The following is a 113,601-nucleotide window of genomic DNA, read 5'->3' on the forward strand; positions in this document are numbered from 1 at the left end:
CCCTGGGCATAGGAGGCATCGGCTGATGGACCCCGTTCAGGCATTCATGCAGGCCCACGCGCTGGCCACTCCGCTGTTTGCGCCCACCAGCCGCTACCACGGTATCGGCTCGGCGCAGACCACCACGCCCGAGGGCACGGTGATCACCTTCGTCAAGCGGCGCTTCGTGCCGCCGCCCGAGCGCTTCTCGACCCTCACGGAGCACACCGTGGCCAGCGGCGACCGGATCGACAACCTGGCCGCGCGCTACCTGGGCGACCCGCTGCAGTACTGGCGCCTGTGCGACGCCAATGGCGCGATGGACCCGAGCGAGCTGACCGCCACCGTGGGCCGCCTGCTGCGCATCACCCTGCCCGAAGGCATCCCGGGAGACAGCGATGCTGGCTAAGGGCATCCAGCTCACCCTGCTGATCGGCCCGGTGATCGCGGTGCCGGCGCCGCGGGTGGTGATGGACGCGCTGGAGAGCGTGGAGGTGCGCAGCTCCGCGGGCAGCGCCAGCGGCTTCACGCTGACCTTCCAGTTCAGCTCGCGCTCCGAGCTCAACACCATCTTCCTGATCGCCGGCGCGCAGAACACCGGGCTGGGCACGCCGCCGCTGCGGGTGATGCTGATCGTCACGCTCAACGGCTCGCCGCAGCCGCTGTTCGACGGCGTCATGACCCATGTGGAGGTGCAGGCCGGTGGCCAGGGCTCGCCCGGCACGGTCACCGTCACCGGCGAAGACCTGACCAAGGTGATGGACACCCAGGACTGGAGCGGCCTGCCGTTTCCGGCCATGCCCATCGAAGCGCGCGTGGCCCTGCTGTGCGCCAAGTACGCGCCCTTCGGCCTGATCCCGCTGGTGATCCCGGCGCTGTTCCCCGACGTGCCGATCCCGGTGGACAAGATCCCCGCCCAGCAGGGTACCGATCTGGCCTACATCCGCCAGCTCGCCGAGCAGGTGGGCTACGTGTTCTACATCGAGCCCGGGCCGGCGCCGGGCACCAACATCGCCTACTTCGGCCCCGAGATCAAGATCGGCGTGCCCCAGCCCGCGCTCAACGTGGACATGGACGCGTTGACCAACGTCGAGAACCTGAGCTTCAACTTCGACCCGACCGCCGGCGTGCTGCCGATCGTGTTCATCCAGAACCAGTTCACCCGCGCGCCCATCCCGATTCCGATCCCCAACCTGAACCCGCTGCAGCCGCCGCTGGGCGTGTTGTCCACGCCGCTGTCGAACCTGACCATGCTCAAGGACACGGCCCGCATGAACCCGATGCAGGCGATCTCGCGCGGTCTGGCCGAGGCCAAAAAATCGCAGGACTCGGTGACCGCCAGCGGCGAGCTCGACGTGTTGCGCTACGGCCGCCCGCTCAAGTCGCGCGGGCTGGTCGGGGTGCGTGGCGTGGGCCTGGCCTACGACGGCCTGTACTACGTCTCCAGCGTCAAGAGCACGCTCAAGCGCGGCGAGTTCAAGCAGAGCTTCGACCTCAGCCGCAACGGCCTGATCTCCATCACACCGAGGATTCCGGTATGAGCGCCGCGCCGGGCCGTTCCCAAGCAAGCTCGCACCGCAGCCCGCAGGGCGAAGGTACTCCAGTGAGCACCGCCGGGCCGTTCCCAAGGGGCTCAGCCCCACAGTGCGCAGCACGGAGGGTCGTCCAGTGAGCAACAGCGCGCAGAAGTACTACGGCAAATACCGCGGCATGGTGATCTCCAACGTCGACCCCATGCAGCAGGGCCGGCTGATGGTGCAGGTGCCCGATGTGGGCGGCCTGATCCCCGGCACCTGGGCCATGCCCTGCGTGCCGATCGCGGGCATCCAGAACGGCATGTTCGCCCTGCCCATCCCCGGCTCGGGCGTCTGGGTCGAATTCGAACAGGGCGACCCGGACTATCCCATCTGGGTCGGCGGCTTCTGGGGCAGCGCTGCGGAAGTGCCCGCGCTGGCCCTGCTCACGCCCCCGGCGGTGCCGGCCATCACGCTGCAGACGCCGCTGCAGAACGGCCTGACCATCTCCGACGTGCCCGGCCCCACCGGCGGCATCATGATCAAGAGCACCACCGGCGCGATGCTCATCGTCAACGACACCGGCATCTACATCCAGAACGGCAAGGGCGCGGCCATCACCCTGGTGGGCCCGGTGGTGACCATCAACAACGGCGCCCTCACGGTGACCTGACGCCATGCCCGGCCCCCTGCTCCACGTCGGCGCCACCGTGCTCTGTGCCCACGGCGGCAGCGCCACGCCCACGGCGCCCAACCCGCGCGTGCTGGTCAGTGGCCAGCCCACGGTGGTGATGAGCGCGCCCTACGCCATCGCGGGCTGTCCGTTCAACGTCTCGGGCAGCCCGGTGCCCTGCGTCACCGGGCAGTGGGTGGTGGCCGCGCTGCGGGTGCAGTCCAACGGCCAGCCCCTGGTGCTGATGGACAGCCAGGCGGTCTGCGTGCCCAACGGCACACCGCTGATGCCGGTGGCCGCGCAACCCCGCGTGATCGGGAGCTAAACATGACCCAACGCCTGTTTTTCCCCTACCAGTTCGACGGCCGCGGCCTCACCCGCGAGGCCGACGAGGCGGACTGGATCCGTGGCCTGGTCGAGCAGGTGCTGTTCACCGCGCCGGGCGAGCGCGTGATGCGCCCGGACTTCGGCAGCGGCCTGCGCGAGCTGGTGTTCGCCCCCAACAGCCCCGAGCTCGCGGCCACCACCCAGTTCCTGGTGCAGGGCGCGCTGCAGCGCTGGCTCTCGGGTCTGATCACGGTCGAGGCGGTCGAAGTGCGGGCGGTGGACGCCGCGCTCAGCGTCACCGTGCAGTACCTGATACGGCGCAACGCCTCGCGCCAGCGCGAGACCTTCACCCAGGGGGGCCAGCCATGATCTTCCATTGCTGCGACCAGAACCGGCGCACGGCGGTGGACGCCCACCCCACGCTCAACGGCATCGACTGGCTGGAGGTGCTGGACCTAGACGCCCCCTTGGGCAGCCCGCGCCAGCGCACCCTGCTCGTGCGCCTGCTCAAGCCGGTGCCGGCCGGTCTCACGCGCGAACAGGTCGTGATCGAAGGCGGCGAGCGCATCCGCCGCATCCAGGTGGAGTGGATCGGCGTGGCCAGCGCGCCGCCCGCCGAGGCGAACGCGGCCGAGCAGGCCCTGTTCAGCGCGCTGGCCGAGGCCGACCACGTGCTGCTGGTGCGCACCGACAGCGCGGGCGACTTCTCGCGCTATACCCTGCGGCTCACGCAAGACCCGGCCACGCCCACCCCGCTGCCCGACTTCGACCCCCGGCTCTCCGAGATCGAATTCCGCTTCAAGGTGGAATGCCCGAGCGACTTCGACTGCCGCACGCCCCCGGGCTGCACCGAACCCGCCAAGCCCACGCCCGACATCAACTACCTCGCCCGCGACTACGAGAGCCTGCGCCGGCTGGTGATCGACCGCCTGGCGCGCAACATGCCGGGCTGGCGCGACCGCAGCCCGGCCGATCTGGCCACCACGCTGGCCGAGCTGATCGCCTACGTGGGTGACCTGCAGCACTACCAGCTCGACGCCGTCGCCACCGAGGCCTACCTGCACACCGCCCGCCGGCGCAGCAGCCTGCGCCGCCACGCCCTGCTGGTGGACTACGCGGTGCACGAGGGATGCAACGCCCGCGCCTGGCTGCACTTCGACGTGAGCGGCGGCCCCTTCCCCCTGCCCGACGACCTGCGCTTCTATACCCGGGTGGCGGGTGTTCCCCCGCGCATCGTTCCCGATTCGCCCGCCGAGCGCGCCGCGCTGCAGGCCCGGCCCCTGGTGTTCGAGCCGCTGCAAGGCGCGACCCTGCGCGAGGCGCACAACAGCTTTGAATTCCACACCTGGGGCGACACCCGCTGCTGCCTGCCCCGCGGCGCCACCCGCGCCACGCTGCGCGGCCACTGGCCCGAGCTGCAGGCGGGCGACGTGCTGATCTTCCAGGAACAGCTCAGCCCGCTCAGCGCTGAGCCCGAAGATGCCGACCCCGCCCACCGCCACGCGGTGCGCCTGAGCGCCGTGCGCGCCTTCGATGGCAGCGACCCACTGACCGACCCGCTGCCCCCCGACCCGGCCGACCCCACCACCCTGACCGAGATCACCGAGATCGCCTGGCACCCGGCCGACGCCCTGCCCTTCGCCCTGTGCATCTCCAGCGAGACCGACGAGGCGCACGGCAGCGTGCTGATCCACGGCGTGAGCACCGCGCTGGGCAACAACGTGCTGGTCGATCACGGCCAGCGCATCGAAGACGAGCCGCTGGGCAGCGTGCCGCAGCCCCGGCTGCACCACCCGGCCGTGGCGGGCGACGCCTGCCAGCGCGAGGCGCCGCAGCCCCTGCCCCCGCGCTACCGGCCGCAGTTGGCCAGCGCGCCGCTCACCCACCAGGGCACCGTGCTCGTAACGCGGGTCGAGAACGGCGTGCGCAGCAGCGAGCGCCTGCTGTTCGATCCGCAGGACTCGGCCAGCGCCGCCATGCGCTGGCGCACCGCCGACGCCCTGCCCCGGATCGGCCTCACCGCCACCCAGGGCAGTGGCAGCGAGCCCTGGAGCCCGCGCCGCGACCTGCTCGCCAGCCGCGCCACCGACACCCACTTCGTGATCGAAGCCGAAGACGACGGCAGCGCGCGGCTGCGCTTTGGCGACGACCGGCACGGCCGCCGGCCCGACAGCGGCACCGCCTTCAGCGCGCACTACCGCGTGGGCAACGGGCCGCAGGGCAACGTGGGCGCGGGCGCCATCGCCCATGTGGTGACCACGCAGGGCGGCATCAACGCGGTGGTCAACCCCATGCCCGCGCGCGGCGGCGTGGCGCCCGAGACCACCGCCGAGGTGCGCAGGCGCGCGCCGCAGGCCTTTCGCACCCAGGAGCGCGCCGTGACCACGGCCGACTACGCCGCCGTCACCGAGCGCCTGCCCGAGGTGCAGCGCGCCGCCGCCAGCCTGCGCTGGACCGGCAGTTGGCACACCGTGTTCGTTACTGTTGACCGGCAGGACGGTGAAGCCATCGACCCCGCCTTCGCCACCCAGGTCGGCACCCACCTGGACCGCTACCGCATGGCCGGCCACGACCTGCGCATCCACGACCCGATCGCGGTGTCGCTGGAGATCGACCTGCTGGTCTGTGTGGACAAGGACCATTTCCGCAGCGACGTCAGCCGCGGCCTGCTCGATGCGCTGAGCAGCCGCACCCGCGCCGACGGCACGCGCGGCCTGTTCCACCCGGACCACTTCAGCTTCGGCCAGACCGTGTTCCTCAGCCCCCTGTACGCGGCCGCGCGCACCGTGGCCGGCGTGGGCTCGGTCCAGGTCACGCGCTTCCAGCGCCAGGACCAGCCCGACCCCAAACCCCTGGCCGACGGCTTCATGACCCTGGGCCGGCTGGAAATCGCGCGGCTGGACAACGACCCCAACTTCCCCGAGCACGGTGTGCTGCGGCTGGAACTGCACGGAGGCAAGTGATGAGCGGCCAGGACACCTCCCCCGACGACTGCGGCTGCTGCTCCGGCGTGGACGCCGACACCCCGGCGCGCGTGCACAACCCGCCCGGCCAGCCGACCATCGCCTACCGGGTGGGCCGCCACGGCGACTTCCTGGCCTCCATGCAGGCGCGGCTGTCCAGCACCGACACACCGGCCCTGGCGGCCCTGGGCACGCGCGAGTTGAGCGACTTCAGCCTGGCGCTGGCCGACGCCATGGCCACCTCGCTCGACGTGCTGAGCTTCTACACCGAACGCTACGCGCAGGAACACTACCTGCGCACCGCCACCGAGCGCTTGTCGGTGCGCGAGATGGCGCGCCTGATCGGCTACCGGCTCGCGCCCGGCGTGGCCGCCAGCACCCACCTCGCCTTCAAGCTGCTGGAGGCGCCGGGCGCGCCGTCCGAGCCGATCCAGATCCCGGTGGGCACGCGGGTGCAGAGCGTGCCCGGCCAGGACGAGACGGCCCAGAGCTTCGAGACCGTGGCCGACATCCCCGCGCGGGTGCAGTGGAACGCCATGCCGGTGCAGACCCGCGTGCCCTGGCGGCCCCAGTCGGGCAACACCGAGCTGTGGCTCGACGGCCTGGCCACCCAGCTGCAGCCGGGCGACGCGATCTTGATCGTGGGCAGCGACCGCATCAGCGACCCCGGCGGCGAACACTGGGATGTGCGCGTGCTCAGCGCGGTGCTGCCCGACAACGCCAACGCCCGCACCCGCGTGGTGTGGAAGCAGCCCCTGGGCAGCGCGTTCCCGCCCATGAGCCCGGCCGGCGTGGGCGTGGAGGTGCACGCGTTTCGCCAGCGCACGGCGCTTTTCGGCCACAACGCGCCCGACCCCAACCTGCTCAGCGGCCGCGGCTCCAACCTGGCGCAGAAGATCGACAAGAGCACGCCCTCGAACTGGGTCTGGAAGCAGTTCCACATCAACGAAACAACGCTGGACCTGGAGAGCGCCAACCCCAAGATCACCGCCGGCACCTGGTTCGCGCTGGTGTCCAACGAGGCCGGCCAGGGCAGCGCCGACCTGCCGGGCTACACCGGGCTCTACCGCGTCCAGCGTGTGAGCCAGCTCAGCCGCAACGACTTCGGCATCTCGGGCAAGACCACCCGCCTCACGCCCGACACCACCGAAAACCTGAGCGCCGCCCGTTTCGGCCTGCGCAACACGCTGGTGCTCGCGCAGAGCGAGCGCCTGGCCACGGTGGACACGCCGCTGTTCCACCCGGTGCACGGCGACGCGCTCACCCTGGGCCAGCGCGTGGAAGGCCTGCTGCCTGGCCAGGCGCTGGCGGTCTCGGGCACCCGGCAGCGCATCGCCATCGCCGCGGGCGCCCAGGGCCTGTCGCTGCAACTCGCGCAGGGCGGCAGTGTGGCGCTGACCGAGGGCGACGAACTCTTCATGACCGCGCCGGCCAGCCGCCTGCTGTTCTTCACCGCCGTCACGCTCGGCGCCGAGGCCTTCACCGCGCTGCTCGGCCAGTCCACCGTGCGCCTGCGGCTCGCCCTGATGGACCGCGACGGCCGCAGCGGCACGCTGGTGGCCAAGGGCCATGAGATCCGGCTGGCGCCGGCGCGCAAGGACGACCCGCTGGTGCGGGAGATCGCCCACCTCGCCAACACCGGGCAGGCCGTGCTGCTGGAGCGCGACCACACGCAGTTGAAGCTCGACGCCGCGCTGCGCCACGTGTACGAGCGCGCCAGCGTCCGGATCAACGGCAACGTGGCGCCCGCCACGCACGGCGAAACGGTCGAGGCGCTGCTGGGCAACGGCGACGCGGGCAGCGCGGGCCAGCGCTTCGTGCTGAACCAGGCGCCGCTGACCTACGTGAGCGCCCCCACGCCCAGCGGCGGCTCGTCCACGCTGGAGCTGCGCGTGGCCGACGTGTTGTGGACCGAAGCCCCCACGCTCTACCAGGCCAGCCCCGGTGCCCGCGTCTACCAGACGCGCCAGGACGACGACGGCCTGACCACGGTGGAGTTTGGCGACGGCGTGGAAGGCGCGCGCCTGCCCAGCGGGCAGAGCAACGTGCGCGCGCGCTACCGCAAGGGCCTGGGCGTGGCCGGCAACGTGGCCGCGGGCCAGCTCACCACGCTGCTGTCGCGCCCGCTCGGCGTCAGCGAGGTGGTGAACCCCGAGGCCGCCACCGGCGGTGAAGACGGCGAGCGGCTGGAGCGCGCGCGCGACAACGCGCCGCTGACCGTGCTGACGCTGGACCGCGCGGTCTCGATCACCGACTACGCCAGCTTCGCGCGCGCCTTCGCCGGCATCGACAAGGCCCACGCGCTGTGGATTCCCGCCGGCCCCGCGCGGGGCGTGTTCCTCAGCATCGCCGGGGTGGACGGCGCGGTGGTGCCGCCGTCGGGCGCCACCTTCACCAGCCTCGGCGCGGCGCTGCGCAGCCACGGCGACGCGCTGGTGCCGCTGCACCTGCGTAACCACCTCGGCGTGCGTTTTCGCATACGGCTCTCGGTGAAGGTGCTGGCCAGCCACGAGACCGACCCGGTGCTCCAGGCCCTGGAGGCCGCACTGCGCGCGCACTTCAGCTTCGCGCGCCGCCAGTTCGGGCAGACCGTGTCGGTGGACGAGGTGTCGGCCGTGGCCCAGGCGGTGGCGGGCGTGCAGGCGGTGCACGTCACCCGCCTGCACCGCGCTGGCCAGGCCCCGGGCCTGGTGCCGCGGCTGTTCGCGGCCCTGCCCGTGGCCTCGCTCACCGGCCAGCCACTGCCAGCCGAACTGCTCACCCTGGCCAACGAGCCGGTGGAACTGGAGGTGATGCCATGAGCGCAGCTCCGGGCCGTTCCCAAGCAAGCTCGCACCGCAGCCCGCAGGGCGAAGGTACTCCAGTGAGCGCGGCGCGGAGGAAAATCCCATGACCACAGACACCCAGTCGCTCTTTGAACTGCTGCCGGCCATCCACCGCATCCGCGACGCCGAGCTTGCGCAGGCCCTGGGCCTGGAGCGCGGGCCGCTCGAAGAGCTGATCGGCGTGCTGGCCGAGCAGATCGCGGTGGCCGGGGAAAGCCTGGAGCAGCTCCACGACGACCTGTTCATCGAGACCTGCGCCGACTGGGTCGTGCCCTACATCGGCGACCTCATCGGCTACCAGAGCCTGCACGGCGTCACGCCCAAGGTGGCCAGCGCGCGCGCCGAGGTGGCCCACACCATCGCCCTGCGCCGGCGCAAGGGCACGGCGCTGGTGCTGGAGCAGCTCGCGCGCGACGTGACCGGCTGGGACGCGCGCGCCGTGGAGTATTTCCAGCGCATCGTGACCACGCAGTACATGAACCACACCCGCCCGCACAACCTGCAGTCGCCCGACCTGCGGCACGGGTTGGCGCTGGAGCGCGTGGGCACGGCGTTCGAGAGCGCCAACCGCACGGTGGACATGCGGCGCATCGAGTCGGGCCGGGGGCGCCACAACATTCCCAACGTGGGCCTGCACCTGTGGCGCATCCAGGCCTACCGGCACCGCGACACGCCGGCGCTGCGGGTGGGGCCGCGCCGCTACCGGGTGAGCCCGCTCAACCACGACCTGCCGCTGTACAACCGCCCGCGCGCCGAGGACGACATCACCCACCTGGCCGAGCCGGCCCATGTGCCCGGCCCGCTCTCGCGCCGGCGCCTGGCCGCCGAGCTGGCGCAGCACTACGGCACGCGGGCCCACGCCGCGGCGCCGCTGGACAACGCCGAGCCCGCGCTGCTGCTCAGCGTTGGCGGCACGCCGATCGAGCGCGACCAGATCGTGGTCTGCGACCTGGGCGACGACGGCGCCACCTGGGCCCACACCCCGCCGCCGGCGGGCGTCTACGCCATCGACCCGGTGCTCGGGCGCATCGCGCTGCCACCGGAGGCGGACGACCCGGCCGAGCTGAGCCTGACCTGGCACGAAGGCTTCAGCGCCGACCTGGGCGGCGGCGAATACGAACGCGGCGAGAGCCTGCCGGCGCCGGCCGACACCACGCTGGTGGTGCGCGTGCCCGACGACCAGCCCACCATCGGCGCGGCGCTGACCCAGATCGCCGGCAACGGCGTGGTGGAAATCCGCGACAGCCGCCGCTACACGGAAACGCTGACCCTGGCCGTGGTGGCCGACGGGCAGATCGAGATCCGGGCCGAGAACGGCCGCCGCCCGGTGCTCGACCTGGGCGGCTGCACCGTGACCGGCGGGGCCAACGCCGCCTGCACGCTCAACGGCCTGCTGATCACCGGCGCGCCGCTGGTGGTGCCCGACGACGGCGCGAACGCCCTGAAACAGCTGAACCTGCTGCACTGCACCCTGGTGCCGGGCATCGCCCTGAACCCGGACGCCAGCCCGGCGCAGCCCGCCAGCCCCAGCCTGCAACTGGAAGTCGCCGGCCTGCGGACGCACATCGAGCGCTGCATCGTGGGCGCCGTGCGCTGCCACGAGCGCGCCAGCCTGAGCGCGCACGACAGCCTGATCGACGCCACCGGGCGCAGCGGCGTGGCGCTGGCCGCGCTCGATGGCAGCGGCCCCGGCGCGGCGCTCACGCTGGAGGCCTGCACCGTGGTGGGCAAGCTGCACGCGGCGCAGATGAGCGTGTCCAACAGCATCCTGCTTGCGGCCTTGGCCGAGGGCGACAGCTGGGCCGTGCCGGTGCGCGCCGCGCGCAAGCAGGTGGGCTGCGTGCGCTTCTCCTGGCTGCCGCTGAGCGCCATCGTGCCCACGCGCTTCCGCTGCCAGCCCGGCTCGGCGGCCGACGCGCAGCACATCGCGCCGCGCTTCACCTCGCTGGTCTACGGCACACCGGCCTACGCCCAGCTCGCCCGCTCGACACCGCCCGAGGTGCTGCGCGGCGCCGACGACGAAAGCGAAATGGGCGTCTTTCACCACCTGCACGGCGCGCAGCGCGAAGCCAACCTGCGCATCCGCCTCGCCGAGTACCTGCGGGTGGGGTTGCGGGCCGGCATTTTCTACGAATCATGAAGGAGGGAGCACCATGAGTTTCGATCTGAGCCGCGTGCGCTTTGACGCCCGCCAGGACTTCCTGGGCGTGGTCATGCAACAGGGCCGCGTCCAGCTGGATGCGGACTGGAACGAGTGGGTGGCCCAGCTCGGCCGGCGCCTGCAGGCCGGCAGCTGGGACACCTTCAACGGCAGCGTGGTGCCGCGCACCACGCCCGACGGCTTTCGCATAGAGGCGGCCGGTGGCGCCCTGAGCATCGGCGCGGGGCGCATGTATGTCGATGGCCTGCTGGCCGAAAACCACGGCGGCACGCCCGACGCCTGGGACCCGCACCTGGCCGAGCTCGCCGGCACCACCGCGCTGGACTACCTGGACCAGCCTTACTACCCCGACCCGCCCGCGCTGCCCGCCGCGGGGCCGCATCTGGTGTACCTGGACGTCTGGCAACGCGACGTGACCGCGCTGCAGGCGCCCGGGCTCATCGAGCCGGCCGTCGGCGTGGACACCACCGGCCGGCGCCAGACGGTGTGGCAGGTGAAGCTGCTGCCCATCGACGGCGCGATCAGCTGCGCCACGCCCGACGAGGACATTCCCGCCTGGGTGGCCGCCACCGCGCCCTCGGCCGCGCGCCTGTCCACCGCCACCGGCGACCCCGGCTTCGAGCCCAACCCCTGCAGCGTGCCACCCGCCGCGGGCTACCGCGGGCTGGAAAACCAGCTCTACCGGGTGGAGGTGCACCAGGGCGGCGCGCTCGGCACGGCCACCTTCAAGTGGTCGCGCGACAACGCCAGCGTGGCCTCGCGCGCGACCCACATCAACCCGGCGCGCGACCGCGTCACGATGGAGAGCATCGGGCGCGACGACGTGCTGCGCTTCAACGACGGCGACTGGGTCGAAGTCACCGACGACCACCGCGAGCTGCACGGCCTGCCCGGCGAGCTGCGCCGCGTCCGCGCCGCCAGCGGGGTGGACCCGATCGCGCGCACGCTGACTTTTGACCAGCCGCTGAGCGCCGGCCTGTTCCCCACCGATGCGCAACAGGCCACCGACCCGCTGCGCAACACCCGGGTGCGGCGCTGGGACCAGTCGGGCCAGGTGCGCCGCGAAGACGGCAGCGCGGTGGCCGGCCAGGACCTGGACGCGCCCGCCAGCACCGGCGAGGTCCTGATCCCGCCGCTGGGCACGCGCCTGTTTCTGGAACACGGCATCCTGGTTGAGTTCAGCCTCGATCCGGCCGGTGGCCTGTTCCGCAGCGGCGACCACTGGGTGTTCGCCGCGCGCAGCACCAACGCCAAGATCGAAGAACTGGACCGCGCCCCGCCGCTGGGCATCCACCACCACCACGCCCGGCTCGCCGTGGTGAACTTCCCCGACGCCGAGACCGACTGCCGCACGCTGTGGCCGCCCATGCCCGAAGGCCACGGCTGCGATTGCTCGGTCTGCGTCAGCGCGGAAAACCACAACAACGGCAGCGCCACGCTGCAACAGGCGGTGGACAGCCTCAAGGCCACCGGCGGCACGGTCTGCCTGGGCATCGGCAGCTACAACCTGTCGGCGCCGCTGAACATCGAGGGCGCGCGCTCGCTGCGCATCCGCGGCCAGGGCTGGGCCACCGTGCTGCAGGGCACCGAGCCCGGCACCGTGGTGAACATCAGCGAGAGCAACGGCGTGGCGCTGGAAAACCTCAGCCTGCTCGGCGCGGCACGCACCTCGGGCACCACCGCCATGCTGTTGGCCACCCAGGTGATCGACCTGCTCGCGCAGCACATCAACGTGCTAGGCCTGTCGGTGGGCGACGGCACCAGCGTGGCCATCGGGCTGGCCGGCAACGTGCTCGGCGCGAAGATCGAGCAGTGCGCGCTGGTGGCCGAACGCGGCATCGCGGCGGTGACCGACCGCGAACGCAAGCACCTGCTCACCGCCGAACTGCGGATCGCGCGCAACCTGATGTTCTGCAGCCAGCGCGCGGTCAACCTCGACGGCATCAGCCTGCATTTCGGCAGCACGCGCATCGTGGACAACCTGATGCTGGTGGGCAATCAGGCCGCCGTGGTCGCCACCGGTGCCACCCTGCCCGGCTCGCCCATGGACATCACCAGCAACGTCATTTACACCGCCGGCGACGGCATCCGGGCCGGGGTCGATGGCCTGTGCATCGAGGGCAACGAGATATCCGGCTCCAACGAGCGCAGCGGCGACGGCATCGTGCTCGAAGAGGGCCTGGACCCGGTGGCGCTGGATCGCGCGCGCATCGGCGGCAATCGCCTGCGCGCGCTGCGGGGCAACGGTGTGGTGATCAACCACCGCGTCGAACACGCGGTGATCAGCGACAACCATTTCGAACAGCTCGGGCTCGGCGCGCTGGTGATGGCGCGCAGCGCCTCGGCCGGCGTGCTGCGCTTTTCAGGCAACCAGTGCCACGACCTCGGCCAGGCCGCCAACGTGGAGAACACCGCTTTCGCAGCGATCCAGCTGGTCCGCGTGGAGCGCGCCGACCTGCTCGACAACAGCCTGGGCCGGGTCGCGCGCACGGCCACCGGCTCGCCCGCGATTGACGCGGTGCGCGCGCTGGCCATGGGGCAGTTGCGCATCGCGGGCAACCGCTGCTTCGGCATCGGCCCGGACCGCGGCAGCGGCCAGATCAGCGGCCTGCATGTGCCGCCGCCGTTTGAACACTGCGCGATCGACGACAACCAGGTGGAGCGCATTGGCGACGACGGCCAGAAGCCCGAGCCGCTGGCCTGGCGGGCGATCAACATCGCGCCCGGCAGCGGCGTGCGCTTCACCCACTTCGCCATGGCCAGCTTCATCTCGGCGGGCGAAGCGGGCTTCCTGCTGACCGAAAGCCTGGCGGCGGCGGTGCCCGCGCGCACGGGCATCCTGTCCATCCGCGGCAACCGGCTGCGCGGCCACCACTCTTCGGTGCCGCTGAACCGCTGCACCGGCGTCGTCGACTGCCTGTTCAACACCAACCACTGCGAAGCGGTGGGCGAGAGCAGCGCGCAACCGGTTATCGGTCAGCTCGGGGCGCGCACGCTCAACGCCAGCAACAACCGGCTGATCGGCCTGGGGGACCTGCAGACCCTGTTCCTGTTCCCCGAGCTGAAGCGCGCCATCGTGATGGGCAACACCAGCACCGGCCCGATCGTGGTGCAAGGCGGCACGCCCACCCCGGCCGACATCAACCTGACCAACGTCATCGGTCTCTGAAGGAGTCTTGCCATGCCGATCACCAGCTTCCGAGGCGAAAAATCCGTGGCCGAGATCGCCGACGTCATGTTCGAACGCCTGACGCCCAAGCAGCGCGAAAAGGCCGAAGCCGCCATCCTGAAAGCCAACCCGCGGCTGAGCGACCTGAGCACCCTGCCCAAGGGCGCCGTGCTCAAGGTGCCCGACATCCCGGAGCTGCGGCCCAAGGCCCGCCGTGAAGTGGACGACCCGCCGGCCCAGGTCGCCAGCGAGATCGGCGAGGCGCTGGCCGGCTACGGCAAACAACTGGCCCAACGCACCCAGCAGGGCCTGGCCGACAACAAGGAACACAGCGCCCTGATCCGCAGCGACGCCTTCAAACGCGCCCTGGAAAAATCGCCCGAACTGAAAGAACAGGCCGCACTGACCACCAAGGCACTGGAACTGCGCGGCAAGGAGCTCGCGGAGCGCGCGAAAACGGTGGAGGCGGCGATCCAGGACATGCTGAAAGACCTGAAGCAGGCGAGTGCTTGAAGCTTGGCGCGGGGCCTTCCTCGCGCCCTGCCCCGCTACACTGCGCGGCATGAAACCCGCCGCCATCGAAGCCTTCTTCGCCACCCTCCAAGCCGCCAACCCGCACCCCGTCACCGAGCTCGAATACACCAGCGTGTTCGAGTTGCTGACCGCCGTTCTGCTCTCGGCCCAGGCCACCGACGTGGGCGTGAACAAAGCGACGCGCAAGCTGTTCCCGGTGGCGAACACGCCGCAGAAAATTCTGGCGCTGGGGCAGGAGGGCCTGGAGTCGTACATCAAGACCATCGGTCTGTACCGCAGCAAGGCGAAGCACCTGATGCAGACCTGCCAGATGCTGGTGGAGCGCCACGGTGGCGAGGTGCCGCGCACGCGCGAGGCGCTGGAGGCCCTGCCCGGCGTGGGCCGCAAGACCGCCAACGTGGTGCTCAACGTGGCCTTCGGCCAGCCCACCATGGCCGTGGACACGCACATTTTCCGCGTCAGCAACCGCACCGGCCTGGCCCCGGGCAAAACGCCGCTGGCGGTGGAACAGCAGCTGATGAAACGCGTGCCGCCCGCCTACGCGGTGGACTCGCACCACTGGCTGATCCTGCTCGGGCGCTATGTGTGCCAGGCGCGCAAGCCGCTGTGCCACCAATGCGCGGTGTCGGCGTACTGCGATTTCAAGCCGAAGACGCTGGGCTGATACCGACCGCTCCTACCGAGGGGCGCAGCCGCATCCCTCGGCGTCTGGGCTCACCGCACACGCACCTCCGCTCGATGGCCCACTTTCGCATGTCCTGGCGCGCCTGCGACGCGCCAGGACCATGGTGCCCCAGACCAGCGCCGCCATGGACACCATCACCACCAGCACCAGCCACTCCAGAGCGATCTGGAAATGCACGCCCAGCCAGGACGTCAGCCCAAGCGCAGCCGCTCCCCCGAACAATGGGATCGCCAAGGGGATGGTGCAGCAGGCCACACACGCTCCGGCCACGCCCAGGGCTGTCAATACAGGTTTTTTCACGCGTCTTCTCCAGTTGATCCATGCGGGTCGATTCCCGTGGGCCAACTGTAAAATCTCAAGCAACTTGAGATACAAGGCCCGCAGTGAAAAAACCCGCAACCACCACAGAACCCCCACCCGAACTGTTGACCATTGGCGTCCTGGCCAAGCGGGTCGGCTTCGCGGTATCCGCCCTCCGGTACTACGAGGAAGTGGGCTTGATACCGACGGCCATGCGCCGCGAGAGCGGTCATCGTGTCTACCCGGAGTCGGTGCAAGACGTGCTCATCCTCATCCGGCACTGCCGCGACCTGGGTTTTTCCATCGATGAGACCCGCGAGCTCGTCACGCTGTCGACCAGCGCCGAGCGCGACTGCGTGGAGGCCCGCGCGATTGCCCAGGGGCATCTCACGGCCGTGCGGGCCAAGATGGCTGAGTTGCGCCGCCTGGAGCGAAGTCTGTCGCGTTATGTCCGGGCCTGCAGCGAGGGCTGTGCCGGCGGCCCCGCGCCCGACTGCACCATCCTGACCGACCTTCGCCAAGGCCTGTCCGCTTCGACCGAAACGACCGGTTGCTGCTCGTGATCCGCGTTACGCTGGAACGCCATCCCTGATTGCCATCGGACTTGGGTTGGCTGCGGGCTCCGCGTGGCCGGGCACCGGCCCCTTCCAGCGCGTGCAGATGACCCTTGCCCGGTTTCGAACCCAGCCCGACGAAGGGAGGGGACATCTGGCTAACGCAATACGAACCACACCGAACCAACCAGCGCGATGCCCATCCCAATGTTGAACACTTGTGAGCGGCGCTCGTTGGTCAACCATCGCTGCATCGAGGCACCGAACGCCAGCCATACCGCACAGCTTGGTGCCGCCGCCACCGCGAACAATCCGCCGAGCAAAAGGGCTCGTTCCAGAATCCCGAGGTCGCCACTTCCCGAATAGGCAGCCGCAGCGCTGACACTCACAACCCAGGACTTGGGGTTGACCCACTGGAAGGCCAGTGCAGCTCGGAATCCGACAGGTTCGGTGCGCGCCGTGGCACCGTTTGATGGACGCATAGCCGGAGCGCTTGCGACCTTCCAAGCCAGCCACAGCAGGAAGAGGGAACCACCCCACTTCAGAATCGCAAGCGACGTGGGATAGGCATTGATGAACCCACCTAGGCCGAACGTGGCGGCGCTCATCAGCGCGGCCATCCCAATCACAACGCCCGCAAGGCAAGGCAAACCGCCTCTGAAGCCGGCCCGCGCGCCTGCGGCCATCACAAGCACGTTGCTGGGACCTGGCGTCACAGCAGCAACAATGGCAAAGACTAAAAATGCAAGCAGCTCTTGTTGCGACATGGTGAAATTCATCGTTGGTTGAGGAAAGGATTGGGTATATCGCTATGCAAGGCATCCGTCTTGAACGATCTTGTGAAGCCTCCTCGCACGCCGCATGGTTGGCGGACGCGCCTGCGAGTGCAGGCGTCTCCCGACTGCGCGCGCGTCTGTATCGGGAGGCCTATGCCAAACACCGCCACGACACCTACACCGTCTGCCTGACCGAGCAGGGAGTGCAAGCGTTCGACTACCGAGGCACGGTGCACCACAGCCTGCCCGGGCAGTTGGTGATCCTCCACCCTGACGAGGCGCACGATGGCCGCGCGGCGACTGCGCAGGGCTTTGCCTACCGGACGCTCTACGTCGATCCCGGCCGCGTTTTCGACGCCGTACGCGCCATCGCTCCCAGCCACTGTGCCCTGCCCTTCATCACCAATCCTGTCGTGACGGATCGGACGCTGGCCGACGTGCTCACGCACGCTTTCGACGGCACGATGGAGCCCCTGCGGGCGGACGCATTGGTGCATGCCGTGGTGTCAGGCCTCCTGAGGGCGAGTTCAGGCGAAAAGGCCACCGCGCCACCACGCGCGTTGGACCTGGTTGCGCTCAGGAAAACAAGCGATTTCCTGACGGAGAATTTTCGTCGCGTGGTGCGTTCCGTCGAACTGGAAAAGCTTTGCGGTCTGTCGCGCTTCGAGCTGTGCACGCAGTTCAAGAGCCGCTTCGGCACCTCGCCCTATCGCTATCTGCTGATGCGCCGTCTTGAGTATGTACGCGAACAACTGGGCCACTGCGTATCTTTGGCCGACCTTGCCGTCGAAGCCGGTTTTGCAGATCAAGCCCATATGACCCGTCAATTCAAGGCAGCCTTCGGCCTGACACCGCGCCACTTTGCAGCGCTGCGAAGCGCCGACGTGGGCAAGGTCGTACCGCCCCTGAAGAACGGTCGTTGCGTTCCGTAGAAGAACGCAGGGGCTGGCGATGACGAGTGGCATGTGTACGGATCCGACTTTTACCTTCTCGGCTTGTCTCGGTGTCCGAAAGAATTTGACCATGACAACGCACACTGCACGCGGCGCGGAGAGAGCTATCTCACCCAGGACTGCACTTGCGGAAGATCCAGCGCGATCACCGTGACAGCGTGCAGCACCAGCCCCACCAGCGCCCCCACGAGCGTGCCGTTGATGCGGATGAACTGCAGATCGCGGCCGATGTTGTTTTCGAGCACGCGGCTCATCTCCTGAGCGTCCCAGGCTTGCACCCGCTGCGCCACGAAGCCGACGATGCTCTCGCGGCTGCCGTCCAGCGCTCGCAGCAAGACGTGTTGTGCCTGGGCGTTGATCCAGCCACGCAGCGCCTCGTCGGCCAGCAACTGCTGCCCCACGGTCTGCACCACGCTGGCGATGCGCTCGGCCAGCGCGGTCTCGGGCTTCATGGCCTCCTCGCTCAGGTGGCCCATGAGCGCGCGCCACCAGGCCTCGATGGGGGCGCTCCAGGCCGGCTGGGCCAACCAGGCATCGCGCCAGAGCGCCACACGGGCACGCCAGTCGGCATCGTGCTGCAGCCGCTCGATGGCATCGGCCATCCAGCCGTCGAAGCGGTGGCGCAGCTCGTGATCGGGGTCCTGCGCCACCTCGGCAAGCGTGCGGGTGAGCGCGGCCACCAGCTTGCGCGTGGCCAGGCGAGCGGCCACCTGGTCGAGCCCGACGTATTTGAGCTCCTTGAGTTCGCGCGCGATGGCGTCCGTGAGCCGCTCCTGCACGGCGTCCTGCCCGGCCCAGCTCGAGAGCTGCTGGAGCAGGCCGTTGAGCCACTGCTGGTGGTGGCCGTGTTCGGTGAGCGCGCCCAGCGCCTGGCCACCGAGCGCCGATAGGTCCACCTCGCGCAGCAGGCGCTGCGCAAGCCGCGCCACCCATTGGCGCACGGGCGCCTGGTCGAGCGCGGACAGGATGGCCGGCGTGGCCTGCCGCAGCCACTCGCCCACGCGCTGCGCCGACTCGGGCCGGGTCAGCCACTGGCCGGCCTCCAGGCTCAGGTCCCAGCGCGCCAGCGTGGGCCGCACGTGTTCGGCGGTCAGGAAATGTTCGCCCAGAAAACGCGCCAGCTGCGCGCCCAGGCGGTCCTTGTTGGCGGCAATGATGGCCGTGTGGGGAATGGGCAGACCCAGCGGGTGGCGGAACAGCGCGACCACCGCGAACCAGTCGGCCAACGCCCCCACCATGGCCGCCTCGGCCGCGGCCGCCACGTAACCCCAGGCCAGGTGGCGCGGCCCCAGCAGCGTGGCCAGCACATACACCAGGGCGGCGAACAGCAGCAGGCCCAGGGCCAGCGCTTTCATGCGGGCCAGGCTGGCGGGAGGGCGTGGCGACGGGCTCTTCATGGGCGCCAGTGTGCACGCTGGAGGCGGCACATGCGGTGTTGCATTCAAGCGTGGAACAAGGCGGGAGCCGCAGACCGTGCTGCAGCACGGCAAGGCGAACCAACGCGGTGATACGTTTGCAGGCAAAACCGCATCACAGCGTCAGACACAGATGCCCCCCAGGCTCCGGCGCCTCGCGGGGCCACTGGTCCACGTCGCTGATCGGCGCGCTGCCGTTGGCCACCAGATATTGCACGGCGCGGATCACGCCCGCGTGGGTCACCCAGACGGCCTGGCCCTGCTGTTTCAGGCGCACCACCGCCAGCGCCACGGCCACGCGGTCGATCAGCTGCTGCACGCTCTCGGCGCCGCCAAAGCGGTGGTGCGCGAAATCGGCCAGCCAGACGTCAAAGGCCTGGCGCGGGATGGCATCCCAGCGCTTGAGCTCCCAGCGACCGAAGTTCATTTCGTTCAGCCGCGTGTCGGTGGCGGGCGCGCCCAGGTCGGGCCGCAGTGTGTGCAATTCACGCGCGAGCTGCTGGGCGCGCTGCAGGCCCGAGACCCACAGCGGCGCGCCCTCGGGCAGCAGCGCCGCCATCGACCGCGCGGCCTGGCTCGTGAGCGCCAGGTTCGCGGGCACGTCGGTGGCGCCGTAGCAGCGCCCGGCGTCGAGCACCACCGGCGCGTGGCGCAACAGCCAGAGCGTCATGCGCGCGCCCTCATGGCGTGGCGGGCAGGCACAGCACCAGCCCGAGGTAGAACCCGAGCTCGCTCACCTGCTGCGTGGCGCCCAGACCGTCGCCGGTGAAACCCTGCAGCCGCCGGCGCAGCAAGCGCCACATCCAGGCCAGGCCCAGCAAAGCACCCAGCACCGCCTGCGGCCAGGGCGCGCCCGGCAGTGCCCAGCCCACCAGCGCCATGGCCAGCGCCCACCAGAGCAGGCCAGTGGCCAGACCGGCGTTGCCGATGCTCTCGGCCAGCGGCTTGGACTTGGAGGTGGGCGTATCGCCCACGTGCGGCAGCGTGCGGATGATGAACAGCGGCATGAGGCGCGAGCTGATGTGCGCCGCGAACAGGCCCGCCGTCGCCAGCAGCGTGCCGCCCGCCTGCGCCAGCAGCGCCAGCAACGCCGCCTTGCTCAGAAAGGCCAGCACCAGCGCCACCGCGCCGTAGCTGCCGATGCGCGAGTCCTTCATGATCTCCAGCGCACGCTCGCGGCTCGGGCTGCCGCCCAGGCCATCGGCCGTGTCGGCCAGCCCGTCTTCATGGAACGCACCGGTGAGCAGCACGCTGAAGACGGTGCAGGCGACGGCCGCGACCCAGGGCGCCGCGGGTTGGGCGGGCAGCAGCATCAGAAGCCCATAGAACACCACCGCCGTGAGCCCGCCCACCACCCAGCCCACACCCGGGAAATGCGCGGCGCTCGCGCGCAGCATGGCGGGCGAAAAGCCCACCCAGTCGGCCAGGCGCCCCGTGACCGGGATGCGGGTGAAGAACTGCAACGCAAGCAAAAAGTGGCGAAGCGGCATGGACACCCCCCTGCGCCGCTGCGCGTCTTCCCCCCTCTTCTGCGGGAGGGGAGACGATGCAACCTGTGGCCCGGCGAAGCCGGTTCCACGGCTGCTCTTGGTGGGGGGGCCTTGCTCCACGGCGTTCCTCTGTGTCTCAGGCGGCGGGTGCGGTGTCGGCCGGGGCTTCGTCCTGCCGCGACACACCGGCCGACTCGAAGCTCGCCATCTCGCACAGGACGGCGCAGGCGCTTTGCAGCAGCGGCCAGGCCATGGCGGCGCCCGAGCCTTCGCCCAGGCGCAGGCCCAGATCGAGCAGCGGCTCGGCGCGCAGGTGCGAGAGCATGAGCGCGTGGCCCCGTTCGCCCGAGCGGTGCGCGAACACGCAGCGCTGCAGCACGTTGGGCTGCACATGGCTGGCCACGAGCACGGCGGCGCTGGCGATGAAACCGTCGACCACGATCACACGGCGCTCGCTGGCCGCCTGCAACACGGCGCCCACCATGGTGGCGATCTCGAAGCCGCCAAACGCGGCCAGCGCGGCCAGCGGGTCCTTGGCATCGGGGTGGCGCTCCAGCACCTGGCGCAGGATGCCGATCTTGCGCTGCACGGCCTCGGCGTCCAGGCCGGTGCCGGCACCGGTGCAGTCGGCCACGGCCAGGCCGGCCAGGCGCGCCAGCAGCATCGAGGCGGCCGAGGTGTTGCCGATGCCCATCTCGCCCAGCAGCAGCGCGTTGCCCGGCAGATCGCGCACCAGCGCCGCGCCGTTGGCCAGGGCGGTCTGGCACTGATCGGCGCTCATGGCCGGGCCTTCGAGCGCGTCGGCGGTGCCCGGTGCGACCTTGCAGTTCACCAGCCCGGGCCGCGGCGCGAAGTCGTGCCGCACGCCGCAGTCCACCACCGTGAGGCCGATGCCGTGTTGCCGCGCGAGCACGCTCACCGCGGCACCGCCGGCCAGGAAGTTTTCCACCATCTGCCAGGTCACGTCGCTCGGGTAGGCCGAGACGCCGCGCGCGGCCAGGCCGTGGTCGCCGGCGAACACCACGAGTTGCGGCGCTTTCAGCTCAGGCGTTTCGCTGCCCAGGATCAGGCCGATGCGCTGGGCCAGGGCCTCGATGCGGCCGAGCGAGCCCAGCGGCTTGGTCTTGTTGTCCAGCTTGTGCTGCAGGCGCTCGGCGAGCGCGGTTTGCGCGATGTCGGCGATGGCGGGTGGTGTGTAGGACATGGCAGGCTCCAGGGGTTCAGGGTTGGATGAGTTGGTCGAGCACGCCGGGCTCGAAATGGGATTCAATGAAATCGGCCAGGCCGTCGAACACGGTCTCCAGCGTGGGCGCGGTGGCCCCAAACAGCGCGTGCAGCACGCGCGGGTCTTCGAACAGGCCGTGCAGGTAGACGCCGAGCACGTTGCCAGCGGCGTTCTGCCAGCCCAGGCCGGGCAACACCTCGCGCGCCACGTCGCCCTTGGCGGCCATGGCCGGGTGTTGGGTGGTCTGCCCGTGGTGGATTTCGTAGCCCGCCGCGGTCACGCCCGAGAGCGGGGCCCAGGGGCCGGTGAGCGCGCCAAACCGGGACTCGGTGTGGCGCACGGTTTTTTGCAGGTCGAAGCGCGTCACCAGCGGCAGCAGGCCCAGGCCGGGCGCGTTGCCGTCGATGCCGTGCGGGTCGATCAGCGCCTCGCCCAACACCTGCAGCCCACCGCACACGCCCAGCACCGCCCCGCCCTGCGCGGCGTGCGCGGCCACGGCGCGGTCCAGCCCCTGCGCGCGCAGCCAGGCCAGATCGGCCGCCGTGGACTTGGAGCCCGGCAGCACGATCCAGTCGGCGCCCACGCAGTCGGCTGGCGTGCGCGCCCAGACCAGGCGCAGGCCGGGCACGTTCTTCAGCGGCTGGAACTCGTCGAGGTTGCTGATGCGCGGCCAGGCGATCACGGCGATCGTTTTCCGCACCGCGCCGCAAGCGAGGGTGCGGTCATCGAAAACGCCGTCTTCTTCCGGCAGGCCGTGTTGCCACCACATCGGCAGCGTGGCGACAACCGGCACGCCGGTCAGGTCCTGCAGCATCCGCGGCGCGGGCGCGAGCAGCGCGGCGTCGCCACGGAACTTGTTGAGCACAAAGCCGCGGATCAGCGCCTGCTCGTCGGCCGGCAGCAGCGCCCAGGTGCCGTAAAGGTGGGCGAAGGCCCCACCGCGGTCGATGTCGGTCACCAGCAGACAGCGCGCCTGCGCGTGCAGCGCCACCCGCATGTTGACGATGTCGCTGCCGTGCAGGTTGATCTCGGCCGGCGAGCCCGCACCCTCGATCACCACCACGTCGTTCTCGGCGCGCAGCGCATCCAGCGCGGCGGCGATCTGGGGCCAGACGTGCAGACTGCGACCGCGCCACGGCATCTCCGACAGCGCCTGGCTCACCTGCCCCATCAGCACCACTTGGCTGTGCGTATCGGCCTCGGGCTTGAGCAGCAGCGGGTTCATGCGCACGTCGGGTTCGGCCCGCGCGGCCAGGGCCTGAAAGTACTGCGCAGAACCGATTTCTGCCCCCACGCTCCACCGCTCACGCGGGTCGCTGCCCCCCGAGGGGGCTGTTTCACCTTGGGGCGGCCCGGCGGTGAACGCTTCCGCCCCCACGCTCCACCGCCCACGCGGGTCGCTGCCCTCCGTGGGGGCTGTTTCAGCTTGGGGCCCCAGCACCACCCGAGCGTTGTTGCTCATGTTCTGCGCCTTGAACGGGACAACTTTCAGCCCCTGGCGCGCGTAGTGGCGGCACAGCGCCGTGGTCAGCCAGCTCTTGCCCGCGCCGCTGGTGGTGCCGAGCACCATCACGCAGACGGCGGTCATGCGGACACCTCCACGCAGCGCAACGGGGTGCTCTGCAAGGCATCGCGCAGGGCCGCCTGCGCGGCGGGCGACCGCACACCCAGGCGCCAGTGGCCGGACAGGCCGAGCGAGGTCGTGTCGCGCAACTTGATGCCCTGGGCACGCAGGGCCGGTGTATCCAGGGCTACGGGTGCGCGGGCGCAGAAGTAGTTCGCCTCGCTGGGCAGGCAGGTCCAGCCCAGCCCGGCCAACAGGGCCATCTGCTGCGCTTTCCAGTCACGCAGGCTCACCAGGCTCTCGGTCAGCCATTGTTGTGTATCGGCCCGCACCCACGCCCGCAGCATCGCCACGCCATGCGCGCCCAGCGGCCAGGACGGCGCCAGCCGCTCCAGCGCGCGCGCCAGCTCCTGGCTCTGCACCGGCGCGATGGCGTAGGCGCCGCGCACCCCCGTCAGACCCAGCGCCTTGTTGGGCGTCCAGAGCTGCCAGAGGCGGTCCAGCGCGTCGACACCCAGGCTGCAGCGGCCGGACTGGCGCAGCGGCTCGTAGGCGCGGTCGATCACGATCACACCGCCCTGCTGCGCCACGGTGCTCGCCATGGCTTCGGCGCTGCCCAGCGGGCTCGACGGTTCGCACAGCCACAGCAGGTCGGCCTGCGCGGGATCGTTCACCCGCTGCAGACCCCAAGCCTGCGCGGCATGCGCGTAGTCGCCGTAAGCGGGCACGGGCCACCAGGCGCGCTGCCCGCCCGCGCGGGCCACGCTGGCGCTGATGCGAGCGATGAACTCGCTGGCGCTGGCCGCGATCACGATGCGTTCGACCGCGACGCTGTGGAACCCGGCCAGCGCCTCGCGCAGCGCTGTGTGGCGCGGGTCGGGGTAATGCGCCGCGTCGGCCTGCCGCACCGCGGCCAGCGCCATGGGGCTTGGCCCGCAAGCGTTGGCGTTGGTGGAAAAGTCCCAGCGGGGCACGCCCATCGCGTCGGGGCCGCCGTGTGGATGTGTCATCGAAACAGGCTCCAGAAACCCGCCGCTGCCCAGACCGCGGCCAACAGGGCACAAGTAAACACCACACGGCCCGCCAGCCGCAAGGCCTGGGCGGTGTCGGCCGGCAGTGCGCCGCGCCCGTGGGGATGCAAGGTGTAGACACCGGGTTTGCCCAGGCGCACGTCCAGCGCCAGCGCCATGGCGGCCATGGGCCAGCCGCTGTTGGGTGAGGGCGTCAGGCCCGCCTGCACCGGCAACTGCCGCAGCCTGCCCGCCGCACCCAGCAGACCCAGCAATGCGGCCGTGATGCGCGCGGGCAGCCAAGACAACACATCGTCGGCCCGCGCCGCCCACTTGCCGGCCCAGCTCCAGTCGCGGCCCTGGCGCTCGCCGCGGTAGCCCCACATGGCATCGGCCGTGTTGGCGAAGCGGTACAGCGCCGCGCCGGGCAGGCCGGCCACGACAAACCAGAACAGCGGTGCCACGACCGAGTCGTTGAGGTTTTCCGCCAGGGTCTCGATGGCACTTTCGCGCACCTCGCGCTCGCTGAGCGGTGCCACGTCGCGGCTGACCAGCCAGGCCAGGCGCGCGCGCCCCGCCTCGGTGGACACGCCCAGCGCCCGCTCCACCGCGCGCACCTCGTCGCGCAGCATGCGCCAGGCCAGCATCGGCTTGAGCAGCACCCCCAGCGCCAGCGCCTGCAGCCAGGTCGGCCCTCCGCTCACGGCCCGGGTCGCCGCGAACGCGATCACCACCACCAGCAGCGCCCCGAAGGCCCAGGCCAGCGCGCCCGCCACGAACGGCCGCGCCGCACCGGCCGCCGGCCCGCCCATCACCGGCGCGATGCGCCGACCCAGCACCCCGAGGTAGTGGCCCATCCACACCACCGGGTGCCAGCGGGGCGGCGGCTCGCCCCAGCAGCGGTCGATGAACAGCGCCACCCCGATGGCGAAGGCCATCACGGTCCAGGTCGGCAGCGCTGCCAGCTCGGCCATGGGCTCAAGCCTCCAACGCAGCCACAGCCACGCGGCGCTGGCCCGGCTCTTCGGCACGGCCCGCGCTCAAGCCGGCCGCAGCGGCCCGCAGCGCGCCCAGCAGGGCGTCCACGTCCTCGGCCTGGTGCGCGGCCGACAGCGCGATGCGCAGCCGCGCGGTGCCCGCCGGCACCGTGGGCGGGCGAATCGCGGGCACCCAGATGCCCTGCTCGCGCAGCGCGGCCATCACGGTCAGCGCGGCTTCGTTGTCACCGATCACCAGGGGCTGGATCGCGGTGTGCGAGGGCATCAGGGTCCAGCCGGCGGCGTCCACCGCGGCGTTGGCCCCGGGCGCCAGGCCTTCGCGCAGTTGGGCAATCAGCGCGGCCAGGTGCTGCCGCCGGCGCTCGCCGTCGGCGCCGAGCACACAGCACAGGCCGGCGCGCACGGCCTCGGCCAGCAAGGCCGGCGCGGCGGTGGCGTAGGTGTAGCTGCGGGTCTTCTGCAGCAACCACTCCACCAGGCGCTCGGGCCCGGCCACGAAAGCGCCCGCCACGCCCAGCGCCTTGCCCAGCGTGGCCATGTAGAGCACGCGCGGCGACGCCTGGGCGCCGGTGAGACCGGCGGCGGCCAGCGCGCCACGGCCCTGCGGCCCCAGCACGCCAAAGCCATGCGCATCGTCAAGCAGCAGCAGCGCGTCGTGCCGCTCGCACAGCGCGTGCAGGCCGGCGATGTCGGCCACGTCGCCGTCCATGCTGAACACCGCGTCGCTGATCACCAGCTTGCGGCGCGCCGGGCTGGCGGCCAGCAAGGCGTCGAGCCGGGCCAGATCGCCATGGGGGAAGCGGTGCACCGTGGCCTTAGACAGGCGCGCGCCGTCGATCAGGCAGGCGTGGTTCAGCGCGTCGGAAAACAGCGCATCGCCCTCGCCCACCAAGGCCGGCACGGTGCTGGCGTTGGTGGCGTAGCCGGCGTAGAAATACAGGGCGCGCGGCAGGCCCACGGCCTCGGCCAGCTCGCGCTCCAGCGCCGCGTTGGCCACGCTGTGGCCGCTCACCATGGGCGAGGCCCCGGAGCCCACGCCGTAGCGGTCCACCGCGGCGTGCACCGCCTGGCGCAGCAACGGGTCTTGCGCGAGGCCCAGATAGTCGTTGCTGCAGAAGGCCAGCAGGGACACGCCGTCCACGTTGAGCCGGGCGCCCTGCTCGGGCACCACGGCTCGGCGCACGCGGCGCAGCGCCTGCGCGTCCAGCGCGGCCAGGCGGTCATCGAATTCGTTCAACCAGCTCATTTGCAGATCCTTCATCGCCAGGTGTCGGGCAGGTTCAGCACGATCTGGCGTGCGTCGGGGGTTTGTGGGTGCCAGGGCACGACGCCCAGCAGCGGCGCTGGCAGCCAGTGGCGCAGCGTGTCCATGTTTTCGTCGCGGCAAGCCATGCCGGGGTCGATCGCATTGGCCACCCAGCCGGCCAGGTGCAGGCCGTCGGCGCGGATGGCCTCGGCGCTCAGCAGCGCGTGGTTCAGGCAACCCAGCCGCAGGCCCACCACCAGCACCACCGGCCGGGCCAGTGCCACCGCCAGGTCGGCCAGGGTCTCGTCTTCGTTCAGCGGCACGCGCCAGCCCCCCGAGCCCTCCACCAGCACCACGTCGGCCAGGCTCCGCAGCTTGCGGTGCGCGGCCACCAGCTCGGCCACGCCCACGCGCCGGCCCGCGCGCGCGGCCGCCAGGTGCGGCGACAGCGGCTCGGGCAGCGCCACAGGGCAGTCCAGTTCGGGCGGCACGGCCACGGTGGACGCGGCGCGCAGGGCCATCGCGTCTTCCGCCACCCACTCGCCACCCTGCTGCACCAGGCCCGCCGCCACCGGCTTCATGCCGACCACGCGGCGGTGCCGGCGCGCCAGCGTGTGCAGCAGCGCCGCGCTCACCAGCGTCTTGCCCACACCGGTGTCGGTGCCGGTGACGAAGCAGCCGTCAAACGCCATCGCGGTCTCCCGCCACCGGCACAGGCTCCGTTTCCTCGGCCAGCGCGGCCTGCAGCGCGGCCAATGCTCCGCGAGCCAGCAGCTCGCCCTCGGCCTCGTCGATCACATAGGGCGGCATGGCGTAGAGCGTGTGGCCGATGGGGCGCAGCAGCAGCCCCTGCGCCAGCGCGTGGCGGGCGTAGCGGCGGCCGAAGTCGGGCAGGCTGCTGACCACGTCCCATGCGAAGACCATGCCCTTGCGTCGCGCGAAACGCACGCGGGGGTGGGCCGCGAGCGGCGCGAACTGCGCGGCCAGGCGCTCGCTGGTGACCACGTTCTGGCGCAGGGCGTCGGTCTGGTCAAACAGATCCAGCGTGGCCAGCGCGGCGCGGCAGGCCAGCGGGTTGCCGGTGTAGCTGTGCGAATGCAGGAAGCCGCGCGCCACCTCGTCGTCGTAGAAGGCGGCGTACACCGCGTCGGTGGTGAGCACCACCGACAGCGGCAGCGTGCCACCGGTCAGGCCTTTGGAGAGGCACAGGAAGTCGGGGCGGATGCCCGCCTGCTCGTGCGCGAACAGGGTGCCGGTGCGGCCAAAGCCGACCGCGATCTCGTCCAGCACCAGGTGCACCTGGTAGCGGTCGCAGAGCGCGCGCGCGCGCCGCAGGTACACGGGGTCGTGCATGGCCATGCCGGCGGCGCACTGCACCAGCGGCTCGACGATCAGCGCCGCGGTTTCTTCGTGGTGCTCGGCCAGCCAATCGCCCAGCGCCGCAGCAGCGCGCTCGGCCACGTCGGCGGGCGATTCGCCCGGTGCCGCGCCGCGGGCGTCGGGGCTGGGCACGGTGGCGGCCAGGCGCACCAGCGGCGCGTAGGCTTCGCGAAACAGCGCAATGTCGGTCACGGCCAGCGCGCCCACGGTCTCGCCGTGGTAACCCCCGGCCACGCCGACAAACCGGTTCTTGCGCGCGCGCCCGGCGTTGCGCCAATGGTGGGCGCTCATCTTCAGCGCGATCTCGGTGGCGCTGGCGCCGTCGCTGCCGTAGAAGGCGTGGCCCAGGCCGGTGAGCGCGGCCAGCCGCTCGGAGAGTTCAACCACCGGCGCGTGGGTGAAACCGGCCAGCATCACGTGGTCCAGCGTGTTGAGCTGGTCCACCAGCGCGGCGCGGATCGCGGGGTGGTTGTGGCCGAACAGGTTGACCCACCAGGAGCTGATCGCGTCCAGATAGCGCCGGCCTTCGTGGTCGTGCAGCCACACGCCCTCGGCCCGCGCCACCGGGATCAGTGGCAACGCCGCGCCATCGGGCGCGTGCAGCTTCATCTGTGTGCAGGGATGCCACACGGCGGCCAGGCTGCGCTGGCGCCAGGCGGCGTTGGTCGACACGCCGGTCATCGGCGTCAACCGCCGAAGGTGTGGCGGGTTTTCAGGCCCAGGCGCTTGAGCAGTTCGCGGTCGCGTTCCACGTCGGGGTTGCCGGTGGTCAGCAGCTTGTCGCCGTAGAAGATGGAATTGGCACCGGCCACGAAACACAGGGCCTGCACGGCATCGCTCATCTGCTGGCGCCCGGCCGACAGGCGCACCCGCGCGCGCGGCATGGTGATGCGCGCCACGGCGATGGTGCGCACGAATTCCAGCGGGTCCAGGTCGGGCTGGTCGGCCAGCGGCGTGCCCGCCACCTTCACCAGGTGGTTGATCGGCACCGACTCGGGATAGTCGGGCGAGAGGTTGGCGAGCTGGGCCACCAGCGCGGCGCGCTGCAGGCGCGACTCGCCCATGCCCACGATGCCGCCGCAGCACACCTTCACGCCCGCGCCGCGCACGCGCTCCAGCGTGTCCAGTCGGTCCTGGTAGTCGCGCGTGGTGATCACCTCGCCGTAGAAGTCGGGCGCGCTGTCCAGGTTGTGGTTGTAGTAATCCAGGCCAGCGTCGCGCAGGGTTTCGGCATGGCCCTCGGACAACATGCCCAGGGTGGCGCAGGCCTCCAGGCCTTCCTCTTTCACGGCGCGCACCAGCTCGGCCACGGCCTGCACATCGCGGTCCTTGGGCGCGCGCCAGGCCGCCCCCATGCAAAAGCGCGTGGCCCCGGCCTGCCGGGCGCGCTGGGCGGCCTCGCGCACCGCGTCCACGCCCATGAGCTTGCCGGCCTCAACGCCGGTGTCGAAATGCACCGACTGCGGGCAGTAGCCGCAGTCTTCGGGGCAGCCGCCGGTCTTCACCGACAACAGCGTGGCCAGCTCCACCTCGGTCGGGTCGAAGTGCTCGCGGTGCACGGTCTGCGCGCGGTACATGAGATCGGAGAACGGCAGGTCGAACAGCGCCTGGACCTCGTCCACCGCCCAGACCCGCCGGCCGGTGTCGACCGCGGGAGCCGGTGCTTTGCGCGGGGCATGGAAATGCAGGGGCTGCCCGGCGGCAGGAAGGGTGGTCGTGGTCATCGGTAGGTCTCCTAGGGTTCAAGCAACGGGGGGTCACCCCGCCACCGTTTCACGTTGGCCCAGGGGCTGGCCCCAGGCGTCTTCAAACAGCATATTGTCCAGCGCACTGCGCTGGGCCCAGCGCTGCTGCTGGAGCATCGGCTCCTCGTAAAAATGGTGCACCGGCCCGATGCACAGCAAGGCAACGGGCTCGGCCCCGGCGGGCATGCCCAGCAGTGAGGCCACGGCCACCGGGTCAAACATCGAAACCCAGCCCATGCCCAGCCCCTCGGCGCGCGCGGCGAGCCAGAGGTTCTGAATGGCGCAGGCGACCGAGGCCAGGTCCATCTGCGGCAGGGTCCTGCGGCCAAACACATGCCGCTCGCGGCCGTCGGCCAGCGCCACCACCCAGACTTCCGCCGCGTCCATCAGCCCCTCCACCTTGAGCCGCATGAACGCGTCTTCGCGCTGGCCCAGCGCATGCCCGGTCAACACCCGTTCCTGCTCCACCAGCGCCTGCAGCGCGCGCCGCAACGCCGGCGACGCCACGCGCAGGAAGCGCCAGGGCTGCATGAACCCGACGCTGGGCGCGTGGTGCGCGGCGGTCAGCAGGCGTTGCATCACCTCCGGAGCGACCGCCCCGCCCGCGAAGTGGCGCATGTCGCGCCGCTCGAAGATGGCGCGGTACACGGCATCGCGTTCGGCCGGTGAGAAGGCCTGGCTGGGGGTGGGCGAATGGGGCATGGGGCTTCAGTCCTCGATGCCACGCTGCGCGGGAATGCCCGCCTTGAACGCGTGTTTCACCAGGGTCATCTCGGTCACGGTGTCGGCCAGCTCGATGATCTCGGGTGGGCAGCGCCGCCCGGTGATGACCACGTGCACGTCGCGTGGGCGCTCGCGCAGCGTCTGCAGCACATCGTCCAGCGGCAGCCAGCCGTAGATCAGCGGGTAGGTCAGCTCGTCGAGCGTGACCATGAAGTGTTCACCACCGAGGATCGCCGCCTTCGCCTTCTGCCAGCCGTCGCGCGCGAGCTGGGCGGAGTGTTCGAGGTCCTGACTCTTCCAGCTGAATCCATCGCCCAGTCCCTCGATCAAGGGCCCCCACGCTGCGCTGCCTTGCGGCTCGCTGCCCTCCGAGGGGGCGGTCCCGCCTTGGGAGCGGCCCGGCGGCGGCCCGACCTCCGCCAGCCACTCGAAGACGCGGTGCTCGCCGAAGCGCGCGCTGGGCACTTTCATAAACTGGAAAATCTTCACCCGCTTGCCGTGCACGTGCGTGCGGCCCAGCGCGCGCAGCGCCAGGCCAAAGGCGGCCGTGCTCTTGCCCTTGCCGTCGCCGGTGTGCACTATCACGAGGCCCCGGCGCTCGCCCTCGGGTTTTTCGTAGCGCTTCTCGGTGGGTGGGGTTTCGATCTGCATGGGGTTCCTTGGGGTCTATGGGGGCAGCGCGACGAAGCGCGTGCCCAGGGGATGGATGGCGATGCGGTGGTCGAACACGGCTTCGAGCGCGCGGTGCGCCGCAGGCTCGGCACAGGGCCCGGTGTGGCGCACCTGGCCCTGCTGCATCACCACAATGTCGTCGGCCATCAGCGCCAGCGTGATCTCGTGCAGCACGCTCACCACCGTGCGGCCCTGGCCCACCAGCTCGCGCACCAGCGCGATCCAGTCGGCCTGGTGCGGCGGGTCGAGGTTGGCCAGCGGCTCGTCCATCAGCATCACACCGGCCTCGACCGCCAGCAGTCGCGCCAGCAACACGCGCTGGCGTTCGCCGCCCGAGAGCGAGCCCAGCGGCCGCGCGCGCCATTCCCAGGCCTGGGTCTGGCGCAGCGCGCGCTCCACCGCCGCGTGGTCGGCGTCGCTCGGCGGGGCCAGCCAGGCCTGGTGCGGCAGGCGCCCGAGCAGCGCCACGTCGTGCACGGTGAGGTCGTCGGCGCTGGCCTCGCCCGCGCCGCTCTGCGCCAGCCAGGCCAGGGCACGGGCCCGTTCGCGCGGCGCCATGCCGGGCATGGGCTCGCCGTGCAGCAGGACCTCGCCACCGTGCGGCAACACACCGGCCAGCGCGCGCAGCAGGGTCGACTTGCCCGCGCCGTTGGGGCCGACGATGCTGGTCCAGCGGCCCGCTGCGAGCGACACATCGATGCCGTGCAGCACCAGCCGGTGCGCGGCGCCGTGGCCCAGGCTGGCGCTCAGGTTCAACGCCTGCAGTGCGGTGGCTTGTTCGGTACAGATATCCATCGGGTCTTCCTTTGCCCTACCCCACCCGCCGGCGCATCAGCCAGAGCAGGTAGCCGCCGCCCAGCACCGCGGTGAGCACACCCACCGGCAGCTCCTGCGGCGCCATCAGGCCACGCGCCAGGGTGTCGGCCAGCATCAGCAGCACGCCGCCCATGAGGCTGGCGAGCAGCACCAGCCAGGCGTGGGTGGTCTTGACCACGGCGCGCACCAGGTGCGGCGCGGCCAGGCCCACGAAGGCGATCAAGCCGGTCTGCGCCACGGCCGTGCCGGTGGCCAGCGCGAGCACCCCCACCAGCGCGGCACGCAGCGGCACCAGCGGCAGGCCCAGGCTGAGCGCCGTGGCCTCGCCCAGCGCCAGGCCGTCGAGCACGCGCGACAGGCCCCAGGCCAGCAGCAGGCACACGAAGCCGATGCCGCCCATGAGCAGGCAGGAGGCCCAGCCCACGAAACCGGTGGAGCCCAGCATGAAGGCCTGCATGGCCTGCAGGATTTCGGGCACGCTGAGCGTGACCAGCGAGGTGATGGCGCCCAGCACCACCCCCACCACCACCCCCGCGAGCAGCAGGCGCAGCGTGTGCTGCACACCGCGCGCCAGCGCCAGCGTGAGCAGCACCGCGAGCACCGCGCCCACGAAGGCCGCGCCGGTCAGGCCCAGGCGCACCACCCACTGCGTGGCAAACGGCGAGACGCCCAGGCCCGCCAGCGCGAGCGCCACGCCCAGCGACGCGCCCGAAGCGCTGCCCAGCAGAAACGGATCGGCCAGCGGGTTGCGAAACAGGCCCTGCGCCACCGCGCCGGCCAGGCCCAGCAGGGCCCCGGCCGCGAAGGCACCCACGGTGCGCGGCGCGCGGATGTCCCAGACGATCTGCGCGGCCACCGGGTCCGCGAGCATGGTCCACACCGCTTCCAGACCGGTGCTGCCCACCCCCAGGCCCAGCACCCCGAGCACCCCACCGAGCAGCACCAGCCCCACGGCCAGGCTCAGCGCGCGGGTGACGGGGCGGGGCATGGGGGCCATGGCGGCGGGGTGTGCGGCGGCGCTGTTGCCTGGGCTCATGGGGCTTTGTCCTGCAGGCAGCGCGCCATGAGGCGCGCCGCTTCGGCCATGCGCGGGCCCGGTCGCACCAGCACGTCGGATTCGGCGTCGGGGAACACGCAGAGGCGGTCTTCGCGCACGGCGCGGATGCCGCGCCAGCCGGGCCGCTGCGTCATGCCCTCGAAGTTGCGGTCGCCCACCATGATCAGGTCCGGGTTGGCGCGCACCACGAATTCGGGGTTGAGTTTGGGGAACGGCCCCAGGTGCGCGGGCACGATGTTCTGCACGCCCAGGCGCGTGAGCGTCTCGCCGATGAACGACGAGGTGCCCGCGCCGTAGGGCGCGCGGTTCACCTCGAAATACACCCGCGTGTTCTTCACGCGCGCCGGCAGCGACTGCGCCGCCGCCGACACCGCCGCGTCGATGTGGCGCCACACACGCTGGCTCTGCGCGGCGTCCACGCCCAGCACCCTCCCCACCTTGCCCAGCACGCGCTGCACGTCGGCATGGCTCTTGGGCTCCAGCGCCACCACCTTCAGGCCCAGCCCCTCCAGCCGATCGATCACCCGCGAAGACTGCGCCAGCAGCACCACATCGGGCCGCAGCGCCACGATGGCCTCCACGTTGGGATCGATGCCGCCGCCCACGCGCGGCAGCTTGTCCAGCGACGCGGGCCAGTTGGAATAGCGGTCCACGCCCACCAGCCGCGCGCACTGGCCGAGCTCGCACACGGTTTCGGTGAGCGAGGGCAGCAGCGTCACGATGCGCTGCGGCGGCGCGTCCCAGCGCACGGCCACACCGCGGTCGTCCACCACCTCGATGCCTGCGGCGTGCAGCGCGCCCGCGCCCACCAGCAGCCAGGCCGCGAACCCCCATCGCCAGAGGCGCCCAAGGAACTTCGGGAGGTGAATCATCATGTCCCTTTGAATAGGAGTGGCAGGCCCGCCGCCATCAGCGTGACACGCTCGCAGGCGGCGGCCACGGCCTGGTTCAAGCCGCCGAGCGCGTCCACGAAAGCCCGCACCTCGCGCCCCATCGGGATCACGCCCAGACCGATTTCATTGCCCACCAGCACCACCGGGCCGGCGGCCTGTTCGATCGCGCCGCACAAGACCCGGGACGGCTCGGTGGGGTCGACCGCCGCGCCGTCCATCGGCATCAGCAGGTTCGTCAGCCACAGCGTGAGGCAGTCCACCACCACCAGCGTGTGCGGCGCACTGTGCTGGCGCAGGGCCTCGGCCAGCGCCAGCGGCTCCTCCACCGTCGCCATGCCCGGCACGCGCTGCGCGCGATCGCGCTGGTGGCGCGCGATGCGCTCGCGCATCTCATCGTCCCAGGCCTGGCCAGTGGCGATCAATACCGCGCGGTGCGCGGGAGACGCGTCCAGCCATTGCCGCGCCAACATTTCCGCGCGGCGCGACTTGCCGCTCTTCTGGCCGCCGAGGATGAATTCGCTGCGCGCCACGTCAACCATGCTGGTCCATCCATTGCAGGACGATGCGCTGCATCTGCGCCACGCCGTCGGTGAGCGCGGCCGGGCCGGGCTGCAGGATGTCGGCCGACTTGATCTCGAACAGCTGCCCGGTCTTCACCGCCGCCACGTCCTGCCAGCCGGCGCGCGCGGCCACTTTTTCGGGCCGGAACTTCTTGCCACACCAGGAGCCGATGACGATGTCGGGGTTGCGGCGCACGATCTCGGCCGGGTCGGCGATGATGCGGTTCTTGCCCAGGGACTCAAGCGCCAACTCCGGAAACACGTCTTCGCCCCCGGCGATGCCCAGCAGCTCGGACACCCAGCGGATGCCGCTGATGTGAGGCTCGTCCCACTCTTCGAAGAACACCCGCGGGCGGCGCTTGCCGAACGCTTCGAGCACCCGCACCGACTGGCCGATGGCGTCGAGCCGGGTGCGCGTGGCGGCGATCCAGGCCAGCCCTTCTTCGGCACACCCCACCATGGCCGCCACCTGGTACAGCATGGAAAAGATCTCGTCCACGCTGCGCTGGTTGAACACCGTGACCTGCACACCGGCGCGGATCAGCGCCGCGGCGATGTCGGCCTGCAGGTCGGAGAAACCGAACACGCAGTCGGGCCGCAGCTCCAGAATCTTGTCGATCTTCGCGTTGAGAAACGCGCTCACCTTGGGCTTTTCCTCGCGCGCACGGCGCGGGCGCACCGTGTAGCCCGAGATGCCCACGATGCGGTGCTCCTGCCCCAGCAGGTAGAGCCACTCGGTGGTCTCTTCGGTCAGGCAGACGATGCGCTGCGGGCCCAGGCGGGTGTTCACGCGGTGGCTCCTTCGGGCAGAAACAGCGCCGCCGTGGCCGCCGGGCTGGAGGCCATCCAGGCGTGGAAATAGCTGGCGCGCAGCGCGCCGCGCTGGTACACCGCCTCGCCCGCACCGGCCGCGCCTGCGCGCGCCGAGGCGGTGTGCAGCACCGGCTCCAGCGCCGTCTCGCAGCGCGAATAGTGGAAGGTGTGGCCCCGCAGTTCGCCCTGCGCCAGCGCGAGCTTCTGCGGCCCCAGCGCGGCCAGGCGCGGCTGCATGCGCACCACGCCGGGCAGCAGGCCCCACAGGGCATGGCTCTGGCCCTGCGGGTCCACGAGGTCATCGAACAGGGCCATCATCCCGCCGCATTCGGCCCACACCGGGCGCCCGGCAGCCACATGCGCGGCCAGGCTGTCGCGGCTCACCTGGCTGGCGGACAAGGCCTCGGCGTGCAGCTCCGGGTAGCCGCCGGGCAGCCAGACCGCGTCGCACGCGGGCAGGGGTTCATGGGCCAGCGGCGAGAAGAACACCACCCGGGCGCCCAGCGCGCGCAGGGTGTCCAGGTTCGCGGCATAGATGAAGCAGAACGCCGCATCGCGCGCCACGGCCACGGTCTTGCCGGCCAGCAGCGGCGCCACTGCGGCCGGCTCGGCGGGTGCCTCGAACACCACCGACCAGCGCGCCAGCGCCGCCGTGTCCATCTGGCCCAGCGGGGTGTCCACCAGCGCGTCGGCCGCGGCGTCGAGCCGGGCCAGCGCGTCGGGCAGCTCGGTGGCCACGGTCAGGCCCAGGTGGCGCTCGGGCAGCGTGAACGCTGGGTTGCGCATCACCGCGCCCAGCCAGCCCGACGGCGCCGCACCGCCCTGCGCGGGCAGCGCGTCGCGCAGCATCTGCGCGTGCCGCTCGCTGGCCACGCGGTTGGCCAGCACGCCCGCCCAGGGCAGGCCCGGGCGGTAGTGCTGCAGGCCAAAGGCCAGCGCGCCAAACGTGCCGGCCATGGCCGACGCGTCGATCACCGCCAGCACGTGCAGGCCGAAGCGCCGCGCCAGATCGGCCGCGCTGGGCTCACCGTCGAACAGGCCCATGACCCCTTCGACGATGATCAGGTCGGCGTCCTGCGCGGCCGCGTGCAGCCGCGCCCGCACGTCGGCCTCGCCGGTCATCCACAGGTCCATGTTGTGCACCGGGTGGCCGGTGGCCAGCTCCAGCCACATCGGGTCCAGAAAATCGGGCCCGCACTTGAACGCCCGCACCCGCCGCCCGGCGCGCGCGTGCAGGCGGGCCAGCGCCGCCGTCACGGTGGTCTTGCCCTGGCCCGAGGCCGGGGCCGCGACCAGGATGGCCGGGCAGGTGATCTTCACCGCTGCGGCCTCCAGTCCACGGTCACGTAGGCGGCCCGGCCGGGCTGGTTGTAGCCCCGCGCCGTCTCGTAGGCCTTGTCGGCCAGGTTGTTCAGGCGCAGGTTCAGCGACCAGTTCGGGTCCAGCCGGTAGCGCGTGTGCAGGTCCAGCGTGGCGAAGCCGGCCAGCGGCACGGTGTTGGCCGCGTCGTCGAAACGGCCCGACATGGCCAGCAGGGACGCGCCCCAGGTCCAGGCGCCGAGCTGGTGGTCCAGGCTGGCGGTCAGGGTTTCATCGGCGCGCCGTTGCAGCTTGCGCCCGTTGGCCAGGTTGCGCGCGTCCAGCAGCTCCAGCTGCGTGCTCCACGACCACGCCCCGGCCGATGCCGCGTACGCCAGCGACCAGCCTTCGATGCGCGCCTGCGGCACGTTTTCCACCACCGGCTGGGTGGTGATGAAGCCGCGCACGCGGTTATCGAAACGGGTCAGCTTGACTTCATGCGCATCGCGGTTGTAGGTCAGGCCGAACTCGCGGTTCTTGCCCCGCTCGGGCTGGGTGCTCGGGTTGCCCACGAAGAAGGGCGACACCCAGTACAGGGTGTTGAACGACGGTGTCTTGAACGAGGTGCCGTAGGCCAGGTGCGGGCGCCAATGGGGCGTGAGCTGGAAACCGTAGCTCGCGACGCCGGTGGTGGCGCCCCCGAACTGCGAGTTCTCGTCGCGCCGCAGGTTGGCCTGCCAGAGGTGGCGGCCCGCCTCGCCCTGCAGGCCCGCGAACAGCGCCCGGGTGGTGCGCGAGTTGACCGCGTAGGCCTGCGTGCTGTCCACCGACTCCTTCACGGCGTCGAAGCCCACGATGGCATTGCCCAGCGCGGTCTTCCAGTCGTTCTGCAGCGTCAACTGGGTCTGTTCGGTGTCGAAACGCGAGGTGGACAGTTCCTCAAAAGAGGTGGAGCGGTCGTCGCTGCGCGAGAGCTTCAGCTGCGTACGCGCCTGGGGCGACCATTGGCGCTCCAGACCCCAGCCCAGCACGCGGGTCACCACGTCCGAGTGCACGTCGAAGTCGCCCGGCCCGCGGTCAAACCCGGAGCTTCCGTTGGCCTGGCTGAAATGCGCATCCGTGGTCCAGCCGGGGGCCAGGGTCCAGCGCATCGAGCCCGAGGCGCTGTCCTGATCGAACCCGTCGTTGTCGGGGTTGTGGCCGCCAAAGGCCACGTCCGGGTTGGTGGCGGAGAAACCGGTTTCACGCACGGTGCCGGCGTTGAGCGTATAGGTGAAGGTTTCGCTGCCGCCGCTCAGGCCGGCGCTGGCGCTGCGGTGCCCGTAGCTGCCCAGCGTGACGCTGGCGTTGGGGTGAAAGCCGGGCTCGCCGCGCCGCGTGAAGATCTGCACCACACCGCCCACCGCGTCGCTGCCGTACAGCGCCGAGGCCGGGCCCTTGAGCACCTCGATGCGCTCGATGGCGCTCAGCGGGATGTTGTCCCACGAGGCCGCGCCCGAGGTGGACGAACCGTAGCGCACGCCATCGATCAACAACAACACGTGGCGGGTTTCCGTACCGCGGACGAAAAGCCCCGACTGTTTGCCCAGGCCCCCGTTGGACGACATCTGCAGGCCGGCGTTTCGGGTCAGCAGCTCGGACAACGTGCGGCCCGACGCCTGCTGGATCGCCTCGGATTCGATCACCACCACGTCGCTGAGCAGGATGTCGGCACGGGTGTCGGACCGGGTGGCCGTGACCACAACCTCGGGCAGATCCGGTGCTGGCGCGGTCTGGGCATGGGACAAGGACGAGACGAGGATGGCCAAAGGCAGCGCCGCCGTGGGAGCGCGCGAGAAACGGTTTTTCATGAGAAACAAGGGAGCTGATGTGCCCTCACCGCCTTCCCCGACGGTGCCTGAGCGTCACGACGGCACGCCCTTCATGAACGCACCACCACCTCGTTGGCCGGTATCCGGGCTGGCAGATCGACCTTCATCGCCTTCCCGGTGATCTGGCCTGAACCAGTTCTCCAGTGGCTGTGGGATGAACGCGGAGCGACCTGAGAGCATCAGGCGGCTCGTCTGCTTACCGTTGCGGGGGCAGCGCAGGTTAGGTCCGTTCGGCGTGAACATTCCCTCCTGCTTCCCGTTGAACTGCGGCGTGTGAACCACACCGCGAGCACCAACAACCGGCATTGTAAGCCCCGGGTTTTCGCGGCAACCCTACAATGTCTCAGCAACAATTCGTCACCATGGCCGATCCCAAGTACCTTGACCAGATCACCGAACGCGTGGAGCGCCTGCTGTTGCGCCATGAGGAACTCCAGCGCACCAACGCCTTGTTGATGGACCAGGTGCTGGCATTGCAGGCCGAGCGCGACCTGCTCAAATCGCGCCTGAACACGGCGCGTGCACGCATCGAAGCGCTGCTCGAACGCCTGCCGGAGGCCGACGCCCCCGAGGCCCATCGCAAGGACAGCGAATGAACAAGCCCGCGAGCAAACAGGTTGAAGTCCAGATCATGGGGCAGAGCTACCTGCTCGCGTGCCCGATCGGTGGCGAATCCGCGCTGCTCGACGCGGTCGAACGGGTCGACACGGCCATGTGCCGCATCCGCGACGCAGGCAAGGTGAAGGCACGCGACCGCATCGCGGTGCTGGCCTCGCTCAACCTCGCGTTCGAGCTCTCGCAGAAAGAATCCCAGATCTACCAGGCCTCGTCCTTCGATCACACCGAACCAGGCCCGGACACCGCGGAAGCGTCGGCCGAACCGCTGGACCCGGCGGCCCAGGCCCGCATGGACGAACTGATCCGCCGCCTGGACCACACGCTCGGACGCGACGGCCAGTTGATCTGAGTCAGCGGGCACGCAGCCCGTCGGTCGATCTGCTTTTTTTCTGGACCAGCGGTCCACATGAGGCCACCGCAGCGCCTACAATTTGAACCGTCTGCAGTGCGCGCCGGGCTTTATATTTCCTTGAACCAATGCTCATTGAGCACGGACTAGGTACATTGCCTGATGGGTGTGAGCATCTCGCGTCAGATGAACCCGAAGTCACGCTGCCCTGGCCCACCTGAACCCCGGTTCAGGATGACGGTCCGGCGGCACTTGCAGGCACCCTATTCGATACACCTCCCTGCGCCGCTTCGCGGCTTCCCCCCTCTCCTGCGGGAGGGGGGACGTGCCCTGTGGCCCGGCGAAGCCGGTTCCACGGGCACTCTGCATGGCTCCCCCTCCCCTTCCCACCGCGCCCGCTTTCGGCGCCTGGTCACTGACCCCTCATGATCCTCGAACCTCTGCTCATTGCCGAACTGGTTGTCCTGGGCCTGTGCACGGGCTTCCTGGCTGGCCTGCTGGGCATTGGTGGCGGCATGCTCATGGTGCCTTTCATCAGCGCCATCCTGAGCGCGCGCGGCGTCGCCCTCGATCTTGCGGTCAAGATGGCCATCGCCACCTCCATGGCCACCATCATCTTCACCTCGGTCTCCAGCGTGCGCGCGCACCACCGGCGCGGCGCGGTGCGCTGGGACATCGTCCAGCGCCTCGCGCCCGGCATCGTGCTCGGCGCGGCGCTCGCCAGCCTGGGCGTGTTCGCCCTGCTCAAGGGTGCGTGGCTCGCCATCGTGTTCGCCGCCTTCGTCGGCTTCTCGGCCACGCAGATGCTGCTGGACAAGAAGCCCAAGCCCACACGCACCCTGCCGGGCACGGCGGGCCAGCTCGGCGCGGGCTCGGCCATCGGCTTTCTGTCGGGGCTGGTGGGCGCGGGTGGCGGGTTCGTCAGCGTGCCGTTCATGACCTGGTGCAACGTCGCCATCCACAACGCCGTGGCCACCAGCGCGGCGCTGGGCTTCCCGATCGCGCTGGCCAACGCGCTGGGCTACGTGGTGGCGGGCCAGGGCGTGGCGGACTTGCCCGTGGGCGCGGTGGGCTACGTGTACACACCGGCGCTGCTGGTGATCGCCATCGCCAGCGTGCTCATGGCGCCGCTGGGCGTGAAAGCCGCACACGCCCTGCCCGTCCAATCGCTCAAGCGGGTGTTCGCCGGCATCCTGTACCTGCTCGCGGCCTACATGCTCTACAAAGGCCTGAGCATCTGAACACCTGCCGCCGCTGGGTGAACCGCTCGCAGGGGATTCACACCGTCAGCGCGCGGTCCGACACCACCACGCCGTCCTCGTCGGCGTAGAGCCAGTCGCCGGGCCGCACCCACACACCTTGGATCTGCACCGCCAGATCGCGCTGGCCCTCGTTGCGCCGTTCGGTCGGCAGCGGCATCGAGGCCAGAGCGCGGATGCCCACGTTGCACACGGCCAGCTCGGCCACGTCGCGCACGCAACCATCGATCACCACGCCGGCCCAGCCGTTGCGCGCGGCCGCGGCGCCGAGGTTGCCGCCCAGCAGCGCGCGGCGCAGCGAGGCACCCCCATCGACCACCAGCACCCGGCCCTCGCCCGGGCTCTCCACCGCGGCCTTCACCGGCGTGTTGTCTTCAAAGCACTTGACCGTGACCACCGGGCCAGAGAATCGGCGCACGGCACCGAAATCGCGCAACACCGGCGGCAACACACGAAAGCCGCCCGAGCCGTCGTTTTTGTGGGCGTCACACAGATCGCAGGTGGCTAGAGTTGGGGTCGAAGACATGGCGCTTTCTCAGGTTCGGTTGAAGGAGCATGGCACTGCGGATTTTCAGCATGCCGAGCGGCTCTGACAGAGCGCTTGCAGGCACGCGGTGTTGAAGTGTTGTTTTCCGGGCCAAAAAGCGGCGTCTTCCCTATGAAAACCCGCAAAAAACCAGGCCGCCCACCTTGGAATGCACAAACAACTCCATTAGCATGCGAGACACCAGCGAGGAAGCGCGTTTCCTGCTGGTCAATGTTTCACTTCTAGAAGGAAATTCAATCATGGCAACTGCAAAAAAAGCTCCCGCGAAAAAAGCGGCCCCGGCCAAGAAGGCTGCAGCACCGGCGAAGAAAGCCGCACCGGCCAAGAAGGTAGCCGCCGCTCCGGCGAAGAAGGCTGCTCCTGCCAAGAAGGCAGCCGCTCCGGCGAAGAAAGCCGCGCCAGCCAAGAAGGCCGCACCGGCCAAGAAGCGCACCCCCAACGCTGCCTTCATGAAGGCCATGACGCCCAGCGCCGCGCTGGCTGCCATCGTTGGCAACAGCCCGCTGCCCCGTACCGAAGTGACCAAGCAGGTCTGGGCCTACATCAAGAAGAACAAGCTGCAGGACGAAGTCAATCGCCGCATGATCAACGCCGACGCCAAGCTGAAGGAAATCTTCAAGAAGGCCCAGGCGTCCATGTTCGAAATGACCAAGATGATCAACGAACACCTGAAGTGATCCACCGACCTCGCACCCTCATGGTGCCGTGAGTCCCTGCAAAGCCGGCGCCAAGCCGGCTTTGCTGTTTTTGGGCCCCGCAGCCATGGCATCTGCGCGGAGCTGTGAGAAACTGCAACAAAATTTCAAGACCTCCACAGGCATGACCGAGAGCCCGCAACCGATTCGCCCCACGCACCTTGTCGAAGACGAGGAGGCGTGCGCGCCACCGCCGCCGCTGCCCGAGCAGCAGCACAAGGTGGTGCTGGTGATGGACCTGGTCGAATCGGTCCGGCTCATGGCCGACAACGAAGCCGAGGTGGTGAGCCAGTGGCGTGGCTTCATGCAGCACGCCACCACCCAGGTGCTGCCCGCGTGCCGGGGTCGTCTGGTCAAGAGCCTGGGCGACGGCCTGCTGGTCGAATTCGAACACCCCACCGATGCCGTGCGGGCCGCGCTGGCGCTGCACCAGTACTTCGCGCCCATCAACCGCCGCCTGCCCCAGAGCCAGCAGCTGCACCTGCGCGCAGGCATCAACGCCACCGATCTGTACGCGGACGAAAACGATGTCTACGGCCATGGCGTGAACCTCGCCGCGCGCGTGACCGACCTGGCCTCGCCCGGCGACACCCTGGTCACCGCCAGCGTGTTCGACGGCATCGTGATCGGCGTCGACGCCGAGGTGGAAGACTGTGGCGAGAGCTACCTCAAACACTGGCCCGAGCCGGTGCGCACCTGGCGGCTGTTCCCTGTCAGCCACGGCTCGGCCGCGGTGCGCCCGCGCGTTCCCGAAGGGGTGCCGACCGACTTTCGCCCGTCGATCGCCGTGGTGCCGTTCGAAACGCGCAGCCACGCGAGCGAGCAGTTCGTCATTGGCGAGCTGATCGCCGACGGCGTGATCGCCCAGCTCTCGCGCAGCCAGGACCTGCGCGTGATCTCCCGCCTGTCCACCACCGCCTTCCGCGGGCGCCAGAGCACCACCGAAGAGATCGGCCAGCGGCTCGACGCGGCCTTCGTGCTGGGTGGCAGCTACGTGACCCTGGGCGACAAGGTCGTCATCATGGCCGAGCTGTCCGACAACAAGCGCGGCGAAGTGATCTGGGCCGAACGGCTCACCGGCGACACCCACGATCTGCTGGAAGCCCAGAGCGGCCTGCTCGATGCGCTGAGCGCCGCCTGCGCCAAGGCCCTGCTCAACGACCTGGTGCAGCGCACCCTGGTGCTGCCCGTGCCCCAGCTCGACAGCAACGCGCTCATGCTCGGCGGCATCACGCTCATGCACCGCTCCACGCCGCGCGATCTGCAGCGCAGCCACCAGTTGCTCGAAGCCGTGGTGGCGCGGCACCGGCGCGTGGCCACGCCCTGGGCCTGGCTGGCCAAGTGGCACATCATGCAAGTGGTGCAAGGCCTCTCGGGCGAACCGGCCAAAGACTTCCAGCGCGCCATCGACACCGCCGACCGCGCGCTCGACCTGGAGCCCTCCAGCTCGCTCGCCATGGCCATCAAAGGCCATGCGCTGTGCCACCTGGGCAAGGAAGTGGACGCCTCGCACCGCCTGCTGCAGGAAGCCACCCAGAGCAACCCGAACGATCCCATGGCCTGGCTGTACAACAGTGTGTGGTCAACCATGTGGGGCACCCCCAAGGATTCGATGATCGAGGCCGAGAACGCCCTGCACCTCTCACCGCTGGACCCGCAGAAATACTATTTCGAGATGATGCTGGCTACCAGCTACGCCGCCATGGAGCAATGGGAACGGGCCATTCAACTCTGCCGTTCATCGCTGCTTAAGAATCGATATCACTTGCCCACAATAAGAACTCTGCTGATCGCCCAATATGAGCTTGGCTATGCAGAGGACGCAAGGGAAACCTTTGCCCTGTTGATGCAACTGCAGCCCCAGTTGACGGTACAGCAGTATCTGGCGGCAGGAGGTGAAAGTCCGTTGAGAAAGCGGGTCGCCAAAGCGCTGATCAGTCTTGGTTTACGAATGCACTAACCAACTAGGAGAATCGAAATGAGTGGAGGCATTAGCGGAGGAATCAGCGGAGGAATCAGCGGAGGCATTAGCGGAGGAATCAGCGGAGGAATCAGTGGCGCCATCGTCTCCTCCGACGCCCTCATCCTAAGCCGAGCAGCCATCGTCGGCCCGTTCACAGGCGCGTCCTTGCACGTCACCGAACCCGGCTTCGACGAGCCGTCGAACCTCAAACTCTGGGCCGACGGGCCGCGTGTCGAGGCCTGTTTCACCGAGCTCGTCGAAGGTCTGCTGTTCAAGACCCGCAACGGCCCCAAAGAAGCGGCGCTCGAATTCGCCAACCTGCAGTCCAGCAACATCCAGCGCAAACCGCTGGTGCGCCTGCGCGCGCCCACCAAGGCGCAGTTCAAGAAGCAGCTGGATCTGGTGGCCGCTTACGCCGATCTGCGCGCCGATCGCGCGGCCGAGGTGGTGGCGCAGCTGACGCCGCCGCTGGCGTTCTGGTCGTCCATGGTGGGGCTGACGGCGCACCGCCACAAGAAAACCCTGCAGTTGCTGGACCTGGTTTTTGCGCTCTGCGTGCATGTCGAGATGCGCTTCAAGCACATCTTCGCCAGCCTGCGGCCCGAGGCGTTTTCACCGCAGATCCAGCCCATGATCCAGACGCCGGGACACGGCAGCTGGCCCAGCGGCCACGCCACCGAAGCATTCGCCTCGGCGGTATTGCTGGAAGCGCTGCTCAACGCCGCCTCGCCCGAAGGTGTCGCCACGCCCAACGGCACGGCCAGCCACGAACAGCTGCAGCGCCTGGCCGCACGCATCGCCGTGAACCGCACCGTGGCCGGCGTGCACTTCCCGGTGGACAGCGCGGCTGGCCGCCTGCTCGGCACGGCGCTGGCCGAGTTCCTGGTGGCCCGCGCCACCGGCACGCGGGTGCACGAGCGAGGCTTTGACGGCCGCCTGTTCGAAGGCGCGAACGGCGAGGCGCTGGACTTCAGCCTGCACCAAAAGATGGAAGGCCCCGAGAGGCAGGCAGCCTACACACGCTCGGCCGCCAGCACGGGCGTGGGCAACGCCCCGCTGCTCGCCTGGCTCTGGGAGGAAGCGATCAAGGAGTGGGCATGATCCGCCGCCCGCCCGTTCCGAAGGGAGCTCGCTCCGCCGTGCGCGGCACGGAGGTGTTCGCATGAGCGCGCCGACCTGGTCGCCCCTGCCACAGGGCGAATTCACCGGCACCGACTGGAGCGCGCCCGGCGCCATTGATGGGCAGGACCCCTACCTGATCTGGGCCGAGGCCGACCACTTCGCGGGCTACCGGCGAGGCTCCGACAAGAAGCCACCGAAGTGGCTGCCCATCGTGATCGAACTCTCGCCAGAGGCCGATGTGCCCGCGCTGGTGGCCGCCTCCCGCACCACCTGGCTGCAGATTCCCAGGGTGTACCTGAACGTGCCGAACCTGCGCTTCTGCAGCGCGCGCGTGAAGCCGCGCTTCTTCGACAAGCTGCGCAACGACTCGCATTTGCGCAGCCTGATCCAGCGCTTCGAGCTTGGCCTGCCGGTGGAGCCACACACCCATGCGCTCATCGACCCCTGCACGCCCAACAGCCCACCCACCCCGGCCAGCGGCCTGCTTGGCGGCAAGGTGCTTGGGTTGATCGACGGTGGCCTGGCCCTGGCCAACAGCGCCTTCCTCGACCAACATGGTCACACGCGCATCCGGTATTTCTGGCGACAGGACGCCTACCAGAACGGCAATTGGCCCGGCAACCAGCCGCGCCACCGCGAACCGCTGGACCCGGCGCGCGCCGGCCCCACGCCACACGACATGGGCTACGGCCACGAACTCTCAGGTGCGGCCATTGACGCGGCCATGGCGGCTTACACCCGGCAGGGCCAGGTGGACGAAGACGCGCTCTACCAATACCTGCAGCTCTGGGACCTGAGCAAACCCGTCAACCACGGCACCCACGTGATGAGCCTGGCCTGCGGGCCGGGCAATCCACTGCATCCGATCCACGATGACGCCAGCCGCGCCAACCTGGTGGCCGTGCAGCTCGATTGGTCCAACGTGCTCGACACCTCGGGCGGCGCCATGAACGTGAGCGTGCTCGATGGCTTGATGTACATCCTGGCGCGCTGCGCGCCGAGCGCGCAGGTGGTGGTGAACATCAGCTGGGGCACCCTGGCGGGGCCGCACGACGGCAGTTCCATCCTGGAAGCGGCCATGGACCAGTTGATCGCGCTCTATGGCGGGCGGCTGCAGATCGCCGTGCCCGCGGGCAACGCCTACCAGAGCCGAACCCACGCCAACGCGACGCTGCAGCCGAACCAGACCTTGCCGCTGCACTGGCGCGTGCAGCCCGACGACCGCACCCAGAGTTTTCTGGAAATCTGGTTGCCCGATGGCGCGCAGGCCGTGCAGGTCTGCGTGACGCCTCCAGGGCAGACCGAGCCCCTGCCAGCCCGGTGCATGGGCCAGTCGGGCGTGTGGACCGGGGACGGATCGGCTCCCTTGTGCGGGCTGATCTACCCCACCACCTCCGCCCTGGGCAGCCAGGGCACCTGCATCCTGCTGGCGCTCGAACCCACTTTCAGCCGCAAGCGCTCGGCGGCCACCGCGCCGTTCGGGGTCTGGCAGGTCAGGCTCACCAACACAGGAAACAGCGACATCACGTTCGACGCCTACATTGAGCGCGACGATGTGGCCATCGGCCAGAACACGGGCGCGCGGCAGTCGTATTTTGAGGATGCCGACTACGACACCAGCGGGAACATCGGCGCCTACGTGGACCACAAGAACGATCCCACGCCGATCCGGCGCAGCGGCACCTTCAACAGCCTATCGACCGGCCAGAACACGGTGAGCGTGGGTGGCATCCGCCGCGATGCATCGCCCAGCGGGCATTTCGCGCTCTATTCCCCGCGCAAGCCCGACCCGGACGCGAGCCGGCCCCAGCGCCCCGGCGTGAAGAAGGTGCCCGACACGCTGCAGGTGAGCGATGACAACGTGGCGTTGTGGGGTGTGCGCGCCGCGGGCAGCCGCAGCGGCAGCACGGTGCGCCTGGTCGGCACCAGTTCGGCCGCACCGCTGGAAGCCCGCGCCCTGCTCAACGGGCTCTGAATGCCCGATCACCCGGCTGCGAACCTTGCCCGGTGCAACAAATGCCATCCGGGAACACCGCGGAACCGGTTTGCCGGGCCGCTGGTGTAGCCCCTGGGGGGAGGCGCTGAAGGCGCTTCGGGGGGACCACCGCTACCAGCGCGCCGGTAGCGGCTTGAGCAGCCAGATCCAGCGCTCGCGCACGGCGATGTAGCCGCCGATCTCCAGGTCTTTGAGCAGGCGGCTGACCATCTCGCGCGAACAAGCCAGGTACTGTGCCATCTGCTGGTGGGTCAGGCGCTCTTTCAGGGGGCGCTCACCATGTTCATCGGGCTCGCGGGCCAGCTCGCCCAGCAGGCGCGCCAGGCGGCCATAGACGTCGATCAGGGCCACGCTGCGTGCGCTCTCGGTGGCCAGGCGGGCGCGGCGGATCAGCCGGGACATGAGTTCGAGGGCGAATTCGGGGTGGACGGCGATGTAGTCCAGCAGTGTGGCGCGCGAGACCACCGAACAGGTGCTCGCTTCCATGGCTTCGACGTTGGCCGAACGGGGCCCGCCGTCGAGCGACATCTCGCCCACGTACTCCAGCGGGCCGTAGGTGCCCAGCGTGAGTTCCTTGCCGCCGGCGTCGGCCAGAAAGGCCCGCAGGCGGCCTTGCAGGACGATGTAGAGGGTGTCGCCGGTGTCGCCTTCCTGGATCAACAGGGCGCCGCGCCGGTAACGGCGCTGCACGCCGAGCGCCGCCAGCGCTTCAACGTGCGTGCTGGGTGGGGTGTGAGCAGGTTGGGCGGCGGAGGCGGGCATCCGGGGTCATGGTTGTGCGTACTCCGTGGCATTGTGAGGCATGGGCGAGACGATGCGCAAGGCGGGCACGACCGCGGGCAGGCTGTTGACGAGCTGCAACAGCTCGCGGATGCTGCCACAGCCCGTTTTCTCGCGCAGGGCCTTGATCTGGCTGCGCACCGTGGACTGCGCCACCCCGTGCTGGCGCGCGATGTCGGGGATGGACAGGCCCCGGCACAGCCCCAAGAGCACCGACTCTTCGCTCGGGCTCAGGTTCTGCGAGCGGGCGTACATGCGCACGGCCAGGTTTTCGCAGGCACCCTGGCGCGAGAGCGACACCAGCACACACGGCGCGTCGGTCTCCAGCGGGTGGCTCAGGGGCACGAACGCCATGGAGAAGTCCCTCCCTCCCAGGTTGAGCGAGACCAGCCGGCGCTGCCCCCGCAGGGCCTGTTCGATGGCCTGCTGGATCTGCGCGGTGAACTCGGTCGTGCGGCCCAGCAGGACGTTGCCGTGCGTCATGATGGCCCGCCCGCTGGCCATCTCGTGGCGGGCCAGGTGGTTGGCGTGGCGGATGCGGCCGGACCCGTCGATCACCAGCAGACCGTAGTCCACCTCGTCAAGCACGCGCAGCAGCAGCGACTGCGCCAGTTCGTCCCGCGCCGCGGGCGCTATCGTCTGAAAAAAACCACGGTTCGAGAGTTGTTCGTTGGCTTGCCACATTTGAGTTTCCTCCGTCGTGTCGATGGAGGAAGCTTACGAACGCGGGCCACGCAACACGAGCGGCCAGTTGCCCTGTTTTGTGTGACTTATTCACGCCTTGTAACAGCGCCGCCCCGCCTCAGGCCGGGCGAGATGCTTGGGCGGACTGGCGGATCGCCGAGAGCGTGCCCCGGGTGGTGATCACTTCTGGATCGAGCGCCACCTCGATCACCGTCCCCGTGGGCGCGGCCAGGGCCCGCAGCAGCGCGGGCTCGAACTCGGCCGTGTGGGTGATGTGCTCGGCCGCATAGCCATAGGCACGGGCGAGCGCGCAGAAGTCGGGGTTGCGCAGGTCCGACCCGCTCACGTGGGCCGGGTACTCGCGCTCCTGGTGCATGCGGATGGTGCCGTAGGTGCCGTTGTTGAGCAGCAGCACGATGCTCTTGGCGCCGTGCTGCACGGCGGTGGCCAACTCCTGACCGTTCATGAGGAAGTCGCCATCGCCCGCGATGGTGAAGGCGGTGCGCCCGCTGAGGATGGCCGCACCGATGCCGGCGGGCACGCCGTAACCCATGGCACCGTTGGTGGGCGCGAGCTGGGTCTTGTGGCCTTTGGCCAGGCCGTGGTAGCGGTAGAAGCGGTGCAGCCACGACGCGAAGTTGCCCGCGCCATTCGTGAGCACGGCGTCGGCCGGCAGGTGCCGCTGCAGCGTGGCGATGAGGGCCGGCATGTCGATGCTGCCGGGCAGCACGGTGCCGCCGTTGGCCGGGTCGATGTTGGCGAGGTAATCGGCGTGGCAGGCCTGGGTCCACTGGCCCCAGGCCAATCCCGGGGGCGCGGTCAAGACCTCCAGGCTGCGCGCGGCGGCGTTCATGCTGGCGTTGATGGCGAGCGTGGCCTGGTAGACGCGGTTCAACTCTTCGGCGCTGGCGTGGATGTGCACCAGCTTCTGTTTCGGCACCGGCGCTTCGATCAGTGCGTAGCCGCCGGTTGTGGCTTCACCCAGACGCGGGCCGATGGCGATCAGCAGATCGCTCTCGCGCACGCGCGCGGCCAGCGCCGGGTTGATGCCCAGCCCCACGTCGCCCGCGTAGTTGGGGTGGTGGTTGTCGAAACAGTCCTGGAAGCGAAAGGCGTTGGCCACCGGCAGTTGCCAGTTTTCGGCGAAGCGTTGCAAGGCGGCGGCGGCCTGCGGCGTCCAGCCACCGCCACCGGCGATCACCAGCGGGGCTTTGGCCTGCAGCAGCAGTTCGCGCAGGGTGCGCAGAGCGCCCGGGTCGCTCCAGGCCTGCACCGGCTCCACGCGTGGCAAGGGTTCGGCGTCCACGGTTTGGGTCAGCATGTCTTCGGGCAGCACCAGCACCACCGGGCCGGGTCGGCCGTTCATGGCGGTGGCGAAGGCACGCGCCACGTACTCGGGGATGCGTCGTGGATCGTCGATGCGCTCCACGCGCTTGGCCATGCCTTTGGTGCTGGGGCCGAAAAAGCTCAGGTAGTCCACCTCCTGGAAGGCTTCGCGGTCGCGTGCATCGCTGGCCACATCGCCCACGAACAGCACCATGGGCGTGGAGTCCTGAAAGGCCGTGTGCAGGCCGATGGAGGCGTTGGTCGCACCCGGCCCGCGCGTCACGAAACACACGCCCGGGCGCCCGGTGAGTTTGCCCTGGGCTTCGGCCATGAAGGCGGCCCCGCCCTCTTGCCGGTTGGTCACGAAACGGATGCGGTCGGCGTGGGCGTGAAAGCCGTCCAGCACGGCGAGGTAACTTTCCCCGGGCACGCCAAAGGCGTGGGTCACGCCCTGGGCGATCAGGCATTCAACGAGCAGGTGGCCAGCGATTTTTTGTGTCATGCCGCCGATTGTGCCGCGCCGGAGCCCTGTGGGCCGGTGCGGCGGCCCACCCCCAGCGCGGCGTAGACCGAGATGAACAGCACCACCGCCGCGCCCGCCAGCGTCAGCGCGTACCAGCCGCGGTCCATGAATCCACCGAACACCACGGGCGAGATGGCGAAGCCCACATCCAGGCCCGAATACACCGTGCCATAGACCCGGCCGGTCGCGCCTTTCGGTGTGGCCTTCTTGATCATCATGTCGCGGCTGGGGCCACCCACCCCCACCGCAAAACCGGTGGCGGCCAGCGCCACCATGGTGCCCGCCGCGCCCAGCCAGCCGGTGGCGCAGACCAGCAGCAACAGCGCGCCGCCGGACATGGACAGCGCCACCACACGGTCGCTCGACAGGCGGTGGCTGCTCCCGTACGCGGCCACAAAGCCACCCACCAGCATGCCGAAGGCGCCGCACAGCATGTAGGCGCTGATGGTGAGCGTGGCGGCTTCGACGCTCACGCCGTGCAGGTTCTTGAGGATCGATGGCGCGAAGCTCTGCACCACGGCCAGCGTCATGGTCGAGAGCAGGAAGAACGAGAAGCACCACCAGACCACCGGGAGTTTCAGGTAAGCCAGATCGGCGCCCTTGGGCGCATCGGGGTGGCGCACCACCACCTCGGTCAGCAGCTTGTCGCGTTGCCAGAACAGCAACGCGAGCACCACCACATACAACAGCGCCGCGCAGTAATAGGCCACACGCCAGTCGGCCAGCGCCGTGATGCCCACCAGGAAGGCCGGCGCCAGCGCCCAGCCCAGGTTGCCGGTGAGGCCGTGCGTGCTGAACGCGTGCCCCAGCCGGGGCGCCGAGACCCGCTGGTTCAGGATGGTGAAATCGGCCGGATGGAACGGCGCATTGCCCAGCCCGGCGAGCACGGCCACCAGGACCAGCCCCCCATAGGCGGTGACTTGCGACGCCGCCAGCGCGGCCAGCAGAAAGCAGCTGATGGCTGCGAACAGCACCGGTCGCGCGCCGAAACGGTCCACCACGAAGCCGGCCACGGCCTGGCCCGAACCCGAGATGACGAAGAAGATGCTCATGAGCAGGCCGACGTCCGAGTAGCTCAGGCCGAAGTCGCGCATGAAGACCGGGAACAGCGGCGCGAGCAACAGATGCGAAAAGTGCGAGGTGGCGTGTGCCAGACCCACCAGGCCGATGACGCTGGCGTCCTGCTTCAGGGGAACGGGGTTGGTGGGCGCCGCGGCGCCGAGGGTGGCGGTGTTCATGCGACCAATCGTACGGTTGGTGTTTGACGGTGTTTTGCGATAAAAAGACAAATCCTGTCGAATTCCAGCCAAACCACCCTGCCCTGCCCATGAGACCCCGTCGTCCCCGCCAGGCCGTGCCCGTCGGCGACACCGACCCCTACGCGCCCTCGCCCGCACAACCGGTGCGCTGCCGCGCCCGTGCCATGGGCCACGACACGCAGTTCGAACCGCACCACCACCCCTGGGGGCAGCTGGCCTACTGCGCCAGCGGGCTGCTGCAGGTCACGGTGTCGGCGCCCCCCGGGGAAACCGGCGAGACCCTCGCCTGCGAAACCACCGCCATCGTGCCGCCGTCCCGTGCGGTGTGGATTCCACCGGGCGCGCGGCACGCGGTCACCATGCTCGAAGCCTCGCAGTTGCACACGCTGTACATCGATGCCTCGGCGGTGCCCGACGGCTGGAACCGCTCGCGCGTGCTGGTGGTTTCGCCGTTGCTGCGCGAACTGGTGCTCGGCATGGACCAGCCGCAGCACGCCCGACACACCGCCCGCCAGCAGGCCCTGGCCACGCTGGTGCTGGCCGAGATGGCGCATGCGCCCACGCAACCGCTGGGCGTGCCGATGCCCGACCCACTGCACGGCGACCGCCGCCTGCGCGCGCTGTGCGAAGCGGTGCTGAACGCACCGGCGCAGCACGCCACGCTGTCGGCCTGGGCGGCCCACAGCGGGGCGAGCGAACGCACGCTGGCGCGTCGGTTTCGCGAGGAGCTGGGCATGGGGTTCCAGCGCTGGCGCCAGCAGGTGGTGTTGGCCCATGCACTGCCCATGCTGGCGCGGGGCATGCCGGTGGGTCAGGTGGCCGCGGCCAGTGGCTATGCCAGCGACAGCGCGTTCACCGCCATGTTCAAGGCGGCCATGGGCCAGTCTCCCATGCGTTCGATGCGCGGAGAATCCTGAAACGTGCGGGTGGTCCCAGCCTCTCAGGCCGAGACCGGTTCTTCCGAGCGGGTCTGCTGCTCGGCCAGGGTCTTGATGGCTTTGTGCACCACGCCCCGGGAGTCGATGGGCCGCAGCAGGCGGCCGGCGATCAGGCGTTCGCAACTGCGCTTGGTCATGGAGTGCGGGCACCCGCCACGGCTCACGAACATGAACAGCGTTCCCCGGCTGCTGGCCCAGATCAACTGGGCACGCAGCCACTCACGCCGCGAGAACAGATCGACCCAATCGCCCTCGCGCAGGCCGGCCAGCACCGCCGCGGCGTTGATCTCGTGATCGTCCTCTTGGTCCGGCTCGGCGCCGCTGGCGTCGGGCGCGTTGGCCTTGCTGGGCTCAAGCTCGTGCAGTTCGGCGAAATCCGTGGGCACGGTGTCCGCGAAGCCCGCCGCTTCGATCTCGTGCCGGCCCAGCCAGGGCTGGGCGTTCTGTCGGGGCTTGCGTTGCTCGGGTGTGGCCGGCAAGGTTTCGTCCAGCTCCATCGACATCGAGCCCGTCGAGATTTCCAGCGGCGCCGGCGCGGAAGCACTGGCGTCACCGCGGATGCGCGCGCGCCGCAGGCTCAACACGGGCTCGTGCAGGCGCATCAGGGCGTCGAAGAAGGGCTTGGTTTCTTCGCGGGTCTTGCCCAGCATGTCCAGGCCCGAATGCAGCGTGTTCAACAGACTGGGAATGATCTGGAACAGCTGGGCCGGGCGCTTGAGCGTCACTTCCTTGCGCACGCTCCACAGCAGGTTGGAGACAGCCTTTCGGTAGCCCCCCGGGTCGGTCTTGCCCTCCCGGTCGGCCAGTTGGGCGGAGGCGATCACCAGCGCCCAGGGGCCATAGAGAAAGTCGAGAATCACGCCAGGTGCGTGGTCCACGTCGGGCCGCTGGCTCAGCTCCCAGGCCACCTGATCGGCCAGGGCCTGGCGCTCTTCGGCGTGGCGGATGTGCTGCAGGCCATCGTCCTGCTGCTTGATCGCCTCCTGGTCCTGCTCGTCCCAGCGCTGCTGAAGACCGGCCAGGACACCTGCGAAAACCTCCGGATCTTCGGTCTTCGAGGCATTGAGCCCGTTGAACGCCTGCTGCACCGGCAGGAAGAAGCTCTCGAACTCGCTGGCAAATTCGTCGTTGTATTTGAAGCTGCGCTGCGCCACGCTCTCGACCAGGCGGCGCGCCGGGTGGACGTCTTCCCGGAAAAAACGCGGGTTGGCCATGGCCATGCGCAGCAGCGCCGGCTCCAGCGCCACCACCGCTTCGCGCACCGGCGCCAGCAGCTGCGGGTCCTGTGCCACCTGGTTGACCAGCGTGCGCACCACATCGAGCCCGACCGCCTGCGCCACGCGCCGGGCCTTCTGCTTGAGCTCCATGAGCACGCGCGAGCGCTGGTGGGCGGTGGCGTAGTCACCCCAGTCGCGCTGGCTGAGCTGGGTCGAGATGTCGACTTCGCGCGCGGGCCGGTCCACCACGGGCAGGTCGCGGTACTGGGTGCGGTTCTCCTGCACCCTGGATTCGTCGACGTGATCATCGACAGCGGCCTGCTCCATGGCCGCGATCTCGCGGTTCACCTGCCGGTAATAAGACGGCTCCAGCGGTTGTTCGTAGCGGCTGTCTTCCCGCTGGAAGAAGTCCTGGTACAGCTGCGTTTCGAAACGGGGCCGGATGCGCCCGAGCTGCGGCATGGACGGCAGGCCATGGCCCGAACCGTCTTCGGGCAGTGCATCGAAACCGGTGTCGGGCACGCCACGGCCATCGGCCCCCCGCAGAGCGCCCGGCGCCGTGGTTCCCCCGGCCCGGCCTGACGGGCTCTGCGCGGTCAACCGGACGCGGTAGCCCGCCTCGCGCACCTGGGCGCGCTGCAGCAGCTGGACCAGGCGCCCATAGAGGGTCTTGAGCTCGCCGCCCAACGGCCGGCCACAGTGCCGCAGCCACAGGGTGCGGATGTCAACGTCGGTCTCGTTTGCGCTGAACACGTCGCGCAGCACACGCACGAAGACTTCGGGGCGCAGCGGGTTCATCTCGGCGCGGATCTGGTCCAGCCCGAGCAGCGAGCTCATCAGGGCATCCAGCACCGACAGCTCCTGCTCCACCAGGGGCTGCACGGACTGTACCAGGCGGGTGGATTCCATCGACTCGGTGACCGCCTCGTCTTCAACGAGCGAGAGATAGGTCGACTCCGACAGCGGCATGGGCCGCGAGAGCGAGGCATCGAAGTCCTCGCCCTGAAGCGCCTTGCGCAAGGCTTCGGGGTAGGTTCTCACCCAGAGGGGTTTGAGTTGCTGCAGGTGCCACCAGGCGGTGGCCAGGCGGTCGCGCTGCGCGACCTCGCGCCCCTGTTTCTCGGCCTCCTGCAGCCCAATCACAGCAGCATCCACGCAGCGTCCCACCAGTTTGGGCGCTTCTGCGAGCACTTCAGCAAAACACTGCTGCAACAATGGGGAGTGCACCTTCATGTCTCTCTGTGCGAGGGCCTGTGGGGCCTGGATAAATCAAACCGGTGGATCAAACCGCAGTTATACCTGCCGGACGGCCCACCGACGTGACCGTGCCAAAAAAATCACGCCGCGACCCCCTTCTGCCGCTCAGGCAGTCATAAGAAAGACCTCATGGTGTTGGGCGGGATGTACAGCAGGACCCGCGCGCACCCGTCGGGCCAAGCTGTCAACACCCTGTCATACCTGACAGTCAACATGGTGGCCCAGAGGTCAGAATCCGGCCATGGAATCAGGGGGTAAACGGAACATGCAAACGATCATGCGTTGCGCCAAGACGGTGAAGGCCTGGGAGGCCTTGGCACGTCCCGATCTGGTGGGCAAACCGGTCCACTCGCTGTTGTTGATGGTCAATGGGCGGCGCAGCGACCGCGAACTCTCGCTGCTGCTGGGCGACGACGTGACCGGACTGATGCACACCCTGCTCAGGCAGGGCTATCTTCAACAAACGGCGCTGCCGGTGAACGGCGATCCCGACGAAGGCGCGAGCACCAACGCCTGACCCCACCGGTGATTGCGCGCGTGCGCAACCACCAACTGCGCTCGCCCGAGCCTCAAAGCCAGCGCTTGAGCAAGCCCATCACCCGATCGAAACGCGGCCCGTACGGCGGATAGAACAGCTGGCCCATGGCCCAGCGCGACTGCACCAGCACCGGCTTTTGCTGGGTGAAGCGCAGGAAGCCGCTCTCGCCGTGGTAAGCCCCCCAGCCGCTCTCGCCCACGCCGCCAAAGGGCAGGCCCTCGTGGGCCAGGTGCATGAGCGTGTCGTTCACCGTGACGCCGCCGCTGACCGTGCCGTGCAGCAGGCGATCGCGCGACGCGGTGTCGGAGCCGAACCAGTACAGCGCCAGCGGGCGGGGTCGCTGGTTGATGAAGGCCATGGCCTGGTCCAGCGTGTCGTAGGGCAGCACGGGCAGCACCGGGCCGAAGATCTCCTCGTCCATCAGCCGCAACCCGGGCGCCGCGTCGAAGACCAGCGTCGGGTTCATCTGGCGCGTGTACGGGGTCTGGCCGGGAGCCGCGCCCTGGGGGGCCACATCCACCACGCGGGCACCCTGGCCGCGCGCTTCGTCGAGCAACGCGCCCAGACGGGCGTGGTGGCGGTCGCTGAGGATGGCCGCGTAGTCGGGGTTGCCCACGATGCGGGGGAAAAGACGTGCCACGGCCGCCGTGTAGGCCTGTTCGAACGCGGCTTCATAGCCGCGCGGGAGCAGCACGTAGTCGGGCGCGACGCAGGTCTGCCCGGCGTTGAGCAGCTTGCCGTGGGCAATCTTGAGCGCCGCGTCGGACAGATCGCACGATGCGTCGACCACGCAAGGAGACTTGCCACCCAGCTCCAGCGTGGTCGGCGTGAGGTTGGCGGCGGCTGCGGCGGCCACCTTGCGGCCCACGCCGGTGGAGCCGGTGAAGAACAGGTGGTCAAACGGCAGGCTGGCGAAATCGTGCGCCACATCGGCGCCGCCGAGCACCACGCAGAACTCGTCGGCCGAGAAGGTCTGCTGCACCAGCGTGGCCATCAGCGCCGAGGTGTGCGGCGTGAGTTCGCTGGGCTTGAGCATCACGCGGTTGCCCGCGGCCAGCGCGGTGGCGGCCGGGCCGAAAGTGAGCTGCAACGGGTAGTTCCATGGGCCGATGACACCCACCACGCCCAGCGGCTGGCGCTGGATGTGGGCGCGCGCGGGCAGCAGGTACGGGGGCGTGGCCACGCGTTGCGGCTTCATCCACCTGGGCAGTTGCTTGCGCAGCTGGCCGATGGTGGCGCGCAGCACGAACAGGTCGGCCACTTCGGTGAGCTGGGCCGAGCGCACGCTGAAGTCGGCCTGCACCGCCTCGCACAGCGCCGGTGCATGGGTTTCGATCAGGTCGTGCAGCCGCCCGAGGCGCTCGCGCCGCAGCGCCAGCGGCACGTCGATCTGCGCGCGGCTGGCGCTGCGCTGCGCTTCGAACAGGGCCTGCAAGGGAAGGGTGGGCGGAATCTGGGTCATGGATTCGATGATAGGCCCGGTCACCGCCGCTGTGTAGAGCACGCGCCCGATCCGGACTTTGGCGAAGGCGTGGTGGCCGTGGTGGTGCCCCAGGCCGGTGTCAGTCTGGACCCGGCCCAGCTGATCGCGGCCATGCGTGGCGGCGCAGCGCGCATGAAAAAGGCCCGGCGCCAAGACGGCACCGGGCCTGAACCCCTCTGCGGGAAGGCTTACGCCGCTTCCACGGCCTCGCCAAACTCGAACACACCCGGGTTGCGCACCGGGTCCACGCCGACCGGAATCACCGACTTCGGCGGGTAGCGGCCTTCCAGCAGGTACTTCGAGAGCGGGTTCTCGATGCGCTGCTGGATCGCGCGCTTGAGCGGGCGCGCGCCAAACACCGGGTCGAAACCCACCTTGGCCAGTTCGGCCAGCGCGGCGGGCGAGACCTGCAGGTACAGGTCCATCTTGGCCAGGCGCGCTTCGAGCACCTTGAGTTGGATCGCGGCGATCGACTCGATGTGCTGCGCGTCCAGCGCGTGGAACACCACGGTCTCGTCGATGCGGTTCAGGAACTCGGGCCGGAAGTGGTTCTTCAGCTCGCTCCACACGGCGTCCTTCACGTCCTCGTAGGGCTCGCCCACCATGGCCTGGATCATGTGCGAGCCGATGTTGCTCGTCATCACGATCACGGTGTTCTTGAAGTCCACGGTGCGGCCCTGGCCGTCGGTCAGGCGGCCGTCGTCGAGCACCTGGAGCAGCACGTTGAACACGTCCGGGTGGGCCTTCTCCACCTCGTCGAGCAGCAGCACGCTGTAGGGCTTGCGGCGCACGGCTTCGGTGAGGTAGCCGCCCTCTTCGTAGCCCACGTAGCCGGGCGGCGCACCAATGAGACGCGCCACGGAGTGTTTCTCCATGAACTCGCTCATGTCGATGCGCACCAGGTGGTCTTCGCTGTCGAACAGGAAGCCGGCCAGCGCCTTGCACAGCTCGGTCTTGCCCACGCCGGTGGGGCCGAGGAACAGGAAGGAGCCGGTCGGGCGGTTCGGGTCGGACAGGCCCGAGCGCGAACGGCGGATGGCGTTGGCCACGGCGCCGATGGCCTCGTCCTGGCCCACCACGCGCTCGTGCAGCTTGCCTTCCATCAGCAGCAGCTTGTCGCGCTCACCCTGCATCAGTTTGCTCACCGGGATGCCGGTGGCGCGCGCCACCACCTCGGCGATCTCTTCGGCACCGACCTGGGTGCGCAAGAGCTGCGGGCGGCCCTTGCCGTCCTTGTTCGCGGCCTTGCCCGACTCCACCGCCTGCGCGTCCTTCAGGCGCTTCTCCAGTTCGGGCAGCTTGCCGTACTGCAGCTCGGCGACCTTGTTGAAGTCGCCCTTGTCGGTGTAGCTCTTGATCTGCGAGCGGATGCGGTCCATCTCTTCCATCACATCCTTGGAGCCCAGCGCGGCCGCCTTCTCGGCCTTCCAGATCTCGTCGAGGTCGGAGATTTCCTTCTCCAGCCGGCCGATCTCCTCTTCGATCAGGCCATACCGCTTCTGCGACGCCTCGTCCTTCTCGCGCTTCACGGCCTCGCGCTCGATCTGCAGCTGGATCAGGCGGCGGTCGAGCCGGTCCATCACCTCGGGCTTGGAATCGAGCTCGATCTTGATCTTGGACGCGGCCTCGTCGATCAGGTCGATGGCCTTGTCGGGCAGGAAACGGTCGGTGATGTAGCGGTGGCTCAACTCGGCCGCGGCCACAATGGCCGGGTCGGTGATCTGCACGCCGTGGTGCACCTCGTACTTCTCCTGCAGGCCGCGCAGGATCGCGATGGTCGCCTCCACGCTGGGCTCGTCCACCAGGATCTTCTGGAAGCGGCGCTCCAGCGCGGCGTCCTTTTCAATGTATTTGCGGTATTCGTCCAGCGTGGTCGCGCCCACGCAGTGCAGCTCACCGCGCGCCAGGGCGGGCTTGAGCATGTTGCCGGCGTCCATCGCGCCCTCGGCCTTGCCAGCGCCCACCATGGTGTGCAGCTCGTCGATGAAGACGATGGTCTGGCCTTCGTCCTTCGCCAATTCGTTCAACACGGTCTTCAGGCGTTCCTCGAACTCGCCGCGGAACTTGGCGCCGGCCAGCAGCGCGGCCATGTCCAGGCTGAGCACGCGCTTGCCCTTGAGCGAATCGGGCACTTCGCCGGCCACGATGCGCTGCGCCAGGCCTTCGACGATGGCGGTCTTGCCCACACCGGGCTCGCCGATCAGCACGGGGTTGTTCTTGGTCCGGCGCTGCAGCACCTGGATGGCGCGGCGGATCTCGTCGTCGCGGCCGATCACCGGGTCGAGCTTGCCCAGGCGGGCGCGCTCGGTCAGGTCGAGCGTGTATTTCTTGAGCGCCTCGCGCTGGCCTTCGGCCTCAGGGCTGTCCATCTTCTGGCCGCCGCGCACCGCCGTGATGGCCGCCTCCAGGCTCTTGCGGCTCAGGCCGTTTTCGTTCGCGATGCGGCCGAGATCGCCTTTGCTGTCGGCCACGGCGAGCAGGAACAGCTCGCTGGCGATGAACTGGTCACCGCGCTTGATGGCTTCCTTTTCGGTGGCCTGCAGCAGCTTGCCCAGCTCCTGGCCGACCTGCACCTGGTCCTGCCCCTGCACCTCGGGCAGCCGCTTCATGGCCGCTTCGGCCGCTTTGGCCAGGCCCTGCACGTTGACGCCCGCACGCTGCAGCAGCGAGGCGGGGCCATCGGCCTGGCGCAGCAGGGCCAGCAGCAGGTGGGGCGGTTCGATGTAGGCGTGGTCGGCGCCCAGCGCCAGCGTCTGGGCTTCCCCCAGGGCTTCCTGGAACTTGGTGGTGAGTTTGTCGAGTCGCATGAATGGGCACTCCCGAATGAATGGTATTGCCCGACATGTGGAGCTGGTCCCCGGCATTTCAAGGCGGATACCTCCACGCAGTATCCGCCCGCAGCGCGGGTTTGATCCAGATCAGGTCGCGGCGAACCGCCGGTACTGCAGCGGCGTGACGCCCAGCCGCTGCCGGAACAGCTGGTTCAGGTGGCTGGCGCTGCCCAGCCCGCAGTCCATCGCCACCTGCGCCAGCGGCAGCCGCCCGGCCGCCAGCAGGGCCTGGGCGCGGGCCATGCGGCGCTGGATGATCCAGCCCAGCACGCTGCAGCCCATGGAGACGCGAAACATGCGCGCGAAGTGGAACTCGGACAAATGGGCCAGCGCGGCCAGGCGACCCAGCGTGAGCGCGTCCTGGGCGCCGTCCAGGTGCGCGTCGATGTGCTCCAGCACCCGGCGGCGCACCGCCGTGGACAGCCCCCCCAGCGGCCGCTGGGCCGCGGCGCGGGCGCGTGGCCGGGCGGCGCGCAGCACCAGGTGGTCCAGCGCCTGCTGGCTCCAGGCGTTGGCGCGCAGACGGGCCGATGCGTCGTTCCAGTCCAGCCCGGCCACCGCCTGCGCCCAGCCCGCCAGGGCCGGGTCCGAGCCGAAGATGCAGGGCTCCAGGGTGTGGGCGCGTGGCTCGGCGTCGAGCAGGCGCACCACGCGGTCGGCCCAGGCCTGCTCCGACAGGTACAGGTGCAGAAAACGGAACGGTTGCTCCACCTGCCAGTGCGACTCGTGTTCGGCCGGCAGCACGCAGTGCAGGCCGGGCGCGCCGGGCTCCCCCGCGCGGCCCACCAGCCGTGTGCCCTGCCCGCCTTCGAGGTAGACCGACAGCGTGTGGTGCCCGGGCCGCTGGTAGCTCGGGCGGTCCAGCGCGTTGTGCCACTGGGCCAGCAGCAGGGCATCGCCCAGCAGGACGGATCGTTCCAGCCGCGCGCGCGATCGGCTCAACACCTCGAACACCCCAGGGGGTCGGGTGGTGGGCGGGCGCGCGGAAGCGGCGGGGATGGCGGTGGTCACCTGCGCATCGTAGCGAGGCGGCGGCCTGCCGGCGCCGGGCGGGGCCACAAAACCGCAGGAATCTGCAACCGGCCACGCTGCGCAGGCCCGATGCTCGGGGCATCTGTTGGAGAAACCACCGTGAATGCTGTTCTGTATGCCAGTGTGGTGCTGATCTGGGGCACCACCTGGATCGCCCTGAAGTGGCAACTGGGCTCCGTGCCCATCGCCTTGTCGATCGCCTACCGCTTCGGGCTGGCGGCCCTGCTGCTGTTTGGCTGGCTGGCCTGGCGGCGGCAGCTGGTGCGCCCGCGCGGGCAGGCCGCGTGGTGGGTGCTGGGTCAGGGCCTGTGCCTGTTCTGCCTGAACTTCGTGTGTTTCCTGCAGGCCAGCCAGACCCTGGCCAGCGGCCTGGTGGCGGTGGTGTTTTCCAGCGCCACCCTGTGGAACGCCCTGCTCGCGCGCCTGATCCATGGCCGCCGGCTCGCGCCCCAGGTACTGGCCGGCGGTGCGCTCGGGCTGGCCGGGCTGGTGCTGCTGTTCTGGCCCGAAATCCGCCATGCCGGTGCGGGCAGCCTCACCGGGTTGGCCTGGGCCTTGGCGGGCACGCTGTGTTTTTCCTGCGGCAACCTGCTGTCGGCAGCGCTGCAGGGCCAGGGCCTCAAACCCGTACAGACCAACGCCTGGGGCATGCTGGTGGGCACGCTGGTGCTGCTGGGTTACGCGCTGCTGGCCGGCCTGCCGTTGAGCTTTGAGCCGACCTGGCGCTACACCGGCGCCCTGCTCTACCTGGCCATTCCCGGCTCGGTCATTGGCTTCACCGCCTACCTCACGCTGGTGGGGCGCCTCGGGCCCGAGCGCGCGGCCTACAGCACGGTGCTGTTCCCGGTGGTGGCGCTCAATGTGTCGGCCTGGCTGGAAGGCTACCAGTGGACCGCGCCGGCCCTGGCCGGACTGGTGCTGGTGATGCTGGGCAATGTGCTGGTGTTTCGCCCGCCGCGCCGCGTTCAGCCCGCGGCGGCGGTCGCGGTGGCCGGCAGCCGCCAGTAGGCGTAGGACCAGGCGGTGGTCATGCCAGCGCGGCGGTAGAGCGCCAGCGCCGGCGCGTTGGCGCCGTCGACCTGCAGGAACACCCGGGCAATGCCCCGGCGCTGCGCCTCCAGCGCCATGGCGCGGATCAGCCGACCCGCAAGCCCGCGCCCGCGCTGGCTGGCCGCCGTGCGCAGGCCGTGCATGCTCAGCCAGCCCTCGGCGTAACAGGCGGCGCCGCAAGCCACGGTCTGTCCCCCCACACGCAGACTGCCGAACAGCGTGCCCTCGGCCCGCGACAGTGCGCGCGAGCGGCTCGCGCCGTCCACCGGGTCCAGCCCTTCGCCCAGAAACATCGCCATCCAGGCCGCATCGGGCCGCGGGTCCAGCGACACACCCTCGGTGTCGGGGGCCAGCCCCAGAAGGCCTGCCAACGCGCCGGTCTGTGTCAGCGTCGGCTGCTTGCGCTGAAAACCCCGCGCCGCCAACGCCGGCCACCAGGCCTCGAAGGTGGGCACATCCGGCAGGCGAAACACCGGCCGCAAGCCAGCGTTCCGATAACGTTGTGCGATGCGGTCGATCAGCGCCGGATCGTGTGCACCGTGGTGCAGCGGCACCGCACTGTGGGCCCGGCCGACCGTGCCGCTGTCCATGGGCAGCAGCCAGCCGTCGATGGCGTCCACCCGCTCGGGCGCCACCGCCACCAGCGTGGCCCGCTCGATCGCTTCAATGTCCTGCGTGCTCAGGCAGAGGGTGTCGTTCATGCGCGGCTCAGGCGTTGCGGCTCTCAATGCCCCACTTGGCCAGGGCCGCGTCGTCGCTTTCGCGGGCATCGACCCAGCGCGCGCCCTCGGGCGTCTGTTCCTTTTTCCAGAACGGCGCCTGGGTCTTGAGGTAGTCCATCAGGAATTCGCAGGCCTGGAAGCTCTCGCCGCGGTGTGCCGAGCTCACGGCCACGAGCACGATCTGGTCCAGCGGCTGCAACAGGCCCACACGGTGAATCACCCGCGCGGCGTAGATGTTGAAGCGCTTGAACGCCTCGTCGATCATGGCCTCGATGGCCTTTTCCGTCATGCCCGGGTAGTGCTCCAGCTCCATGGTGCTGATGCTCTGGCCATCGTTGCGGTCGCGGACCGTGCCGATGAAGCTGCAGACCGCGCCCACGCGCTTGTCCTGCTCGCGCAGCGCAGCCACTTCGGTGGAGAGGTCGAAGTCGCCGGTCTGGATGCTGACGCGGGGATTCACGCTCAGCCTCCCGTCACGGGCGGAAAGAAGCCGACTTCGGCGCCGTCGCTCAGCACCGCGGCCTCGTCGCTCATGGTCTGGTTGAGCGCCACGCGCACGGCGCGGCCATGCGCCAGGACCTCGGCGTAGGCACCGCCGCGGGCGATCAGCTCGTCGCGCAGGGTCGCGAGCGTGGTGGCGGCCGTTTCCAGCGACTCGCTGCCGGTGCCAATGGCTTCGCGGATGGACGCGAAATAACGCAGTTGAACTTTCATGCAAGCAGGTCCGCAAATGAGATGTAGGACACCAGGTCGCCACGCGCGATGGTGCGCCCGGCCGGATGGTCCACCAGGCCATCGCCCCAGACGGCCGAAGTCAGCACACCCGAACTCTGGTTGGCGAACAGATCCAGCCCTCCGGCGCCATTGCGGCGCACCCGCAGGAATTCGCGGCGCTTGTCGGCGCGGGGCAGATCGAAATGCGCCGGCAGCAGGATCGGCTGGGGGGTGGGCACGCGCGCGCCCTGCAGCCGCAGCAGGAAGGGGCGCACCAGCAGCAGGAAGGTGACGAAGCTGGACACCGGGTTGCCCGGCAGACCGATGAAGTGGCAGGCCTGGGCAGCGTCGATGCCCGCGCCGGCGTCGCGCCGCACGGTGCCATAGGCGAAGGGCTTGCCCGGCTTCATGGCGATCTGCCACAGGTCCAGGCTGCCGAGCTGCTGCACGGCGGGCTTGATGTGGTCTTCCTCGCCCACCGACACGCCGCCGCTGGTGAGGATCAGGTCGTGGTGGTCGGCCGCGGTCTTGAGCGCGGCCAGCGTGGCCTCGCGCCGGTCGGGCACGATGCCCAGGTCGCTCACCTCGCAGCCCAGGCGCTGCAGCAGGGTGCGCAGGAAGAAACGGTTGGAGTTGTAGATGGCGCCGGGCGGCATGTCCCGCGGGGCCAACTCGCCCGGCATCACCAGCTCGTCGCCGGTGGAAAACAGGGCCACGCGCGGGCGCGCCAGCACCTGCAGCTGCGCGCGGCCAATGCTGGCGGCCAGACCCAGGCTCGCGGGCGTCAGCCTCTCGCCACGGGCCAGCACCACCGCACCACGCGCCACGTCTTCCCCGGCCCGGCGCACCCACTGGCCCGGGGTGGGCACGGCGTCGATGTGCACGCCATGCAGGTCGCCCCCCACCTCGCGCGTTTCTTCCTGCATCACCACCGCGTCCGCCCCCTCGGGCAGGGGCGCGCCGGTGAAGATGCGGGCGCAGGTGCCGGGCCGCAGGGCTTCCCCCGCGTGTCCGGCCGCGATGCGTTGCGACACCGGCAGCACCACGCCGGGTTCGCTCACGTCGGTCGCGCGCAGGGCGTAGCCGTCCATGGACGAGTTGTCCTGCGGCGGCACATGCAGCTCGGACACCAGGTCTTCGGCCAGCACCCGGCGGTCGGCCTCGAAGGTGGCCACGGTTTCGTGGCGGGACAAGGGTTCGACCCGGCGCAACAGATCGGCCAGCGCGTCGTCCAGCGACATCAACGGCGTTCGGGCGGATTTGGGGGCGGCAGCGGTCATGGCGGGCGGTGTGGAGGTGGTCGGCGGTACGGCGTCAGAGAGACGCCTGCGGGTTGTATTCGAACCGCGCCCCATTGTCGACCAGCCAGCCCGCCACCCCGTCGGCGTCGTTCAAATCCAGCACGGGCCTCAGGGTGGACTCGGGCAGCTGCGCCGGGCTGTCGGTGGCGATCGCCACGATGAACGGGTCGTCGGTGTACTGCACGGGTCGGGCGCTGGCGTCTCGCCAGACCTCGATCTTGAGCAGATCGCTGTTCTTGAAGCCCTCCACCAGCACCCAGTCCACACCCGGGTAGACCTCGGCCAGCAGGTGATGCACCGAGAGCTCGGCGGACTGCTCGAACTCCCGCATCAACACCAGCCGTTTCGACGAAGCCGCCACCACCTCGAAAGCGCCGGCTTCGCGGTGGCGCCAGGTGTCTTTGCCGGGATGGTCGATGTCGAACTTGTGGTGGGCATGCTTGACCACCGACACACGCAGTCCGCGCGACTTGAGCGCCGGGATCAGCTGCTCCACCAGGGTGGTTTTTCCGGAGCCCGAGTAGCCCGCGAAACCGACCACTTTCATGTCACGGGCGCGGACAGTGCTGCGCGACGTACGCCTGCACGGCCGCGGTGTCGGCCGGCATCACCTGCACCCGCTTGGGCAGGGCTTCGATGCCGTCGAACTTCGCCGGGCGGTCCGGCTCACGGCCCAACGCTTCGACGATGGTTTCGGCGAACTTGATCGGCAGGGCCGTTTCCAGCACGATCATCGGAACGGCCGGGTTCGGGTGCTCGCGTGCGACCTTCACGCCGTCGGCGGTGTGCGTGTCGATCATCACGCCAAAACGCGCCCAGGTGTCCTGGATGGTCGCCAGGCGATCGGCGTGGGTGCTCTTGCCGCTGACGAAGCCGTAGTGTTTGGCCGTTTCGGCGAACACCGGGTCCCCGCCCAGATCGAACCGGCCTTCGCGAGCCAGCGCGTCGCCAAACAGCGCCTTGACCCGCGCGCCGTCGCGGCCCAGCAGATCGAACACGAAGCGCTCGAAGTTGCTGGCCTTGGAAATGTCCATCGACGGGCTGGAGGTCTCGTGCGTGTCGACGCTCGAACGCACGCGGTAGACGCCGGTGCGGAAGAACTCGTCAAGCACGTCGTTTTCGTTCGTCGCCACCACCAGCGTCTGGATCGGCAGGCCCATCTGGCGCGCCACATGGCCGGCGCAGACGTTGCCGAAGTTGCCGCTGGGCACGGTGAAGTCCACCTTCTGGTCGTTGCCCGTGGTCGCCTGGAAGTAGCCCGCGAAGTAGTAAACAACCTGCGCCAGCAGACGCGCCCAGTTGATCGAGTTGACGGTGCCGATCTTGTACTGGCGCTTGAACGCCAGGTCGTTCGACACGTTCTTGACGATGTCCTGGCAGTCGTCGAACACGCCTTCGATCGCGATGTTGTGGATGTTCTCGTCCATCAGACTGAACATCTGGGCCTGCTGGAACGGGCTCATGCGGCCGTGCGGGCTGAGCATGAAGACGCGCACCCCGTGTTTGCCGCGCATGGCGTATTCGGCCGCGCTGCCGGTGTCGCCGCTGGTGGCGCCCAGAATGTTGAGTTCTTCGCCGCGGCGCGCCAGTTGGTACTCGAACAGATTGCCCAGCAGCTGCATGGCCATGTCCTTGAAGGCCAGCGTCGGACCATTGGACAGGGCTTCCAGATAGAAGCCCTTTTCGAGCGGCTTCAACGGCACGATGGCTGCTGTGCCGTACACCGCCTCGGTGTAGGTCTTGTCGCACAGCGCCTTCAGGTCGGCGGCAGGAATGTCGTCGATGTAGAGCGACAGCACCTCGAACGCCAACGCGGCGTAACCACCGGGCACACCGCCGTTGAACACGTCGCGCCAACGCGCCAGCATGGCTGCGTCCACCTGCGGATAACGCTCGGGCAAATACAGACCACCATCGGGCGCCAGACCTTCGAGCAGGATGTCGCAAAAGTGTTTGCGGTCCGGGTGGCCGCGGGTGGAGAGGTACAGCATCTCAGTTCAGCTCTTCTTTTCGTATCCGCGTGATGGGCGCGAGCACGCTCGGCAGCGCCTGCATCTGCGCCAGCACCTCGTTCATCGTGCCTTCGCGCGTGTCGTGCGTGAGGATGATGAGATCGGTGGACGTGGCACCTTCGCCACCCACTTCGTCGGCCTCGCGCTGCAGCACCGCGTCGATGCTGATACCAGCGTTGGCCAGCAGGCCGGTCACCTTGGCGAGCACGCCGGCCTCGTCGGCCACGCGCAGGCGCAGGTAATAGCTGGTCACCACCTCGCTCATGGGCAGCACGCTCAGGTCGCTCATGGCATCGGGCTGGAACGCCAGGTGCGGCACGCGGTGCAGCGGGTCGGCGGTGTGCAGGCGGGTGATGTCCACCAGATCGGCGATCACGGCGCTGGCGGTGGGCTCACTGCCCGCGCCCTTGCCGTAGTACAGCGTGGTGCCCACGGCATCGCCTTGCACCACCACCGCGTTCATCGCGCCTTCCACGTTGGCGATCAGGCGCTTGGACGGCACCAGGCTCGGGTGCACACGCAGCTCGATGCCCTTGTCGGTGCGCTTGGTGATGCCCAGCAGCTTGATGCGGTAGCCGAGTTGTTCGGCGTATTTGATGTCGGTGGCGCCCAGCTTCGTGATGCCTTCCACATAGGCCTTGTCGAACTGCACCGGAATGCCAAAGGCGATCGCGCTCATGAGCGTGACCTTGTGCGCCGCGTCCACGCCTTCGATGTCGAAGGTCGGGTCGGCTTCGGCGTAGCCCAGGCGCTGCGCCTCCTTGAGCACGACGTCGAAGTCCAGCCCCTTGTCGCGCATCTCGGACAGGATGAAGTTGGTGGTGCCGTTGATGATGCCGGCGAGCCACTGGATGCTGTTGGCCGTCAGGCCTTCGCGCAGCGCCTTGATGATGGGAATGCCACCGGCCACGGCCGCTTCGAACGCCACCATCACGCCCTTGGCCGATGCCGCCGCGAAGATCTCGGTGCCGTGTACGGCCAGCAGTGCCTTGTTGGCGGTGACCACATGCTTGCCCGCCGCAATGGCCTCCATCACCAGGGCCTTGGCGATGCCGTAGCCACCGATCAGCTCGATCACGATGTCGATCTCGGGGTTGGCGATCACGGCACGCGCGTCGTTCACCACCTTCACGTCCGGGCCGACGATGCTCTGGGCGCGGGCCACATCGAGGTCGGCCACCATGTTGATTTCAATGCCGCGACCCGCACGACGGCGGATTTCTTCCTGGTTGCGCTGCAGCACGTTGAACGTGCCGCTGCCCACGGTGCCTATGCCCAACAGGCCTACTTGGATCGGTTTCATCGTTGTTCTCTCTGCTTCGGAAAATGTCGACGCCGCGCCCACCCGGACCCGGCCGCTCGAGTTTAGGGAGCCGCCACGTCCGCGGTGTTGCTGATCGCAGGGGCGATTGATGCGCGCTGAATCGCATGGCGCTTGCGCCAGCCCTCCAGGAACTTCGCGACCCGGCCAATGGCCTCGCGCAGATCGTCCTCGTGCGGTAGGAACACGATGCGAAAGTGCTGGTTGTCCGGGTAGTTGAAGCCCGAGCCCTGCACCAGCATCACGCGGGTTTCCTGGAGCAGTTCCAGAAACAGCTGCTGATCGTCCTCGACCGGGTACACCGCCGGATCGAGTCGCGGAAACATGTACAGCGCGGCCGAAGGCTTGACACAGCTCACACCGGGGATGGCGGTGATCAGCTCGTAGGCCAGATCGCGCTGGCGGCGCAGCCGGCCGCCCTCGCACACAAGGTCCTTGATGCTCTGGTACCCGCCCAGCGCGGTCTGGATCGCCCACTGACCCGGCACGTTGGCACACAGGCGCATGTTCGAGAGCATGTTCAGGCCCTCGATGTAGTCCCGAGCCGGCTTCTTGTCGCCCGACACCACCATCCAGCCGGCGCGGTAGCCGCAGGAACGGTAACTCTTGGACAGGGAGTTGAACGTCAGGGTCAGCACATCCTCGGACAGGCTGGAGATCGCCGTGTGCTTCGCCCCTTCGTACAGCACCTTGTCGTAGACCTCGTCGGCAAAGATCACCAAACCGTGCTCACGGGCGAGTCCAACGATGGCTTTGAGCAGGTCGTCCGAGTACAACGCGCCGGTCGGGTTGTTCGGGTTGATCACCACGATGCCCTTGGTGGCCGGCGTGATCTTGCGGCGGATGTCGTCCAGATCGGGCATCCAGCCGTTGGACTCGTCGCACATGTAATGCACCGGCGTGCCACCCGACAGGCTCACCGCAGCCGTCCACAGCGGGTAGTCGGGCGCGGGCATGAGCAGCTCGTCGCCCTCGTCCAGCAGGGCATTGACCGACATCACGATCAGTTCGCTCGCGCCATTGCCGAGATAAATGTCATCGAGCGTGACACCCTTGACATTCTGTTTCTGCGTCTCGTGCATCACCGCCTTGCGCGCCGCAAAAATCCCCTTGCTGTCCGAGTACCCGGCCGAGTTCGGCAGGTTGCGAATCATGTCCTGCTGGATTTCTTCGGGAGCATCGAACCCGAACGGTGCCATGTTGCCGATGTTCAACCGGATGATCTTGTGCCCCTCTTCCTCCATCCGGATGGCCGCGTCCATGATGGGGCCCCGGATGTCGTAACAGACGTTGGCAAGCTTGGCGGATTTCTGGATGGTTTTCAAAGTCCCTCCGTTCGGGAGCGGTCGGATAAGTGGGGAAACGCCAAGGGCATGGCGAAACGCTATATTCAGCAGGCCCAGCAGGGGAAAACCTGCAATTTGACCACAGTTCCGCACCCTCACGGTGCGTCATCACCCCCCGAACCCCGAGCCATATCCCGATGAAATTGCACGCCGACAAACCGGACCTGCACACCATCACGTCCTATGGCGACGGCTGGATCGCCATCAACGGCCAGCGCCACGCGCACAGCCTGGTCCTGTCGTCGAGCGGGCTGTTGGTGCCCTGGCCCTGCACGCGCTTCGAAGACCTGAGCGCCGCGCATTTTGAACAGTTGCTCACAGATACCGCGCTCCCGCCCGGATGGTTGCCCGAACTGGTGCTGTTCGGGAGCGGTGCGCGGCTGCGATTTGTGCGCCCCGCTCTGTTGCAGAGCCTGATCGACCGACGCATCGGCGTGGAAACCATGGACACCCTGGCCGCCTGCCGGACCCACAACATCCTGGCCGGCGAAGGACGCCGAGTGCTCACCGCCCTGCTGATGGAGAGTTGAAGCGGCGGCAGATGTTTGCGGCCCGACCGGCGGGGTGGCCGGCTACGGAGGCGCCAATGGCCGCACGAGCGCCGGTACCAGACAGGCAGTTACTCCCGTCTCTCAGCGCCAGGGGCCCATTCAGGGTAAAATACCCGATTGTTTCCTGCCATGCCCCCTTGCAAGCCAGAGCAGCTGCAGGGCGTGCATCACGCAACCGGGAAGCCAACGAATCACCACCAACTTACGTCAGGGGCCCACGCAGTATGGCAGTCGTTGTCAATAAACCCATTCCCGAATTTGAAGCGCTGGCCACCGGCGGCGTCAAGGTCAGCAACCAGACGCACCTTGGCCAGACCATCGTGCTGTACTTCTACCCGAAGGACAACACGCCAGGCTGCACGACCGAAGCCATGCAGTTCCGCGACAAATACAAGGATTTCGTCAAGGCAGGCGCCCAGGTATTTGGCGTCTCGCGTGACAACATGAAGTCACACGACGACTTCAAGACCAAGCTGGAACTGCCGTTCGAGTTGATCGCCGACACCGAAGAAAAGATGTGCCACATGTTTGGGGTGGTCAAGAACAAGATCATGTACGGCAAAAAGGTCAAAGGCATCGAGCGCAGCACCTTTCTGATTGGCCCTGACGGCGTGCTCAAGCAAGAATGGCGCGGACTGAAAGTGCCGGGCCATGTGGAAGATGTGCTCAAGGCGGTCAAGACCCTGAAGAAGGCCGCCTGAACGCCGGGACGGCCTCGACACCCCACTCCCCGTGATGGGTATGGGCCTGTCACGGCAGTCATGCATAATGGGTTCATGACAACGGGAAGCCAGTCAGCCCCTCCTTCTTTCCTTGCCCCCAGCAGCCCAGAAAGCCGCCCGGTCACCGTGGCGGCTTTTTGTTTTTTCATCCTGCGCTGAACAACAACGCCCTCCATGCCACTGCCACCCGCCCCCTCCAAACGCGCAGCCCTGCTCTCTCCCGACGCCTACAACCTGAAAGCCGCAGACGATCCGTTCGACCTTGCCGATACGCTGGATCAGCCCCAGCCGGTCGCAGCCCCCGCGCCACGGGTCGAGACCACCGTCACCGCATTGACGCCCAAGACAGGCCGCCGCAGCCCCCAGAGCCGCACCCGCAAGTCGCCCCCGACCGACAGGCCTTCGGCGCCAACCAAGGCCGAAGGAACAGCGACCGTCGTCGCCCTGCCCGTGGTGCAACCCACCGAGGCACGGATCGAGAAGTCGCGCCAGGACCTGCCCGCGGTGGCGGAAAAGGCGCCCCCCCCTTCGCCGGTGGCCAGCAACCGCCGCCGCTCACCGGGCAGACCGAACGGCGCGGGGCTGTCCCGCCTGTTCGTGCTCGACACCAATGTGCTGCTGCACGACCCCATGAGCCTGTTCCGCTTCGAGGAACACGACATCTTCCTGCCGATGATCGTGCTCGAAGAACTCGACGGCCACAAAAAGGGCATGACCGAGGTGGCGCGCAATGGACGGCAGACCAGCCGCACCCTGGACGCCCTCGCTGCTCAGCAGGGCGGCGACATGACGCGCGGCCTCAAGCTCTCCGCCACCGGCCACCAGACGGCACGCGGCCTGCTGTTCTTCCAGACCGAGCCACTGGACAACCAGCTCCCGAGCAGCCTGCCCCAGGGCAAGGCGGACAACCAGATTCTGGGCGTGGTGCACGCTCTGCGCGACAAGCATCCGCTGCGCGAAGTCATTCTGGTGTCCAAGGACATCAACATGCGGGTCAAGGCCCGTGCGCTGGGTCTGGCGGCTGAGGACTACCAGAACGACAAGACCCTGGACGACGGTGAATTGCTGTATGCCGGCGCGCTCGCCCTGCCGCAGGACTTCTGGACGCGCCAGAGCAAGACCATCGAGAGCTGGCAGAGTGGCAGCCACACCTTCTACCGGGTCAGTGGCCCGGCCGTGGGGCAGTTCTACATCAACCAGTTCGTCTATTTCGAAGCCCCCGGCGAACCATCCCTGTACGCCCGGGTCACTGAGATCCGCGACAAGACCGCGGTGCTCAAGACGCTCAAGGACTTCACACACCTGAAGAATGCGGTGTGGGGCGTGACCAGCCGCAACCGCGAGCAGAACTTCGCGCTGAACCTGCTGATGGACCCGGAGATTGACTTCGTGACGCTCGCCGGCACGGCCGGCACGGGCAAGACCTTGATGGCTCTGGCCAGCGGCCTCACGCAGGTGCTCGATGACCGCCGCTACACCGAGATCATCATGACGCGTGCCACGGTGAGCGTGGGCGAGGACATCGGCTTCCTGCCCGGTACCGAAGAGGAAAAGATGGGCCCCTGGATGGGCGCGCTGGACGACAACCTCGAATTCCTGGCCAAGGGCGATGGGGGCAACGCCGGCGAATGGGGGCGTGCCGCCACCAATGAGTTGATCCGCAGCCGCATCAAGGTCAAGAGCATGAACTTCATGCGCGGCCGCACCTTCATGAACAAGTACGTCATCATCGACGAAGCGCAGAACCTGACGCCCAAGCAGATGAAGACGCTGATCACGCGCGCCGGCCCCGGCACCAAGATCATCTGCATGGGCAACCTGGCGCAGATCGACACGCCCTACCTCACCGAAGGCTCCTCGGGGCTGACCTTTGCCGTGGACCGCTTCAAGGGCTGGCCACATGGCGGGCACATCACCCTGGCGCGCGGCGAGCGCTCGCGACTGGCCGACTTCGCCAGCGAGGTGCTCTGATTTCGAACCGGGTGCGAGGGCATGAACTGGCCCGCCGCCCTGCTCGAAGCCTGGAGACACGCCAGCCCTACGGCGTCCCGCACGCTGGTGGTGCCCGACGGCTGTCGGGACCTGATCGCCATGGAGGCCCCGGGGCAGCCCGCGCGATGGCTGGTTTCGCCCCTGGCCGACAGTGGCTACACCGTTGAAAGCGTTGCCGGTGCGATCTACACCGGATACCGCCTGCGACCGGGTGTCCGCATCGATAACGATGCCTTGCTGCGGCTCGCACGCGCGGGCGATCCGGCCGATATCCAGCGGGCATGCGCGCTGCTGGAAGCCTTCGCCCACATGGACGCCGGCACGTCGGAAGCGCTCGACGCGCTGGCAGCCGCGCCGAACGTAACCACCGCGGCTCGGGCGCTGGGCCTGAGTGAACGCAGCCTGGAACGGCTGCTGCTCAGCGGCACCGGCCGCACACCCGTTTACTGGAGGCGCCTGGCCCGGCTGCGCCGCTCGGCACAGGCCCTGTCTTCGGATGCGCCACTGGCCGAACTGGCGGTCGATCACGGGTTCTCGGACCAGGCCCACATGACGCGAGAATTCCGTCGCTGGCTGGGCACCACCCCAGCCCGCGCGCAGGCCAGCGCTTCATGGCGCTTCCTCTTGGCCCAGTCGGGCTATGGCGACCCGGTCATCGGGGTGCAGAGCTCGACCAGGAATCCATCCCGGTCGGACACATAGGCCACCGTCTGCCCCCAGGGCATGGCCTGGGGAGCCTGCACCAACACAGCCCCCGCGTTCACCGCACGCTCCACCGCGGCAGCCACATCGGGGGTCGTGAAGGCGATCTCGAAACAGGGTGCGTCGGCCCGGGCGGCCTGCGGCTGTTTGCCCAGCCGGCGCATCAGTTCACGCGAGGAAAACGCGAGCGAGGTGCTGCCCGTGTCCAGCTCGCCGAAATCGCCCTCCTCGTGGACGAACTTCGCGGCCAGGCCAAAGGCTTGTTGGTAGAACTCGACGGACCGTTTGACGTCCTCGACGTACAGGATGGTGTAACCCAGTTGCATAGAGACTCCTTGAACAGAGAGCCTCGGACGCTACCGATGGAAACGCCGTGGGTCTTGAAGAAATCCGACAGCGATGGCCGCGCGATCAGAAATCGCCGCCGCCCGCCAGGCTCTCGAAACGTGTGAGCATGTTCAGGAACGCCAGTTTCACGGTGCCGGTGGGGCCGTTACGCTGCTTGCCGATGATGATTTCGGCCACGCCCGGCTCCTTGCACGCATCCTTGGTGTAGTACTCATCGCGGTAGATGAACATGATGATGTCCGCATCCTGCTCAATGGCGCCGGATTCGCGCAGGTCGCTCATCATAGGGCGCTTGTCGGTGCGCTGCTCCACGCTGCGGTTGAGCTGCGAGAGCGCGATCACCGGGCACTGCAGCTCCTTGGCGAGCATTTTCAGGCCACGCGAAATCTCACCCAGCTCGGAAGCACGGTTGTCACCGTCGCCACCGTTGCCGCTCATGAGCTGCAAATAGTCGACCACGATCAGACCCAGCTTGCCGCACTGCCGCGAAAGCCGCCGGGCATTGGCGCGCAGCACGCTGGCGGACAGACCCGGGGTTTCATCGATGTGCAGCGACACGTTGCGCAGCTTCTCGATCGCCTCGGTCAGGCGCGGCCACTCGTCATCGGTGAGCTTGCCGTTGCGCAGGTGGCTCTGGTTGATACGACCGATTGAGCCGACGATACGCACGGCCAGCTGGGACGCCCCCATTTCCATGGAGAACACCGCCACCGGCAGCCCTTCATTGAGCGCCACGTGTTCGGCGATGTTGATGGCGAAGGCGGTCTTGCCCATGGACGGTCGGGCGGCCAGCACCACGAGGTCGCCCGCCTGCAAGCCCGATGTCATGCGGTCCAGATCGATGAAGCCAGTGGGCACACCGGTGATGTCGTTCGGGTTGTCCGCCATCTCCTGCACGCGGTCGAGCAGATCGACCACCAGCGTGTCCATGCCCTGGAAGCCCTCCTTCATGCGCGAGCCCTCTTCCCCGATGTGGAAGATCTTCTGCTCGGCCTCGTCCAGGATTTTTTCGACCGGCCGGCCTTGCGTGTTGAAGGCAGCGGTCGCTATTTCATCGCTCGCCGCGATCAGTTTGCGCAGGATCGCACGTTCGCGCACGATCTCGGCGTAGCGCCGGATATTGGCCGCGCTGGGCACGTACTGCGCCAGCGAGTTCAGATAAGCCAGGCCACCCGCCTCTTCGGCCTTGCCCAGATTCTGCAAGTGCTCGTAAACGGTCACCACGTCCGCCGGCTTGCTGGCATTGACCAGGGTGGCGATGGCCGAATAGGTCAACCGGTGTTCATAGCGGTAAAAATCGGAGTCGTTGACCAGATCGGCGACCCGGTCCCAGGCCGCGTTATCCAGCAGCAACCCCCCGAGAACGCTGGATTCGGCTTCGATGGAGTGCGGGGGCACCCGCAACTGATTGATCTGGGGATCGCCCCCCAGGCCAACCTCTTCCAGGCTGGCATCGAAGGACGGGAAGGAGCTCGAAAAAACTGCAGCCATGGGCTTTCTTGGTTGATCTGCAATGGTACGCCCGACACGGGTGCGCGTCATTGGACAACCCTGTGGACAAGCGGTGCACGGCGCGTGGATTTCGCGGGAAAACCCCCGGCACACCCTCGACAGCGTGCTGCGTCGAGACCATCGTCTGAAAAAGAAAAAAGCCGCGGTCCGTCAGGACAGCGGCTCTCGGGCGAGGCGCGCAGGCGCCTGCGCGCGGAATCAGGCGGTTTCGCCCAGCACGGAAACGTTGACGTCGACCGTCACGTCGGTGTGCAGGTTCACGCTTACCGTGTAATCACCCACGTTCTTCAGCGGACCATTGGGCATACGCACTTGCGACTTGGCGACCTTGAAGCCTTGCTTGTTCAGCTCTTCGGACACGTCGTGGTTGGTGACGGAACCGAACAGGCGACCGTCCACACCGGCCTTTTGCGACAGCTTGACCGTCACGGCGGCGAGCTTCTCACCCAGAGCAACGGCTTCGGCGTGTTTGGCGGCGGCCACTTTTTCGAGCTCGGCACGGCGGGCTTCGAATTCGGCGATGGCCGATTGGGTCGCGCGGCGGGCGCGGCCCGAGGGGATCAGGAAGTTGCGGGCGTAGCCGTCCTTGACCTTGACCACATCGCCCAGGGCACCGAGGTTGACAACTTTGTCGAGCAGAATGATTTGCATGTCAGGCTCTCTTTCAGACGCGGTGCTGGTCGCTGTAAGGCAACATGGCCAGGAAGCGGGCACGCTTGATGGCGGTGTTGACCTGGCGCTGGTAGAAGGCACGCGTGCCGGTCAGGCGCGCGGGGATGATCTTGCCGTTTTCGGCGATGAAGTCACGCAGGACGTCCACGTCCTTGTAGTCGACTTCTTCGACGTTCGCCACGGTGAAGCGGCAGAAGCGCTTGCGCTTGAACAGCAGCGATTGGGTGTTGCGCTTGGGGCGCTTGTCTTTGTTGAAACGTTTGGGTGCAGCCATGATGGGCCTTCCTATGTCTTGCTGAAATCTTGGATATGGAACACAACGCCTTTGCCGTTGCGCGCATTCGTCAGAAACCCGTGAAACTCACAAACCGCATCAAGCCCCTGGCGGGACAGCGTTTCGGCCTGGGCCCCGAAGGCCACGGCCCTCAGTTGCAGCTTCACCTGTCTGGGAGTGTCCATTTCAACGACCTCGGACTCGTGTTCGAGCACGATGTTCAAGGCCGGAACGCCTGCCGGTGTGTAACGCAGGCTCTGCACCTGCACCACCACGGCGGACATTTGAAGCTGGTTCACCCGCTGACGACGTCACGCAGCGCGTTTACGCCGCGGCCTGTTCCTGCGGTTGTTGCTGGGACTTGCGGGCTTCTTCGCGCTCGACCGCCTTCATCATGGAAGATGGGCCGGTGTCGGCCTTCTTGCGCAGAACGGTCAGGTGGCGCAGCACGGCGTCGTTGAACTTGAAAGCGTGTTCCAGTTCGGCCATCACGGCCTGATCGGCCTCGATGTTGACGCACAGGTAGTGGGCCTTGGACAGCTTGTTGATCTGGTAGGCCAACTGACGGCGACCCCAGTCTTCAACACGGTGGATCTGGCCGCCACCGGCGGTGATCATGCCCTTGTAACGTTCCAGCATGGCCGGAACCTGTTCGCTTTGATCCGGATGGATCAGCAAAACGATTTCGTAGTGACGCATAGACTCTCCTTGTGGATGGACAACGCCCACACGATGCGTGGGCGCTTGAGGTGAGCTGCCCCCAGCGTCGATTCGGGGTGCAGCAAGGCAAGCCCGCGATTCTAGCAAAAAACCCGGCCAGTCGCAAAACTGGCCGGGTTCTGGAAAATCCGACCGGCGTCAGGTCGCCGGGCGGATGGCTTCAAGGCTCGATGCGGCGCATCAGGCCGAGCGCAGGTTGGGGTAGCGCACGTGCTCCACCAGTTCCTGCACCTTGCGACTGGGCTCCGGCGTCACCAGACTGAGCAGGATGATCACGGCAAAGCCCACGGGCACACCGAAAAGTCCTGCCGAAATGGGCTGAATGCCCCACCAGAGTTCCACCGGCGAGGTCACGCCAAACACCCCACGCAGCCAAGGCTGGGTGGTGACCATGTAGTAGAACGTGATGCCCAGGCCGGCGAGCATGCCTGCAGAGGCAGCGATGCCCGTGGCGCGCTTCCAGAAGATACCCAGCACGAGCGCAGGGAAGAACGCCGCCGCAGCGAACGAGAAGGCCGCCGAAACCAGGAACAGGATGTCCGCCGGCTTCTGCGCCGCCGTGTAAGCCGCCAGCAGCGCCACGATCAGCAGCAGGACTTTCGAAATGGTCACGCGGCGTGCAGTGGAAGCGTTGGGGTCGATCATCTTGTAATAGAGGTCGTGCGACAGCGCGTTGGCGATGGTCAGCAGCAAGCCGTCGGCGGTGGACAGCGCAGCAGCCAGACCACCGGCGGCCACCAGACCCGAGATCACGTAGGGCAGTCCTCCGATTTCCGGCGTCGCCAGCACCACGATGTCGCCACCAATGGTCATCTCGCCGAGCTGCAGGATGCCGTCCTTGTTGATGTCGGTGATCGCCATCAGTGTCGGATCGACCTTGTTCCACGAAGATACCCAGGCGGGCAACTGATCGAACGGTGTACCCACCACCATGTGGAACACCTCGTATTTCACCAGCACAGCCAGGGCCGGCGCGGTGAAGTAGAGCAGAAAGATGAAGAACAGCGACCAGGTCACCGACTGCCGGGCTTCCTTCACACTGGGCACCGTGTAGTAGCGCATCAGGATGTGGGGGAGTGCGGCCGTACCGATCATCAGGCAGAAGATCAGCGCCAGGAAGTTGCGACGCGAGGTGTCATAAGCTTCCACGGCCTTGGCATCCCCGTTCGGGTCGCCGGCAAACTGCTGAGCATGGGGAGGCATGCCATTGAGCGGTTTGGCCTTGCCGTCAGCCGAAGCCTTCGCCGCTGTCCAGGCTTTTTTCGCCGCAGCTTCGTCCTTGGGCAGCGCAGACACCGCCTTCTCCGCGGCGGAAATGTCCGCCGACGGCGCGTTCGCTGCGCGCAACTCGGCCAGCTTGGCTTCGGCAGCGGCCTTGTCGGCGGCCAGCGCAGCGCCCGGGTCATTGAGTTTGGCGGCCAGATCGTCCGAACGCTTCTTGTAGATGGCGCGCACTTCCAGCTCTTTGGGATCGTTGGTCAGCAGCTTTTCCTTGGCCGTGACCTTCTCCAGCTGGTAGCCGTAGATGGCCTGCGGCACTGGAATGCTGGTCTGTTTCACCGAGAGCCACACCACCGGAATCATGTAGGCCACGATCAGGATGATGTACTGCGCCACCTGCGTCCAGGTGACCGCGCGCATGCCGCCCAGGAAAGAGCAGACCAGAATGCCGCCCAGACCGAGGAACACGCCCAGTTCAAACGCCACACCGGTCAGGCGCGAGGTGATGATGCCCACGCCATAGATCTGTGCCACGACGTAGGTGAACGAGCACAGGATCGCGGCGAAGATGCCAATGAAGCGCGGCAGGTTGCCGCCGTACCGCTCGCCCAGAAAGTCGGGAATGGTGAACTGGCCAAACTTGCGCAGGTACGGCGCAAGAAACAGCGCCACCAGGCAATAGCCTCCTGTCCATCCCATGATGAAGGCAAGGCCGCCGTAGCCGGTCAGGTAGAGCGTGCCGGCCATGCCGATGAAGGACGCCGCCGACATCCAGTCCGCGCCCGTGGCCATGCCGTTGTAGACCGCGGGCACGCGGCGTCCGGCCACGTAGTACTCGGCCGCATCGGTGGTGCGACTCATGATGCCAATACCGGCATACAGGCCAATGGTGGCGAGAAGGAAGATGAAGCCGATCCACTCGCGTGGCAAACCCATCTGCTCCAGGACCGCCAGAACAACCACAAAACCCAGAAAACCGCCCGTGTACCACGTGTACACCTTGCTGAGTTGTTTGCGGAACGCCCGGTTGGAGTCCCCGGCGCTCATACCCGCCTTGGTTTCGAACATGCCTGCCATGGTGTTATTCCTCGGTCTCTTCGACACCGTGTTCGATGTCGAGTTTGTTCATGTACCAAGCGTAGTACCCGATGATCAGGCAGTACACCACCAGCGCGCCCTGGGCACCCATCCAGAAACTGAACGGCCAGCCAAAGAAGTTGAAGCTCAGTTCTCGCGCAAAGTAACTCAGGACGAATGTCACCACGAACCAGATTGCAAGCAATATGGCCGTGATGTTGAGGTTTTTCCGCCAGTAACGGCGGTGGTTATCAGTCAGTTCCATGGGATCGACCTCCATCAGCGAAACCCTCTCGGGCACATCACGAACACCGCCTGTCTCCTCAAGGCAGCCTGCAACCGGTCCGCGTTTTTCGATGATCGGCTGGCGCCGACCATCCCTTTTTCAGCCGCACGGCCGAAGCGCTCGATCAAGCCTGGACGTGGCCCAGACCCGTTTCGCGCTCCAGTTGTGCCGCCACTTTGGGCTCGAACCCGCGGAGGTGGCGAATGATCTTCGCGGCCTCATCGGGCTCTTGCCGGTCAACATGAACCCGGGCCAGCTGGTACCAGCCGTAGGGGCTCATGGGTTGCAGTTCGGTGTTTTTCCGCAGCGCGACCACCGCTTCGTCAAAGCGGCGTTGGCGGATGAGGCTGAGCGCCAGGCCATACCAGGCCCGGTCCAGCTTGGGGTCGATCTCGATGGTGCGGCGAAACGCTGCCTCGGACTGTTCGAGCAGCCCCATCTCTTCGCTCAGAAAACCCAGGTTGAACCAACCGGGCGCGGCGCCAGGTGCCACAGCAACCTGCCGCTGCAGCGTCTGCAGCGCCCCGGCCTTGTCGCCCAACTCTGCCAGCAGATGGGCTCGGGTGGCCAGCGCGTACACGTCGTCGGCGTCGGCCCGCAGCAGACCGTCGAGGCGATCCAGCGCGGCCTGACGCTGGCCAAACACCAGCAAGGAGCGAACCTGCCAGCGGGCAAACAGGTGATTGAGTGAGTGGGTTACTGACACAGTGCCACTCCGATCTTCAAACAGTGATTGACCTTGGCCAAAGTCACACCGACCCACACGAAGCCCAGAATGAGAAACGCCACCAGAGGCAGGTGGCGCTCGAGGACAAACCGGGGCGTCACCCAGCGTGCCACGCGCACAAAGGGTTTGCCGAGCAGTTGGAGGACCTGATAAAACAAATTCTGGTCCTTGCGCTGCCCGGCCAACAAGCCCAGCACCCACTGGCCGAACAGGGCCAGCAGGGCGATTTCTGCGATCAGCTTGACGGCGGTAATCAGTGTCAACATGTAAGGTTCTGGTAAAGGTGAAGCCATTCTGAATTCGGACCTTACCGAGTTCTTACAAAAGTGGTCTTCCGGGGCCTGATGCAGGTCAAACCCTCTGAGGGTTTACCCGCAAGCCTGACCAGGGGGCCGGTGTAGCATCCACGGCACCCTCCGTGCGACCGGTATCAGCTCCATGATCCACCCTGTCTCCCCTGCCCTGCCTTTGCCCGAACAGCTGCGGCAGCACCGCATCTTTGGGCTGCTGTCCGAAGGGTCCAGGCAGCGGCTGGCTGACACGCTGGTGGTGCAGTCGCTCGAAGCGGGCGAAGCGCTGGAAGCGGTCGACGCCGCGCATCCGACGCTCTACTGGCTGCTCTCAGGCGCCATGACGCTGCTGGACGCGCAGGCTCAGCCGGTGGTAACGCTCCAGCCTGGAGAGATCTTCGGTCTGCAGGCCGCAGGGGCCACCAACGTGCAGAGCGCGCGGGCCCGCACCCCGAGCGAGCTGGTGAGCCTGGACAGTGCGCTGGTGGAAGAGCTGCGCGGCGAAACGCCCGCCCTGGGCTACTTGCTGCGCCACCTCGACCACACCCACACCGCCGCTCGCGGCATCGCGGACGCCAGGAGCACGGACCCGGCCCTCAACCTCATGACCACGCCGGTGCGCGCCGTCATCCGGCGCGAGCCGATCACCCTGCCCCCCCAAATCAGCATCCGGGAAGCGGCGCGGGTCATGAGCGAACAACGCGTGTCCTCGGTGCTGATCGTGGAACAGGGCCTGCTGTTCGGACTGGTCACCGACCGCGACCTGCGCAACCGCGTGATCGCCGCCGGCATGGACACGGCGCGACCCCTGATCGACATCGCCACCCTGGCGCCCCTGACCATCGGCGTGCAGAACCCGGCGTTCGACGCGCTGCTGCTGATGGCGCGCCACAACATCCACCATGTGCCGGTGCTCGACGGCCAGCGCATCGTGGGCATGATCACGGCCACCGACCTGACCGAACAGCACAGCACATCGGCGGTGTACCTGGCCGGTGACATCTACAAACAGGGCACGGTCGAGGGCCTGCAGCAAGCCAGCACCAAGATCAAGCGGCTGCAGCAGAGCCTGGCCGCGGCCGAGGCCTCGGCCTACAGCACCGGCCACATCATCACCGCCATCACCGACGCCATCACCAGCCGCCTGCTGCAACTGGGCGAGGCCCGCTTCGGCCCGGCGCCGGTGGACTATGTGTGGGTGGCGGCGGGCTCGCAGGCCCGCAGCGAGCAGACCGCCCGGTCCGACCAGGACAACTGCATGGTGCTCGACGACCGCTACGACGAAGCGCTGCACGGCGCCTATTTCAAGTCCCTTTCGCAGTTCGTCTGCGACGGGCTGGACGCCTGCGGGTACGTGTACTGCCCGGGCGAGATGATGGCCATGACCGACACCTGGCGCCAGCCGCGCCGTCGCTGGGCCGAGTACTTCGCGCGCTGGACCGGCCAGCCGGACCCCAAGGCCCTCATGCTCACCTGCGTGTTCTTCGACCTGCGTGCGGTGCATGGCCAGAGCGCGCTGCTCGACGGCCTGCGCCGCGACGTGCTGGAACGCACCAAGGACAACACCATCTTTCTGGCGCACATGGTGGGCAACGCGCTCACCCACACGCCGCCGCTGGGCATGTTCAAGGGCATCTCCACCGCGCGCAGCGGCGAACACAAGGGCACGATCGACCTCAAACACAACGGCGTGGTGCCCATCGTGGACCTGGCCCGCGTGTACGCGTTGGCCGGGGGCGACGCGGCGGTCAACACGCACGACCGCCTGTTGAGCGCGGCCGCGGGCGGGGCCGTCAGCGAACAGAGCGCCCGCGACCTGCGCGACGCGCTGGAATTCATGGCCTTCATCCGCATCCAGCACCAGGCCCGGCAGATCGCCCAGGGCCTCCCGCCCAACAACCACCTCAACCCGGCCGAGATCTCCAACCTCGAACGGACCCAGCTCAAGGACGCGTTCACGGTGGTGCAGTCGCTGCAGAGCGTGCTGGGTCAGCGATATCACTTCTGACCCCCCGCGCCGCGCCTAAGGGCGCGTCACCCCCCAGGGGGCGATGCAAGCGGCCTGGCAAAGCCAGTTCCGCCGCATCCTGGGTTCGGGCACGCGCTCCGGAGAGGCGATGCCATTCAAAGAGGGGGAGCTTGGTTCCAGGGCACCGCGGAACCGGCTTTGCCGGGCCGCCAGTGCCGCCCCCTGGGGGGTGACGCGCCCTTAGGCGCGGCACGGGGGGGGGGTCAATACTTGAGTCGGGCGTAATACGTCTTCTGCGCCGCCTCGCGCGCCTGGCCCAGGGTGTGGATGCCTTTTTCCGCCAGCAGGGGAATCAGTCTCATGAACACCTCGGCCGTGACCATGGCATCGCCCAGGGCGGTGTGGCGCCCGATGACGGTGACGTTGAAACGCTCGGCGATCGCTTCCAGACGGTGTGAGTCCTGGTTGGGGTGGATCACCGCCGAGAGCAGCAGGGTGTCGAGCACGGGGTGGTCGAACACCAGCCCCGTGAGCTTTTCCTTGAGCTGCAGAAAACGCATGTCGAACGCCGCGTTGTGCGCCACCAGCACGGTGTCCTGCGCGAAAGCGTGAAACGCGGGCAGCACCTGATCGATGGTGGGCTGGCCGAGCACCATCCCGGGCTGGATGCCATGGATGGGAATCGACGCGGCGGGGATCGACCGCTTCGGGTCCACCAGCTGTTCAAAGCATTCCTGGCGCAGCAGCTTGCCGTTGACGATGCGCGTCGCGCCGATCTGGATGATCTCGTCGCCCTCCGACGGGTTGAGCCCCGTGGTCTCGGTGTCGAACACGGTGTAGACCAGATCGACGAGCTTGCAATCGTCCAGCGTGCGCGTCTGCTCGGTGGTCTTGAACAGATCGAAGTCGTAGTACTCCGGGCGGCTCTCGCCCTTCACGAACAGGGCCGCGTCCACCTGCTCCTGCGGGTTGGCCAGGGGCAGCAGGAAACGGAAGAAGGCCTGGTGGCGGACGCGCTCGCGCTCGAACCAGAACGCGCCACCGTGGCGCTCGACCACGTCGCGCACGGTCAGGCGCGTGGCTTCGGTCCCAACCTTCATCGGGTCCATCTCCCAGCTCATCACCGTCTCGGTGCTCATCACCTGGCCCGACCAGATCAGGTCCAGCTGGGCCTTGCCGGCGCTGCCGCTGGCCGCCCCCAGGCGCAGTTGCACGAAGCGCACATCGAACTCGTCGGCCAGACGCCCGGTCAGGTACACCAGCGCCTGCAGCAGCGAAAAGCTCTCCACCTTGAGCCACAGCGAGGCATCCACTTCCACGCTGGAAGCCGGCAGGCCGGTGATGATCTCGATGCGGCGCAGGGCCGCGTTCACCAGGTCGGCGCCCAGCATGTCCTCCAGCGGCCAGCGGGTCTTCAGGCTGTCGGCCGAGCCCGATTCCAGCGCGGCGATGCGCTGGCTCAGCGAGCGCGTTTCGTCGCGGATCACGCCCAGGAAGCGCTCGCGCATGGCGGCGTCGAGGTCGGGGTAGTCGAGCATGTCGATCGCCGCCTGCATGTTGGCCAGCGCCGAGCGGCTGCCCTCCGTCAGCGCATGCAGCACATGGTCCTTGGCCGATTCGGCCTCGTAGTCGCGCGTGATGTTGTCCAGCATCAGCACGAAGCCGGTGAGCTCGATGCGGTCGGCGGCGGACTCCATCATCTGGGTCTGAACCGAGCGCACCGGCGCCATCTGCACCCGCAGCAGTTGGCCCGCCACCGTGGTGGTGACGAACTGGGCCGAGGGCTGGCCCGCGCCGCGCAGCATGCGCTGCTGGATGTTTTCCAGCGCGTGGGCCACCAGCTTGCGGTCGAACACACTGTAGATGGAGCGGCCCAGGCCGATCAGTTCGGCCCCGCCGGCCACCCCGGGCGCCTGCGAGAGCGCGCGGAACTGCATGCGCGCGCGGTTGTTGTAGAGCAGGATGCGCCCGTCGAGGTTGCAGACCACCACGCTCTGCGTGAGCTCGGACATGAGCGCGGCCAGCCGCGAGCGCTCCTGCTCAATGCCCTGGGCCGCCTCGCTGACCCTTGCGTCCATCTGGCGGCGCAACTCCTCGCGCTGGACCACGAGCTGGTTGAACAGGTCGGCGAGCACCTTGGTCTCGACGTTGCCCTTGGGGTGCAGGTTGCGCACGACGTCGGTGCGCAGCAGCACCTGCGCCTCTTCGGCCAGTTGCACCGAGGGCGTGACCCAGTGGTCGAACCAGCGCATCAGCCCCCAGGCGATGGCGGCCATGCCAACGCCCCAGGTCAGGCAGATCAGCGTCAGGCGGCTTTCCAGCAGACCCCACACCGTGTCGCGGTCCTGCGGGTCCATGGTCGCGCCCACCAATCCGAAGGTCGCCAGCAGCCAGGCGATGGACACCACGGCCGCCACCCCCAGCAGCCACCACAACCGCCGGTCGGTCTTGCGATGACCGCTCACTGGACCTCCCTCCGTGTCGCACACGGCGGGGCCGAGCGCCTTCGGAACGGCCGGGCAGCGCTCATGCCGCAGCTCCAAGCATTGCCTTGACCTTCTGCACCAGTTCCTTGGTGGAAAACGGCTTGGTCATGTAGGCATTGGCGCCCAGCGCGAGGCCCTTGGCGATGTCGGTGTCGCGCCCCTTGGCGGTGAGCATGAGGATGGGCGTGTCGCGCACCAGCTCGTGGACCCGCACTTCGCAGCAGACGTCGAACCCGGTCTTGACCGGCATCATCACGTCCAGCAGCACCAGCGCCGGGCGCTCGCGCACGATGGCGTCGATGGCCTCCTGCCCGTCGCGCGCCACCACCACCTCGTAGCCTTCGCGCTTCATCAGGAACTCGAGCGAAATCAGGATGTTGGGCTCGTCGTCGGCGATCAGTATTTTCTGGCTCATGCTTGTGCTCCTGTGAGGTTGATGGCGGCCCCATGGGCCGCCATCGGGTCTGATCCGGTTTCGCGCGCGGGGTCGGTGCGCGGCAGGAAAAAGCCGAAGCGCGCGCCCTGCCCCGGGCTGGATTGCAGCCACATGCGGCCACCAAAGTGTTCCACGATCTGGCGGCTGATGGGCAGGCCCAGCCCGGTACCGCCCGGGCGGTAGTGCTCGTCGCCCGACACCTGGCGGAATTTCTCGAACACCATGGTCTGCTGGTCGAGCGCGATACCCGGGCCGTTGTCCTGCACCTCCACCTCCACACCACCTTCCACCACGCGCAGACCCATCACCACCCGGCCGCTGTCGCGCGGCGCGTACTTGGCCGCGTTGGACAACAGGTTGAGCACCACCTGGGTGATGCGGTCGTGATCGGCCCACAGCGGCGCCACCGATGCGGGCAAACGCAGTTCGAGGACCACGCCCCGCTCGCGGTAGGTCTCGCCCATGCTGCCCGCGGCCTGCTCCAGCAGCTCGCACATGTCCACCTCGGTGTTGTGCCACTCGGCGTGCCCGGCCTCGATCTTGGCCATGTCCAGCACCTGGTTCACCAGGCGGCTCAGGCGCTCGGCCTCGGCCACGATGATGCCCAGAAACTGCTGGCGCTGAGCCAAGTCCATTTGGTCATCGTCGCGCATCAGCTCCGACAGGGCCCTGATCGACGTCAAGGGCGTGCGCAGCTCGTGCGTCACCGACGACATGAAATCGTCCTTGAGCCGGTCCAGGCTCTTGAGTTTTTCGTTCGCTTCGCGCAGCTCGTTGGTGGCGCGTTCGAGCGAACGCGACTTGTCTTCCAGCGCGTGCGAGTAGGCGCGCAACTGCGAGGCCTCGTCGAGGATGCGCATCACGTCGTCCAGGTTGAGCGCCTCCTCCTCCACCACCGAGGCCACCATCACCCGCGCCGAAGCGCTGCCGATGGCGCCGGCCAACTGCGTTTCCACGAAATGCACCAGCCGCGCGTCGGCGGGAATCTGGTCGATGTGCCCCACCCCCACGCTTTGCGCGTATTCGTTGAAAAGGCGCCGCGCGGTCTCCACCCCCAGAAACCGACCGGCCAGTGGCAACAGCGCGGACACCTGGGCCTTGCCCTGCCAGAACACCGGGCGGGAACCCGAGGCGCGGTGAAACACGTCCACGAACAACAGGGCCTGGCTGGTCTCGCGCGCCGAGGGTGGGCGCCACAGCGAGACCCCCACATAGCCCACCAGATTGGCCAGCAGGCTCCAGAACAGCGAGTGCGTGATGTTGTCCAGCCCGGCCAGGCCCAGGAAGGCCTCGGGTTTGAGCCAGTTAAGGCCCCACAGCCCGTGCACCAGGAAGTCGCCCGGCAGCCAGCCCGACTTGGCCAGCGAAGGCAGCATCAGGGTGTAGGCCCAGAAACCGAACCCCAGCAGCAGGCCCGTGAGCGCTCCGCCCTGCGTACCGCCCTTCCAGTACATGCCGCCCAGCATCGCCGGCGCGAACTGCGCCACCGCCGCGAAGCTGATGAGGCCGATGCTCACCAGCGCGTAGGCTTCGCCCGCGAGGTGGAAATACAGGTAGCCCAACAGCAGAATGCCCAGAATCGCCAGCCGGCGAATGGTCAGCAGCAGCGTGGTGAGGTCACCGCTGGCGCGCGCGCCGAAGCGCCGCATGCGCAGCAGCAATGGCATCACGAGGTCGTTGCACACCATGGTAGAGACCGCAATCGCCTCCACGATCACCATGCCGGTGGCGGCGGACAGGCCCCCGACGAAGGCGAACAGGGCCAGCGCATGGTGGCCCTGCGACAGCGGCAGCGACAGCACGAAGGTCTCGGGGTCCATCTGCCCGGGGCCAAAATGCAGCAGCCCACCCACGGCGATCGGCAGCACAAACAGGTTGATGAGCAACAGGTAGAGCGGGAACGCCCAGACCGCGCGCCGCAGGTGCCGCTCGTCTACGTTTTCCACCACCATCATCTGGAACTGCCGCGGCAGAAAGATCACCGACAGCATGGCCAGCAGCGTGTGGCCCAGCCACTGCGCGTACGCAAAGGGCTGGCCCTGGCCGAATTGCAGCAGACGGCGCAATTCGGCCACCGCCAGGGCCTGGTCAAACAGCCGGGCCGGGTTGCCGAACAGGCCGAAGCTCACGAACAGGCCGATCGCCAGGAAGGCCATCAGCTTCACCACCGACTCGAACGCGATCGCGGCCACCATGCCCTCGTGGCGCTCGGTGCTGTCCAGGTGCCGGGCACCGAAGACGATGGTGAACCCGGCCAGCGCAACGGCCAGGTAGAGCGTGCTGTCGGTCCACCATTGCGCGCTCTGCACGGCGGGCTGGCCCAGTGGCGAGGTCAGCACCGCGTAGCCGCTGGCGATGGCCTTGAGCTGCAGCGCGATGTAGGGGACGATGCCCACCACGGTGATCAGCGTCACCAGCCCGGCCAGCAGCGGGCTCTTGCCGTAGCGGCTGGCAATGAAGTCGGCGATCGAGGTGATGCGCCAGGTCTTGGCGATGCGGATCATCTTGCGCACCACCATCCAGGCCAGGATCATGGCCAGCATGGGCCCGAGGTAGGTGGGCAGGAACCAGACCCCCGAGGTGGCGGCCCGCCCCACGCTGCCAAAGTAGGTCCAGGCGGTGCAATAGACCGCCAGCGACAGCGCGTACACCCAGGGGCTGGCGATGACCGAGCGCCCCTGCGCGGCCCGCAGGTCGGCCCAGTGCGCCACCGCGAACAGCAGCAACAGGTAGGCAAACGAGACACCAATGACCAGGGGAGCGGAGAGCATGACCGGTCCTGGTTGGGGTCAGCCGGCAGCGCTGGCGTCGGTGTCGCGTTCGACCACCCAGGCCAAGGCCGCGATCAGCAGCGCCCAGACCACGAACAGCGCCAGTGGAAACAGCGGCAGGCCAAACACCCGGGCATCGTGGTCCCAGAGGGCCAGCAGTGGAAAGTTGAACAGCGCCCAGCCGGCAAAGAACAGGGCCACCAGGCGCTGGGCGGCAAGACCTTGAAACATGCGTGTCTCCTCGTGCGGTGGGTGCGGTGCTTGGCCGCGGCTCCTCGCCGACGATTGTGCCCCACGCACTGACCGACCGCTTACGCTGAGGTGCACAAACACAGGCGCACGAACACAAGCGCAAAAAAGGCGGCAGGGTCTGCACCCTGCCGCCTGGTTCAACGCAACGCGGGCCGGCCGCGCTGAGTCATGGTTTCGCGCCCTCTGGCGCGGTCCGTCACGCCGCCGGTTTCGCCGACGAGGCCAGCAGTTGCCAGGTGTCCACCACCGAGTCGGGGTTCAGCGAAATGGAGCTGATGCCTTCGTCGCGCAGCCACTGGGCGAAGTCGGGGTGGTCGCTGGGGCCCTGGCCGCAGATGCCGACGTATTTGCCCTCGGCCTTGCAGGCGCCGATGGCCAGCTTCAGCAGCGCCTTGACGGCCGGGTCGCGTTCGTCGAAGTCGTGTGCCAGCAGCTCCAGGCCGGAATCGCGGTCCAGGCCCAGGGTGAGCTGGGTCAGGTCGTTGGAGCCGATGGAGAAGCCGTCGAAATACTGCAGGAAGTCGTGTGCCAGCACCGCGTTGCTCGGGATCTCGCACATCATGATGACCTTGAGGTCGTGCTCGCCGCGCTTCAAGCCCTTCTCGGCCAACAGCTCGGTCACACGCTGGGCCTGGCCCAGCGTGCGCACGAAAGGCACCATCACCTGCACGTTGTTCAGGCCCATGTCTTCGCGCACGCGCTTGATGGCTTCGCATTCCATGGCGAAGGCTTCGCGGAAGTCGTCGCTGATGTAGCGTGCCGCGCCACGGAAGCCCAGCATGGGGTTTTCTTCATCGGGCTCGTAGCGGCTGCCACCGACCAGTTTGCGGTACTCGTTGGACTTGAAGTCCGACAGGCGCACGATCACCGGCTTGGGCCAGAAGGCCGCGGCGATGGTGGCCACGCCCTCGGCCACCTTGTCCACGTAGAAGGCGCGCGGGCTGGCGTGGCCGCGGGCCACCGACTCCACCGCCTTCTTCAGGTCGGCGTCGATCTGCGGGTAGTCCAGGATGGCCTTGGGGTGCACGCCGATGTTGTTGTTGATGATGAACTCCAACCGCGCCAGGCCCACGCCGCCGTTGGGGATCTGGCAGAAGTCAAAGGCCAGCTGGGGGTTGCCCACGTTCATCATGATCTTCACGTCCAGCGGGGGCATCTCGCCGCGCTGCACTTCGGTGACCTCGGTTTCGAGCAGGCCGTCGTAGATGTGGCCAGTGTCGCCCTCGGCGCAGCTCACGGTCACCAGGGTGCCGTCCTTGAGGGTCTCGGTGGCGTCGCCACAGCCCACCACGGCCGGGATGCCCAGCTCGCGCGCGATGATGGCCGCGTGGCAGGTGCGGCCACCGCGGTTGGTCACGATGGCACTGGCGCGTTTCATGACCGGCTCCCAGTTCGGATCGGTCATGTCGGTCACCAGCACGTCGCCGGGCTGAACCTTGTCCATCTCGCTGATGTTGTGCACCAGGCGCACCGGGCCGGTACCGACCTTCTGGCCAATGGCGCGGCCCGAGGCCAGCACGGTGCCCTTGCCTTTGAGCTTGTAGCGCACCTCGGTCTTGCCGGCGCTCTGGCTCTTCACGGTTTCGGGACGCGCCTGCAGGATGTAGAGCTGACCGTCGGTACCGTCCTTGCCCCACTCGATGTCCATCGGGCGGCCGTAGTGCTGCTCGATCACCAGCGCGTAGTGCGCGAGTTGTTCCACGTCGGCGTCGGTCAGGCTGTAGCGGTTGCGCTGCTCGACCGGCACGTCGATGGTCTTGACCAGCTTGCCGCTCTGGGCCTTTTCTTCGGCCGTGCTGAAGGTCATCTGGATCAGCTTGGAGCCCAGGTTGCGGCGGATCAGCGCGCGCTTGCCGGCCTTGAGCATGGGCTTGTGCACGTAGAACTCGTCGGGGTTCACGGCGCCCTGCACCACCGTCTCGCCCAGGCCGTAGCTGGAGGTGATGAAGACCACGTCTTCGAAGCCCGATTCAGTGTCGATGGTGAACATCACGCCGGCCGCGCCGGTGTCGGAGCGCACCATGCGCTGCACGCCGGCGGACAGGGCCACGTCGGCGTGGGCAAAGCCCTTGTGCACGCGGTAGCTGATGGCGCGGTCGTTGTACAGCGAAGCGAACACCTCCTTCATCTTGTGCAGCACCTCGTCGATGCCGTGCACGTTGAGGAAGGTTTCCTGCTGGCCGGCGAACGAGGCGTCGGGCAGGTCTTCGGCGGTGGCCGACGAGCGCACGGCAAAGGTGGCCTTGTCGTTGTCACCCACCAGGGTGACGAAGGCGTCGCGGATGGCTTTTTCCAGATCGGCGGGGAACGGCTGGTTCTCCACCATGGCCCGGATCTCGGCGCCGGCTTCGGCCAGGGCGCGCACGTCCTCGGTGTCGAGCGCGTTCAGGCGCGCGTTGATGCGGTCGGTCAGGCCGTCGTACTTCAGGAACTCGCGAAAGGCGTGTGCCGTGGTGGCAAAGCCGGTGGGCACCTTCACGCCGCTGGGCAGTTGCGAGATCATCTCGCCGAGGCTGGCATTCTTGCCGCCGACGGATTCGACGTCGCTCATCCGCAGATGCTCGAAAGGCACGACCAGATCGGTCGGGGAAAACAGGTTGGACATGGATAGACTCCGCTCAAGTTAAAAAACCGGGGGCTCCATGCGCCGCGCTCCTGACCTGTGGTTCTGTTATGGGTCCGTCGCCGGGCAGAGGGCTGAAATCGGACGGGCGGGCGGCATTGATAATGGCGCCACGGCCCGAACCCGACATTGTAGGGCGCCACCCTGACAGGCGTCGCGCCCAAGCTGACGGGTCTGAAACGCACTGCAACCCGGTCTGAACCGTCCCGCCACCCCATCCGCACGACCCCACCATGCCCACCAGAACGGTCTTTTTTGTCTCCGACGGCACCGGCATCACCGCCGAAACCTTTGGCAATGCCATCCTGGCCCAGTTCGAGACCCAGGTGCGCCGCGTGCGCCTGCCCTTCCAGGACAGCGTCGACAAGGCCCACCAGGCGGTGCGCCAGATCAACCACACGGCCGAGGTCGAAGGCCGGCGCCCGCTGGTGTTCACCACCGTGGTGAACATGGACGTGCTGCGCGTCGTCAAGGAACACTGCAACGGCATGATCCTGGACATGTTCGGCACCTTCGTCGAACCCCTGGAAGCCGAACTGGGCATCAAGTCGAACCACCGCGTGGGCCGTTTCTCGGATGTATCCAAAAGCAAGGAATACCACGACCGCATCGAGGCCATCAATTTCTCGCTCCTGCACGACGATGGCCAGAGCCACCGCGATCTGGCCGGCTCGGACGTGATCCTGGTCGGCGTGAGCCGCAGCGGCAAGACGCCGACCTCGCTCTACCTGGCCATGCAGCACGGTCTGAAGGCCTCCAACTACCCGCTGATTCCGGAAGACTTCGAGCGCCGCAAGCTGCCGCCGGCCCTGGTGCCGCACCGCAAGAAGATTTTTGGCCTGACGATCGCGCCCGAGCGCTTGTCCGAGATTCGCAACGAGCGCCGGCCCAACTCGCGCTACGCGAGCCTGGAGAACTGCCGCATGGAGGTCAGCGAGGCCGAAGGCATGATGCGCCGCGAGGGCATCCGCTGGCTCTCCACGACCACCAAGTCGATCGAGGAGATCGCCACCACCATCCTGCAGGAAATCCGCCCGGAGCGGCTGGAGTACTGAGCCCCGGGGCCGGGGTGCGCTCAATCCGGTTGATCGGGCTTGGTTGCTTTGCGCCCCGGGCCCAGTCCGTGCGCCTGGCGTCCCAGCGCGAAGGACGCAAACAGTTTGATCCAAAGGGTGGAGCCGGCAATGGCCACCCAGGTGTCGTAGTCGAGCCGACCCAGCAGCACCGCCACGATCACGCCCACCATCGCCACCCCCGCGATCCCGTTGATGGCCATCTCGTAGGGCGCGTACTTCTCGGCGTTGGCTGGTGAGAGCCCTTTCTTCAGAGCCACTTCCGAGAAGTCCCGCTTCACCAGGATGCGCCAGGTTCGACGCAACCAGAAGAAGGCCACGGGAAACAAGGCCAGGAAAAAAACGATGCGTATGGGGAAAACGCTCAAACCAAAATCCATTCCAGCATCCTGGTGCACACAGGCTCGGCGGACCAGTCCTTTGCGAAATCAACCGTTGCGCTCAATGCCCGGTTGCAGCGCCGGCACCCTTGGGCACGCGGATCGACTCCACGAGTTCCTGGATGTGTTTCGGCGCTGGAGCGGTCAGCTTGTTGACCAGGAAGGCCACGGTGAAGTTGACGATGGCACCCACGGTACCCACGGCCTCGGGCGTGATGCCGAACCAGCCGTTGACACCACCGACCATGTCGACAAAGTCCGTGCCCTTGACGAAGAACAGGCCTTTGTGGGCGAACACGTAGAACAGGGTGACCAGCAGGCCTGACAACATGCCGGCGATGGCGCCCTTGTCGCTCATGGTGCGGCTGAAGATGCCCATCATGATGGCCGGGAAGATCGACGAAGCCGCGATACCAAAGGCCAATGCCACGGTGCCGGCCGCGAAGCCCGGGGGGTTCAGACCCAGCCAGCCGGCCAGCACGATGGCGACCGCCATGGCGATCTTGCCCGCGAGCAACTCGCCCTTTTCAGAGATGTTCGGGTTGAACACGTTCTTGATCAGGTCGTGCGACACGGCCGACGAAATGGCCATCAACAGACCTGCGGCGGTGGACAGCGCAGCAGCGATACCGCCGGCGGCCACCAGTGCGATCACCCAGTTGGGCAGCAGCGCGATTTCCGGGTTGGCCAGCACGATGATGTCGGCGTTCACCGACAGCTCGTTGCCTTTCCAGCCAGCGGTTTCGGCCTTGGCCTTGGCAATTTCGTTCTTGGTCGCGTCGTTGTAGTACTGGATGCGGCCGTCGGCGTTCTTGTCTTCCCACTTCAGCAGGCCGGTCTTTTCCCAGCGCTTCATCCAGTCCGGACGGTCTTCGTTCTTGATGCTGGATTCGGTGGCATGCAGGTCGCCATTGCTCATCACCGCCGTGTTGACCGTGCTGTGCAGGTTCAGCTTGGCCATGGCACCCACGGCGGGCGCGGTGGTGTATAGCAGAGCGATGAAGACCAGGGCCCAACCGGCGGAGGCACGGGCATCGGCCACCTTCGGCACAGTGAAGAAACGCACGATGACGTGGGGCAGGCCGGCGGTACCGATCATCAGCGACACGGTGTAGAAGAACATGTTGAGCATGCTTCCGGCGCTGTTGGTGGTGTACTGGTTGAAGCCGAGATCGGTGACGACCTGGTCCAGCTTGGCCAACAGAGCCGTGTCCGTTCCAGCCACGTTGGCGCCCAGACCCAGCTGCGGCAGGAAGCTGCCCGTCAGGTTCAGTGAAATGAAGACGGCCGGAATGATGTACGCGAAGATCAGCACGATGTACTGCGCCACCTGGGTGTAGGTGATGCCTTTCATGCCCCCAAACACCGCGTAGAAAAACACGATGGCCTGGCCGATGTAGATGCCATGGTCGCTCGACACGTTCAGGAAACGCGAGAACGCCACGCCCACACCGGTCATCTGACCAATGATGTAGGTGGTGGATGCGCTCAGCAGGCAGATCACGGCCACGGTGCTGGCGGTCTTCGAGTAGAAGCGGTCGCCAATGAACTGCGGCACGGTGAACTTGCCGAACTTGCGCAGGTACGGCGCCAACAGCATGGCCAGCAACACGTAGCCACCGGTCCAGCCCATCAGGAACACGGCGCCGCCGTAGCCCATTTGGGAGATCAGGCCGGCCATGGAGATGAAGGACGCGGCCGACATCCAGTCGGCGGCGGTGGCCATGCCGTTGGTGACGGGGTGTACCCCGCCGCCGGCAACGTAGAACTCGGACACGCTGCCAGCACGCGCCCAGAAGGCAATGCCGAGGTACAGCACGAAACTGGTTCCGACGATCAGATAGGTGGTGGTTTGCAAGTCCATGCTTCAGGCCCCCTGTTCAGTCTTCTTGAACACCGAACTTGCGGTCCAGGTCGCCCATCTTCTTGGCGTAATAGAAGATCAGCGCGATGAACACATAGATGGAGCCCTGTTGGGCGAACCAGAACCCGACGGGATAACCAGCGAACTTGAAGCCATTGAGGACATCGGCGAACAGGATGCCTGCGCCATAGGAAGCCAGGAACCAGATGAGCAAGACCCTGGCCAGCAATCCCAATGTCGCTGACCAATAGGCCTTCGCATTGCTTTCGGCTGCAGTCGTCATGAGATCCGTCTCCTTGCAATGGGGATTTGCCTTCTTTGGCGGATGGATCCGCACCGGGCCGTATGTCTTCGTGCAAAGGAAGACACAGCAGACGCACTCTCTGGGTTTCTCCTTACAGACAAATTGCATGACATTGCCCGTGCTCCGGAATCAAGGGTAAATCCCTACACGCTTTCGACGGTGGGATTTGGGGTGCGCAGAACACGCTCCCCGACACGTTTGACGCACGAGTTCTTCAGAGGAAAAACCGTAAAAAAAGGCCCACAGAACCGGAGCGACACATCACCAAATTTGTCAGTCCCCGTTCAGTTTGCGGTCAGTGCGCGGTAAGAACCTGGCCATACGCTGCGGCCTGCTTTAACCACAACAGGAGACATCATTCATGCAAGATGATCTGGTCCAGCGGATTGCCAGCAATCCCAAATATCAAGAACTCAAAGCCAAGCGATCCCGCTTCGGCTGGTGGCTCACCCTGGCGATGATGGTCGTGTACTACGGCTTCATCCTGCTGGTGGCCTTCAACAAGGAGCTGCTGTCCCAGAGGATGGGCGACGGTGTCATGACCCTTGGCATTCCCATCGGCTTCGGCGTGATCGTCTTCACGATCGTCATCACCGCCTTCTACGTCAAACGCGCCAACACCGAATTTGACGATCTCTCCAACGAAGTGACCAAGGCCGCCTACAAATGAAGCCCGATCAAAACTCCTTGCGCCGCCTGCTCACCCTGCTCGCACTCTTCGGCGTCTCGGCCGTCGCCTGGGCCGCGGGTGCCGACCTCGGTCAGGCAGAGAAACAAGCCACGAACTGGACCGCCATCGGCATGTTCGCCCTGTTCGTGGTGGGCACGCTGTTCATCACCAAATGGGCCGCCGCCAAGACCAAGTCGGCCTCGGACTTCTACACCGCCGGTGGCGGCATCACCGGCTTCCAGAACGGCCTGGCGATCGCGGGTGACTACATGTCGGCCGCTTCGTTCCTGGGCATTTCCGCCGCCGTGATGGCCAGCGGTTTTGACGGCCTGATCTACTCCATCGGTTTCCTGGTGGGCTGGCCCGTGATCACCTTCCTGATGGCCGAGCGCCTGCGCAATCTGGGCAAGTTCACCTTCGCCGACGTGGCCGCCTTCCGCTTCAACCAGACCCCGATCCGCATCTTCGCGGCCTCGGGCACGCTGGTGGTGGTGGCGTTCTACCTGATCGCGCAGATGGTCGGTGCCGGCCAGTTGATCAAGCTGCTGTTCGGCCTGGAGTACTACATCGCCGTGATCATCGTGGGCGCGCTGATGATGGTCTACGTGCTGTTCGGCGGCATGACGGCCACCACCTGGGTGCAGATCATCAAGGCCTGCCTGCTGCTGGGCGGCGCGACCTTCATGGCGCTGTCGGTGCTGTGGCACTTCGGCTTCAGCCCCGAGGCCATGTTCGCCGGCGCGGTGCAGATCAAGACCGACCTCGCACTCAAGGACGGCAAGATCGCCGAGGCCGCCACCGCTGCGGGGCAGTCCATCATGGGCCCGGGCAACTTCGTGAAGGACCCGATCTCCGCCATCAGCTTCGGCATGGCGCTGATGTTCGGCACCGCCGGCCTGCCGCACATCCTGATGCGCTTCTTCACCGTGCCCAGCGCCAAGGAAGCACGCAAGTCGGTGATGTGGGCCACCGGCTGGATCGGCTACTTCTACCTGCTGACCTTCATCATCGGCTTCGGCGCCATCACCTTCGTGCTGATCAACCCGCAGTTCCTCGACGCCAAGGGCGGCCTGCTGGGCGGCAACAACATGGCGGCGGTGCACCTGGCCAACGCCGTGGGTGGCAACGTGTTCCTGGGCTTCATCTCCGCCGTGGCCTTCGCCACCATCCTCGCGGTGGTGGCTGGCCTCACGCTGTCGGGCGCCTCGGCCGTGTCGCACGACCTCTACGCCACCGTGATCAAGAAGGGCCAGGCCGACAGCGCCTCGGAGCTGCGCGTGTCCAAGGCGACGACGATCGCGCTGGGCATCATCGCGGTGGTGCTGGGCATCGCCTTCGAGAAGCAGAACATCGCCTTCATGGTGTCGCTGGCGTTCGCCATTGCGGCCTCGGCCAACTTCCCCGTGCTGTTCATGAGCGTGCTGTGGAAAGACTGCACCACCAAGGGCGCGGTGATCGGTGGTTTCCTGGGCCTGATCTCGTCGGTGGCGCTCACCGTGGTCTCGCCCTCGGTGTGGGAAGTGACCCTGGGCAACCCCAAGGGCTCGGCGCTGTTCCCCTACACCTCGCCGGCCCTGTTCTCCATGACGATCGGCTTCGTGGGCATCTGGCTGTTCTCGATCCTGGACAACAGCCAGCGCGCCAAGGTGGACCGTGGCGGCTTCCTGGCACAGCAGGTGCGTTCGGAAACCGGCATCGGCGCATCGGGCGCGTCGGGCCACTGACCTCCCCCTTCTGACGCGAAGGGCCAAGGGCCGAAGGTGTTGTGCCTTCGGCCCTTGCCGTTTTCCAGCGTGCACCAGAACCCTGCGGACGAGACAAACGCTTACAACTTGCGCTTGGCGCCGCCCCAACGACAGGAACAGAATTTGTGACGAATTGCACGTTTTGAAGCCTTGACCCCGGGGAGGACATCATGGCCCGCAAAGCAGTCGTCACCACCCCCGAAGAACCCCCAGGCCGACCACGGCGCACCGGGCCCGACGCGGTCAACACCGCCCCCGTGGCCCCCCTCAGCTTCATCGTGCGTGGCCAGGCGCTGCAGACCCACGGCGCCACGCGGGGCGGCCCGGGCCCGGCCATCCCCAGCGGCTTTGGAGGCCGCGGCCAGGTCATTCAGAAGGTGCAGCCGGGCGCGCGCCGCAGCAGCGGGGCCGACACCGTGCGCATGACGGCCCGCCCGGGCCTGGACGCGGTGGTGCTGCACATCGGCAACGGCCCCTCGCTGATGCTGCACCCCGAAACCGCGCGCGACCTGATGCTGGCGCAGTCGGGCCTGACCCGCAGCGCCGTGCGCGGCGCCTTGCGCTCGCGTGCGGGCGAGACGACCGACGACATGCCGACCGAGGTGGAGATCCCGGTCCAGCTGGGCTGGCAGAGCGCGCAGACGGCCGGCGCAACGCGGGGACGACTGGGCGAGGTGCTGCTCTCGGGCATCGAGGTGGTGACCGACCTGTTCACCGGGCCCGTGAGCGAGCTCGCGGCGGCCCGGATCGGGGCCCGGCTGGACCAACAGGTGGACCCCGGCGTGTACCGCTTGAGCGCCGACACCCTGGGCGCGCCGCTCAAGGGCAACGGCCACAAGCTCGACCGCTTGTCCGCCGCCGCGCCCGGCGAGCCCATGCTGGTGCTGCTGCACGGCACGTTTTCCGAAACCCACGGCACCTTCGGCAAGCTGTGGCAACAACACCCACAGAAGGTGCGCGAGCTGTTCGCGCACTACGGCCAGCGGGTGTACGGGCTGGACCATCCCACGCTGACCGCCAGCCCGATCGACAACGCGCTGATGCTCGCGCGCACTCTGCCCGACGGCGCGCGCGTGCACCTGCTCACCCACTCGCGTGGCGGCCTGGTGGCCGAGGTGCTGGCGCGGGTCTGTGCCCAGCCCAGCCTGTCCGAAGCCTCGCTCGCGCCGTTCAAGGGCGGCGCGCATCAGGCGCAGCTGACCGCCTTGCGCCAGTTGGCCACCGAGCTCCAGGGGCGCGACATCCGCATCGAGCGGGTGGTGCGCGTGGCCTGCCCGGCGCGCGGCACGCTGCTGGCCTCGCGGCGGCTGGACGCCTATGTGTCGGTGCTGAAGTGGACGCTGGAACTCGCCGGCATCCCGGTGGCGCCCGCCCTGCTCGACTTCGTGGCCGAAGTGGCCAGCCACCGCACCGACCCCGGGCTGCTGCCCGGGCTGGAGGCCATGACGCCACAGAGCCCGCTGCTGCAGTGGCTGCACGGCGGTGACGGCCCGTTGCCCGGCCAGCTGCGCGTGGTGGCCGGCGACATCGAGGGCGATTCCGTCACCACCTGGGTCAAGACCCTGCTGGCCGACGCCTTCTACTGGACCGACAACGACCTCGTGGTGCAGACCCGCTCCATGTACGGCGGCGGCCCGCGCGCACCGGCCGGCGGCCACGCCGCGGCCAGCTTCCTGCTGGACCAGGGTGGCGAGGTCACGCACTTTGGCTACTTCAGCAACCCGCGCACCGCCGAAGCCGTGTGCAACGGCCTGACCCAGGACACACCCGCGGGCTTTCGCCCCATCGGCCCGATGTCGTGGGCCGGCAGTTCCAGCGACGGCCTGCGCGGCGTGCCACGCGAGGCCCCGGCCGAGCCCGCGGCCGCGCGCCCGGCCGTGATCCTGTTGCCCGGCATCCTGGGCAGCCACCTCAGCGTGGACGGCAAGCGGGTCTGGCTGAGCCTGCGCATCCTGGGCGGCCTGGGCGGCCTGGGCCGGCTGGCCTACCGCGAAGACGCGCGCAACGTGCTGCCCGACGGCGCCATGGGCCGCAGCTACGACGATCTGGCCGAATTCCTCTCGCAGAGCCACGAGGTGATCGAGTTTTCCTTCGACTGGCGCCGCCCGATCGAACACGAGGCCCGCCGCCTGGCCGATGCCATGGACCAGGCCCTGAGCGCGCGCAGCGCCACCGGCCAGCCGGTGCACCTGCTCGCGCACTCCATGGGCGGGCTGGTGGCCCGCACCGTGCAGCTGGAGCGGCCCGAGGTGTGGCAGCGCTGGCTGGAGCGGCCCGGCTCGCGCCTGCTGATGCTGGGCACGCCCAACGGCGGCTCGTTCGCGCCCATGCAGGTGCTCTCGGGCGACGACAGCTTCGGCAACGCGCTGGCCGCGTTCGGCCTGCCGTTCCAGGACCACCAGGCGCGCCAGATCATGGCCGCGATGCCCGGCTTCATCCAGTTGCAGGCCGGCCTGCTCGACTCCGCGCTCGGGCTGGGGCACAGCGAGCGCTGGAAGGCCCTGGCCGAGCAGGACATGGCCCTGCTGCGGGACGCCAGCTGGTGGCACGACGGCGAGAGCCAGCGCAACATCTACCGCTGGGGCGTGCCGCCGCAACCGGTGCTCGACCAGGCCATCGCCCTGCGCCAGCGCCTGGACCAGCAGCGCGCCAGCGGGCTGGAGCGGTTTCGCGACCGGGTGCTGGTGGTGGTCGGCCGTGCGCGCTTCACACCCGCCGGCTTCGAGCTCAGCGCCAGCGAAGGCCTGATGTACCTGGACGCCCCGGACGATGGCGACGGCCGCGTCACGCTCGACAACGCGCTGCTGCCCGGCGTGAAGGCCTGGCGGGTGGACTGCGAACACGGCGGCCTGGCCGACGCCGAAGACGCGTTCGAGGCCTACCGGGAACTGCTCCAGCACGGCGACACCCAGCGCCTGCCGCCGGTCTCCACCGCCCGCGGCAGCGGCGCGGTGGCGGCGGCCCTGGTGCGCAGCCGGCCGTCGCGCCAGCGCAGCGGCCCGCTGCAGCCCCCCACCGACCCCAGCGACGTGTTCCGCCTGGACGATGAGGCGCCGCGCCCGGTGCGCACCCAGCGCGCCGCGTTGCGCGTCAGCGTGCACAACGGCAACCTCAAGTTCATCAGCGCCACGGTGATGGTCGGGCACTACGGCGCGTCCACCCTGACCGGCACCGAGGGCGTGGTCGACCAGTTCATCGGCGGCGCCATGTCGGCCTCGCTGGCGGTGGGCCTGTACCCCGAGGCGCCGGGCTCGCACCAGTTCTTCACCAACCACCGGCAGGACCCCGACAGCCCGCTGGCGCTGCCGCGCCCGCCCCACGTGGTGGTGGCCGGGCTGGGCGAAGAAGGCAAGCTGCGCGGCGCCGACATGATCCACACGGTGCGCCAGGCCACCCTGGCCTGGGCCCAGCGCGTGGCCGAAACGCCCGGCAGCGCCGCCGCCCAGTTCGAGCTGTGCGCCACGCTGATCGGCAGCGGTGGCGTGGGCGTGACGGCGGCGGCCGCGGCCCAGGCGGTGGCGCAGGGCGTGCGCGAGGCGAACGAAAAACTCGCCATCCATGGCTGGCCGCAGGTCGGCCACCTGCGCCTGATCGAGCTGTACCTGGACCGCGCCACCGAAGCCTGGCACGCCCTGCACCTGCTGGCCCTGTCGGCGCCCGAGCATTACGCGCTCACGCCCACCGTGCTCTCGGGCCTCGGCGCACTGCGCCGCCCGCTGGAGAGCGGCTACCGCGGCACCGGCCACGATTTCATCAGCGCCATCTCGGAGAAGAACGAAGCGGGCGAACCCATCATCACCTACACCCTGGACACCCAGCGTGCCCGCTCCGAAGCGCGCGTGCAGGCCACGCAGGCGCGGCTGGTGAGCGAACTGGTGCGGCGGGCCTCGAACGAGGCCAACCGCGATCCGCAGATCGGCCGCACGCTGTTCCAACTGCTGGTGCCGGTGGAAATGGAGGCCAGCCTGCGCGGCAGCAGCGAGCTGCTGCTCGAGCTCAACGACGGCACGGCCGGCATCCCCTGGGAGCTGCTGGACGCGCCGAACGACGGGCGCGGCGGCCCCACCCGGCCCTGGACCATCCGCAACAAGCTGCTGCGCAAGCTGCGCACCGTGCGCTTTCGCGGCCAGGTGAGCGACGCGCGCCTCGAAGACGCCGTGCTGGTGATCGGCGAGCCGCTGTGCGACCCCGCGTTCTACCCGCCGCTGCCCGCGGCCCGCGCCGAGGCACGGGCGGTGGTGGAGGCGCTGGGGGGCCCGGCGGGCCTGGACGCGGACCGCGTGCACGCGCTCATCGCCCCCGACAACCAACAGGGCGCCGACGCGGCCACCGTCACCAACGCCCTGCTGGCAAGGCCCTACCGCATCGTGCACATCGCCGGGCACGGCGAGCCCGAGCTGCTGCGCGAGGGGCTGGCCCCGGTGCTGCGCGGCGTGGTCCTGAGCGACGGCACCTTCCTGGGGCCGCGCGAGGTGGAGGCGATGCGCGTGGTGCCCGAGCTGGTGTTCCTCAACTGCTGCCACCTCGCGGCCGACCCGCAGCACCTGCTGCAGGGCTACGACCGCGCCGCCTTCGCCGCAGGAGTGGCCAAGCAGCTGATCCGCATCGGCGTGCGCTGCGTGGTCGCGGCGGGCTGGGCGGTGGAGGACGACGCCGCCAACCGCTTCGCCATCGCCTTCTACCAGGCGCTGCTGCGCGGCGAGCGCTTCATGGACGCGGTGCACACCGGGCGCGTGGCGGCTTTCGAAGCCAGCCCCCAGGGCAACACCTGGGCCGCCTACCAGTGCTACGGCGACCCGGAGTGGGTCTGGCGACCCGACCACCGCGACACCCACCGGACACGAGCGCCGGTGGGGCAGGCCTACGCCGCCATCGCGTCCCCAGTGGCGCTGGCCCTGGCGCTGGAGACGCTGGCCGTGGAAAGCAGCACCCAGGGCGCCGCGCCCGAGTCCCAGCGCGAAAAGCTCCGCTACCTGGAAGCGCGTTTTGAAGTCGAATGGGGCGGCATGGGCGCGGTGGCCGAGGCCTTTGGCGTGGCCTGCGCGGCGGCGCACGACATCGAGCGCGCCATCCACTGGTACCGCCGCGCACTCGCCGCCAACGACGCCAGCGCCTCCGTCAAGGCCGGCGAGCAGCTCGCCAACCTGAGCGCGCGCCTGGCCTGGGAGCGGGTGGAGCAGGCCCACCGCCAGCAGCGGTCGGCACGCACGCAACAGCGGCTGATGGCCCAGGGGCGGCGCGACATCCAGGCCGCGCTCGAGCAGCTCGACGCACTGCTGGCCATCGGCCCCACCATCGAACGCGAAAGCCTGCTGGGTTCCGCGCACAAGCGGCTGCACCTGCTGGAGACGGCGGCCGGGCGCCCGGGCCCGGCCGCGCAGGCCATCGAACGGATGGCGCTGCACTATGGCCGCGCCGAGGCCCTGGCGCGCCGGACCGGCCACGCCGAATGGTTCTACCCCGCGCTCAACCGCATGGCTGCCGAGCTGATCGCCCACACCGACGCGGGCGGCTGGCCAGGTTTCACCCCGGCCGACACCGCCGCCCTGCGGCAAAGCCTGGAGCGCAAGCGGCGCGACGACCCCGACTTCTGGAGCGTGGTCGGGCTGCCCGAGCTGGCGATGTACGAAGCGCTGGCCGCGCGCAACCTGGCCACCCGCCTGCCCGACATCCTGTCGGTGTACGAAGACCTGCACAGCCGGGCCGGCACGGCCTGGATGTGGGCCTCCGTCGTCGATCAGGCGGGCTTTGTGCTGCGGCACTTCGCGGGCCGACAGGGCACCGAGGCGCAGGCGGTGCGCCAGCTGCTGGACGTGTTGCAGGCCTACGCCCGGGCCTGAGAGCCGCCGATTCCCGGCTTCAACGACAAAGGGCTTCGGATACCCGAAGCCCTTTGCGCTGCCCCGGCCTGGCGGATCAGGCCGCCACGGCCTCGGCCACCACCGGCTGGCGGATCAGGTGGTCAAACGCGCTGAGCGCGGCCTTGGCGCCCTCGCCTGCGGCGATCACGATCTGCTTGTACGGCACCGTGGTGCAGTCACCCGCGGCGAACACGCCCGGCACATTGGTGTGGCCCTTGGCGTCCACCACGATCTCGCCGAAACGGCTGAGTTCGACCGTGCCTTTGAGGAATTCGGTGTTGGGCACCAGGCCGATCTGCACGAACACACCTTCCAGCGGCACCAGGTGCTCTTCGTTGGTGGCACGGTCCTTGTATTTCAGGCCGTTGACCTTGCCATCGGCACCCATGATTTCGGTGGTCTGCGCGTTCACGTGGATGGTGACGTTGGGCAGGCTTTTCAGCTTGCTCACCAGCACGGCGTCGGCCTTGAGCTGGTCGGCGAACTCGACCAGGGTCACGTGCTGCACGATGCCGGCGAGGTCGATGGCGGCTTCCACACCCGAGTTACCGCCGCCGATGACCGCCGTGCGCTTGCCCTTGAACAGCGGGCCGTCGCAGTGCGGGCAATAGGCCACGCCCTTGTTCTTGTACTCCTGTTCGCCGGGCACGTTGACGTTGCGCCAGCGCGCGCCGGTGGAGAGGATCACGCTGCGCGCCTGGAGCACGCCGCCGTTGGCCATCCGCACCTGCACCAGACCGCCCGGCTCTTCCGCGGGGATGATCTTGTCGGCGCGCTGCAGGTTCATGATGTCCACCTCGTAGTGGCGCACCTGGGCTTCGAGCGCGGCGGCGAACTTGGGGCCGTCGGTTTCCAGCACCGAGATGTAGTTCTCGATCGCCATGGTGTCGTTCACCTGGCCACCGAAACGCTCAGCCGCCACGCCCACGCGGATGCCCTTGCGGGCGGCGTACACGGCAGCGGCCGCGCCGGCGGGGCCGCCGCCAACGATCAACACGTCGAACGGGTCCTTGGCGTTGAGCCTGGTGGCATCGCGGTCACCGGCGTTGGTGTCCAGCTTGGCCACGATTTCCTCCACCGACATGCGGCCGGAACCGAAGACCTTGCCGTTCAGGAACACCATGGGCACGGCCATGATCTCGCGCTCGGTCACCTCTTGCTGGAAAGCGCCGCCTTCGATCACCACGGTCTTGACCTTGGGGTTGAAGATCGCCATCAGCGACAGGGCCTGCACCACGTCCGGGCAGTTGTGGCAGGTCAGGGACATGTAGACCTCGAAGCTGAAGTCACCGTCCAGGGCTTTGATCGAGTCGATCACCTCGGCCTCCACCTTGGGCGGATGGCCACCGGTCCAGAGCAGGGCCAACACCAGCGAGGTGAACTCGTGGCCCAGCGGCAGGCCAGCGAAGCGCACGCCCTGAGTTTCACCGTCACGCGTCACCACGAACGACGGCTTGCGCGCATCGTTGCCCGAGGTGTCCAGCGTGACCTTGTCGGACAAAGAAACGATGTCGTCCAGCAGGCCGCGCATCTCGGTGCCGGTATCGCTGTCATCCAGCGAAGCAATCAGCCGGATCGGCTGACGCAGCATGCCGAGGTAGGTCTGGAGCTGGGATTTGAGGGTGGCATCAAGCATCGTGGACTCCTGAAGAAGAGGAAAAGCGGGACGTGCGGAACCAATGCCGCTGGTGCATGAGCCACCGCTCGTGACGGAAGCCCATGAGGCAGCGGTACTGCCAGAAACAATGGTGGAGCGAAGTGCCTTCGCCCAGAACGCGGCGGAACTGGCTTTGCCAGGCCGCTCGCGTTGTCCCCCTGGGGGGAAGACGCGCCGCAAGGCGCGGCGCAGGGGGGCTTAGATTTTTCCGACGAGTTCCAGCGAAGGAGCGATCGTCTTGGCGCCTTCGTTCCACTTGGCCGGGCACACCTGGCCGGGGTTGGCGGCGGTGTACTGGGCAGCCTTCAGCTTGCGCAGGGTTTCCTTGACGTCGCGGGCGATTTCGTTGGAATGCACTTCCATCGTCTTGATCACGCCGTCGGGGTTGATCACGAAGGTGCCGCGCAGGGCCAGGCCTTCTTCGGGGATGTGCACGCCGAAGGCGTTGGTCAGGGCGTGGGTGGGGTCGCCCACCAGGGGGAACTTGGCCTTGCCCACGGCGGGGCTGGTTTCGTGCCAGACCTTGTGCGAGAAGTGCGTGTCGGTGGTGACGATGTAGACCTCGGCACCGGCCTTCTGGAACTCGGCGTAGTTGTCGGCGGCGTCTTCCACTTCGGTCGGGCAGTTGAAGGTGAAGGCGGCCGGCATGAAGATCAGCACGGACCACTTGCCCTTGAGGCTTTCGTCGGAGACTTCAATGAACTTGCCGTTGTGGAAGGCCTGGGCTTTGAAGGGCTGAACTTGCGTGTTGATCAGGGACATGGTTTTTCCTTGGTTGAGGTTGAGGGGAAACGGTGAAAAGGACGCAACGGCTGTTGCCATGGACGAATTATAGCAATACGCTATCGACAATCATCATTGATAGTGTTTATTGGTTGCATAGCTTTTGCTGCTGCGCAGCATCCAAAGGATTCTGTTCCGCGCAAGGAAGGTGATCGCCCCCGGCAACACCGCCGCACAGGCTGTTGGATGGCAGGCATGCCCAATCCACCACAGCCACAGCCACAGCCACAGGCACAGGCACAGGCACAGGCACAGGCATTCATTTTCCACAAATTTAGGAATGTGTTTGCGAATCATTCGTGTTACTATATGTATGCCGTAACCACTGCGTCCCATGGGCTGCACGGTGGTTTCTGGTCTCCACTCCCCTTTCGCCACCATGCCCGCGCAGTCCATCGCCCCCGACACCTCCTCACCCACAACCGGGGTACGACAAACCGCCCCCCTGCGCACAGCGAAACAGCGCCGGTTATCGGCGATGTCACGCGCACTGGCGGCCTGCTTCGGCGCCTACGGGCTGACGCTGGCGTTCACGGCGGCGCTCGGCCTGGGGCTGCAACACGCCGCCGGCTGGACCCGCGCAGAAGCAACAATGACCGCGACCCTGCCCGCCTTCGTGATCTACCTGCTCGCAGCACTGCGCGCCTTCGCCACGCACAGCGCCCGTCGCGCCTGGGCCGAGTTGTGCTTCGGCACCGCTGTGCTGGCGGCGCTGGCCGAACACTGGCGTTGAGCGGCATGAGACAAGCCGCACAGCAGGCGCAGCCGGGCGCGCCGGGCTTTCGCCAACGCATGGGCGCTCTGCACACCTGGTGCGGGGTTCTATTCGGCGGCTTCCTGTTCGCCATCTTCCTGACGGGCACGCTATCGGTGTTCGACCGCGAGATCGACCGTTGGGCGCAGCCCCATACGCGCCTGCCCGCCCCGGCCGCGGGCGAAGTGCCGTCGCTCGACCAGGCCTTGCCCCACTTGAGCCGGCTGGCGCCGGAGCAGGCAACGCTGTGGTTGATCTACCCGCCCGGCGACCGTGTGCCCGCGCTGCGGCTGGGCTGGTCGGGCGAGCACATCGAGCGGGGTTATCGCGACCTCAACCCGTTCAGTGCCACGCTCTTGCCAGAGCAAGGCGCGCCCCTGGGCACGCAACTCTTCTACCCGTTTCACCACAGCCTGCACCTGACATGGCTGGACCTGGGCGAATGGCTGGTCGGGCTGGCGGCGATGGCCATGCTGGCGGGCATCGTCTCGGGCGTGGCGACGCACCGGCGCATCTTCAAGGACTTCTTCACCTTCCGACCGCGAAAGACCCTGCAGCGCAGCGCGCTGGACCTGCACAACGTGACGGCGGTGTTCGCATTGCCCTTTCTCTTCCTGATCCCGTTGTCGGGCCTGATCATCTTCGCGGCCGTCTACCTGCAACCCGCCATCGCCTGGGTCTATGGCCCCGAGCGCGGCGCCTACACCAAGGAGGCTCTGTCCCGCTACAGCCGGGCGCCCGCCAAGGCAGCGCTGTCGCACAGGGCCTCGCTCGACAAGATGGCCGTGCAGGCACGGGCGCACTGGGCCGCGTCCGGCCAGCCCGGCGAGGTCGGACTCGTCATCGTGCGCCAACCCCACGATGCCAAGGCCGTGGTCGAGATGCGCCGCGCCAGCGGGGCGCGTGTCGGCCTGGAACATGGCACGCTGTACTTCGACGCGGCCAGCGGCGCGCTGCTGCATGCCGAGGCGCTGCCCACCGTGTCGCGCGTGCAGCGCTTCATCGTCGGCATGCATCTGATCCAGTTCCATCATGGGACACTGCGCTGGCTGTATTTCGCCCTGGGTCTGAGCGGCTGCGTGATGCTCGCCACGGGCAGTATCGTCTGGGTGCAAAAACGCGCACAGCGGCACGCCCGACCCGGCCAGTCCGGCGTGCGCTGGATGCAGGCGCTGACGCTCGCCGCCGTGTGCGGTCTGCTGCTGGCGAGTGTCGGTGTGATGCTGCTCAACTGCCTGCCACATGCGTGGTGGACCCTTGACGCCTCACCGCTGCAGGCCTCGATGCGCTGGTTTTTCGGCCTTTGGAGCGCCAGTCTGCTGCACGCGGTGTTGATGCGCCACGACACGCGGCACGTGGCCCAGCAGTGCATGGCCCTGGCCGTGACCGCGGTGACCACCATCGCGGCCAACCTGCTGCTCAACAGCGGCCGCGCATGGGAGCCTTGGCCAGGCAGCCACCCGGCCGCGCTGGGCGTGAACACGGGTCTGCTGCTGGTCGCGGTAGGCGCCGCGCTCATTGCCCAGCGGCAGCTCCGAAGCGAGCGGGCCCACCGCGACGCACACGGTTTTTCGAAAGCCGCCGCGTGAGCAGCCTGCTGTGGTCGTTTGCCGCCTGGTGTGCGCTCGCCCTGGCCATGGCGCGCCACCACGAACAGGCGTTTGGCCACGAGGGCACAGCCCAGGTGCGACGCCGCTGGTGCCACGGCGGGGCCCTCGGCCTGGCGGCAGCGCTGCTCTTCCCGGTATTCACCGAAGGCTGGGCCCTGGGCCTGTTGCACGGCGTCACCGCGCTGGGCGTGGCGGGCCTGCTGGTGCCCGCCCTCTTCGCCTGGGCGCCGCGCGCCTGCGCCCCGCTGGCGGCAACGGCTGCCTTGCTCGGCACGCTGCTGGCCTGTCCCGCTCTCTTTCTTTCACTCCAACCCTTAGGAATATTTGAATGAACGTCAAGACCGTCCACAAGAAGAATGGCGTCAAGGCCCGGCGCTGCGCCGTGGCGCTCGCCGCGGCCTGGTGCTGCGTGCCGGGCTGGGCCCAGGTCACCACCAACACGGTGTCGGAAACACCACCGGCCAGCGCCACACCAAACCCCGGCACCGACGACGCTGGCGTCGGCCAGATGCCGGTCGTGGTGATCACGGCCACGCGCGGCAGCAAGGCCGTGGACAAGATTCCGGGCGCGGTGAGCGTGATCACGCGCAAGGAGCTGGATGAACAGCTCGGCGTGGCCGAAGACCTCAGCGCGGTGCTCGCCGCACAGATCCCGGGCTACGCCCCATCCACGCAGAAGCTCAGCAGCGCGGGCGAATCGATGCGCGGACGGGCGGCGCTCATCCTCTTTGACGGCATTCCGCAGAGCAACCCCTTGCGCGCGGGCGCGCGAGAAGGCTATTTCGCCGACCCTCTGCTGATCGAGCGCATCGAAGTGGTCAGCGGCCCCTCGGCGGTGCAGGGTCTGGGCGCCACCGGCGGCATCATCAACTACATCTCCCGCACCCCGCGCAAGGAAGGCACGACGCACACGGTCGACGCCAAGTTCAGCACCCAGGGCCACTCTGACGACGCCACCCTCAAGACCAGCTACCTGCTCGAACACAAAAAAGATGCCTTCGATGCCCTGGTCTATGTCGGCGGCCTGCAAAGCGGGGTGGGCGTCGACGGCGACGGCCGACGCCTGGGTCTGGAGACCACCCAGGGCGATCTGCAAGACAGCAGCGGTCACGACGCTTTTGTCAAACTCGGCTGGCGCGTCACCCCGTCCCAACGCCTGCAGGCCTCGTACAACCACTTCAGCGTGGCCGGCGACGGCGACTGGACACGCGTGGACGGCGATCGGGCAACGGGCCTGACCACCTCGGCGCAGAAAGGCGGCAGCGTGCTGGGCGAACCGCCGCGCAACGACGTGCGCACCTCGTCCTTCGAATGGACCCACGCCGACCTGGCCGGCGGCATGGCCAGCGTGCAGCTGTACAAGCAGGACTTCCGTTCTCTGTATGGCGCCGGCAACTTCGCGAATTTTCAGGACGCCAGCATCGCGCCCGACGGGACGCTGGTCGACCAGAGCGACATCGTCGCCGACAAGAAGGGCCTGCGCGCTTCCTGGGTCAGACCCGATCTTGGGCTGACGGGCCTGGAGTTCACCGGGGGCCTGGACTGGCTGGCCGACACCTCCAAACAGCGCCTTGCGCTGACCGACCGCGACTGGGTGCCGCCACTGCAGTTCCAGAGCCTGGCGCCCTTTGCCCAGCTCGAGTACGAGTTCGGCGACTTCACCCTGCGCGGCGGGCTGCGCCACGAGCACGCGGAACTCGAGGTCGACACCTACAACACGCTGGCGGCCTACGGCAGCCGCGAAGTGCGGGGCGGCAAGCGCTCGTTCGACCAGCAGGTCAAGAACCTCGGCCTGGTCTGGCGCTTCGCGCCCGGTTGGTCGAGCTTCGCCTCGTACAACGAGGGCTTCGGCCTGCCCGACGTCGGCCTGGTGCTGCGCGCGGTCAACGTGGACGACCGCTCGGTGGAAGACCTGGCCGCGCTGGAGCCCATCCTCACCGAAAACAAGGAAGTCGGCCTGACCTGGCAGCACAAGCTGGGCAGCTTCACGACCTCGATCTACGAATCGAGTTCCGACCTGAGCGGTCAGGTTCGCATCAACGCCACCACCGGCATCGGCTCGGTGGTGCGCGTGCCGGTGCGCGTGCGCGGCTTCGAGTTCGGCGGGGAGCTGCGCCCGGCGCCCGACTGGACGGTCACGGCCAACTACGCGCGCATCCGCGGCATGACCGCCACTGCGGAGGGTCAACCACTGGACGTGGTGCTCAGCTCGCGCTACCAGGGCCCGGACAAGATCGTGCTGGCCACGCGCTGGGCCTTCGCACCGGGCATGTCCGCACGCCTGCAGGCCAGCCACTACGCCTCGCGTCACGTCAATGCCGGCCGCACCGTCGGCACCGCCAACCTCGAAGAGCACTTCAACGGCTATACCGTGGCCGATGCCCTGTTCAGCTGGAAAACCAGCGTGGGCGACTGGAGCATGGGCGTGCAAAACCTGTTCGACCGCCAGTACATCGGCTACTACGCGCAGGCCCGGCCGTCCGGTACCGACAGCGACTACTTCGCGGGCCGTGGCCGGACCTACACGGTGTCGTGGCGGCGCAGTTTCTGAAGCACCGCAGGGAGGCCTGTGATCGGCGGCGCGCAGCGCGTCGCCGATCCTGCATATAACAAAAACGCTGCACGCAGCAACCCCATCGCCGGCTGATTCAAAAAAACGCCCGAAAATAGTAAATGCGACAGATTCGCATTTATAATTTGTGCATCGCACCCAACCCTCTGGAAAGGACGATCATGGGCATCAGCATCTCCATCCTGGGCGGCAGTCTGCTGCTGATCCTGGGCGCGGCGTGGTGGGTTCTGCGCCAGAAGTGACACAGCCCGCCACAGCCAACCGACACGCCTCCACCGCCATCCATCCGGCCACCCCTCACGCCTACACTATGAGTTTCGCCAGCGCAGCCTCTGCGCTCCCTTCTTCTGGGCCCTTGTCGGCCCCGAACCGCGCTCCCCGAATGAACCGTCGCCTGTTCATCGTGATGGCCGTGATCGGCTTTCATGTGCTGGGCCTGTGGGCCCTGCAGGCCGGCCTGCTCCGGCGCGCGGTGGAACTCGTGATCCCGGTGAACGTGCTGGCTGAGCTCATCGAAGCACCGCAACCGCAGGTGACACCGACCCCGCCACCGCCCGAGCCCCGACCCGAGCCGGTGCAGAAGCAGCGCCCCGTGCCCAAACCGGCCCCTCAACCCATGGCCATCGCCGAACCGAAGCCGGCGCCCGCGAGCGAGGCGCCATCCGGCACCACCCAGCCACCTCCCGCGGCCGAACCGCTCACGGCGTCGATGAACAACGTCGAAACGCCACCCGCACCGCCCGCGCCCCCCAAGATTGAACTGCCGTCGTCCGATGCGGCCTACCTGAGCAACCCACTGCCGCCGTACCCATCGCTCTCCAAGCGCCTGCGAGAGGAAGGCATCACCTGGATCAGGGCCTACATCGAACCCAACGGCACCGCGAGCAAGGCCGAGGTATTCAAGTCCAGCGGCTACGCCCGGCTCGACCAGACCGCGCTTCAGACCGCGCTCAAGTGGCGGTACGTGCCGGGTAAACGCGCGGGGGTGCCTGAAGCCATGTGGGCCAACATCCCGATCCGCTTCGACCTCGAATAACCGTCCCACTCTCACCGACTTTCACTGGACCTTCCCGCTCATGGACACCTCTCTCACCTCCTCCGGCCTCGCCCACGTCTGGACCCAGGGCGACGCCGTCACCCGGACCGTGGCCCTGGTTCTGCTGACCATGTCGCTGGCCACCTGGATCATCGTTCTGTGGAAAGCGCTGGACCAGCGCGCCCAGCGCGCCCAGGCCAAAGGCGTGGAAAGCTTCTGGCACAGCGCGGACTTCGCCGAGGGCCTGGACAAGCTCGGCACCACCGAGGGCAACCCGTTTCGCGCCGTGGCGCTCGAAGGCCGTGAGGCGGCTCGCCACATCCTGCACAAGGACGGTCGCCCCGGGACGCAACTGCACGACAGCCTGGACGTGAGCGACTGGGTCGAACGCTCCCTGCGCAAGAGCGTGGACGACCACCAGGCGCGCGCGCAGAGCGGCCTGTCGGTGCTGGCCTCGGTGGCCTCCACCGCGCCCTTCGTCGGCCTGTTCGGCACCGTCTGGGGCATCTACCACGCGCTGCTGGGCATCGGCGCGGCCGGCCAGGTCAGCATCGACCAGGTGGCCGGCCCGATCGGCGAGGCGCTGATCATGACCGCCCTGGGCCTGCTGGTCGCCATTCCCGCCGTGCTGGGCTACAACGCGCTGGTGCGCGGCAACAAGGGCATTGCCCACCAGCTCAACCGCTTCGCGCACGACCTGCACGCCTACTTCGTCACCGGCGCCCGCGTCAGCCTCGGTGGCGACGCCAAGGTGCTGCCGATGAAAAAGGCCTGAGCCCGAAAGATCACCATGGCCATCGGAACCCAGAACGACAGCGACGAGATGCTCAGCGAGATCAACATGATCCCGTTCATCGACGTCATGCTGGTCCTGCTCATCATCTTCATCATCACCGTACCGGTGATCAAACACGCGGTGAACGTGGACCTGCCGCGCGCCAGCAACGAGAAGGTGCTCGACAAGCCCGACAACATCCGCCTGTCGGTGGACGCCGACGGCCTCTACTACTGGAACGACGCGCGCGTGGAAGACGCCGATTTCGAACAGCGCCTGAGCGCTGCCGCAGCCCAGCAGCCACAACCCGAGCTGCACATCCGTGGCGACAAGGCGGTGCGCTATGAGCGCGTGGCCCTGGCCATGGCCGCCGCGCAGCGCGCGGGCGTGCGCAAGATCGGTTTCATCACCGAGCCGACCACGGCGTCCCCTTGAGCCAACCGGCCGAGTCAACCCACCCAATGGAAAACGCCATGCACCGTCCACCCAGCCCCCAGACCCGCCCGCAGTCTTCGGCCGGGCCCGACCTCGCCGCGATCCCGGCCGAAGGAACTCAGCCCGTGCTCGCCAGCCAGGACGTGCTGCGCGGCCACAAAGCGGTCGCCATCAGCCACAACGGTGCGCTCTACCGGCTGCAGACCACCCGCCAGGGCAAGCTCATACTGACCAAATAAATGCTGCGCGGTGCATGGCCGCGACCGCTGACCAAGACCCTTTTTTCATCGTGGGGCGACGCGGGGATTTCACCTTCCCAGCGCGTCGTTTTTAGCCAGCCAGGGAAGCACCGCTTCCGATAGCCAGGCATTTTTTCCCCGCGTGACCAAATTGATGCTGCAGCAACTCAGCCCAGGATGCGGTGGAACCGGCTTTGCCGGGCCACTCGCATCGCCCCCTTGAGGGGGTCGCGCGCAGCGCGGCAGGGGTACTTGTTCACAACCCGAGAGCGGCAATGCCCGCGCGGGCAATCTGCGCGTCTTCGGCCGACTTCACGCCACTCACGCCCACAGCGCCAATGCACTGGCCGTCTTTCATGACCGGGACACCGCCTTCGAGCATGCCCGCCACCACCGGCGCGCTCAGGAACGACACCCGGCCCTGGTTGATCACGTCCTCGTAGACCTTGCTCTCACGCCGCCCCAGCGCCGCCGTGTGCGCCTTGGCCGGTGCGATGTGCGAGGAGATGGCGGGCGCGCCGTCCAGGCGCTGCAGCCACAGCAGGTGGCCGCCGTCGTCGACGACGGCGAATGTGACGGCCCAGTTGTTTTTCAGCGCTTCGGCCTCGGCCGCCGCCGCGATGAGTTTGACGTCGGCGAGTTCGAGCACGGCTTTGTTTTTCATGAACTATTGCCCCGGTTAAGGTGTCTGAGAAAGGGTTGCAGGCGCCAAGCTTAAACGCTCAGGCGCCCGGTGACGGGGATGGCCCTCCCCACAGGGGTTTGGCATGGCAAGTGACCCTATCGACGGCGGGGGATCGCCCGGCCGTCAGCCCATGACCCCCTGCGGCCTACAATGCAACACACGCCGTTGACCCCTTGGAAGCAGAGGGCCGACAACCCGATCACCGAGTCAGATGATGAAGGAGCTCACCACCATGACCGACCACACGCAAACCAGCGGCCGCTTCGGCACCGCCGTTTCCTCCGATGCACTGCGCAACCGGGTGATGCGCAACACCTATTGGCTGCTCGCGCTGTCCATGCTGCCCACCGTGCTGGGGGCCTGGATCGGTGTGCAGACCGGCATCACCGCTGGCCTGACCGGCGGCCTGGGCCTGATCGTCTTTCTGGGCGGTGCCTTTGGCTTCATGTTCGCG

Annotated in this window: 103 protein-coding genes, 1 other RNA gene and 1 riboswitch (2 of these 105 cut by a window edge); of the genes, 44 read left to right on the plus strand and 60 right to left on the minus strand. The window is 68.1% G+C overall.

Annotated elements, in window-relative coordinates:
* The 13 genes from AC07YZ_RS03390 to AC07YZ_RS03450 all read left to right on the plus strand — a co-directional run.
* A protein-coding gene (locus tag AC07YZ_RS03390; protein ID WP_226492731.1) for a carbohydrate porin crosses the window boundary here: on the plus strand, positions 1-26 show its 3' portion. Its footprint begins 634 nt before the window's first position; only the last 26 of its 660 coding nucleotides appear in the window; its start codon lies beyond the left edge, outside the window; it ends in the stop codon at positions 24-26.
* On the plus strand, positions 26-388 hold the full coding sequence (locus AC07YZ_RS03395) for a LysM peptidoglycan-binding domain-containing protein (protein ID WP_226492730.1): 363 nt from the start codon (positions 26-28) through the stop codon (positions 386-388). The genes AC07YZ_RS03390 and AC07YZ_RS03395 overlap by 1 nt, the downstream gene beginning before the upstream one ends.
* On the plus strand, positions 378-1,520 hold the full coding sequence (locus AC07YZ_RS03400) for a hypothetical protein (protein ID WP_494793702.1): 1,143 nt from the start codon (positions 378-380) through the stop codon (positions 1,518-1,520). Before AC07YZ_RS03395 ends, AC07YZ_RS03400 begins: the two co-directional genes overlap by 11 nt.
* Positions 1,521-1,647: 127 nt before the next feature.
* Positions 1,648-2,166, plus strand: a complete 519-nt coding sequence (locus AC07YZ_RS03405; RefSeq protein WP_494793703.1) for a phage baseplate assembly protein V — start codon at positions 1,648-1,650, stop codon at positions 2,164-2,166.
* Between the two features lie 4 nt (positions 2,167-2,170).
* On the plus strand, positions 2,171-2,491 hold the full coding sequence (locus tag AC07YZ_RS03410; RefSeq protein ID WP_226492728.1) for a hypothetical protein: 321 nt from the start codon (positions 2,171-2,173) through the stop codon (positions 2,489-2,491).
* Between the two features lie 2 nt (positions 2,492-2,493).
* Entirely contained in the window at positions 2,494-2,862 is a 369-nt protein-coding gene (locus AC07YZ_RS03415; protein ID WP_068166235.1) for a GPW/gp25 family protein, read from the plus strand.
* The gene (locus AC07YZ_RS03420; protein ID WP_494793704.1) at positions 2,859-5,456 is read left to right on the plus strand and encodes a putative baseplate assembly protein; all 2,598 of its coding nucleotides are present in this window, start codon (positions 2,859-2,861) and stop codon (positions 5,454-5,456) included. The genes AC07YZ_RS03415 and AC07YZ_RS03420 overlap by 4 nt, the downstream gene beginning before the upstream one ends.
* Positions 5,456-8,257: a putative baseplate assembly protein gene (locus tag AC07YZ_RS03425; RefSeq protein WP_494793705.1), complete on the plus strand. Its 2,802-nt coding sequence runs from the start codon at positions 5,456-5,458 to the stop codon at positions 8,255-8,257. Before AC07YZ_RS03420 ends, AC07YZ_RS03425 begins: the two co-directional genes overlap by 1 nt.
* An 88-nt stretch (positions 8,258-8,345) precedes the next feature.
* Positions 8,346-10,421 carry a hypothetical protein gene (locus AC07YZ_RS03430; RefSeq protein WP_494793706.1) on the plus strand — a complete coding sequence of 692 codons (2,076 nt, stop codon included), beginning with the start codon at positions 8,346-8,348 and terminating at the stop codon, positions 10,419-10,421.
* A gap of 13 nt (positions 10,422-10,434) precedes the next feature.
* The gene (locus tag AC07YZ_RS03435) at positions 10,435-13,611 is read left to right on the plus strand and encodes a DUF6519 domain-containing protein (RefSeq protein WP_494793707.1); all 3,177 of its coding nucleotides are present in this window, start codon (positions 10,435-10,437) and stop codon (positions 13,609-13,611) included.
* A 12-nt stretch (positions 13,612-13,623) separates the two neighbouring features.
* Positions 13,624-14,124: a hypothetical protein gene (locus tag AC07YZ_RS03440; protein WP_226492723.1), complete on the plus strand. Its 501-nt coding sequence runs from the start codon at positions 13,624-13,626 to the stop codon at positions 14,122-14,124.
* Between the two features lie 49 nt (positions 14,125-14,173).
* A complete protein-coding gene (gene nth, locus AC07YZ_RS03445) occupies positions 14,174-14,809 on the plus strand; it encodes an endonuclease III (protein WP_494793708.1) in 636 nt (211 codons plus the stop codon).
* 404 nt (positions 14,810-15,213) lie between these two features.
* Positions 15,214-15,693: a MerR family transcriptional regulator gene (locus tag AC07YZ_RS03450; RefSeq protein WP_494793709.1), complete on the plus strand. Its 480-nt coding sequence runs from the start codon at positions 15,214-15,216 to the stop codon at positions 15,691-15,693.
* Between the two features lie 149 nt (positions 15,694-15,842).
* Here the strand turns inward: AC07YZ_RS03450 and AC07YZ_RS03455 are convergent, their stop codons facing one another.
* Complete coding sequence (locus tag AC07YZ_RS03455) at positions 15,843-16,463, minus strand: LysE family translocator (protein WP_494793710.1); 621 nt, start codon at positions 16,461-16,463, stop codon at positions 15,843-15,845.
* Positions 16,464-16,495: 32 nt separating this feature from the next.
* Here AC07YZ_RS03455 and AC07YZ_RS03460 point away from each other — a divergent pair, with 32 nt between their 5' ends.
* The gene (locus tag AC07YZ_RS03460; protein WP_494793711.1) at positions 16,496-17,392 is read left to right on the plus strand and encodes an AraC family transcriptional regulator; all 897 of its coding nucleotides are present in this window, start codon (positions 16,496-16,498) and stop codon (positions 17,390-17,392) included.
* Positions 17,393-17,517: 125 nt separating this feature from the next.
* Here AC07YZ_RS03460 and AC07YZ_RS03465 read toward each other — a convergent pair whose 3' ends face one another.
* From AC07YZ_RS03465 to AC07YZ_RS03560, 20 genes are all read right to left on the minus strand, one after another.
* Positions 17,518-18,810 carry a DUF445 domain-containing protein gene (locus AC07YZ_RS03465; protein WP_494793712.1) on the minus strand — a complete coding sequence of 431 codons (1,293 nt, stop codon included), beginning with the start codon at positions 18,808-18,810 and terminating at the stop codon, positions 17,518-17,520.
* Positions 18,811-18,943: 133 nt separating this feature from the next.
* Positions 18,944-19,498 (minus strand): histidine phosphatase family protein, encoded by a 555-nt coding sequence (locus tag AC07YZ_RS03470; protein WP_494793713.1) that lies wholly within the window; start codon positions 19,496-19,498, stop codon positions 18,944-18,946.
* Between the two features lie 10 nt (positions 19,499-19,508).
* Entirely contained in the window at positions 19,509-20,318 is an 810-nt protein-coding gene (locus tag AC07YZ_RS03475; protein ID WP_494793714.1) for an adenosylcobinamide-GDP ribazoletransferase, read from the minus strand.
* A gap of 136 nt (positions 20,319-20,454) precedes the next feature.
* Positions 20,455-21,522: a nicotinate-nucleotide--dimethylbenzimidazole phosphoribosyltransferase gene (gene cobT, locus AC07YZ_RS03480; RefSeq protein ID WP_226492717.1), complete on the minus strand. Its 1,068-nt coding sequence runs from the start codon at positions 21,520-21,522 to the stop codon at positions 20,455-20,457.
* A 16-nt stretch (positions 21,523-21,538) separates the two neighbouring features.
* Positions 21,539-23,131: a cobyric acid synthase gene (locus tag AC07YZ_RS03485; RefSeq protein ID WP_494793715.1), complete on the minus strand. Its 1,593-nt coding sequence runs from the start codon at positions 23,129-23,131 to the stop codon at positions 21,539-21,541.
* A complete protein-coding gene (locus AC07YZ_RS03490; protein ID WP_494793716.1) occupies positions 23,128-24,117 on the minus strand; it encodes an aminotransferase class I/II-fold pyridoxal phosphate-dependent enzyme in 990 nt (329 codons plus the stop codon). Before AC07YZ_RS03490 ends, AC07YZ_RS03485 begins: the two co-directional genes overlap by 4 nt.
* Positions 24,114-25,091 (minus strand): adenosylcobinamide-phosphate synthase CbiB, encoded by a 978-nt coding sequence (gene cbiB, locus AC07YZ_RS03495; RefSeq protein WP_494793717.1) that lies wholly within the window; start codon positions 25,089-25,091, stop codon positions 24,114-24,116. Before cbiB ends, AC07YZ_RS03490 begins: the two co-directional genes overlap by 4 nt.
* 4 nt (positions 25,092-25,095) lie before the next feature.
* On the minus strand, positions 25,096-26,361 hold the full coding sequence (locus AC07YZ_RS03500) for an aminotransferase class I/II-fold pyridoxal phosphate-dependent enzyme (protein ID WP_494793718.1): 1,266 nt from the start codon (positions 26,359-26,361) through the stop codon (positions 25,096-25,098).
* Between the two features lie 11 nt (positions 26,362-26,372).
* On the minus strand, positions 26,373-27,053 hold the full coding sequence (bioD, locus tag AC07YZ_RS03505; protein WP_494793719.1) for a dethiobiotin synthase: 681 nt from the start codon (positions 27,051-27,053) through the stop codon (positions 26,373-26,375).
* Positions 27,043-28,422, minus strand: a complete 1,380-nt coding sequence (gene bioA / locus AC07YZ_RS03510) for an adenosylmethionine--8-amino-7-oxononanoate transaminase (RefSeq protein WP_494793720.1) — start codon at positions 28,420-28,422, stop codon at positions 27,043-27,045. The genes bioD and bioA overlap by 11 nt, the downstream gene beginning before the upstream one ends.
* A 5-nt stretch (positions 28,423-28,427) precedes the next feature.
* Positions 28,428-29,465, minus strand: a complete 1,038-nt coding sequence (bioB, locus tag AC07YZ_RS03515) for a biotin synthase BioB (protein ID WP_494793721.1) — start codon at positions 29,463-29,465, stop codon at positions 28,428-28,430.
* Positions 29,466-29,498: 33 nt separating this feature from the next.
* Entirely contained in the window at positions 29,499-30,188 is a 690-nt protein-coding gene (gene bluB, locus AC07YZ_RS03520) for a 5,6-dimethylbenzimidazole synthase (protein WP_494793722.1), read from the minus strand.
* A 6-nt stretch (positions 30,189-30,194) separates the two neighbouring features.
* On the minus strand, positions 30,195-30,860 hold the full coding sequence (gene cobO, locus AC07YZ_RS03525) for a cob(I)yrinic acid a,c-diamide adenosyltransferase (protein ID WP_494793723.1): 666 nt from the start codon (positions 30,858-30,860) through the stop codon (positions 30,195-30,197).
* A gap of 15 nt (positions 30,861-30,875) precedes the next feature.
* On the minus strand, positions 30,876-31,676 hold the full coding sequence (locus AC07YZ_RS03530; protein ID WP_494793724.1) for an ABC transporter ATP-binding protein: 801 nt from the start codon (positions 31,674-31,676) through the stop codon (positions 30,876-30,878).
* 16 nt (positions 31,677-31,692) lie between these two features.
* Complete coding sequence (locus tag AC07YZ_RS03535) at positions 31,693-32,694, minus strand: FecCD family ABC transporter permease (protein ID WP_413465805.1); 1,002 nt, start codon at positions 32,692-32,694, stop codon at positions 31,693-31,695.
* A gap of 35 nt (positions 32,695-32,729) precedes the next feature.
* Positions 32,730-33,626, minus strand: coding sequence for an ABC transporter substrate-binding protein (locus AC07YZ_RS03540; RefSeq protein ID WP_494794028.1), 897 nt, complete (start codon positions 33,624-33,626; stop codon positions 32,730-32,732).
* Positions 33,626-34,186: a bifunctional adenosylcobinamide kinase/adenosylcobinamide-phosphate guanylyltransferase gene (locus AC07YZ_RS03545; RefSeq protein WP_494793725.1), complete on the minus strand. Its 561-nt coding sequence runs from the start codon at positions 34,184-34,186 to the stop codon at positions 33,626-33,628. Before AC07YZ_RS03545 ends, AC07YZ_RS03540 begins: the two co-directional genes overlap by 1 nt.
* Positions 34,179-34,997 carry a cobalamin-binding protein gene (locus AC07YZ_RS03550; protein ID WP_494793726.1) on the minus strand — a complete coding sequence of 273 codons (819 nt, stop codon included), beginning with the start codon at positions 34,995-34,997 and terminating at the stop codon, positions 34,179-34,181. The genes AC07YZ_RS03545 and AC07YZ_RS03550 overlap by 8 nt, the downstream gene beginning before the upstream one ends.
* Positions 34,994-36,340 carry a cobyrinic acid a,c-diamide synthase CobB gene (locus AC07YZ_RS03555; RefSeq protein ID WP_494793727.1) on the minus strand — a complete coding sequence of 449 codons (1,347 nt, stop codon included), beginning with the start codon at positions 36,338-36,340 and terminating at the stop codon, positions 34,994-34,996. Before AC07YZ_RS03555 ends, AC07YZ_RS03550 begins: the two co-directional genes overlap by 4 nt.
* Positions 36,337-38,169 (minus strand): TonB-dependent receptor domain-containing protein, encoded by a 1,833-nt coding sequence (locus AC07YZ_RS03560; protein ID WP_494793728.1) that lies wholly within the window; start codon positions 38,167-38,169, stop codon positions 36,337-36,339. The genes AC07YZ_RS03555 and AC07YZ_RS03560 overlap by 4 nt, the downstream gene beginning before the upstream one ends.
* A gap of 78 nt (positions 38,170-38,247) precedes the next feature.
* Positions 38,248-38,502: riboswitch (cobalamin riboswitch) on the minus strand.
* Positions 38,503-38,552: 50 nt separating this feature from the next.
* Between AC07YZ_RS03560 and AC07YZ_RS03565 the strand changes: the two genes are divergently transcribed.
* The 4 genes from AC07YZ_RS03565 (at position 38,553) to AC07YZ_RS03580 (ending at position 40,398) form a co-directional block, all read left to right on the plus strand.
* The gene (locus AC07YZ_RS03565; protein ID WP_494794029.1) at positions 38,553-38,786 is read left to right on the plus strand and encodes a DUF904 domain-containing protein; all 234 of its coding nucleotides are present in this window, start codon (positions 38,553-38,555) and stop codon (positions 38,784-38,786) included.
* A complete protein-coding gene (locus tag AC07YZ_RS03570) occupies positions 38,783-39,157 on the plus strand; it encodes a cell division protein ZapA (RefSeq protein ID WP_494793729.1) in 375 nt (124 codons plus the stop codon). The genes AC07YZ_RS03565 and AC07YZ_RS03570 overlap by 4 nt, the downstream gene beginning before the upstream one ends.
* An 85-nt stretch (positions 39,158-39,242) precedes the next feature.
* Positions 39,243-39,422, plus strand: a non-coding RNA gene (gene ssrS / locus AC07YZ_RS03575) — 6S RNA.
* Positions 39,423-39,582: 160 nt separating this feature from the next.
* A complete protein-coding gene (locus AC07YZ_RS03580; protein WP_494793730.1) occupies positions 39,583-40,398 on the plus strand; it encodes a sulfite exporter TauE/SafE family protein in 816 nt (271 codons plus the stop codon).
* 37 nt (positions 40,399-40,435) lie between these two features.
* Here AC07YZ_RS03580 and rraA read toward each other — a convergent pair whose 3' ends face one another.
* Entirely contained in the window at positions 40,436-40,942 is a 507-nt protein-coding gene (rraA, locus tag AC07YZ_RS03585) for a ribonuclease E activity regulator RraA (protein ID WP_494793731.1), read from the minus strand.
* Between the two features lie 260 nt (positions 40,943-41,202).
* Here rraA and AC07YZ_RS03590 point away from each other — a divergent pair, with 260 nt between their 5' ends.
* From AC07YZ_RS03590 to AC07YZ_RS03605, 4 genes are all read left to right on the plus strand, one after another.
* Positions 41,203-41,640 (plus strand): SWIB/MDM2 domain-containing protein, encoded by a 438-nt coding sequence (locus tag AC07YZ_RS03590; protein WP_226492699.1) that lies wholly within the window; start codon positions 41,203-41,205, stop codon positions 41,638-41,640.
* A 142-nt stretch (positions 41,641-41,782) separates the two neighbouring features.
* Positions 41,783-43,618 carry an adenylate/guanylate cyclase domain-containing protein gene (locus AC07YZ_RS03595; RefSeq protein ID WP_494793732.1) on the plus strand — a complete coding sequence of 612 codons (1,836 nt, stop codon included), beginning with the start codon at positions 41,783-41,785 and terminating at the stop codon, positions 43,616-43,618.
* Between the two features lie 168 nt (positions 43,619-43,786).
* Positions 43,787-44,722 carry a phosphatase PAP2 family protein gene (locus AC07YZ_RS03600; RefSeq protein ID WP_226492697.1) on the plus strand — a complete coding sequence of 312 codons (936 nt, stop codon included), beginning with the start codon at positions 43,787-43,789 and terminating at the stop codon, positions 44,720-44,722.
* Between the two features lie 61 nt (positions 44,723-44,783).
* Positions 44,784-46,718, plus strand: a complete 1,935-nt coding sequence (locus AC07YZ_RS03605) for a S8/S53 family peptidase (RefSeq protein WP_494793733.1) — start codon at positions 44,784-44,786, stop codon at positions 46,716-46,718.
* A 132-nt stretch (positions 46,719-46,850) separates the two neighbouring features.
* Here the strand turns inward: AC07YZ_RS03605 and AC07YZ_RS03610 are convergent, their stop codons facing one another.
* The 4 genes from AC07YZ_RS03610 to AC07YZ_RS03625 form a co-directional block, all read right to left on the minus strand.
* Positions 46,851-47,501: a Crp/Fnr family transcriptional regulator gene (locus AC07YZ_RS03610; protein WP_226492695.1), complete on the minus strand. Its 651-nt coding sequence runs from the start codon at positions 47,499-47,501 to the stop codon at positions 46,851-46,853.
* A gap of 6 nt (positions 47,502-47,507) precedes the next feature.
* A complete protein-coding gene (locus tag AC07YZ_RS03615; protein ID WP_494793734.1) occupies positions 47,508-48,203 on the minus strand; it encodes a helix-turn-helix transcriptional regulator in 696 nt (231 codons plus the stop codon).
* Between the two features lie 118 nt (positions 48,204-48,321).
* A complete protein-coding gene (locus AC07YZ_RS03620; protein ID WP_494793735.1) occupies positions 48,322-50,031 on the minus strand; it encodes a thiamine pyrophosphate-binding protein in 1,710 nt (569 codons plus the stop codon).
* The gene (locus AC07YZ_RS03625) at positions 50,028-51,290 is read right to left on the minus strand and encodes an MFS transporter (RefSeq protein WP_494793736.1); all 1,263 of its coding nucleotides are present in this window, start codon (positions 51,288-51,290) and stop codon (positions 50,028-50,030) included. Before AC07YZ_RS03625 ends, AC07YZ_RS03620 begins: the two co-directional genes overlap by 4 nt.
* Before the next feature lie 89 nt (positions 51,291-51,379).
* On the opposite strand from AC07YZ_RS03625, the gene AC07YZ_RS03630 reads away from it, so the two are divergent.
* Positions 51,380-52,228 carry an AraC family transcriptional regulator gene (locus AC07YZ_RS03630; protein ID WP_494793737.1) on the plus strand — a complete coding sequence of 283 codons (849 nt, stop codon included), beginning with the start codon at positions 51,380-51,382 and terminating at the stop codon, positions 52,226-52,228.
* Between the two features lie 23 nt (positions 52,229-52,251).
* Here AC07YZ_RS03630 and AC07YZ_RS03635 read toward each other — a convergent pair whose 3' ends face one another.
* Positions 52,252-54,699, minus strand: coding sequence for a DUF1631 family protein (locus tag AC07YZ_RS03635; RefSeq protein ID WP_494793738.1), 2,448 nt, complete (start codon positions 54,697-54,699; stop codon positions 52,252-52,254).
* A 289-nt stretch (positions 54,700-54,988) separates the two neighbouring features.
* Here AC07YZ_RS03635 and AC07YZ_RS03640 point away from each other — a divergent pair, with 289 nt between their 5' ends.
* Positions 54,989-55,240 (plus strand): hypothetical protein, encoded by a 252-nt coding sequence (locus AC07YZ_RS03640; protein ID WP_226492689.1) that lies wholly within the window; start codon positions 54,989-54,991, stop codon positions 55,238-55,240.
* Positions 55,241-55,292: 52 nt separating this feature from the next.
* Here AC07YZ_RS03640 and AC07YZ_RS03645 read toward each other — a convergent pair whose 3' ends face one another.
* From AC07YZ_RS03645 to AC07YZ_RS03655, 3 genes are all read right to left on the minus strand, one after another.
* A complete protein-coding gene (locus AC07YZ_RS03645; protein WP_494794030.1) occupies positions 55,293-56,723 on the minus strand; it encodes a coniferyl aldehyde dehydrogenase in 1,431 nt (476 codons plus the stop codon).
* A 209-nt stretch (positions 56,724-56,932) separates the two neighbouring features.
* Positions 56,933-59,551 carry an ATP-dependent chaperone ClpB gene (clpB, locus tag AC07YZ_RS03650; protein WP_226492688.1) on the minus strand — a complete coding sequence of 873 codons (2,619 nt, stop codon included), beginning with the start codon at positions 59,549-59,551 and terminating at the stop codon, positions 56,933-56,935.
* 111 nt (positions 59,552-59,662) lie between these two features.
* On the minus strand, positions 59,663-60,586 hold the full coding sequence (locus AC07YZ_RS03655) for a helix-turn-helix transcriptional regulator (protein WP_494793739.1): 924 nt from the start codon (positions 60,584-60,586) through the stop codon (positions 59,663-59,665).
* A gap of 120 nt (positions 60,587-60,706) precedes the next feature.
* Here AC07YZ_RS03655 and AC07YZ_RS03660 point away from each other — a divergent pair, with 120 nt between their 5' ends.
* The gene (locus tag AC07YZ_RS03660) at positions 60,707-61,615 is read left to right on the plus strand and encodes a DMT family transporter (RefSeq protein WP_226492686.1); all 909 of its coding nucleotides are present in this window, start codon (positions 60,707-60,709) and stop codon (positions 61,613-61,615) included.
* On the opposite strand, the gene AC07YZ_RS03665 is transcribed toward AC07YZ_RS03660, so the two are convergent.
* The 8 genes from AC07YZ_RS03665 to AC07YZ_RS03700 all read right to left on the minus strand — a co-directional run bounded on the left by AC07YZ_RS03665 (position 61,573) and on the right by AC07YZ_RS03700 (position 69,052).
* Complete coding sequence (locus AC07YZ_RS03665) at positions 61,573-62,358, minus strand: GNAT family N-acetyltransferase (RefSeq protein WP_226492685.1); 786 nt, start codon at positions 62,356-62,358, stop codon at positions 61,573-61,575. The genes AC07YZ_RS03660 and AC07YZ_RS03665 overlap by 43 nt on opposite strands.
* Positions 62,359-62,365: 7 nt before the next feature.
* Positions 62,366-62,845 (minus strand): molybdenum cofactor biosynthesis protein MoaE, encoded by a 480-nt coding sequence (locus AC07YZ_RS03670; protein WP_494794031.1) that lies wholly within the window; start codon positions 62,843-62,845, stop codon positions 62,366-62,368.
* Positions 62,842-63,093 carry a molybdopterin converting factor subunit 1 gene (moaD, locus tag AC07YZ_RS03675; RefSeq protein ID WP_494793740.1) on the minus strand — a complete coding sequence of 84 codons (252 nt, stop codon included), beginning with the start codon at positions 63,091-63,093 and terminating at the stop codon, positions 62,842-62,844. Before moaD ends, AC07YZ_RS03670 begins: the two co-directional genes overlap by 4 nt.
* Positions 63,090-64,373, minus strand: coding sequence for a molybdopterin molybdotransferase MoeA (locus AC07YZ_RS03680; protein ID WP_494793741.1), 1,284 nt, complete (start codon positions 64,371-64,373; stop codon positions 63,090-63,092). Before AC07YZ_RS03680 ends, moaD begins: the two co-directional genes overlap by 4 nt.
* A gap of 34 nt (positions 64,374-64,407) precedes the next feature.
* On the minus strand, positions 64,408-64,941 hold the full coding sequence (gene mobB / locus AC07YZ_RS03685) for a molybdopterin-guanine dinucleotide biosynthesis protein B (RefSeq protein WP_494793742.1): 534 nt from the start codon (positions 64,939-64,941) through the stop codon (positions 64,408-64,410).
* A 1-nt stretch (position 64,942) separates the two neighbouring features.
* On the minus strand, positions 64,943-66,385 hold the full coding sequence (gene thrC / locus AC07YZ_RS03690; protein WP_494793743.1) for a threonine synthase: 1,443 nt from the start codon (positions 66,383-66,385) through the stop codon (positions 64,943-64,945).
* Position 66,386: 1 nt separating this feature from the next.
* Positions 66,387-67,709, minus strand: coding sequence for a homoserine dehydrogenase (locus AC07YZ_RS03695; protein WP_494793744.1), 1,323 nt, complete (start codon positions 67,707-67,709; stop codon positions 66,387-66,389).
* 62 nt (positions 67,710-67,771) lie between these two features.
* Positions 67,772-69,052: a pyridoxal phosphate-dependent aminotransferase gene (locus AC07YZ_RS03700; RefSeq protein WP_494793745.1), complete on the minus strand. Its 1,281-nt coding sequence runs from the start codon at positions 69,050-69,052 to the stop codon at positions 67,772-67,774.
* A 158-nt stretch (positions 69,053-69,210) separates the two neighbouring features.
* Here AC07YZ_RS03700 and AC07YZ_RS03705 point away from each other — a divergent pair, with 158 nt between their 5' ends.
* The 4 genes from AC07YZ_RS03705 (at position 69,211) to AC07YZ_RS03720 (ending at position 73,040) form a co-directional block, all read left to right on the plus strand.
* Complete coding sequence (locus AC07YZ_RS03705) at positions 69,211-69,603, plus strand: Mth938-like domain-containing protein (protein ID WP_494793746.1); 393 nt, start codon at positions 69,211-69,213, stop codon at positions 69,601-69,603.
* A gap of 245 nt (positions 69,604-69,848) precedes the next feature.
* Positions 69,849-70,325 (plus strand): peroxiredoxin, encoded by a 477-nt coding sequence (locus AC07YZ_RS03710; RefSeq protein ID WP_226492677.1) that lies wholly within the window; start codon positions 69,849-69,851, stop codon positions 70,323-70,325.
* A gap of 195 nt (positions 70,326-70,520) precedes the next feature.
* Positions 70,521-72,317 carry a PhoH family protein gene (locus AC07YZ_RS03715; RefSeq protein WP_494793747.1) on the plus strand — a complete coding sequence of 599 codons (1,797 nt, stop codon included), beginning with the start codon at positions 70,521-70,523 and terminating at the stop codon, positions 72,315-72,317.
* Between the two features lie 21 nt (positions 72,318-72,338).
* Positions 72,339-73,040 carry a helix-turn-helix domain-containing protein gene (locus tag AC07YZ_RS03720; RefSeq protein ID WP_226492675.1) on the plus strand — a complete coding sequence of 234 codons (702 nt, stop codon included), beginning with the start codon at positions 72,339-72,341 and terminating at the stop codon, positions 73,038-73,040.
* Here AC07YZ_RS03720 and AC07YZ_RS03725 read toward each other — a convergent pair.
* The 10 genes from AC07YZ_RS03725 to AC07YZ_RS03770 form a co-directional block, all read right to left on the minus strand.
* Entirely contained in the window at positions 72,977-73,366 is a 390-nt protein-coding gene (locus tag AC07YZ_RS03725; protein ID WP_226492674.1) for a VOC family protein, read from the minus strand. The two genes, AC07YZ_RS03720 and AC07YZ_RS03725, sit on opposite strands and share 64 nt — an antisense overlap.
* Before the next feature lie 85 nt (positions 73,367-73,451).
* Positions 73,452-74,879 carry a replicative DNA helicase gene (gene dnaB, locus AC07YZ_RS03730; RefSeq protein WP_226492673.1) on the minus strand — a complete coding sequence of 476 codons (1,428 nt, stop codon included), beginning with the start codon at positions 74,877-74,879 and terminating at the stop codon, positions 73,452-73,454.
* Positions 74,880-75,098: 219 nt separating this feature from the next.
* Positions 75,099-75,551, minus strand: coding sequence for a 50S ribosomal protein L9 (gene rplI / locus AC07YZ_RS03735; protein ID WP_226492672.1), 453 nt, complete (start codon positions 75,549-75,551; stop codon positions 75,099-75,101).
* Positions 75,552-75,564: 13 nt separating this feature from the next.
* Positions 75,565-75,846, minus strand: coding sequence for a 30S ribosomal protein S18 (rpsR, locus tag AC07YZ_RS03740; RefSeq protein WP_068166407.1), 282 nt, complete (start codon positions 75,844-75,846; stop codon positions 75,565-75,567).
* 11 nt (positions 75,847-75,857) lie between these two features.
* Positions 75,858-76,130: a primosomal replication protein N gene (gene priB / locus AC07YZ_RS03745; protein ID WP_226492671.1), complete on the minus strand. Its 273-nt coding sequence runs from the start codon at positions 76,128-76,130 to the stop codon at positions 75,858-75,860.
* Positions 76,131-76,170: 40 nt separating this feature from the next.
* The gene (rpsF, locus tag AC07YZ_RS03750) at positions 76,171-76,545 is read right to left on the minus strand and encodes a 30S ribosomal protein S6 (protein ID WP_068166413.1); all 375 of its coding nucleotides are present in this window, start codon (positions 76,543-76,545) and stop codon (positions 76,171-76,173) included.
* Between the two features lie 201 nt (positions 76,546-76,746).
* A complete protein-coding gene (locus AC07YZ_RS03755) occupies positions 76,747-78,864 on the minus strand; it encodes a sodium:solute symporter family protein (protein WP_226492670.1) in 2,118 nt (705 codons plus the stop codon).
* A 4-nt stretch (positions 78,865-78,868) separates the two neighbouring features.
* Entirely contained in the window at positions 78,869-79,129 is a 261-nt protein-coding gene (locus AC07YZ_RS03760; protein WP_226492669.1) for a DUF4212 domain-containing protein, read from the minus strand.
* A gap of 145 nt (positions 79,130-79,274) precedes the next feature.
* A complete protein-coding gene (locus tag AC07YZ_RS03765; protein WP_226492668.1) occupies positions 79,275-79,856 on the minus strand; it encodes a tetratricopeptide repeat protein in 582 nt (193 codons plus the stop codon).
* Positions 79,847-80,143 carry a hypothetical protein gene (locus tag AC07YZ_RS03770; RefSeq protein WP_226492667.1) on the minus strand — a complete coding sequence of 99 codons (297 nt, stop codon included), beginning with the start codon at positions 80,141-80,143 and terminating at the stop codon, positions 79,847-79,849. The genes AC07YZ_RS03765 and AC07YZ_RS03770 overlap by 10 nt, the downstream gene beginning before the upstream one ends.
* 172 nt (positions 80,144-80,315) lie before the next feature.
* On the opposite strand from AC07YZ_RS03770, the gene AC07YZ_RS03775 reads away from it, so the two are divergent.
* Positions 80,316-82,175, plus strand: coding sequence for a putative nucleotidyltransferase substrate binding domain-containing protein (locus tag AC07YZ_RS03775; RefSeq protein ID WP_226492666.1), 1,860 nt, complete (start codon positions 80,316-80,318; stop codon positions 82,173-82,175).
* A 224-nt stretch (positions 82,176-82,399) separates the two neighbouring features.
* Here the strand turns inward: AC07YZ_RS03775 and AC07YZ_RS03780 are convergent, their stop codons facing one another.
* From AC07YZ_RS03780 to ppsA, 5 genes are all read right to left on the minus strand, one after another.
* Complete coding sequence (locus AC07YZ_RS03780) at positions 82,400-84,601, minus strand: exonuclease domain-containing protein (protein ID WP_226492665.1); 2,202 nt, start codon at positions 84,599-84,601, stop codon at positions 82,400-82,402.
* Positions 84,602-84,662: 61 nt separating this feature from the next.
* Positions 84,663-85,037 (minus strand): response regulator transcription factor, encoded by a 375-nt coding sequence (locus tag AC07YZ_RS03785; RefSeq protein WP_226492664.1) that lies wholly within the window; start codon positions 85,035-85,037, stop codon positions 84,663-84,665.
* Positions 85,034-87,829, minus strand: coding sequence for a sensor histidine kinase (locus AC07YZ_RS03790; protein ID WP_226492663.1), 2,796 nt, complete (start codon positions 87,827-87,829; stop codon positions 85,034-85,036). The genes AC07YZ_RS03785 and AC07YZ_RS03790 overlap by 4 nt, the downstream gene beginning before the upstream one ends.
* Before the next feature lie 18 nt (positions 87,830-87,847).
* Entirely contained in the window at positions 87,848-88,060 is a 213-nt protein-coding gene (locus AC07YZ_RS03795; protein WP_226492662.1) for a hypothetical protein, read from the minus strand.
* A gap of 217 nt (positions 88,061-88,277) precedes the next feature.
* Positions 88,278-90,686 (minus strand): phosphoenolpyruvate synthase, encoded by a 2,409-nt coding sequence (ppsA, locus tag AC07YZ_RS03800; protein WP_494793748.1) that lies wholly within the window; start codon positions 90,684-90,686, stop codon positions 88,278-88,280.
* A 251-nt stretch (positions 90,687-90,937) separates the two neighbouring features.
* Between ppsA and ppsR the strand changes: the two genes are divergently transcribed.
* Positions 90,938-91,759: a posphoenolpyruvate synthetase regulatory kinase/phosphorylase PpsR gene (gene ppsR / locus AC07YZ_RS03805; RefSeq protein ID WP_226492660.1), complete on the plus strand. Its 822-nt coding sequence runs from the start codon at positions 90,938-90,940 to the stop codon at positions 91,757-91,759.
* Positions 91,760-91,779: 20 nt separating this feature from the next.
* Here the strand turns inward: ppsR and AC07YZ_RS03810 are convergent, their stop codons facing one another.
* Genes AC07YZ_RS03810 through AC07YZ_RS03820 form a run of 3 tightly spaced genes read right to left on the minus strand, consistent with a single transcriptional unit; the run spans position 91,780 to position 94,304 of the window.
* Complete coding sequence (locus AC07YZ_RS03810; RefSeq protein WP_494793749.1) at positions 91,780-92,175, minus strand: hypothetical protein; 396 nt, start codon at positions 92,173-92,175, stop codon at positions 91,780-91,782.
* Between the two features lie 43 nt (positions 92,176-92,218).
* Positions 92,219-94,021, minus strand: a complete 1,803-nt coding sequence (locus AC07YZ_RS03815) for a sodium:solute symporter family protein (RefSeq protein ID WP_494793750.1) — start codon at positions 94,019-94,021, stop codon at positions 92,219-92,221.
* 16 nt (positions 94,022-94,037) lie between these two features.
* Positions 94,038-94,304: a DUF4212 domain-containing protein gene (locus tag AC07YZ_RS03820; protein ID WP_226492657.1), complete on the minus strand. Its 267-nt coding sequence runs from the start codon at positions 94,302-94,304 to the stop codon at positions 94,038-94,040.
* Positions 94,305-94,686: 382 nt separating this feature from the next.
* Here AC07YZ_RS03820 and AC07YZ_RS03825 point away from each other — a divergent pair, with 382 nt between their 5' ends.
* From AC07YZ_RS03825 to AC07YZ_RS03835, 3 genes are all read left to right on the plus strand, one after another.
* The gene (locus AC07YZ_RS03825; protein WP_494793751.1) at positions 94,687-94,995 is read left to right on the plus strand and encodes a DUF485 domain-containing protein; all 309 of its coding nucleotides are present in this window, start codon (positions 94,687-94,689) and stop codon (positions 94,993-94,995) included.
* Positions 94,992-96,719: a cation acetate symporter gene (locus tag AC07YZ_RS03830; protein WP_226492655.1), complete on the plus strand. Its 1,728-nt coding sequence runs from the start codon at positions 94,992-94,994 to the stop codon at positions 96,717-96,719. The genes AC07YZ_RS03825 and AC07YZ_RS03830 overlap by 4 nt, the downstream gene beginning before the upstream one ends.
* 191 nt (positions 96,720-96,910) lie before the next feature.
* The gene (locus AC07YZ_RS03835; RefSeq protein WP_494793752.1) at positions 96,911-102,580 is read left to right on the plus strand and encodes a DUF7379 domain-containing protein; all 5,670 of its coding nucleotides are present in this window, start codon (positions 96,911-96,913) and stop codon (positions 102,578-102,580) included.
* Between the two features lie 76 nt (positions 102,581-102,656).
* Here AC07YZ_RS03835 and ahpF read toward each other — a convergent pair whose 3' ends face one another.
* The 3 genes from ahpF to AC07YZ_RS03850 all read right to left on the minus strand — a co-directional run bounded on the left by ahpF (position 102,657) and on the right by AC07YZ_RS03850 (position 105,338).
* Positions 102,657-104,237, minus strand: a complete 1,581-nt coding sequence (gene ahpF, locus AC07YZ_RS03840; protein WP_494793753.1) for an alkyl hydroperoxide reductase subunit F — start codon at positions 104,235-104,237, stop codon at positions 102,657-102,659.
* Positions 104,238-104,456: 219 nt separating this feature from the next.
* Positions 104,457-105,020 carry an alkyl hydroperoxide reductase subunit C gene (ahpC, locus tag AC07YZ_RS03845; protein WP_068166484.1) on the minus strand — a complete coding sequence of 188 codons (564 nt, stop codon included), beginning with the start codon at positions 105,018-105,020 and terminating at the stop codon, positions 104,457-104,459.
* Between the two features lie 93 nt (positions 105,021-105,113).
* A complete protein-coding gene (locus AC07YZ_RS03850; RefSeq protein WP_494793754.1) occupies positions 105,114-105,338 on the minus strand; it encodes a hypothetical protein in 225 nt (74 codons plus the stop codon).
* Positions 105,339-105,519: 181 nt separating this feature from the next.
* Between AC07YZ_RS03850 and AC07YZ_RS03855 the strand changes: the two genes are divergently transcribed.
* The 9 genes from AC07YZ_RS03855 (at position 105,520) to hemP (ending at position 112,462) form a co-directional block, all read left to right on the plus strand.
* Positions 105,520-105,774: an iron transporter gene (locus AC07YZ_RS03855; RefSeq protein WP_494793755.1), complete on the plus strand. Its 255-nt coding sequence runs from the start codon at positions 105,520-105,522 to the stop codon at positions 105,772-105,774.
* A 5-nt stretch (positions 105,775-105,779) separates the two neighbouring features.
* Positions 105,780-107,384 carry a PepSY-associated TM helix domain-containing protein gene (locus AC07YZ_RS03860; RefSeq protein WP_494793756.1) on the plus strand — a complete coding sequence of 535 codons (1,605 nt, stop codon included), beginning with the start codon at positions 105,780-105,782 and terminating at the stop codon, positions 107,382-107,384.
* Entirely contained in the window at positions 107,381-107,737 is a 357-nt protein-coding gene (locus AC07YZ_RS03865) for a DUF3325 domain-containing protein (protein ID WP_494793757.1), read from the plus strand. Before AC07YZ_RS03860 ends, AC07YZ_RS03865 begins: the two co-directional genes overlap by 4 nt.
* Positions 107,734-109,956, plus strand: coding sequence for a TonB-dependent receptor (locus AC07YZ_RS03870; protein WP_494793758.1), 2,223 nt, complete (start codon positions 107,734-107,736; stop codon positions 109,954-109,956). Before AC07YZ_RS03865 ends, AC07YZ_RS03870 begins: the two co-directional genes overlap by 4 nt.
* A 122-nt stretch (positions 109,957-110,078) precedes the next feature.
* The gene (locus AC07YZ_RS03875; RefSeq protein ID WP_226492647.1) at positions 110,079-110,219 is read left to right on the plus strand and encodes a hypothetical protein; all 141 of its coding nucleotides are present in this window, start codon (positions 110,079-110,081) and stop codon (positions 110,217-110,219) included.
* Positions 110,220-110,359: 140 nt separating this feature from the next.
* A complete protein-coding gene (locus AC07YZ_RS03880) occupies positions 110,360-111,013 on the plus strand; it encodes an energy transducer TonB (RefSeq protein ID WP_494793759.1) in 654 nt (217 codons plus the stop codon).
* A 40-nt stretch (positions 111,014-111,053) separates the two neighbouring features.
* On the plus strand, positions 111,054-111,788 hold the full coding sequence (locus tag AC07YZ_RS03885; protein WP_494793760.1) for a MotA/TolQ/ExbB proton channel family protein: 735 nt from the start codon (positions 111,054-111,056) through the stop codon (positions 111,786-111,788).
* Positions 111,789-111,803: 15 nt separating this feature from the next.
* Positions 111,804-112,223 carry an ExbD/TolR family protein gene (locus tag AC07YZ_RS03890; RefSeq protein ID WP_226492644.1) on the plus strand — a complete coding sequence of 140 codons (420 nt, stop codon included), beginning with the start codon at positions 111,804-111,806 and terminating at the stop codon, positions 112,221-112,223.
* 38 nt (positions 112,224-112,261) lie between these two features.
* Complete coding sequence (hemP, locus tag AC07YZ_RS03895) at positions 112,262-112,462, plus strand: hemin uptake protein HemP (protein WP_226492643.1); 201 nt, start codon at positions 112,262-112,264, stop codon at positions 112,460-112,462.
* 256 nt (positions 112,463-112,718) lie between these two features.
* Here hemP and AC07YZ_RS03900 read toward each other — a convergent pair whose 3' ends face one another.
* Positions 112,719-113,126, minus strand: a complete 408-nt coding sequence (locus AC07YZ_RS03900; protein WP_226492642.1) for a GlcG/HbpS family heme-binding protein — start codon at positions 113,124-113,126, stop codon at positions 112,719-112,721.
* Between the two features lie 253 nt (positions 113,127-113,379).
* Here AC07YZ_RS03900 and AC07YZ_RS03905 point away from each other — a divergent pair, with 253 nt between their 5' ends.
* Positions 113,380-113,601 carry the beginning of a Bax inhibitor-1/YccA family protein gene (locus AC07YZ_RS03905; protein WP_226492641.1) on the plus strand. Its footprint extends 474 nt past the window's final position, so the window shows 222 of its 696 coding nt (coding positions 1-222); the start codon lies at positions 113,380-113,382; its stop codon lies beyond the right edge, outside the window.

Source organism: Hydrogenophaga sp. GW101-3F08, assembly GCF_059424585.1.

Bases quoted from the DNA above. Each gene is read 5' to 3' on its own strand.
- bioA (WP_494793720.1), bottom strand. From the start codon at position 28,422: ATGACCGGCGTGTCGACCAACGCCGCCTGGCGCCAGCGCAGCCTGGCC.
- AC07YZ_RS03605 (WP_494793733.1), top strand. From the start codon at position 44,784: ATGAGCGCGCCGACCTGGTCGCCCCTGCCACAGGGCGAATTCACCGGC.
- AC07YZ_RS03620 (WP_494793735.1), bottom strand. From the start codon at position 50,031: ATGACACAAAAAATCGCTGGCCACCTGCTCGTTGAATGCCTGATCGCC.
- AC07YZ_RS03855 (WP_494793755.1), top strand. From the start codon at position 105,520: ATGTCACGCGCACTGGCGGCCTGCTTCGGCGCCTACGGGCTGACGCTG.
- ppsR (WP_226492660.1), top strand. From the start codon at position 90,938: ATGCCCACCAGAACGGTCTTTTTTGTCTCCGACGGCACCGGCATCACC.
- rraA (WP_494793731.1), bottom strand. From the start codon at position 40,942: ATGTCTTCGACCCCAACTCTAGCCACCTGCGATCTGTGTGACGCCCAC.
- cbiB (WP_494793717.1), bottom strand. From the start codon at position 25,091: ATGGCCGAGCTGGCAGCGCTGCCGACCTGGACCGTGATGGCCTTCGCC.
- AC07YZ_RS03715 (WP_494793747.1), top strand. From the start codon at position 70,521: ATGCCACTGCCACCCGCCCCCTCCAAACGCGCAGCCCTGCTCTCTCCC.
- AC07YZ_RS03770 (WP_226492667.1), bottom strand. From the start codon at position 80,143: ATGTTGACACTGATTACCGCCGTCAAGCTGATCGCAGAAATCGCCCTG.
- bioD (WP_494793719.1), bottom strand. From the start codon at position 27,053: ATGGCGTTTGACGGCTGCTTCGTCACCGGCACCGACACCGGTGTGGGC.
- AC07YZ_RS03415 (WP_068166235.1), top strand. From the start codon at position 2,494: ATGACCCAACGCCTGTTTTTCCCCTACCAGTTCGACGGCCGCGGCCTC.
- rpsR (WP_068166407.1), bottom strand. From the start codon at position 75,846: ATGGCTGCACCCAAACGTTTCAACAAAGACAAGCGCCCCAAGCGCAAC.
- AC07YZ_RS03485 (WP_494793715.1), bottom strand. From the start codon at position 23,131: ATGACCGCCGTCTGCGTGATGGTGCTCGGCACCACCAGCGGCGCGGGC.
- AC07YZ_RS03850 (WP_494793754.1), bottom strand. From the start codon at position 105,338: ATGATTCGCAAACACATTCCTAAATTTGTGGAAAATGAATGCCTGTGC.
- AC07YZ_RS03540 (WP_494794028.1), bottom strand. From the start codon at position 33,626: ATGATTCACCTCCCGAAGTTCCTTGGGCGCCTCTGGCGATGGGGGTTC.
- AC07YZ_RS03880 (WP_494793759.1), top strand. From the start codon at position 110,360: ATGAACCGTCGCCTGTTCATCGTGATGGCCGTGATCGGCTTTCATGTG.
- AC07YZ_RS03570 (WP_494793729.1), top strand. From the start codon at position 38,783: ATGAACAAGCCCGCGAGCAAACAGGTTGAAGTCCAGATCATGGGGCAG.
- AC07YZ_RS03610 (WP_226492695.1), bottom strand. From the start codon at position 47,501: ATGCCCGCCTCCGCCGCCCAACCTGCTCACACCCCACCCAGCACGCAC.
- AC07YZ_RS03885 (WP_494793760.1), top strand. From the start codon at position 111,054: ATGGACACCTCTCTCACCTCCTCCGGCCTCGCCCACGTCTGGACCCAG.
- AC07YZ_RS03425 (WP_494793705.1), top strand. From the start codon at position 5,456: ATGAGCGGCCAGGACACCTCCCCCGACGACTGCGGCTGCTGCTCCGGC.
- AC07YZ_RS03490 (WP_494793716.1), bottom strand. From the start codon at position 24,117: ATGACACATCCACACGGCGGCCCCGACGCGATGGGCGTGCCCCGCTGG.
- AC07YZ_RS03755 (WP_226492670.1), bottom strand. From the start codon at position 78,864: ATGGCAGGCATGTTCGAAACCAAGGCGGGTATGAGCGCCGGGGACTCC.
- AC07YZ_RS03645 (WP_494794030.1), bottom strand. From the start codon at position 56,723: ATGACCCAGATTCCGCCCACCCTTCCCTTGCAGGCCCTGTTCGAAGCG.
- AC07YZ_RS03440 (WP_226492723.1), top strand. From the start codon at position 13,624: ATGCCGATCACCAGCTTCCGAGGCGAAAAATCCGTGGCCGAGATCGCC.
- AC07YZ_RS03590 (WP_226492699.1), top strand. From the start codon at position 41,203: ATGGCAACTGCAAAAAAAGCTCCCGCGAAAAAAGCGGCCCCGGCCAAG.
- AC07YZ_RS03615 (WP_494793734.1), bottom strand. From the start codon at position 48,203: ATGTGGCAAGCCAACGAACAACTCTCGAACCGTGGTTTTTTTCAGACG.
- AC07YZ_RS03410 (WP_226492728.1), top strand. From the start codon at position 2,171: ATGCCCGGCCCCCTGCTCCACGTCGGCGCCACCGTGCTCTGTGCCCAC.
- AC07YZ_RS03665 (WP_226492685.1), bottom strand. From the start codon at position 62,358: ATGAACGACACCCTCTGCCTGAGCACGCAGGACATTGAAGCGATCGAG.
- AC07YZ_RS03825 (WP_494793751.1), top strand. From the start codon at position 94,687: ATGCAAGATGATCTGGTCCAGCGGATTGCCAGCAATCCCAAATATCAA.
- AC07YZ_RS03815 (WP_494793750.1), bottom strand. From the start codon at position 94,021: ATGGACTTGCAAACCACCACCTATCTGATCGTCGGAACCAGTTTCGTG.
- AC07YZ_RS03395 (WP_226492730.1), top strand. From the start codon at position 26: ATGGACCCCGTTCAGGCATTCATGCAGGCCCACGCGCTGGCCACTCCG.
- hemP (WP_226492643.1), top strand. From the start codon at position 112,262: ATGCACCGTCCACCCAGCCCCCAGACCCGCCCGCAGTCTTCGGCCGGG.
- mobB (WP_494793742.1), bottom strand. From the start codon at position 64,941: ATGAAAGTGGTCGGTTTCGCGGGCTACTCGGGCTCCGGAAAAACCACC.
- AC07YZ_RS03705 (WP_494793746.1), top strand. From the start codon at position 69,211: ATGAAATTGCACGCCGACAAACCGGACCTGCACACCATCACGTCCTAT.
- AC07YZ_RS03680 (WP_494793741.1), bottom strand. From the start codon at position 64,373: ATGACCGCTGCCGCCCCCAAATCCGCCCGAACGCCGTTGATGTCGCTG.
- nth (WP_494793708.1), top strand. From the start codon at position 14,174: ATGAAACCCGCCGCCATCGAAGCCTTCTTCGCCACCCTCCAAGCCGCC.
- AC07YZ_RS03785 (WP_226492664.1), bottom strand. From the start codon at position 85,037: ATGAGCCAGAAAATACTGATCGCCGACGACGAGCCCAACATCCTGATT.
- AC07YZ_RS03455 (WP_494793710.1), bottom strand. From the start codon at position 16,463: ATGAATTTCACCATGTCGCAACAAGAGCTGCTTGCATTTTTAGTCTTT.
- AC07YZ_RS03400 (WP_494793702.1), top strand. From the start codon at position 378: ATGCTGGCTAAGGGCATCCAGCTCACCCTGCTGATCGGCCCGGTGATC.
- AC07YZ_RS03820 (WP_226492657.1), bottom strand. From the start codon at position 94,304: ATGACGACTGCAGCCGAAAGCAATGCGAAGGCCTATTGGTCAGCGACA.
- AC07YZ_RS03595 (WP_494793732.1), top strand. From the start codon at position 41,783: ATGACCGAGAGCCCGCAACCGATTCGCCCCACGCACCTTGTCGAAGAC.
- bioB (WP_494793721.1), bottom strand. From the start codon at position 29,465: ATGACCACGACCACCCTTCCTGCCGCCGGGCAGCCCCTGCATTTCCAT.
- AC07YZ_RS03560 (WP_494793728.1), bottom strand. From the start codon at position 38,169: ATGAAAAACCGTTTCTCGCGCGCTCCCACGGCGGCGCTGCCTTTGGCC.
- AC07YZ_RS03890 (WP_226492644.1), top strand. From the start codon at position 111,804: ATGGCCATCGGAACCCAGAACGACAGCGACGAGATGCTCAGCGAGATC.
- AC07YZ_RS03435 (WP_494793707.1), top strand. From the start codon at position 10,435: ATGAGTTTCGATCTGAGCCGCGTGCGCTTTGACGCCCGCCAGGACTTC.
- AC07YZ_RS03420 (WP_494793704.1), top strand. From the start codon at position 2,859: ATGATCTTCCATTGCTGCGACCAGAACCGGCGCACGGCGGTGGACGCC.
- AC07YZ_RS03720 (WP_226492675.1), top strand. From the start codon at position 72,339: ATGAACTGGCCCGCCGCCCTGCTCGAAGCCTGGAGACACGCCAGCCCT.
- AC07YZ_RS03545 (WP_494793725.1), bottom strand. From the start codon at position 34,186: ATGGTTGACGTGGCGCGCAGCGAATTCATCCTCGGCGGCCAGAAGAGC.
- rplI (WP_226492672.1), bottom strand. From the start codon at position 75,551: ATGCAAATCATTCTGCTCGACAAAGTTGTCAACCTCGGTGCCCTGGGC.
- thrC (WP_494793743.1), bottom strand. From the start codon at position 66,385: ATGCTGTACCTCTCCACCCGCGGCCACCCGGACCGCAAACACTTTTGC.
- AC07YZ_RS03460 (WP_494793711.1), top strand. From the start codon at position 16,496: ATGCAAGGCATCCGTCTTGAACGATCTTGTGAAGCCTCCTCGCACGCC.
- clpB (WP_226492688.1), bottom strand. From the start codon at position 59,551: ATGCGACTCGACAAACTCACCACCAAGTTCCAGGAAGCCCTGGGGGAA.
- AC07YZ_RS03775 (WP_226492666.1), top strand. From the start codon at position 80,316: ATGATCCACCCTGTCTCCCCTGCCCTGCCTTTGCCCGAACAGCTGCGG.
- AC07YZ_RS03465 (WP_494793712.1), bottom strand. From the start codon at position 18,810: ATGAAGAGCCCGTCGCCACGCCCTCCCGCCAGCCTGGCCCGCATGAAA.
- AC07YZ_RS03830 (WP_226492655.1), top strand. From the start codon at position 94,992: ATGAAGCCCGATCAAAACTCCTTGCGCCGCCTGCTCACCCTGCTCGCA.
- AC07YZ_RS03790 (WP_226492663.1), bottom strand. From the start codon at position 87,829: ATGCTCTCCGCTCCCCTGGTCATTGGTGTCTCGTTTGCCTACCTGTTG.
- AC07YZ_RS03535 (WP_413465805.1), bottom strand. From the start codon at position 32,694: ATGGCCCCCATGCCCCGCCCCGTCACCCGCGCGCTGAGCCTGGCCGTG.
- ppsA (WP_494793748.1), bottom strand. From the start codon at position 90,686: ATGTCCAACCTGTTTTCCCCGACCGATCTGGTCGTGCCTTTCGAGCAT.
- AC07YZ_RS03625 (WP_494793736.1), bottom strand. From the start codon at position 51,290: ATGAACACCGCCACCCTCGGCGCCGCGGCGCCCACCAACCCCGTTCCC.
- ahpC (WP_068166484.1), bottom strand. From the start codon at position 105,020: ATGTCCCTGATCAACACGCAAGTTCAGCCCTTCAAAGCCCAGGCCTTC.
- AC07YZ_RS03470 (WP_494793713.1), bottom strand. From the start codon at position 19,498: ATGACGCTCTGGCTGTTGCGCCACGCGCCGGTGGTGCTCGACGCCGGG.
- rpsF (WP_068166413.1), bottom strand. From the start codon at position 76,545: ATGCGTCACTACGAAATCGTTTTGCTGATCCATCCGGATCAAAGCGAA.
- AC07YZ_RS03635 (WP_494793738.1), bottom strand. From the start codon at position 54,699: ATGAAGGTGCACTCCCCATTGTTGCAGCAGTGTTTTGCTGAAGTGCTC.
- AC07YZ_RS03580 (WP_494793730.1), top strand. From the start codon at position 39,583: ATGATCCTCGAACCTCTGCTCATTGCCGAACTGGTTGTCCTGGGCCTG.
- AC07YZ_RS03725 (WP_226492674.1), bottom strand. From the start codon at position 73,366: ATGCAACTGGGTTACACCATCCTGTACGTCGAGGACGTCAAACGGTCC.
- AC07YZ_RS03835 (WP_494793752.1), top strand. From the start codon at position 96,911: ATGGCCCGCAAAGCAGTCGTCACCACCCCCGAAGAACCCCCAGGCCGA.
- AC07YZ_RS03860 (WP_494793756.1), top strand. From the start codon at position 105,780: ATGAGACAAGCCGCACAGCAGGCGCAGCCGGGCGCGCCGGGCTTTCGC.
- AC07YZ_RS03760 (WP_226492669.1), bottom strand. From the start codon at position 79,129: ATGGAACTGACTGATAACCACCGCCGTTACTGGCGGAAAAACCTCAAC.
- AC07YZ_RS03500 (WP_494793718.1), bottom strand. From the start codon at position 26,361: ATGAGCTGGTTGAACGAATTCGATGACCGCCTGGCCGCGCTGGACGCG.
- AC07YZ_RS03430 (WP_494793706.1), top strand. From the start codon at position 8,346: ATGACCACAGACACCCAGTCGCTCTTTGAACTGCTGCCGGCCATCCAC.
- moaD (WP_494793740.1), bottom strand. From the start codon at position 63,093: ATGAAAGTTCAACTGCGTTATTTCGCGTCCATCCGCGAAGCCATTGGC.
- priB (WP_226492671.1), bottom strand. From the start codon at position 76,130: ATGTCCGCCGTGGTGGTGCAGGTGCAGAGCCTGCGTTACACACCGGCA.
- AC07YZ_RS03875 (WP_226492647.1), top strand. From the start codon at position 110,079: ATGCGACAGATTCGCATTTATAATTTGTGCATCGCACCCAACCCTCTG.
- cobT (WP_226492717.1), bottom strand. From the start codon at position 21,522: ATGTCCTACACACCACCCGCCATCGCCGACATCGCGCAAACCGCGCTC.
- AC07YZ_RS03565 (WP_494794029.1), top strand. From the start codon at position 38,553: ATGGCCGATCCCAAGTACCTTGACCAGATCACCGAACGCGTGGAGCGC.
- AC07YZ_RS03640 (WP_226492689.1), top strand. From the start codon at position 54,989: ATGCAAACGATCATGCGTTGCGCCAAGACGGTGAAGGCCTGGGAGGCC.
- AC07YZ_RS03710 (WP_226492677.1), top strand. From the start codon at position 69,849: ATGGCAGTCGTTGTCAATAAACCCATTCCCGAATTTGAAGCGCTGGCC.
- AC07YZ_RS03475 (WP_494793714.1), bottom strand. From the start codon at position 20,318: ATGCCGCTTCGCCACTTTTTGCTTGCGTTGCAGTTCTTCACCCGCATC.
- AC07YZ_RS03630 (WP_494793737.1), top strand. From the start codon at position 51,380: ATGAGACCCCGTCGTCCCCGCCAGGCCGTGCCCGTCGGCGACACCGAC.
- AC07YZ_RS03900 (WP_226492642.1), bottom strand. From the start codon at position 113,126: ATGAAAAACAAAGCCGTGCTCGAACTCGCCGACGTCAAACTCATCGCG.
- dnaB (WP_226492673.1), bottom strand. From the start codon at position 74,879: ATGGCTGCAGTTTTTTCGAGCTCCTTCCCGTCCTTCGATGCCAGCCTG.
- AC07YZ_RS03870 (WP_494793758.1), top strand. From the start codon at position 107,734: ATGAACGTCAAGACCGTCCACAAGAAGAATGGCGTCAAGGCCCGGCGC.
- AC07YZ_RS03695 (WP_494793744.1), bottom strand. From the start codon at position 67,709: ATGAAACCGATCCAAGTAGGCCTGTTGGGCATAGGCACCGTGGGCAGC.
- AC07YZ_RS03795 (WP_226492662.1), bottom strand. From the start codon at position 88,060: ATGTTTCAAGGTCTTGCCGCCCAGCGCCTGGTGGCCCTGTTCTTTGCC.
- bluB (WP_494793722.1), bottom strand. From the start codon at position 30,188: ATGCCCCATTCGCCCACCCCCAGCCAGGCCTTCTCACCGGCCGAACGC.
- AC07YZ_RS03530 (WP_494793724.1), bottom strand. From the start codon at position 31,676: ATGGATATCTGTACCGAACAAGCCACCGCACTGCAGGCGTTGAACCTG.
- cobO (WP_494793723.1), bottom strand. From the start codon at position 30,860: ATGCAGATCGAAACCCCACCCACCGAGAAGCGCTACGAAAAACCCGAG.
- ahpF (WP_494793753.1), bottom strand. From the start codon at position 104,237: ATGCTTGATGCCACCCTCAAATCCCAGCTCCAGACCTACCTCGGCATG.